79 protein-coding genes, 4 tRNA genes, 1 pseudogene and 3 riboswitches (1 of these 87 running past the window's edge) are annotated in these 89,322 nt (G+C 37.5%); of the genes and pseudogenes, 55 read left to right on the forward strand and 29 right to left on the reverse strand.

Translation table 11 applies throughout. The features are described 5' to 3' along the window. Together E4T88_RS11715 and E4T88_RS11720 are read right to left on the reverse strand one after the other, a co-directional pair. Nucleotides 1-18, reverse strand: the beginning of a protein-coding gene (locus E4T88_RS11715) for a hypothetical protein (protein ID WP_135105657.1). It extends 1,149 nt beyond the left edge of the window; 18 of the gene's 1,167 nt are visible here — the first part of the coding sequence; it begins with the start codon at nt 16-18; the stop codon falls past the left edge of the window. A gap of 168 nt (nt 19-186) precedes the next feature. Then, nucleotides 187-594 (reverse strand): helix-turn-helix domain-containing protein, encoded by a 408-nt coding sequence (locus E4T88_RS11720; RefSeq protein ID WP_135105660.1) that lies wholly within the window; start codon nt 592-594, stop codon nt 187-189. 239 nt (nt 595-833) lie between these two features. On the opposite strand from E4T88_RS11720, the gene E4T88_RS11725 reads away from it, so the two are divergent. Further along, the gene (locus E4T88_RS11725; RefSeq protein WP_228093889.1) at nt 834-1,070 is read left to right on the forward strand and encodes a hypothetical protein; all 237 of its coding nucleotides are present in this window, start codon (nt 834-836) and stop codon (nt 1,068-1,070) included. A gap of 75 nt (nt 1,071-1,145) precedes the next feature. Here E4T88_RS11725 and E4T88_RS11730 read toward each other — a convergent pair whose 3' ends face one another. The 10 genes from E4T88_RS11730 to pflB all read right to left on the reverse strand — a co-directional run bounded on the left by E4T88_RS11730 (nt 1,146) and on the right by pflB (nt 13,821). Next, nucleotides 1,146-1,598, reverse strand: coding sequence for a GNAT family N-acetyltransferase (locus tag E4T88_RS11730; protein ID WP_135105664.1), 453 nt, complete (start codon nt 1,596-1,598; stop codon nt 1,146-1,148). Between the two features lie 89 nt (nt 1,599-1,687). Further along, a complete protein-coding gene (locus E4T88_RS11735) occupies nt 1,688-2,035 on the reverse strand; it encodes a helix-turn-helix domain-containing protein (protein WP_167755452.1) in 348 nt (115 codons plus the stop codon). Further along, nucleotides 2,016-2,447: a hypothetical protein gene (locus tag E4T88_RS11740; RefSeq protein ID WP_221411802.1), complete on the reverse strand. Its 432-nt coding sequence runs from the start codon at nt 2,445-2,447 to the stop codon at nt 2,016-2,018. Before E4T88_RS11740 ends, E4T88_RS11735 begins: the two co-directional genes overlap by 20 nt. A 288-nt stretch (nt 2,448-2,735) precedes the next feature. Then, entirely contained in the window at nt 2,736-4,643 is a 1,908-nt protein-coding gene (locus E4T88_RS11745; RefSeq protein ID WP_228093890.1) for a hypothetical protein, read from the reverse strand. Nucleotides 4,644-5,050: 407 nt separating this feature from the next. Then, nucleotides 5,051-6,046 (reverse strand): hypothetical protein, encoded by a 996-nt coding sequence (locus E4T88_RS11750; protein WP_260393691.1) that lies wholly within the window; start codon nt 6,044-6,046, stop codon nt 5,051-5,053. A gap of 394 nt (nt 6,047-6,440) precedes the next feature. Further along, nucleotides 6,441-7,421, reverse strand: a complete 981-nt coding sequence (locus E4T88_RS11755; protein WP_228093892.1) for a hypothetical protein — start codon at nt 7,419-7,421, stop codon at nt 6,441-6,443. 159 nt (nt 7,422-7,580) lie between these two features. Next, the gene (gene nrdG / locus E4T88_RS11760; protein WP_135105672.1) at nt 7,581-8,069 is read right to left on the reverse strand and encodes an anaerobic ribonucleoside-triphosphate reductase activating protein; all 489 of its coding nucleotides are present in this window, start codon (nt 8,067-8,069) and stop codon (nt 7,581-7,583) included. Then, the gene (locus E4T88_RS11765) at nt 8,062-10,269 is read right to left on the reverse strand and encodes an anaerobic ribonucleoside triphosphate reductase (RefSeq protein WP_135105675.1); all 2,208 of its coding nucleotides are present in this window, start codon (nt 10,267-10,269) and stop codon (nt 8,062-8,064) included. Before E4T88_RS11765 ends, nrdG begins: the two co-directional genes overlap by 8 nt. Nucleotides 10,270-10,386: 117 nt before the next feature. Continuing rightward, a riboswitch (cobalamin riboswitch) is annotated at nt 10,387-10,576 on the reverse strand. A gap of 211 nt (nt 10,577-10,787) precedes the next feature. Continuing rightward, nucleotides 10,788-11,507 (reverse strand): pyruvate formate-lyase-activating protein, encoded by a 720-nt coding sequence (gene pflA, locus E4T88_RS11770; RefSeq protein WP_135105679.1) that lies wholly within the window; start codon nt 11,505-11,507, stop codon nt 10,788-10,790. Between the two features lie 82 nt (nt 11,508-11,589). Then, nucleotides 11,590-13,821: a formate C-acetyltransferase gene (gene pflB / locus E4T88_RS11775; protein WP_135105682.1), complete on the reverse strand. Its 2,232-nt coding sequence runs from the start codon at nt 13,819-13,821 to the stop codon at nt 11,590-11,592. A gap of 173 nt (nt 13,822-13,994) precedes the next feature. Next, a riboswitch (cobalamin riboswitch) is annotated at nt 13,995-14,197 on the reverse strand. Nucleotides 14,198-14,363: 166 nt separating this feature from the next. Then, a riboswitch (cobalamin riboswitch) is annotated at nt 14,364-14,547 on the forward strand. Nucleotides 14,548-14,697: 150 nt separating this feature from the next. On the opposite strand from pflB, the gene E4T88_RS11780 reads away from it, so the two are divergent. The 3 genes from E4T88_RS11780 to E4T88_RS11790 are packed head-to-tail and all read left to right on the forward strand — an operon-like array spanning nt 14,698 to nt 17,810. Next, nucleotides 14,698-15,540 carry a threonine/serine exporter family protein gene (locus tag E4T88_RS11780; protein ID WP_135105685.1) on the forward strand — a complete coding sequence of 281 codons (843 nt, stop codon included), beginning with the start codon at nt 14,698-14,700 and terminating at the stop codon, nt 15,538-15,540. A 2-nt stretch (nt 15,541-15,542) separates the two neighbouring features. Then, entirely contained in the window at nt 15,543-16,049 is a 507-nt protein-coding gene (locus E4T88_RS11785) for a threonine/serine exporter family protein (protein WP_135105687.1), read from the forward strand. Between the two features lie 30 nt (nt 16,050-16,079). Further along, nucleotides 16,080-17,810, forward strand: a complete 1,731-nt coding sequence (locus E4T88_RS11790) for a phosphoenolpyruvate carboxykinase (RefSeq protein WP_135105689.1) — start codon at nt 16,080-16,082, stop codon at nt 17,808-17,810. Between the two features lie 86 nt (nt 17,811-17,896). Here the strand turns inward: E4T88_RS11790 and E4T88_RS11795 are convergent, their stop codons facing one another. From E4T88_RS11795 to E4T88_RS11805, 3 genes are all read right to left on the reverse strand, one after another. Next, nucleotides 17,897-19,327 carry a TldD/PmbA family protein gene (locus E4T88_RS11795; RefSeq protein WP_135105691.1) on the reverse strand — a complete coding sequence of 477 codons (1,431 nt, stop codon included), beginning with the start codon at nt 19,325-19,327 and terminating at the stop codon, nt 17,897-17,899. 1 nt (nt 19,328) lies between these two features. Then, the gene (locus E4T88_RS11800; RefSeq protein WP_135105693.1) at nt 19,329-20,699 is read right to left on the reverse strand and encodes an MATE family efflux transporter; all 1,371 of its coding nucleotides are present in this window, start codon (nt 20,697-20,699) and stop codon (nt 19,329-19,331) included. Nucleotides 20,700-20,839: 140 nt separating this feature from the next. Then, the gene (locus E4T88_RS11805) at nt 20,840-21,613 is read right to left on the reverse strand and encodes a DUF2334 domain-containing protein (protein WP_135105695.1); all 774 of its coding nucleotides are present in this window, start codon (nt 21,611-21,613) and stop codon (nt 20,840-20,842) included. Nucleotides 21,614-21,850: 237 nt separating this feature from the next. Here E4T88_RS11805 and lysS point away from each other — a divergent pair, with 237 nt between their 5' ends. The 16 genes from lysS (at nt 21,851) to E4T88_RS11885 (ending at nt 40,478) form a co-directional block, all read left to right on the forward strand. Further along, a complete protein-coding gene (gene lysS, locus E4T88_RS11810; RefSeq protein ID WP_135105697.1) occupies nt 21,851-23,578 on the forward strand; it encodes a lysine--tRNA ligase in 1,728 nt (575 codons plus the stop codon). Between the two features lie 30 nt (nt 23,579-23,608). Beyond that, nucleotides 23,609-24,607, forward strand: a complete 999-nt coding sequence (locus E4T88_RS11815; RefSeq protein WP_006841900.1) for an NAD(P)H-dependent glycerol-3-phosphate dehydrogenase — start codon at nt 23,609-23,611, stop codon at nt 24,605-24,607. A gap of 9 nt (nt 24,608-24,616) precedes the next feature. Continuing rightward, the gene (locus E4T88_RS11820) at nt 24,617-25,963 is read left to right on the forward strand and encodes a glucose-6-phosphate isomerase (protein ID WP_135105700.1); all 1,347 of its coding nucleotides are present in this window, start codon (nt 24,617-24,619) and stop codon (nt 25,961-25,963) included. Between the two features lie 69 nt (nt 25,964-26,032). Further along, nucleotides 26,033-27,085: a dual-specificity RNA methyltransferase RlmN gene (gene rlmN / locus E4T88_RS11825; protein ID WP_135105702.1), complete on the forward strand. Its 1,053-nt coding sequence runs from the start codon at nt 26,033-26,035 to the stop codon at nt 27,083-27,085. Nucleotides 27,086-27,160: 75 nt separating this feature from the next. Further along, nucleotides 27,161-28,246, forward strand: coding sequence for a 4-hydroxythreonine-4-phosphate dehydrogenase PdxA (gene pdxA, locus E4T88_RS11830; protein ID WP_135105704.1), 1,086 nt, complete (start codon nt 27,161-27,163; stop codon nt 28,244-28,246). Between the two features lie 36 nt (nt 28,247-28,282). Beyond that, nucleotides 28,283-28,978, forward strand: coding sequence for a sugar phosphate nucleotidyltransferase (locus E4T88_RS11835; protein ID WP_135105706.1), 696 nt, complete (start codon nt 28,283-28,285; stop codon nt 28,976-28,978). A gap of 31 nt (nt 28,979-29,009) precedes the next feature. Continuing rightward, nucleotides 29,010-29,879, forward strand: coding sequence for an ATP-grasp domain-containing protein (locus tag E4T88_RS11840; protein WP_135105708.1), 870 nt, complete (start codon nt 29,010-29,012; stop codon nt 29,877-29,879). Between the two features lie 67 nt (nt 29,880-29,946). Further along, nucleotides 29,947-30,864 (forward strand): CDP-alcohol phosphatidyltransferase family protein, encoded by a 918-nt coding sequence (locus E4T88_RS11845; RefSeq protein ID WP_135105710.1) that lies wholly within the window; start codon nt 29,947-29,949, stop codon nt 30,862-30,864. Between the two features lie 13 nt (nt 30,865-30,877). After that, nucleotides 30,878-31,603 (forward strand): HAD family hydrolase, encoded by a 726-nt coding sequence (locus E4T88_RS11850; protein WP_135105712.1) that lies wholly within the window; start codon nt 30,878-30,880, stop codon nt 31,601-31,603. Between the two features lie 240 nt (nt 31,604-31,843). Next, nucleotides 31,844-33,139 carry an inositol-3-phosphate synthase gene (locus tag E4T88_RS11855; RefSeq protein WP_135105713.1) on the forward strand — a complete coding sequence of 432 codons (1,296 nt, stop codon included), beginning with the start codon at nt 31,844-31,846 and terminating at the stop codon, nt 33,137-33,139. A 479-nt stretch (nt 33,140-33,618) separates the two neighbouring features. After that, a complete protein-coding gene (dapB, locus tag E4T88_RS11860; protein ID WP_135105714.1) occupies nt 33,619-34,335 on the forward strand; it encodes a 4-hydroxy-tetrahydrodipicolinate reductase in 717 nt (238 codons plus the stop codon). Nucleotides 34,336-34,343: 8 nt separating this feature from the next. Then, a complete protein-coding gene (lepB, locus tag E4T88_RS11865) occupies nt 34,344-35,825 on the forward strand; it encodes a signal peptidase I (protein ID WP_135105716.1) in 1,482 nt (493 codons plus the stop codon). A gap of 24 nt (nt 35,826-35,849) precedes the next feature. Next, nucleotides 35,850-36,839, forward strand: coding sequence for a signal peptidase I (gene lepB, locus E4T88_RS11870; RefSeq protein ID WP_135105718.1), 990 nt, complete (start codon nt 35,850-35,852; stop codon nt 36,837-36,839). Between the two features lie 7 nt (nt 36,840-36,846). Further along, nucleotides 36,847-37,482: a WbqC family protein gene (locus tag E4T88_RS11875; protein WP_135105720.1), complete on the forward strand. Its 636-nt coding sequence runs from the start codon at nt 36,847-36,849 to the stop codon at nt 37,480-37,482. Between the two features lie 81 nt (nt 37,483-37,563). After that, nucleotides 37,564-39,630: an Ig-like domain-containing domain gene (locus E4T88_RS11880; protein ID WP_135105722.1), complete on the forward strand. Its 2,067-nt coding sequence runs from the start codon at nt 37,564-37,566 to the stop codon at nt 39,628-39,630. Between the two features lie 32 nt (nt 39,631-39,662). After that, nucleotides 39,663-40,478 (forward strand): DUF3108 domain-containing protein, encoded by an 816-nt coding sequence (locus E4T88_RS11885; RefSeq protein WP_135105724.1) that lies wholly within the window; start codon nt 39,663-39,665, stop codon nt 40,476-40,478. 87 nt (nt 40,479-40,565) lie between these two features. Here E4T88_RS11885 and E4T88_RS11890 read toward each other — a convergent pair whose 3' ends face one another. Genes E4T88_RS11890 through E4T88_RS11900 form a run of 3 tightly spaced genes read right to left on the reverse strand, consistent with a single transcriptional unit; the run spans nt 40,566 to nt 43,324 of the window. Further along, nucleotides 40,566-41,720, reverse strand: a complete 1,155-nt coding sequence (locus tag E4T88_RS11890) for an endonuclease/exonuclease/phosphatase family protein (RefSeq protein ID WP_135105725.1) — start codon at nt 41,718-41,720, stop codon at nt 40,566-40,568. Beyond that, complete coding sequence (locus E4T88_RS11895; RefSeq protein WP_135105727.1) at nt 41,704-42,588, reverse strand: rhomboid family intramembrane serine protease; 885 nt, start codon at nt 42,586-42,588, stop codon at nt 41,704-41,706. Before E4T88_RS11895 ends, E4T88_RS11890 begins: the two co-directional genes overlap by 17 nt. Then, nucleotides 42,563-43,324 (reverse strand): rhomboid family intramembrane serine protease, encoded by a 762-nt coding sequence (locus tag E4T88_RS11900; RefSeq protein ID WP_135105729.1) that lies wholly within the window; start codon nt 43,322-43,324, stop codon nt 42,563-42,565. The genes E4T88_RS11895 and E4T88_RS11900 overlap by 26 nt, the downstream gene beginning before the upstream one ends. A 229-nt stretch (nt 43,325-43,553) precedes the next feature. Here E4T88_RS11900 and E4T88_RS11905 point away from each other — a divergent pair, with 229 nt between their 5' ends. Together E4T88_RS11905 and argS are read left to right on the forward strand one after the other, a co-directional pair. Beyond that, entirely contained in the window at nt 43,554-43,820 is a 267-nt protein-coding gene (locus E4T88_RS11905) for an HU family DNA-binding protein (protein WP_006841918.1), read from the forward strand. A gap of 126 nt (nt 43,821-43,946) precedes the next feature. Next, nucleotides 43,947-45,740: an arginine--tRNA ligase gene (argS, locus tag E4T88_RS11910; protein ID WP_135105731.1), complete on the forward strand. Its 1,794-nt coding sequence runs from the start codon at nt 43,947-43,949 to the stop codon at nt 45,738-45,740. A gap of 37 nt (nt 45,741-45,777) precedes the next feature. Here argS and E4T88_RS11915 read toward each other — a convergent pair whose 3' ends face one another. Continuing rightward, entirely contained in the window at nt 45,778-46,845 is a 1,068-nt protein-coding gene (locus tag E4T88_RS11915; RefSeq protein WP_135105733.1) for a DUF6340 family protein, read from the reverse strand. A gap of 76 nt (nt 46,846-46,921) precedes the next feature. On the opposite strand from E4T88_RS11915, the gene E4T88_RS11920 reads away from it, so the two are divergent. Then, complete coding sequence (locus E4T88_RS11920) at nt 46,922-49,075, forward strand: helix-turn-helix domain-containing protein (protein ID WP_135105735.1); 2,154 nt, start codon at nt 46,922-46,924, stop codon at nt 49,073-49,075. 3 nt (nt 49,076-49,078) lie between these two features. Here the strand turns inward: E4T88_RS11920 and trhA are convergent, their stop codons facing one another. Beyond that, entirely contained in the window at nt 49,079-49,732 is a 654-nt protein-coding gene (gene trhA / locus E4T88_RS11925) for a PAQR family membrane homeostasis protein TrhA (protein WP_135105737.1), read from the reverse strand. A gap of 136 nt (nt 49,733-49,868) precedes the next feature. Here trhA and E4T88_RS11930 point away from each other — a divergent pair, with 136 nt between their 5' ends. From E4T88_RS11930 to E4T88_RS11965, 8 genes are all read left to right on the forward strand, one after another. After that, entirely contained in the window at nt 49,869-52,172 is a 2,304-nt protein-coding gene (locus E4T88_RS11930; protein WP_135105739.1) for a TonB-dependent receptor, read from the forward strand. A gap of 109 nt (nt 52,173-52,281) precedes the next feature. Then, entirely contained in the window at nt 52,282-53,139 is an 858-nt protein-coding gene (locus E4T88_RS18290; protein ID WP_228093893.1) for a Med9 domain-containing protein, read from the forward strand. Between the two features lie 95 nt (nt 53,140-53,234). Next, nucleotides 53,235-54,422, forward strand: a complete 1,188-nt coding sequence (locus E4T88_RS11940; RefSeq protein WP_135105741.1) for a class I SAM-dependent rRNA methyltransferase — start codon at nt 53,235-53,237, stop codon at nt 54,420-54,422. A gap of 220 nt (nt 54,423-54,642) precedes the next feature. After that, nucleotides 54,643-56,079: a CCA tRNA nucleotidyltransferase gene (locus E4T88_RS11945; RefSeq protein ID WP_135105743.1), complete on the forward strand. Its 1,437-nt coding sequence runs from the start codon at nt 54,643-54,645 to the stop codon at nt 56,077-56,079. A 4-nt stretch (nt 56,080-56,083) separates the two neighbouring features. Continuing rightward, nucleotides 56,084-56,578, forward strand: coding sequence for an outer membrane beta-barrel protein (locus tag E4T88_RS11950; RefSeq protein ID WP_135105744.1), 495 nt, complete (start codon nt 56,084-56,086; stop codon nt 56,576-56,578). A gap of 19 nt (nt 56,579-56,597) precedes the next feature. Continuing rightward, complete coding sequence (locus E4T88_RS11955; protein ID WP_135105746.1) at nt 56,598-57,098, forward strand: dihydrofolate reductase; 501 nt, start codon at nt 56,598-56,600, stop codon at nt 57,096-57,098. A 90-nt stretch (nt 57,099-57,188) separates the two neighbouring features. After that, on the forward strand, nt 57,189-57,341 hold the full coding sequence (gene rpmH, locus E4T88_RS11960; RefSeq protein ID WP_006841928.1) for a 50S ribosomal protein L34: 153 nt from the start codon (nt 57,189-57,191) through the stop codon (nt 57,339-57,341). 87 nt (nt 57,342-57,428) lie between these two features. After that, the gene (locus E4T88_RS11965) at nt 57,429-57,971 is read left to right on the forward strand and encodes a CvpA family protein (RefSeq protein ID WP_135105748.1); all 543 of its coding nucleotides are present in this window, start codon (nt 57,429-57,431) and stop codon (nt 57,969-57,971) included. 5 nt (nt 57,972-57,976) lie between these two features. Here E4T88_RS11965 and E4T88_RS11970 read toward each other — a convergent pair whose 3' ends face one another. The 5 genes from E4T88_RS11970 to E4T88_RS11990 form a co-directional block, all read right to left on the reverse strand. Beyond that, the gene (locus E4T88_RS11970) at nt 57,977-58,888 is read right to left on the reverse strand and encodes a Ppx/GppA phosphatase family protein (RefSeq protein WP_135105750.1); all 912 of its coding nucleotides are present in this window, start codon (nt 58,886-58,888) and stop codon (nt 57,977-57,979) included. Then, the gene (gene ppk1, locus E4T88_RS11975) at nt 58,885-60,921 is read right to left on the reverse strand and encodes a polyphosphate kinase 1 (protein WP_135105752.1); all 2,037 of its coding nucleotides are present in this window, start codon (nt 60,919-60,921) and stop codon (nt 58,885-58,887) included. Before ppk1 ends, E4T88_RS11970 begins: the two co-directional genes overlap by 4 nt. Next, nucleotides 60,922-62,004: a glycosyltransferase family protein gene (locus E4T88_RS11980; RefSeq protein WP_135105754.1), complete on the reverse strand. Its 1,083-nt coding sequence runs from the start codon at nt 62,002-62,004 to the stop codon at nt 60,922-60,924. After that, on the reverse strand, nt 62,001-62,798 hold the full coding sequence (locus E4T88_RS11985) for a UDP-2,3-diacylglucosamine diphosphatase (protein ID WP_135105756.1): 798 nt from the start codon (nt 62,796-62,798) through the stop codon (nt 62,001-62,003). The genes E4T88_RS11980 and E4T88_RS11985 overlap by 4 nt, the downstream gene beginning before the upstream one ends. Nucleotides 62,799-62,970: 172 nt before the next feature. Further along, entirely contained in the window at nt 62,971-63,885 is a 915-nt protein-coding gene (locus tag E4T88_RS11990; RefSeq protein WP_135105758.1) for a Ppx/GppA phosphatase family protein, read from the reverse strand. A 204-nt stretch (nt 63,886-64,089) separates the two neighbouring features. Here E4T88_RS11990 and E4T88_RS11995 point away from each other — a divergent pair, with 204 nt between their 5' ends. The 17 genes from E4T88_RS11995 (at nt 64,090) to rpoC (ending at nt 79,776) form a co-directional block, all read left to right on the forward strand. Then, complete coding sequence (locus E4T88_RS11995) at nt 64,090-64,389, forward strand: hypothetical protein (RefSeq protein WP_135105760.1); 300 nt, start codon at nt 64,090-64,092, stop codon at nt 64,387-64,389. A gap of 93 nt (nt 64,390-64,482) precedes the next feature. Continuing rightward, nucleotides 64,483-64,935, forward strand: a complete 453-nt coding sequence (locus E4T88_RS12000; RefSeq protein WP_135105762.1) for a GNAT family N-acetyltransferase — start codon at nt 64,483-64,485, stop codon at nt 64,933-64,935. 256 nt (nt 64,936-65,191) lie between these two features. Continuing rightward, the gene (gene rpsU / locus E4T88_RS12005) at nt 65,192-65,383 is read left to right on the forward strand and encodes a 30S ribosomal protein S21 (RefSeq protein ID WP_006841938.1); all 192 of its coding nucleotides are present in this window, start codon (nt 65,192-65,194) and stop codon (nt 65,381-65,383) included. Nucleotides 65,384-65,453: 70 nt separating this feature from the next. Continuing rightward, nucleotides 65,454-66,335 (forward strand): tyrosine recombinase XerC, encoded by an 882-nt coding sequence (locus E4T88_RS12010; RefSeq protein WP_185146743.1) that lies wholly within the window; start codon nt 65,454-65,456, stop codon nt 66,333-66,335. A 20-nt stretch (nt 66,336-66,355) separates the two neighbouring features. Further along, nucleotides 66,356-66,655 carry a ribosome hibernation-promoting factor, HPF/YfiA family gene (gene hpf, locus E4T88_RS12015; protein WP_006841940.1) on the forward strand — a complete coding sequence of 100 codons (300 nt, stop codon included), beginning with the start codon at nt 66,356-66,358 and terminating at the stop codon, nt 66,653-66,655. A gap of 172 nt (nt 66,656-66,827) precedes the next feature. Continuing rightward, nucleotides 66,828-66,901, forward strand: a tRNA-Thr gene (locus E4T88_RS12020). Nucleotides 66,902-67,056: 155 nt separating this feature from the next. After that, nucleotides 67,057-67,128: transfer RNA gene (locus E4T88_RS12025), tRNA-Thr, on the forward strand. Between the two features lie 68 nt (nt 67,129-67,196). Further along, on the forward strand, nt 67,197-68,384 hold the full coding sequence (gene tuf, locus E4T88_RS12030; RefSeq protein ID WP_135105766.1) for an elongation factor Tu: 1,188 nt from the start codon (nt 67,197-67,199) through the stop codon (nt 68,382-68,384). A gap of 50 nt (nt 68,385-68,434) precedes the next feature. Further along, nucleotides 68,435-68,506, forward strand: a tRNA-Trp gene (locus E4T88_RS12035). 19 nt (nt 68,507-68,525) lie between these two features. Then, a complete protein-coding gene (gene secE / locus E4T88_RS12040) occupies nt 68,526-68,717 on the forward strand; it encodes a preprotein translocase subunit SecE (protein WP_135105768.1) in 192 nt (63 codons plus the stop codon). 21 nt (nt 68,718-68,738) lie between these two features. Beyond that, complete coding sequence (gene nusG, locus E4T88_RS12045; RefSeq protein ID WP_006841943.1) at nt 68,739-69,284, forward strand: transcription termination/antitermination protein NusG; 546 nt, start codon at nt 68,739-68,741, stop codon at nt 69,282-69,284. A 64-nt stretch (nt 69,285-69,348) separates the two neighbouring features. After that, nucleotides 69,349-69,792, forward strand: a complete 444-nt coding sequence (gene rplK / locus E4T88_RS12050; RefSeq protein WP_135105770.1) for a 50S ribosomal protein L11 — start codon at nt 69,349-69,351, stop codon at nt 69,790-69,792. A gap of 17 nt (nt 69,793-69,809) precedes the next feature. Continuing rightward, nucleotides 69,810-70,505, forward strand: a complete 696-nt coding sequence (gene rplA, locus E4T88_RS12055; protein ID WP_006841945.1) for a 50S ribosomal protein L1 — start codon at nt 69,810-69,812, stop codon at nt 70,503-70,505. Between the two features lie 20 nt (nt 70,506-70,525). Then, nucleotides 70,526-71,038: a 50S ribosomal protein L10 gene (gene rplJ, locus E4T88_RS12060; RefSeq protein WP_135105772.1), complete on the forward strand. Its 513-nt coding sequence runs from the start codon at nt 70,526-70,528 to the stop codon at nt 71,036-71,038. 42 nt (nt 71,039-71,080) lie between these two features. Then, complete coding sequence (rplL, locus tag E4T88_RS12065) at nt 71,081-71,458, forward strand: 50S ribosomal protein L7/L12 (protein WP_006841947.1); 378 nt, start codon at nt 71,081-71,083, stop codon at nt 71,456-71,458. A 101-nt stretch (nt 71,459-71,559) separates the two neighbouring features. Continuing rightward, nucleotides 71,560-75,372 (forward strand): DNA-directed RNA polymerase subunit beta, encoded by a 3,813-nt coding sequence (gene rpoB, locus E4T88_RS12070; RefSeq protein ID WP_135105774.1) that lies wholly within the window; start codon nt 71,560-71,562, stop codon nt 75,370-75,372. 120 nt (nt 75,373-75,492) lie between these two features. Then, nucleotides 75,493-79,776, forward strand: coding sequence for a DNA-directed RNA polymerase subunit beta' (gene rpoC / locus E4T88_RS12075; RefSeq protein WP_135105776.1), 4,284 nt, complete (start codon nt 75,493-75,495; stop codon nt 79,774-79,776). A 101-nt stretch (nt 79,777-79,877) separates the two neighbouring features. Here the strand turns inward: rpoC and E4T88_RS12080 are convergent, their stop codons facing one another. The 3 genes from E4T88_RS12080 to E4T88_RS12090 all read right to left on the reverse strand — a co-directional run bounded on the left by E4T88_RS12080 (nt 79,878) and on the right by E4T88_RS12090 (nt 81,794). Further along, nucleotides 79,878-80,552, reverse strand: a complete 675-nt coding sequence (locus E4T88_RS12080; RefSeq protein WP_135105778.1) for a YiaD family glycine zipper/OmpA-like lipoprotein — start codon at nt 80,550-80,552, stop codon at nt 79,878-79,880. A 45-nt stretch (nt 80,553-80,597) separates the two neighbouring features. Beyond that, nucleotides 80,598-80,927: a hypothetical protein gene (locus E4T88_RS12085; protein WP_135105798.1), complete on the reverse strand. Its 330-nt coding sequence runs from the start codon at nt 80,925-80,927 to the stop codon at nt 80,598-80,600. A 204-nt stretch (nt 80,928-81,131) separates the two neighbouring features. Continuing rightward, nucleotides 81,132-81,794: a rhomboid family intramembrane serine protease gene (locus E4T88_RS12090; protein WP_135105780.1), complete on the reverse strand. Its 663-nt coding sequence runs from the start codon at nt 81,792-81,794 to the stop codon at nt 81,132-81,134. A gap of 159 nt (nt 81,795-81,953) precedes the next feature. Between E4T88_RS12090 and E4T88_RS12095 the strand changes: the two genes are divergently transcribed. From E4T88_RS12095 to mobA, 6 genes are all read left to right on the forward strand, one after another. Further along, complete coding sequence (locus tag E4T88_RS12095) at nt 81,954-83,378, forward strand: tetratricopeptide repeat protein (protein ID WP_135105782.1); 1,425 nt, start codon at nt 81,954-81,956, stop codon at nt 83,376-83,378. 126 nt (nt 83,379-83,504) lie between these two features. Further along, a complete protein-coding gene (locus tag E4T88_RS12100) occupies nt 83,505-84,512 on the forward strand; it encodes an aspartate-semialdehyde dehydrogenase (protein WP_006841954.1) in 1,008 nt (335 codons plus the stop codon). Nucleotides 84,513-84,589: 77 nt separating this feature from the next. Further along, nucleotides 84,590-84,676 (forward strand) — tRNA-Ser (locus E4T88_RS12105). 272 nt (nt 84,677-84,948) lie between these two features. Then, nucleotides 84,949-86,190 (forward strand): site-specific integrase, encoded by a 1,242-nt coding sequence (locus tag E4T88_RS12110; protein ID WP_135105784.1) that lies wholly within the window; start codon nt 84,949-84,951, stop codon nt 86,188-86,190. Between the two features lie 8 nt (nt 86,191-86,198). Further along, nucleotides 86,199-86,699: an ORF6N domain-containing protein gene (locus tag E4T88_RS12115; RefSeq protein ID WP_135105786.1), complete on the forward strand. Its 501-nt coding sequence runs from the start codon at nt 86,199-86,201 to the stop codon at nt 86,697-86,699. 819 nt (nt 86,700-87,518) lie between these two features. Beyond that, nucleotides 87,519-87,962, forward strand: a complete 444-nt coding sequence (mobA, locus tag E4T88_RS12120) for a conjugal transfer protein MobA (protein WP_050702325.1) — start codon at nt 87,519-87,521, stop codon at nt 87,960-87,962. Nucleotides 87,963-88,017: 55 nt separating this feature from the next. Here the strand turns inward: mobA and E4T88_RS12125 are convergent, their stop codons facing one another. Next, entirely contained in the window at nt 88,018-88,614 is a 597-nt protein-coding gene (locus E4T88_RS12125; RefSeq protein ID WP_050702324.1) for a master DNA invertase Mpi family serine-type recombinase, read from the reverse strand. 171 nt (nt 88,615-88,785) lie between these two features. Here E4T88_RS12125 and E4T88_RS12130 point away from each other — a divergent pair. Beyond that, nucleotides 88,786-89,322 (forward strand): annotated as a pseudogene (locus E4T88_RS12130) (TaqI-like C-terminal specificity domain-containing protein); the annotation flags it as partial.

Here is an 89,322-nt window from a genome sequence, read left to right on the forward strand (position 1 = left end):
TATGGTTCTTTTCATCATTTTATATGTATACCCCAAATCTATAAAACTTATATTCAAATATAAACTTATAAGGATAATTATATAGTATCTACGGCTTCGCTACCACCCCCTTAACTCATAAATCAATCCTAAATCTTCAATAAATTGAATCTCTGTGTTTTTCATTTTTGTGAGCCTATCAGAACTTCACCCCTTCCTCTCCTTCAACACCTCATGCAATAAAGAAATAGCCTCTTCTTTATCCTTCAACATTCTTTCGTATAAAGCTATTTTCTCATCATAAAGCTCTACAATCTTTTCTATAGGATTAAAAGTATAATGGTTAACAGCAGAACTGTCATGAAAGGTGCTTGATATAATATTTATTGCTGTTCCTTGTTCTAATTCGGTAATAGCTTCAATAGGAATATCTAAAACCTTAGCAATCTTTTCTAAAATATCCTGTTCGAGCTTATCCTTTTTCTCATAGCTCGAAAGAGTAGCTTGTGATACTCCTATTTGCTCTGCCAGAACATCTTGATTGATATTTCGCCATTCTCTCCAACGGCGGACGTTTGGACCATGATTGCTCTTCTTTATGCTTGTTTCTTCCATGTCTTTCTATTTGTGAATTTGTTTATATGCAAAAATAAGCATTTAGAGCAAATAATAATTTATTTGTGAGGATAATATTTTAACAGTTAGGATATTAATATATTATTTGTGTTTCTGATATCTTATTGTCTCAATTGATAGGATATAAGAGGCTGTGCCATTTACTTTGCAATTGTGAATTATACAAACTCAAATATAGCAACCCTTACAAAAGCGCAGTAAGCCTAATGCAAACATTTATGGAAAAATTAGAAAGAGGGGATATAAATCTGGAACCGATATATACATTCTTTAAAGAAGATATTTCACCTAAAGACTTTGCTAAACTATTGGATGAATTTTTATATAACTATGTCATTCTATTCATACAGTCTCAATCTGATGCTATAATTAGCACGCATAAAGATACTCTTGAATTTATCCACTATCTAAAAACCTTACGGGATATTGCTCCTTTGTGTGATAAAAGGCAATAAAGTGATCAAATTCCAAAATACAGGTTTGAGAGTAGAACTGTTAAGGGTGCACAGCAATCCTGATAGAGAAATCTGTCAGGATTTTGTCATTTCATTCTTTAGATAAACCATGTCTGTCAGTTGCTTGCCATTTTCAAATATTTCATGGTTGTAATTGTCTATGAAAAAGTTTTTTACGGTGTGTGAATATACAAAGCCAAATTTTTTGTAAAATGACAATATAGTAGGATCGTCGCCTGTGCCAACCAATAATATGTCACATTTATCTTTATAGTTTTCAATTATATATCTCATCATTAAACTCCCGTATCCTTTCCCCTGTTCTTTTTGGTAAGTTGCAATATTTTTGATTTCGAAAGTTTTCTCGTCTTCTTGGGTAACGGCACAAACGGTTTTTAGATCAGTGTCGTATAACGCAAATAGTTCTCCTCTTTCTAAATATCTGTAGATCATGCTTTCCTGTTCATCGCCCAATAGCAGCAGATTCATAAACCGGTCTTTATCCTCTGTTATTTTTTTTATTTTCATTTTAGCAGCATGTTGATATTAATAACAAGGCAATATTAATAAATAAGGTTTAAAACGTCAAGAAATCGGTTTGAGAAAAGAATGGCTGTCTACTCGCTTACTTCTTCTCCGAACAGTTTTTTCCACTTGGCGACAGTATTGCGACTAAGTTTGTATTTTGTGGCTAGTTCTTTGTTATTTAGCATGTTCTCTTTCTGATCTTGGAGTATTTGCTTTATACTTTTTTGGTCGTAAGCGCGGTGACGTTGTCCCAAAAGTATTTCTTTGCGCCCTTGTTTATTTGAGAATAAAATCATATTAACCCGTATTACGTCTAAAGCAGTCCAATTCCTTTTATTTAAGTAATTGATGCAATTCGCCTCTCTATCGGGATATTTATCACGAATCATGTCGGCATATATCTTATGGTATAAGGGTCTATTCTCTTTGTTTTTCAAATTTTGTTTTTTCTTCCTCTCCATTCGGTTTGTTTGTGTTATTTCCATATTTTCTCATCCAGCGGTTAATTGTTGTTGAAGGAATATTGTATTCTTGCTGTACGTCACGTTTGTTTTTGCGCCCACTTTCTATTAGTTCTAGTAGGTACATAATTACTTCGTGAGTATAGATGTTCTTTTTAAATACTGGTAGAGATGTGTTCTTTTCCCTATTTGTTTTATTGATATCCTGCGGAGCATAAAGAATAAGATGTTGACTATAGATTCGAAAAAAATCATATTCCAGCAATTTACTCCAATGCAATAAGAGTTCACTCTCTAAAGACTTTCGATCAAACATATCTTTAATGTCTTCCTCTGATACTTTCAGGAAATTACATGCCCGGTCAATATCCACATTGCATTCCGACATGCGTTTTTGAATTAACTTTCCGATATGAATATTTCTAAAATTGTTAAGGTTTGGCATATAATCTTCTTTCGACAATAAAATGTTTAATATAAATTTTACCCGTTTATTTATTCCTAACCGGTTTTTATTAAAAAGGGAGATACAGAGATCTCCCTTTCCTACGCATAGCTTTGTTAATCAGGCCTTTTTAGGAAAGCCTGCCTAAGATTGAAAAGTCCCAAAAGCTCTAGAGATTACTATCTTTAATTTAATAACTAGTTAAGCCAATCCCCTTGAGTTATCTTTTATTTAGTGAGGATTAATTCCTCCTTCTGTTGCAACCTTTTTGATTAGGTAGGCGACAGAGTTTAACTCTAAAAAAGAGTTTGCATTAGTACCCCAAGGTGGGGTGGCTCCTCCATTTTGTGTGCCATATTGTTGTATAAAATAGAATGGCACTCCGTCAGAAGTGTATCTTGCCGGATACCATATGTCTCCCGCTGTAGTGGTACTGCTCGTAGCAACACAGTCTCCGAAATAGATGAAGTTTTTTACATCATTCATCCAAACAATGGATGTCGTTGGACTTTGTTTCATTTTAGACCAGGTGTTTGATGCCGGACATATTTGCACAGAGCCATCTGGCAATGATGACATAACAATAGAGTTCGATGAACTGGAATCTTCAACCCAATATAATCCGGCAGTGTTTCCGAATGGACCATTGATAACTTTATTATCAGTATAGTTGTTAACCTGATATCCATCAGCATTAGAATATGTTCCTGATATTTGATTCTGTGCCGGGCTTATCCCAAATATCCCATTCATTAATACATTTACGGCTGAAGCTGTATTATCGGAAGAGCCATAGATTATAGCTCCACCTCGGTTGATGTAGCTAGCTAAAGCTTTAGAAATATTATCATTAGGTGAAGCTCCATAAGCAAAGTATAATACTATATCAGGATACTGACCGTTATATCCATTATTCAGCATTGTTGCTGCATCATTGACATTGGTTGTTACCCATAAACTCGAAAATTCTTTTATTTTAACGATCCCGTCCGGGCCAAACGACTTGTTTGAGTTAGTTAATGCAGCTAATCTTAGGGATGTATTCCAACTATAGCCTCCACTCCCAATTATGGCATAGGTCATTTTAGGTAATGTCACTGGTATAGTTACATTGCATGTTGCATTTCCAGAATTTGTATTTGCGGTCAAAGTTAGTGCGATGTCTTCATTTACAGTTGGTGTTCCTGTGCCATATAGCGTGACTGTATTTACACCAAGAGTTGTAAAGTCTCCGGATTGAGAGAACTTTATTCCTTTTGATTCATTTGTCTCAATGAGATAAGATCCTAATTTAGAGACATTAACTCTTATTGTAATCGTATTGGTCCCATCTAATTCTATCCCTTTCAGATATTTTCCTATTACGGTAGTAGAGCTGCATAGCAAGTCGTATCCTCCTATTTTAGATTGTACTTTAACTGTAGTCGAACAGATGTTGCTTTCATTGATCTTAATCGTAAAGTTATCATTCTGTGGGCTAACAGGCATGCCTTGTCCATCGAGATAAATTACATATTGTCCCTTTTCAAGGAATACACCACTTGCATAAAAAGAGTAACCATTTGAAGATCCATTGATAGAAGCACTTGCAGTCCATGCCCCAGGCTTTTTTACATCTATAATTAGTTTTATTTTATTTTCGCTTGTTAATGCGGTACTCTCTACATAAGATCCCATTATTGATACATCGGGGCATGAAATTTCAACAACAGCTTTTCCTAAAGCGTATTGGAAACAATTCCATTGCTCTCCATCCCACTGATTTAAACCTAAGCATAATTCTTTATCATCATTCTCTGTCAGGTTGTAAACGATCAAGCCCGTATGAGCCTTATCTAAAGCCTCCTTATTGGCTGCTCCGCTATAGGCAGTATTCGGTCCCGAAGCCGGATCATCCGGGTCTGCCAAGAACATGGGATAAAGAGCTTTTTTTTCTGATAAGGTTACTCGTGGTAAGGCTAAACCCCTATGTGCATTAGAGCTCGCATCGGTCACCGCATCTTTCTCTTTTAGTTGTAAGATAGATCCGGATATAGGCTCTTCACCCGAGCCGATTGAGACTTGCGCTTGTAGTGTAGATAAGGGCAAGAACAACATTATAAAAACGAGAAATGTTGTTACTGATTTGTTTCGATTCATAAGTTCTCTTTTAGTTTATTTCTATTAATTTGTGCTACAATCATATTTTGTTTTGTAAAAAACAGGACAGCATAAATAATACCTCACGTAACGATAGTTACAAATGCAAAACTTATTTATAATTAGGGTGATAGAGTAATTCGTCTTGATGATATGTCTAGATATATGTGCTACGATATTTTTATCTTATATCTTTATATTACCTTCATGCTGTTTGTCTGTTCGGGAATTTTTGACAAAATTGAGAGATTTATTTTGTGTAAACAATAAGCTATATCGACATCGCTGTTAATAATGTATCTATTTTAGAGCTTGTTGATAAGGTTAGGGAGGATATTCGATGTATTGACGTGAAAAAAAAGTTGAATATACATTGAATTGCAGGTAAACTTATAGTTGTTAAATTTTTAATCGTCAGAAGTTGTATCCTCTCCCAACATTATTTCGACTGCTTTTCTCTGTTCATTAAAATATTCTTTTCTTATTAGATCGGCACTTCCCGTTATAAGAATAGAATATCGTTTCATCGATTCAATCCAGATTTGATGAACTTCCAGTAGTTGGGAGTCGAAGCTCGTAATACCACCTATCCCATAAACTCTAAAATGAGCTATTTGACTATTGTCTGACTTGATTAAAGAACAAGAAGATTCTATATTGATGCTCGAGATATAAACAGATATCTTTGATGATGTACCCAAACTGCCTTTCGCAGCTTTTGTTTCGAGATTGTTTATTAAGTCGAGGAGGTCTTTTTTTAGTAGTATGACTTCCGGTTTTGTTATCAATTTAAGCTTGGAGAAGAAAACTATATCCTTAATGTATGAAGTAAAAGTATTGCAGTCGAAGATGTATTCAGTATCAATAGTCTTACTCTCTTTTATAAATTCATGAACCAGGTTCGCAATTTCATCCGAAATTTTATACTCCGAAAAAGGCAGTTTATGTTCTATTGCTTTTGTTTGGTATAGCCATTTGTAAGATGCGACTTTCGCTAAAGTTTTATATTCCAGAAAAAGCTGAAAAGGGATCATGTTGGAGGCAATGATAAGTTTTGCATTTGTGGACTGCCGTGCTACTTTATGAAGTTCTATATATGATTCTGCAACTTTTTTGAGTGTATTTTCAAGGTTATCACTTATAATCATCTTTGTTTCAAAAGATGCATTTTTAGCGTCCTTTTTTTGATGATTGATAATGTCATCCAATGAAATGTTTAGGTCGTTAGATATTTTAATGAGTTCATCCATATTGAACATTACTTCTCCTCTCAATCTGCGATATACAGCTTCTCTTCCCAAGGAGAGCAAATTCATTAAGTAATATAAAATCTTGACATTGTCAGGAATTGCCAATTTTATTAATGTAACTAGTCTTTTTATAGCTTTATTGTTTTGTTGCATATATTATATTTTCTACTTCGTAGATATACTTTTTATAAAAGAAAAAGCTCTTTTATGGACTTAATATTAGAGAGTTTATTGTTCAGCCCATGGCCTTGCATAAGTATATTTGTAGAGCCCTTAAGTCTAAACTTTTCTGTATTCGATATAACGAATGAATATCGTTTGTCCTATTTTTTAGACAGTTATGGGTGAACAGTTTATATGATAAGATTGAAAAAACGAAGTGTAAAAGTGAAATATTAATCTGTATTAGACAATAGGCTGATTCGACAACAGTGTTTATTCTGTGTCTTTATTCGTGTTTTTCTATAAAGTGTGATAAGGTATGTCAGCACAAATTAAGGAAAAAGTTTAACCGTGCCTGTTATTGAAAATGCGGTATAGGAAATAGTTATAATTTTTGCATTATAAATTCTCTTTGCTTGTTAAAATATTCGATTCGAACTAAATCCGCACTCCGTGTTATTAATGTAGAGTATCGTTTTAATGAATTAATCCAAGTTTTATGTACTTTACATATAGTCGGATCTTCAGTGTTTATACTGCAAAGGCCATATATGCGGAAATGTGTTACCTGATTATTATCCCATTCTAGAAATGTGTAAGTTGTATCTATGCTAATATTAGATATATAAACCGATATTTTTGAGGTTGGGCTAAATTTACCCGATGCAGTTTTTATTTCGAGGTCGTCAATCAAGTTCAAAAATTCTTCTTTCAACAAGTTGACCTCTTCGTTAGTTATTAAATTTAATTTGTAAAGAAAAACAATGTCTTCAACTATAGAATTAAAGGTGTTAGGATCAAATATAAAATCAGAGTCAATGGTATTATATTCTTTTACAAATTCATGAGCAAGGTTGATTATTTCATCCGATACTTTATAGTCACTAAAGGACATCATATTTTCAACTGGTTGAGTTTGATACAACCATTTGTAAGATGGAATTCTCGCCAGATTTCTGTAATTGAGAAAAAACTGATAGGGCATCGTATTTGTTGCGATAGACATTTTAGCTTCAGGGTGTCTGTTTGCGAGTTTACACAATTCGACATGTCCATTTAATGTCTGTTTGAGGTTCTCCATAAGATGTTTTAAAGAAGTATCTTTTATCAGCATTTTTGTTTCAAACAAAATGCCATATTTTTCCATTTTTTCAGGATTTACAATACTATCTAAAGATATGTCCAAGTCTTTGGATATTAGTATGAGTTCATCCAGATTGAATGTTATCTCTCCTCTTAGTCTGCGATATACAGCTTCTCGGCCTAACGATAACAAATCCATCAGGTAATGGGCTATTTTGACATTTTCGGGAAGTGCAGATTTGATTCTATACACCAAGTTGTTTACAACCTCTTTATTCATCATAGACTTACATTTATTGAGATTGAGATATGTTTAGTGGTTAACTTTAATCTAAGTTTTAGTAAATCTTTTTTTATCGCATAAATTTATCATATTTATTTTAAAAATTGGTATGGATTTTATTCAAGAATGTGTTATTTTATCACTTTTTTTTGAAAGCTCTTATAGTTGAGGTGAATCCCCGTATTCATCCAAAGTTTGCACATTTATGATTCTTTGATTGCTGCTGCCTCTGAATCGTAGCTCTTCGCTTCGCAGTGTTTCAATATATCTCCCGTCTACCAAAAAATCGATAAAAGGAAGAATTAGAGAAAGCCTTTCCGATTTTAGAATGTTTTCATACAAAAATCCGGTATAACACCAGATGTTTTTGTCTGTTTCTGCTTTTATTCGTTGTGCAAGCTGTGTGAAACCTTCTACTTGAAACAGGGGATCTCCACCTGAAAAGGTAACGTTTGCGAATTCATCTTCTTTTATTATCTCTAATAGCTGATCAATGGTGTGTGGTATGCCATTTTCTATATTCCACGATTGGGGATTGTGGCATCCCGAACATCTGTGTGCACAACCCGCAGCGTAGATGGCCGTTCTGAATCCGGGACCATCTACTGTGGTGTCATGTATAATGTTTAGTATTGATAATTTATTCATGAATAATGCGGTCGTTTAACTCTGCCAGTTTTGCGCTGTTCCATCGGTCTGTTGTCCCTACCAGGTAACCTGTTATGCGTTGCAGGCGATCTATTTCGTCGCTACCGCATTTTGGGCATCGGGTGAGCTTTGTATCCGAATTTTCATAGCCGCATTTCAAACAACGATTGCGATTGTGATTGACTGATGCATACCCCATATTATATTTATCCATCATATCTACTACTGTCAATATAGCATCGGGGTTGTGTGTGGCATCACCGTCTATCTCTACATAAAAGATATGTCCTCCTCGAGTTAGGTCATGATAGGGAGCCTCTGTCTTTGCTTTCTGATGTGCACTGCATTGGTAATATACGGGTACGTGATTGGAATTGGTATAATATTCACGATCTGTGATGCCCTTGATTAGCCCAAAGTCTTTTTTGTCTCGACGAGTAAAGCGTCCGGCGAGCCCTTCGGCAGGAGTTGCAAGTACACTGTAATTATGCTGATATTTTTCTGAGAATTCATTTACCCGATCTTTCATATAAGTTATTATCTCCAGTCCGAGTTTTTGAGCTTGCTCATCTTCTCCATGATGCTTACCTACAAGTGCAACAAGAGCTTCGGCAAGTCCTATAAAACCAATGCCCAATGTGCCTTGATTAATTACCTTCTCTATCGTGTTCTCATCTTTTACCTGCTCGCATCCTTCCCATAATACAGACATTAGTAATGGGAATTGTTTAGGAGCGGCAGTTTTCTGAAATTCGAAACGGCGATGCAATTGTAATGCTGTTAAGTCGAGTATCTGGTTTAGTTTGCTGTAGAAGCAATCTATTCTTTCTTTTTCATTTTCTATATTTCTGCATTCTAAGGCAATGCGTACAAGATTGATGGTGGAGAAAGAGAGATTCCCCCGTCCGATAGATGTCTTTTTCCCAAAGCGATTTTCGAATACGCGTGTCCGACAACCCATTGTAGCTACTTCGTGTTCAAATCGCCGAGGATCGTCTGCTTTCCAGTCTTCATGTTGGTTGAATGTCGCATCTAGATTCAAGAAGTTAGGGAAGAAACGGCGGGCACTTACTTTGCTTGCTAATATATAAAGGTCATAGTTTTTGTCGTCCGGCAAATAGTTTACGCCTCGCTTCTTTTTCCATATTTGTATAGGGAAAATAGCCGTTACGCCACTTCCTACTCCTTCGTATGTACTGTGGAGTAATTCGCGAATAATGCAGCGCCCTTCAGCGGAGGTGTCCGTTCCGTAATTGACCGAACTGAATACGACCTGATTTCCTCCACGAGAATGGATTGTGTTCATATTGTGAATAAAGGCCTCCATCGATTGGTGAACTCTGCTCACTGTTCTGTTTATAGCATGCTGTATAATTCGTTTGTCTCCTGCTAAATCTTTGACGCAACAAGGGATATAATCTTCTATTTCTGTTTCGTACAAATGTTTGTATTCTATTCCTGTAGCTTGTTCGAGAACTTTTATTTCTTCAATAAAGCTTTTACGTACAAATGGAGCTAAATAAAAATCGAAAGCAGGAATAGCCTGTCCGCCATGCATCTCATTTTGCGCTGTTTCCAGAGAGATACAACCTAGCATACTGGCTGTCTCGATGCGTTTTGCGGGACGAGATTCTCCATGTCCTGCAAAAAAACCATTCTGTAATATTTTATCTAAAGGATGTTGTACGCAAGTAAGACTTTTAGTCGGATAATAATCTTTGTCGTGTATATGCAGATAGTTGAGGCGAACAGCTTCTTTTACCTCCGGCAATAATAAATAATCATCCACAAATGGTTTGGTGGTTTCGCTAGCAAACTTCATCATCATGCCGGCAGGAGTATCGGCATTCATGTTTGCATTTTCGCGCGTGATATCGTTTGATTTGGTATCTATAATTTCCAGAAACATGTCTCGCGTTTTTGCTTTGCGGGCAATGCTGCGTTTGTCACGATAGGCGATGTATTTTTTTGCCACCTCTTTGCGGGGGCTTTTCATCAATTCCATTTCTACCATATCTTGTATCTGCTCCACTGTCATCTGCTCATTTCCTTGACAGGATACATAGTCTGTAATCCGTCTGATTAAAGTGGAATCTTCTCCTTGTTCGGTGTGTAGCATGGCTTTGCGAACTGCTGCCATGATTTTTTCCTCATTAAAACCGACGATACGTCCGTCTCTTTTTACAACTGTCTGAATCATATTCGTTATCGTTTATACTTTTATTGTATCAATTAAAATATAACTGACAGGAGCAGGGAAGTACACAGACTTATTTGGAGTTAATATGTTGTATAATTCTGCTGCTTTTCTCCCGAAAGCTAGAATGTATATACGGCAGGTCTTCTGACTTATTTCGCAGTTGGTAACCTTCCCATCAGTATTCGTTGACAGTGGTGTGAGAGTCCAACTACCTTTCTGAAATTTACAGCTACGGGGATAGTTCAGGTCTTTCACCTGATTCCCTTTTCATCCGATTATATTCGGAACCGTATATGTTAACAAAGTTATATGATTTTACTTAATAAAAGACTTGATTGGATATTTTATTTAAGTGTTTTCTGTTTTAAGTTTTCTCTTTTTTGTTGTTAATTAGCTCATTATGAGTTTGTTGTAATTTTATTATTGTTGAAAAGTTTTCTAAAAATAAAATTTTAGATTCTTATTGATGATCTTTTTTTGTTTTTGTAATGAAAAATGTTTTATGAATAATCTATATGTCAGACCTTAAGTCCATAATTTCGGAAAATATTTTCAGCCTCCTCTATTTCCGACTGTTCGGGAGGTGCAATGTCTTTAAGCTTGTAGTCTTCACCTAACTGCTCCCATTTATGTAATCCCATTTGATGAAAAGGTAAAATATCTACTCGCTGTACATTTTTATATTCAGAAACTTGTTTTGCCCAGTCATTCAGGTCTTTTTCATCGTCGGTGAAGCCCGGAACGAGCACATATCTTAGCCAGGCAGGTTTTTCAATTTCTGAGAGGTACTGCATGAAGCGAAGTGTTGGCTCCAGCTGTTTTGCTGTGAGGTTTTTATATTTATCAGGATTGATATGTTTAATGTCTAGCAGTACAAGATCTGTGTGCTCTAAAACTTCCTTTACCTTATCATTTAATATATATCCTGATGTGTCTATAGCTGTATGTAAACCTTCATTTTTACACATCTTAAACAGCTCAATAATGAACTGGGGTTGCAGCAGGGGTTCTCCTCCCGAAATGGTTATGCCCCCATTGCGTATGAAGTTTTTTACCTTCTTTACTTCTTCAAAAGCCTCTTCCGGAGCTAGTTCGTACTTCTTATCGTTCATATTCCATGTGTCTGGATTATGGCAATAGAGGCAACGAAGAGGGCAGCCTTGCATAAAAAATACAAATCTTATACCTGGGCCGTCTTTAGTTCCAAAAGATTCGAAAGAATGAATTAAACCTTTCATTATTTATTTTCTTCCTACTAAGTGAAGTTGCCCCAAAAGTGTTTTTTGTTTTAGGGGCAACTTTTTGGTTATTAACGGAGTATCAGAACGATGTAGTAATTGTTCTGTTTATAACATCCAATTGCTGCTCTTTTGTAAGTTTTACGAAATTAACAGCATAACCTGATACACGTATTGTCAACTGAGGATATTTTTCAGGATGTTCCATCGCGTCGATAAGTAGATTCCTGTCAAATACATTAACGTTGAGATGGTGACCTGTTTGTAAGAAGTAACCATCAAGAAGTCCGCTGAGGTTTTGAGCTTCTTCTTTTCTGTTTTTACCCAATGTATTTGGTGTGATAGCGAAAGTATATGAAATGCCATCATTTGCATGAGCAAACGGAAGCTTCGCTACAGATGAAAGTGATGCTACAGCTCCTCTGGTATCACGCCCATGCATAGGGTTGGCTCCCGGAGCAAAAGGTGTTCCTCCACGTCGTCCGTCAGGGGTGTTTCCTGTTTTCTTTCCGTAAACAACATTTGAAGTGATGGTCAATACCGACTGTGTAGGTATCGCATCTTTATACATCTTACGTTTACGGATTTTGCTCATGAACTTTTCTACTATTTCCACAGCAAACCTGTCGGTCTTGTCATCGTTATTTCCAAACGGAACATAATCTTTTTCTATAATATAGTCGACTGCGTCACCTTCTTCATTTCTTACGATGCGTACTTTCCCATACTTGATAGCAGCAAAAGAGTCAGCGATAATGGACAACCCCGAAACGCCGAATGCTTGTGTCCGAACGATATCAACATCATGCAAAGCCATTTCTAAAGCCTCGTATGAATATTTATCGTGCATATAATGGATGATATTTAATGCCTTTACGTAAGTTTCGGCAACCCAATCTAAGGTGCGGTCAAATTTCTCCCACACTTCTTCAAAGTCAAGATACTCTCCTGATACCTTTTCTACCCAGTGCTTTGGTAATACTTGCGCTTTGGTTATTTCGTCTTTACCTCCGTTGATTGTATATAGTAGAGCCTTTGGTAAGTTCGCTCTTGCCCCGAAGAATTGCATCTGGTGCCCTATTCGCATCGGCGATACACAACATGCGATACCGTAATCATCGCCTAGTTGAGGACGCATCAGGTCGTCATTCTCGTACTGGAGTGATGACGTGTCGATAGAAACTTTGGCACAATAATGCTTCCAGCTTTCGGGTAAACGGTCGCTCCATAATATTGTTAGATTAGGTTCGGGTGCAGGCCCTAGGTTGTATAGTGTATGAAGCATACGGTAGCTATTTTTCGTAACCATCGACTTTCCGTTGTTTGTCATACCTCCGATCGATTCGGTTACCCATACAGGATCTCCCGAAAATAGTTCATTATATTCATTGGTGCGAAGATAACGGACTATGCGTAACTTCATTACAAAATGATCAATAAGCTCTTGTGCGTCTATCTCGGTTATTAAGCCTGCTTGTAAATCTCTTTCGATATATATATCGAGGAAAGTAGTTACACGTCCGAGGCTCATCGCTGCACCATTTTGGTCTTTGATAGCACCCAGGTATCCAAAGTATGTCCATTGGATAGCTTCTTGGGCTGTATTCGCCGGTTGAGAAATGTCGAAGCCATACGAAGCAGCCATACGTTTCAAGGCTAGTAATGCTTCTATTTGCGAACTTAGCTCTTCACGAAGACGAATCAGATCGTCTGTCATCACAATTGGGTCACATTCTTGGAAACGTTTTTCTCGCTCTGAGATTAATCGATCTACACCGTAAAGAGCTACTCTGCGGTAATCGCCGATAATACGTCCACGTCCGTAAGCATCGGGTAGGCCCGTTAACAATCCATTGCTTCTGGCTCTGCGGATGCTGTCGGTATAAGCAGCGAATACACCTTCGTTGTGTGTGCGTCTGTATTTTGAGAATATTTCTTCTGTCCCTTTGTCGAGTTTATAACCATATTCGGCCAAACTCTGTTTCACCATACGGAGACCTCCGTTAGGGAATATTGCTCTTTTTAGCGGTTTGTCTGTTTGAACCCCTACAATTTTTTCCAGCTCTTGGTCTATATATCCGGGTCCATAAGCATCAATTTGAGAAGGTATTCGAGTCTCGGCATCATATATGCCTTTCTCTTTTTCTTCAATAAACATTGTGCTTAACTTTTCCCATAGCTTGATTGTTGCTTCAGTAGGGTTTTGTAGAAAAGATTCGTCTCCTGTGTATTCTTTATAGTTTTGGAGTATAAAATCATTTACATTGATTTCCTCTTGCCACCGTGTGCCTTTAAAGTTTTTATATGCTTCCATTTGATTATAAAATAAATTTCTAAGTACTCAATTTTCAGAGCTTACGTGGAATAGAATAAGAAATAAATACAGACGTATTTAAATAAATGTAACAGAATAAAAATAAAATAGAGAAGGCTTTTTCTATTTGAAAAAATCCCATCCTAAATCTTCAGCTTTATTCCTCGAAAGCTTCAAACTATATGGTCTTGGCAGGTCTTCTGACTTACTTTATCTTTGAGCATCCTTCCCATTCAGTGTAAGAACAGTGGATAGAGTATTGTTCAAAGTCTTTGGAGGAGCTTACAGCAGCGGGTCTGTCCAGGATTTTCACCTGATTCCCTTTTCATCATTTTCTATGGATATAGTAAATGACACCAAAACCTGTGACAAAGTTATATGTTTTTAAGCATAAAAATAAACATTTAATATAAAAATGCTTATTGATTGAGACTCCTCTCTTTTTGTTTTCTTTTATATCTTTTTGTATAGGAAAAAATAAAAAAGATGTGCTATTTATTATTTTTTCCTATACCTTTGCCTTCCGAAAGTTCTTTATCATTATTCTTCAACCGCTAAGGTGCCTCAGATATTGAGGAGAATAGGGAATCAGGTGAAAGTCCTGAGCTGTCGCGCAACTGTAATCACCGCGAAAGTTTCTATTTAAAATCCACTGTTTCGTATAGAGATGGGAAGGAAAATAGAAATGGTGAAAGCCAGGATACCTGCCTTAAATCGGATTGACAATGCTTCGCGATAAAAGTGTTATGTCTAATAATTTCATTCATCCCTCTTGTCGGAGGAGATGTTATTATCCAGGTGTGTTCTTATTGCAGCATTGAGAAGTTCAAAAGAGCTTTTTACATTTATGTTTAATCGTAAAAAGTTTAGAAAGAAATGCGCGCAAACATTCTTGATTATTCGCATGTTGATGATCGATGTGCAGATGTAGAAAACACACGTTCAGACAAAGAGTTGTCGTTGAAGGAATTTGTAGGCATCATATTGGAGGTCAGTACCCTGTTGCTTGAATCGGGAGCCCACTGTGAAAGAATTAATAGGAATGTACAACTTATAGCACAGAAGACAAACTATAAAGTAGAAATGCTGATATCATTTACTGCTGTATCGGTATCGGTAACCGATATGGATAATGAGGAAAACATAGTAACGGCCAATAAAAAGATAATACATCATGGGGTACACTTTGGAATACTCACCAATACCAGTCTGCTGACATGGGAGCTTGCCGAAGACCGGATTTCTTTGCAGGAGTTGCACCAGCGTATAAAAAGGTTGAAGGATACCTCTCGTTATTCCGTTTGGCTTGTTCGCCTGTTTATTGGAATAGCTTGCGGATCGTTATGCCTACTGGCCGGAGGGAATTTAATAGATGGGGCTTTTGCTTTTTTAGCCTCATTCGTGGGGCTTGCGGTGCGTCAGGAGATGATTAAAAGAAAGTTTAACCTAATGGTTATTGTTATCTGTTCAGCGTTTGTGACAACAACCATATCAGGATTGAATATCTTATCAGGATTTGGTTATTTGCCTCAAACATCTATTGCTACTTCTGTATTATTCCTTATTCCGGGAGTTCCTCTGATAAATAGTATAATCGATTTGCTTGAAGGGTATATTCCTACAGGTATAGCCCGTGGAGCATTCGGCGGATTTATTCTCTTATGTATCGCTGTGGGGATGTTTATTAGTATGACAATAATAGGAATAAGTAATTTTTGATTATGCTAATACATATATTGAAAGACGCTCTTCTTAGTTTTTTTGTTGCTATAGGTTTTGCACTATTGTTCGAAACGCCTAAGAAGGGATTGTTGGTTGCCGGTTTGCTGGGAGGGCTTGGTCATGCTATTCGTTTTACGTTGTTGTATTTCGACTTTGGCTTGATCTCAGCTACGTTAAGTGGCACTGTTGTAATAGGGCTTTTGGGTATCTACTGTGCTCATAAGATACATACTCCTCCGGTTGTATTTACATTGCCGGCTTGTATAACCATGATACCGGGCTTGTATGCCTACAACACGATGCTGGGATGTATACGGATATATGAAGAGGGAACGACCAGTGCAAAAACAGCATTTTTATTGCATGACACGGTTTACAATTTTATATTGACATCTTCTTTACTCTTTTGTCTGGCAATCGGTATATGTATTGCCGCATTATTGTTTCGGAAAAAGAGCGTAAAGAAAATAAAGAAGATAAAAGATTTAGGGATAAAAATATTTTGATACTAATATATTAACTAATTAATAACAAAGATGCTGCAAGAATTTACATTAAACAGGGGTCGTGCTATCATCAATTTCTCTTTGAAGTATTGTGATAACAGACAGAAAATTTTAAGTAGTTACGCGTTTCATCGGGTGGTTGAATCCTTTATTTTCAGAATAAAGAAAGATAACCAGATTATTTACGATTATTTTATTAAAGATTTCAAAACTGATGAAGAGCTCACCTTGTCTTTGATAGAGGTTATGAAGCTTTTGACTGTATGTGAAATAGATGAGCTTTTGGTAGTAAATAATAAATTTGCTCCATTCTTTAAGGATAAAGGCTTGTTTATAGAGCTTATAGAAATGCTGTATAACTATTGGAGAAGGCTGGAAAGGGTTACTGTTGTTCATAACAATCGCATGGGTGATGGTCTTCAAAATGTGCGCTTTGTGCAAGCAAACCAACTTCTTAATGAGTTGATTCTGTCTATCTACAGACGTACAGAAGAAACCGTAATGGGATACAGTCATAGCGTATACCGTCAGACTATCGCAGGGGCGAATGCAGGCTTGATGCTTAACGATATGCAATGGAATTGCCCGATTGAATATAAGGGGCTTGCATCTATACCATTTATAGGAACAGTCGTTATCAATCCTCCTTATATTTCATATACGAAAAAGAATACCAGAGATGGTATCTTCCAGGAACATCAAACAAACCCTTTGGCTAATTTGATTCTGAATGAGGATGAGTGGTTTCTGTACCCTGCAAAAGTTGGTAACTTGTTAGCTTTTGTCTATTTCCATAAAGATTTTATGTGTCATGGTTTAGGTCTTGCTAACTTGTTCGAGTTGGCTAAAGGCAACGATTATGTAGGAAAGAAACCTGATTTGATTTACGTATTCGGATATCCTGACGGCTATGAAGAAAAACGTACTTTCTATCATAAGGATAAGAAGAATGATATATTGATCGGTTATGCTAATTATTGCGATGATATCGACTATTTTGGTTATATGAAGAAGATGCTTCTTACGCTGCATAATATCAAGCAAATGGAAAGAGGCAATCTGCCTATTCATGGGGCTATGGTGAACATTGCTCTGAAGAATGGTAAAGAAGCAAATATTATCATAATGGGAGATAGTGGAGCCGGTAAATCTGAAAGTCTTGAAGCTTTCCGCACACTCAACGAAAAATATATACGTCACATGCGTGTAATATTCGATGATATGGGATATTTGCAATTTGAAGCTGACGGACAGATAAAAGGATATGGAACTGAGATAGGAGCCTTTGTCCGTACTGACGACTTGGATCCTGCTTATGCTTTTGCTCAGCTTGATAGAGGTATCTACACCAACCCCGATAGAATAAATGCACGAGTAACCATTCCGATATCTACTTATGAGGTTATATCGAGAGGGTATACGATTGACTATATGCTATATGCTAATAATTATGCCGAATCGGAAACAAAGATCAGTTTCTTTGAGGATGTCGATAAAGCAATAGAGGTTTTTGAAGACGGAGCAAGAAAGGCAAAAGGAACAACTACCGAGAAAGGGCTTGTTAAGTCTTATTTCGCAAATCCTTTTGGTCCTGTGCAGGAAAGAGATAAAGCCGAAAAGCTTGTACGTAAATTCTTCTTGGCTTTAGACGAAAGTGATGCAAAAATAGGAGAGATGCATACTTCTCTGGCTATTGATGGTAAAAGCAAAGAAGGGCCACGTGAAGCGGCTGAAGAGCTTTTCAGTATTATCAATGAATAATTTGCAGTAGCTGATATTTAAAATAAAACAGGATCGATTTCTTCGTGAATACCGATCCTGTTTTTTTATGCTATAAATTTCTGATATTATTCTCCACCTACAGTCAGCTTGCGCACTAAAACCGAAGGTAGCCCTTGTCCTACAGGTACACTCTGTCCGTCTTTTCCACAAGTCCATGTGCCTTCATCTATCTTCAGATTATTGCCCACCATTGTAATGTCGGTGAGGACTTTGGCTCCGTTTCCAATGATGTTTATATCTTTTATCGGTTGAGTAAGTTTACCGTTCTCAATCAGATAACCTGTTTTTACGAAAAAGGTAAAATCTCCTGCTCCGATTTGTACCTGTCCATTGGTGAAATTATCTACATATACACCTTGTTTAACTGACGCTATAATGTCAGCTTCGGGAATGTTTCCGTTTTCCATATATGTTACCCGCATACGGGGTAGGGGAGCATAACGGAACGATTGCCTTCGTCCGTTTCCTGTTGGTGATACGTTGTAATGCTTCGCACTTATTCGGTCGTGAAGATAGCTTTCCAGAACTCCATCTTTCACAATATAGGTCTTTTGTGCTTCCACTCCTTCATCATCAAAATTGATTGTGCCTCGGGCATTGTCTATGGTGCCGTCATCCACAACATTTATGTCGGGTGAACAGATTTTTTTTCCAAGTTGATCGGAAAATATAGAGATATTCTTTCTGTTAAAGTCCGCCTCGAATGTATGGCCTATCGCTTCATGTAATAAGATTCCCGAACTTCCTGCACCCATCACTACAGGCATTTCACCGCCTTTGGGTTTTATGGCTTCAAACATCAGAGAGGTTTGTGCAACGGCTTCTTTTGCTAAAGTCTCTATCAGATCATTGTTTAAAGACTCAAAACCTTTTCGGTAGGCACGTGAAGCATATCCGTTTTCTATCTTGCCGCCCTGTTCCATTGTACATGAACCAGACATAAGACTCATTGGGCGATAATCCCAGGTAAGGATACCCTCTGAGTTAAAGAATAAAATATAAGAAGTGGAATCGTTTAGGCTGACCGAAGCTTTGATGACCCGAGCGTCTAACTCGAAAATTCTGTCATTCAATTTTTGAACAAATGATTTTTTGTCTGCTACAGAAATGTCAAGCCACGGTCTTTCTATTTTATAGTGGTTTCTGAAATGTTTCTCTTTTATCTCTATCGGAGTTATTCCTTTTGACGGAATAGAGGCTATTCCTGCGGCTGTTTTTGCAGCTTTCAGCAGTTCTGCTATTTCGGTATTCTCTACATAAACATACCCTGTCTGATCTCCCGAGACAACTCGTATTCCTACCCCAAAATCTATATTCGAGGCAGCACGATTTACTTCTCCATCACGGAGTGATATGCTGTTGCTGAAAGTGTGCTCAAAAAATATGTCGGTATAGTCAGCACCTTTACCTAGAGCTTCGTTTATTACTTTAAGCAAGTTATTCTCCGTTATGGAGAAATGATCTAATATATTTTGTTTGTTCAAATGATCTATCATATTATAATTTCTCTGCGGATTCTATTTTCTTAAATTTATTTATCTGCCATATAAACAAAGCTGCGGTCAGTAAAGTTGCCGAAAAGTCAGCTGTTGGCAATGAATACCATACTCCGTTTACTCCGAAAAACTGCGGTAATATAAACAAGGCTGGTAATAATAATAGGAACTGGCGGGTAAGGCTTAATAGAATTGATTTTCCTGCCATACCTATACATTGGAAAAAGTTTGTAACCACAATCTGGAATCCGACTAGTGGTAACATAATCGTTACAATACGTAAGGCTTTTGCTGTTTCGGCTGCTAAAGGTGGCGAAGGATTGAACGGTTTAACTATCATGTCCGGCAACAATACGCCTATAGCTAAACCTATGCAGCCAATAGCCACACCGACTTTTATTGTGTAAAACAAGGTTTCTTTAACTCTCTGTATTCTTTTGGCTCCATAATTGTATCCTACAATAGGCTGCATTCCCTGGGTAAGTCCGACCATAATCATTACGATAATCATTATCAGGGTGTTTGCTATGGCATAAGCTTCGATAGCAATGTTTCCCCCGTAGGTTTTCAGATTATTGTTGATGAAGAATACGACGATAGACGCTGCAACTTGTATGAAAAACGGAGACATACCTATGCTTGCCACCGCCCATACTATTTTTTTGTTTAAGCCAATATGCTTTCTGCGTAAACGCAACATGCTATTTTTGTTCATGAAGTGGTACATGACAAAACATAGCCCTATAAACATTGAAATGATAGTAGCTATCGCAGCTCCTTTTATTCCCCATTCGAACCAGAAAATGAAAATTGGAGCTATTATAATGTTGGCTATAACGCCGATTAGCATCGTATACATTGCCTTTTGAGGATAGCCCGAAGCACGCATCATGCTGTTGAAATTGAAGCACATAGTCAAAAATATATTGCCGGGCAGGTAATAGAGTAAGAATTCTTTCGCATACGGAAACGTTTCTTTTGTGGCTCCGATTCTTAATAATATAGGATCGAGAAAAATAAATAGCGTAGTAACAAGTACTCCTGTGAATAAAAGAGTCATAAGGAACGAGTTTCCTATTATCTTTTCTGCGGTTTCTTTATCTCCGCTACCCAAGCATATTGAAATACGGCTGGCTGAACCTGCACCTACAAGCATACCCACAGCGGCGGTAAGATTCATTATCGGCAAAACAATACCAAGCCCGCCAATGGCATGGTCTCCCAGATTGGGCCCGTGTCCAATGTAAATACGGTCTATAATGTTATACAAGGCATTCACCATAGTTCCTACTATGGCCGGCAATGCGTATTGCCAAAGAAGTTTACTTATTTTTTTGTTTTGTAATTCATCAATGTTAGCTGTTTTTGACATCTAAAAAGCATTTAACTGTTAAGGAGTGATTCCTCCCATCTTTTGAGCGTGCAAAGGTACAAAAAACACTACCATCGGCGTTGTTTTTTACATAATTAAGTATTTAACTTTGTTAATTTGAGGTTAAGCCTATCTAGTGTTTATTTACCTTTTATTATTTCTAGAAATTCTGATGGGGTAACGAATTTTACATTCTCCGATTCTAAAAACTCTACTATTTTTACAAAATTTTGCCATTGGTTTTCGTTCCAACTATTTGGATGCCCCTGTAGGTAGAAATAATTTAAATCTTTCGATTTTTCGCGATAAGCCTTAAGGAATTCATCATAATTCGGGTTATGTACCGGATATTCCATATCTAGAGTGTTGGGTAATACATATCCTTTGTAGTAGACGGGAGATATAGGACTGCCTAATGTCATTTTTATTTGAGGAAATTGAGCTAAGGCTTTGTCTGTGTTCGTGTTTGTGCTGCTCCAGTGAGGTCCCCATACCCGAAGCTGAAGTCCGAGTTTGGCTTTTGCAAGGCTGTCTGTCAACTGTAGAGCTTTGAGCTGTTGCTCGTAAGTGCCTTCAAATTCGCCTATTGTATCACCTTTGGTGCGGTTATAATAACCATGATTCCAGAATTCAATGAAACCTCTTTCTGCACGGTCGGTAATCCATTTGAAGTAAGCCGGGTTGTCCTCGGCAAGAGAAAATCCAATTATACCAAAACCTGCTTTTATCTTTTTGTTTTCTATATAATCTGCGACACGTTGCCAGCGGGGAGAAACAACTCCTTCTGTACCTCCTGCAGTTACATCATCTAGCTTTAAAATGACAATTTTCCGGTTTTGAGAAAATGCAGTATTTGTCAATGATATGGCACAGAACAATAGAAGCAGAGAAAATAATATCTTTTTGTTGTACATTGTTTCAGGTTTTATGTGTAAAAATTAGAAAGAATAAAGAAACAAAATATAATTTTCTTTTCCTGTGTTTTGTCTCTTGATTTTTATATCCTTGTTAAATTTTGAATCGGAATGTGTTGTCTCTCAAATTTAAGTGAAAAATAAGATGTTTGTTTTCCATTATATTTCTTAACTTTGCGGGGTTATTCGTGTGCGAAAATATTATTAAAATAATAAAAATCTGAGGATAGATTAATAATGAATATATTGGAATTAAGCGAACAGGAGATAATTCGCAGACAAAGTTTAGATGAACTAAGAGCATTGGGAGTAGAACCCTATCCGGCTGCATTGTATGAGGTAAATGCATATTCGAAAGAGATCAAAGAGAGCTTTCATGATGATGCGGATAAGCGTTATGTGTCTTTAGCGGGACGTATAATGGGGCGTCGTATTATGGGTAAAGCTTCCTTTATGGAATTGCAAGACTCGGAAGGACGTATACAGGTTTATATTTCTCGAGATGATCTTTGTCCGGATGAAAATAAAGAGCTTTATAACACTGTCTTCAAGAAATTGCTCGATATTGGCGATTTCGTTGGTGTTAAAGGATTTGTTTTTCGCACACAGATGGGCGAAATATCCGTACATGCCGAAGAATTAACGGTTTTAGGGAAATCGCTTCGTCCTCTTCCTGTCGTAAAAGTAAAAGATGGTGTTACCTATGATGGTTTTACCGATCCTGAGCAACGTTATCGTCAACGCTATGTTGATTTGGTTGTTAACGACAACGTTAAAGATGTATTCCTTAAAAGAACAAAAGTGTTCAACTCTATGCGTGAATTCCTTAATGGACATGGATATATAGAAGTTGATACGCCTGTGCTGCAAAGCATTCCCGGAGGAGCTACAGCTCGTCCTTTCATCACGCATCATAATGCACTAGACATTCCTCTATATCTGCGTATTGCAAACGAACTGTATCTAAAGCGCCTTATTGTAGGCGGGTTTGATGGAGTATATGAGTTTTCTCGTAATTTCCGCAACGAAGGCATGGACCGTACGCATAATCCGGAATTTACAGTAATGGAATTCTATGCCGCCTATAAGGATTATAACTGGATGATGGACTTCACAGAGAGGATGTTGGAGAAGATCTGTACAGATGTTCATGGTACAACTAAGGTAAAGATGGGCGATAAGGAGATAGACTATAAGGCTCCATATCCTCGTGTTACGATGATTGACTCTATCAAACATTTTACAGGTTTTGACATTAGTGGCATGGATGAAGATCAGCTACGTGATGTTTGTAAACAGTTAGATATAGAGCAAGATGCAACTATGGGCAAAGGAAAGCTGATAGATGCCATCTTTGGTGAAAAGTGCGAAGGAAACTATATACAACCTACATTTATAATAGACTATCCCGTAGAGATGTCTCCGCTTACAAAGAAGCATCGCAATAATCCGGAACTAACAGAGCGTTTCGAGCTGATGGTTAATGGCAAGGAATTGGCGAATGCATATTCTGAGCTGAATGATCCGATTGATCAGCGTGCTCGTTTCGAAGATCAGCTCAAATTGTCTGAAAAAGGAGACGATGAGGCAATGTTTATCGATCAGGATTTCTTGCGTGCATTAGAGTATGGTATGCCTCCTACAAGTGGTATCGGTATCGGTATGGATCGTCTGGTGATGTTTATGACCGGTCAGGAAAGCATACAAGAGGTGATGTTCTTCCCTCAGATGCGTCCCGAGAAAGCACCAAAGAAAGATGCTGTATCAAAATATAAAGAATTAGGAATAGCTGAAGATCTTGTCCCTGTACTACAAAAAGCAGGATATTTTACTGTCGAAAGCATGAAGGATGTCAATTCACAGAAGATAAGACAAGATATAGGTGAAGTCAATAAAAAATATAAACTGGATTTAGCACTACCTTCTGTAGACGAAGTAGAAGGATGGGTGAAAAAGCTTAGCTAATCCCCTTGTGTCTAATTAAAGTATGAATGAATGAGTTTTCCCGGTAAAATAACAATATTTGGAGGTGGTACATGGGCTACAGCCCTTGCCAAAATTATGCTTAATCACGAAAAGCATATAAACTGGTATATGCGCCGCCCTGAACAAATAGAGGATTTTAAGAAAACAGGACATAATCCTTCTTATCTTTCAAATGTTGAGTTCAATCTGGATAGAATTACATTTTATTCGGATATTACACAAGCAGTGGAAGATTCGGATACAATAGTTCTTGCTGTACCTTCTCCTTTCTTGAAAAGTCATCTTGAAAAGTTGAATACAAGTTTGGCGAATAAATTTATTATTTCAGCGATAAAAGGTATCGTCCCTCCGGAAAATTTGCTTGTGACAGATTATTTGGAACAATACTATAATGTGTCACCTCAAAATATGGCAATTGTGGGAGGACCTTGTCATGCCGAGGAAATCGCTTTGGAACGATTGACTTACCCTACTATCGCTTGTGCCGACATTCAGAAGGCTAATGCGATTGCTCAAGTCTTCAATAATAGATTTGTGCGGGCTTCTGTGTCGAATGACGTTGCGGGGATTGAACTTGCCGCAGTACTGAAGAATGTGTATGCAATAGCTTCGGGTATTTGTCACGGGCTGAAGTATGGCGATAATTTTCAGGCGGTATTGGTTTCCAATGCTATCTCAGAGATGGAGCGCTTTGTTGATATCGTTTCTCCTATCGAAAGAAGGATACAGGATTCTGCTTATTTAGGAGATCTTCTTGTAACTTGTTATTCTAGTTTTAGCCGCAATCGTACCTTCGGTGCAATGATAGGCAAGGGCTATTCGGTAAAAGCTGCTCAGGTAGAGATGGAAATGATAGCGGAAGGTTACTATGGCACAAAGTGTGTAAGAGAGATCAATGAAAAATATAATGTGGATATTCCTGTTGCAGATATGGTTTATCGTATATTGTATGAAAATTCTCCTGCACATTTAGAAGTGAAAACATTAAGAGAACAGATACTAAAATAAAGAAACAATATGGATAAGGTTATCAAATTAGACATTAGCAAAACATTAGGCTTTATAAGCCAAGCTGATATCAACAGTCAGGCAGCTCTTGCTAAAAAATGCAATGAGGCTCTTCACGATGGTTCAGGCAAAGGAAATGATTTTCTAGGCTGGCTCAATTTGCCATCTTCTATTACAGATGCAGAATTGAAAGATATTGAAGATACAGCAGCTGCATTGAAAGCCAAATGTGAAGTGATTGTATTGGTGGGTATCGGTGGTAGCTATCTTGGATCAAGAGCAGTTATCGATTCTTTATCAAATGCATTTGACTGGTTACAGAAAGATCGTAAGAATCCTGTTATTTTATATGCAGGAAATAATATAGGTGAAGATTACCTTGTTGAGCTTTTAACCTACCTGAAAGGTAAATCTTTTGGAATTATCAATATTTCCAAATCGGGAACAACAACAGAACCAGCTTTGGCTTTCCGTATACTGAAGGCAGAATTAGAAAAAGCTGTAGGTAAAGAAGAAGCTAAAAACCGTATTGTTGCAATCACAGATGCGGCTCGCGGAGCTTTGTATACGTTGGCAACAAAAGAAGGTTACAAGAAATATGTAATTCCTGACAATGTGGGAGGACGTTACTCTGTACTGACTCCGGTAGGGTTGCTTCCGATTGCGTTGGCTGGTATCGATATTCGTCAGTTAGTAGCGGGTGCGGTTTATATGGAAAAAGAAACAGCACCAAGTGTGTCATTCGAGAAGAATATTGCTGAGATATACGCCGTTACTCGTAATGAGCTGTATAAAAAAGGCAAAAAGATAGAAATCCTTGCAAACTTCAATCCTAAATTGCACTACATCGCAGAATGGTGGAAGCAGCTTTACGGAGAAAGTGAAGGCAAAGAAAATAAAGGTATATTTAATGCTGCTGTAGACTTTACTGCGGATCTTCACTCGATGGGTCAATGGATTCAGGAAGGTGAGCGTTCTATCTTCGAAACTGTTGTTTCTGTGGCTCAGCCAAACGAAACGTTGACAGTACCGACTGATGAGGAGAATCTTGATGGGTTGAACTTCCTTGCAGGTAAAAGAATAGACTTTGTAAACAAGATGGCAGAGTTGGGTACTCAGATTGCTCACGTTGACGGAGGTGTTCCGAATATAAAAGTAGAGTTGCCTAAACTGAATGAATATAGTATCGGACAGTTACTTTATTTCTTCGAAAAAGCATGTGGTATAAGCGGTTATATTCTTGGCGTAAATCCATTCGATCAGCCGGGAGTAGAGGCGTATAAGAAGAATATGTTTGCTCTTCTCGATAAACCGGGTTTTGAAAAGGAAAGCGAAGCAATTAAGAAAAGATTATAAAATAAGCTGTTAGCCGATAGCCTTTAGCAATTTGCTAAGGGCTGTTTGCTAAAAGCTAAATACTAGAATATGGAAAATAAAAGGCACTTACTGGGTATGACTATGGAAGATTTCTATGGTGTAGTGGGTGAGTGTGGTTTACCCAGATTTTCTGCCAAACAAATAGCAGACTGGGTTTACAAAAAAAGAATAACATCTATCGATGAAATGACGAATCTCTCTGTGGCAAACAGAGCTTTGCTGTCAGAGAAATATGATATAGGGCGGTATAACCCTCTCGAATTTCAGCAATCTGTAGATGGTACTGTAAAATATTTATTCAGAACGGAAAAAGAAAAGCTGATAGAAGCCGTTATGATACCTGAGGACGATCGAGCAACGCTTTGTGTGTCTTCTCAGGTTGGTTGTAAAATGAATTGTTTGTTTTGCATGACCGGAAAACAAGGGTTTAATGGAAATCTAACAGCAAACGAGATATTGAATCAGCTCTATTCTGTTCGCGAGGCAGAGAGCTTGACGAATGTGGTTTTCATGGGAATGGGTGAGCCCTTGGATAATTATGAAGAACTGAAAAAGACACTCGAGATAATGACTGCTGATTATGGAATGGCGTGGAGTCCGAAGCGTATAACGGTTTCTACAACAGGTGTAACACCCAAGTTGAAACGTTTCTTGGACGAGAGTAACGCTCATCTGGCTATCAGTATACATAGTCCTGAAAAAGAACAAAGATTATCGATAATGCCTGCCGAAAAAGCATTTCCTATTATAGGGGTAATGGATTTATTGCGGCAATACGATTGGACAAAACAGAGACGATTGTCTTTCGAATATATAATGTTTGACAACTTCAACGATTCTTTAATTCATGCAAAAGAGTTGGCACAGATACTTAGGGGAATTGAATGTAGGGTAAATCTTATCCGCTTTCATGCGATACCTAATGTCGACTTGAAAACTTCTACTAAAGAGAAAATGGAGGCATTCCGTGATTATTTGACTAAAAAGGGAGTAACCAGTACGATTCGTGCATCTCGAGGAGAAGATATTTTTGCGGCTTGTGGTATGTTGTCGACAATAAAAGGGGATGCTTTAGCTACTCCTAAAAAGAATTTAGAATAATCCATCAGGCAAAATAAAGAAATGACCCTCGTGTAGTCTTCCTTTATGGAAGTTGAGAGGCCTAAATATAAAGCTATGATTAAAGTAGGAATAACACAAGGTGATATAAACGGAATAGGCTATGAGGTTATATTAAAGACCTTCGCAGATATCCGTATGGCTGAAATCTGTATTCCCATAATATACGGATCAGCCAAAGTTGCCGCTTATCATCGCAAGGCGATGGAGTTGCAGACAGTTGCTTTCAATCAGATAAGTGATGTAAAAGACGCTGTTGTAAATAAGGTTAATATCATCAATTGTATCAATGAAGAGACTAAAGTAGAGCTGGGTCAAGCTACTCCTGTTGCAGGTGAAGCTGCATACCAATCGCTCGAAAGAGCTGTTGCCGACCTTAGGGATGGTGCAATAGATGTTCTTGTAACAGCTCCTATCAATAAGCATAACATACAACGAGAAGACTTTAAATTCCCGGGACATACAGAATATCTGGAAGAACGTTTTGGGAAAGATCAGGATAAAAGTTTAATGATTCTGGTAAAAGACTCTCTTCGGATAGCTCTTGTTACAGGACATATCCCATTGTCGGAGGTTCCTAATACATTGACAAAGGAAAAGATCGTGGAAACAGCTACCCGCTTCGAACGAAGTCTTAAAAGAGACTTTAGAGTGGGGCGACCTCGTATTGCAGTTTTGTCACTAAATCCTCATGCCGGAGAAAATGGATTGTTAGGAAATGAAGAAAACGAAATTATAATTCCTGCTCTGAATGAGTTGCAAGATAAAAAGATACTTTGCTTTGGACCCTATCCGGCTGATGGATTTTTTGGTTCGGGCGATTATACTCATTTTGATGGTATATTGGCTATGTACCACGATCAGGGATTAGCACCATTCAAAACCTTAGCGATGGAAGACGGCGTTAATTTTACTGCCGGTCTGTCTATTGTGCGCACATCACCTGCTCATGGTACTGCATACAGTATTGCAGGGCAAAATAAAGCTTCAGAAGAGTCGTTCCGTCAGGCAATATATATGGCTATTGATACTTATGGCAATCGTATAGAATATGATAAAGCTTATGCTAATCCACTGAGAAAGTTATATGTGGATAAAGGCGGTGATGATAGTGTTGACCTGATAAAAGAAGCAGAAGAATAGTATATTTACCTCTTAGTTAAAATTTAGTTAATAAAAATGAATTACGCTATAATTGCTGCGGGAGAAGGTTCTAGACTTGTCCAGGAAGGTGTTACTTTGCCAAAACCATTAGTAAAGCTAAATGGGGTGGAAATGATTCGTCGGCTGATTGATATATTTCTCAAAAATAATGCTTCTTCAATAAGTATTATTGTGAATGAAGAAATGACTCAAGTGCAAGACTATCTGACTAATCTCGAATTGGGTATTCCTTTTAATGTTGTGATTAAGTCGACACCCAGCTCAATGCATAGCTTTTTTGAGTTAAGAGATTTTCTTCGAGACGGAAAATTCTGCTTAACAACAGTAGACACAATTTTTAAAGAAAACGAGTTTTCTAAATATATTCAAACATTCATAAATGATTCGGATAGTGATGGTATGATGGCTGTGACAGACTTCATAGATGACGAAAAACCGCTTTATGTGGATGTAAATGACCGTATGGCAATAAAAGGCTTTCTCGATCATTCTGATAATTGTAAATACATCTCCGGAGGTATTTACGGTTTGACACCAAAGGCGATTGATACGCTTGAGGCCTGTTTAGACTCCGGGCAAGCTCGTATGCGCAACTTTCAGAGACAATTAGTTGCCGACAATTTACAATTAAAAGCATATCCTTTTGAGAAAATAGTAGATGTGGATCATGCAGGCGATATTGTTAAAGCAGAGAAATTCTTAAACAATTAATATAAATAGAGATAGGGACATTATAAACACTATGTCAAAGATAAAAGTAGCAGGAATCAAAAGGAAAACAAAATTCTCTCCCAATCATATAGGCAATGATGGCATGATATTCAGTGAGACAGCCGAATGTTTAAGAAATATGGGATATGATGTAAGAGAATATACAGAAGACGAATTTATTTTAAGTGAAGAGAATGAGCGGTATATCTTCAATATGGCTCGTGACAAAACAACCATCCGCAAACTAAAGAAAAGAGAAGAGGATGGAGCTGTTATAATAAACCCCGGAACCGGTATTGAAAACTGTACACGAGAGGCAATGACTCGCTTGTTGTTGGAAAACGATATACCATATCCAACCAGCCTTATAGTGGATGTAACCGACGATCCGAGTCAAGAACTGAAGAAAATGACAGCGGATGCATATTGGATCAAACGAGGTGATTCGCATGCCATTCATAGAGAAGATGTAACCTATGCACGTAATATACCCGAAGTGAAATCAATATTAAAAGAGTTCGCTTTGCGTGATATTCCGAATGCTGTGATCAACGAACATCTTGTGGGAGACCTTGTTAAGTTTTATGGAGTGGCAGATACTGATTTCTTCTATTGGTTTTATCCTTACGATTTGAGTCATAGTAAATTCGGACTTGAAGCAATAAATGGTGAAGCGCATGAGTTTCCGTTTGATGTAGAGGCTTTGAAGAAAGCATGTGATAAGGCCGGCGAGATATTAGATGTTAAAGTATATGGAGGAGACTGCGTTGTAGACGAGGATGGCTCTTTTAAAATTATTGACTTTAACGATTGGCCGAGCTTTGCTCCTTGTAGAAGTGATGCAGCACCTAAGATTGCAGAGTGTGTTCATAAGCAGATTCAGAGAGATTTGCAAGGATAATTATAATAAGGTTATATTTGCATTATACGAAAAGTAGTTTGTAATAAAAGTAGTATCAATAAATTAAATGGATAATAAACAACCGACACTTGAATCTACTCTAAAATCAACGGATACAGAAGAGTTTATAGATATTCATTTCTATCGTCCGATCGGTTATCGTTGGGCTCTATTGTTTCAGAAATTAGGTGTTACTCCTAATGCTGTCACCATAGCAAGTATCTTCTTGGGGATAGGGTCTGGGATATGTTTTTATTTTGACAATATATGGATATCTTTGTTAGGGATATTTTTACTTGTATGGGCAAACTCTTATGATAGTGCAGATGGACAGTTGGCTCGCATGACAAAGCAGTTTTCTGCTTTGGGGCGTGTCTTGGATGGTTTTGCCGGTAATCTGTGGTTCGCTTCCATTTATGTAGGTATTTGCTTACGCCTTTATCCTGAATGGGGTGGATGGATATGGGTTTTAGCTTGTGTTACAGGTTATTTCCATTCCAAACAAGCGGAGATGGCGGATTATTACCGTAATGTGCATTTACTCTTCCTTAAAGGGAAAGCAGGGAGTGAATTAGACAATTCGGCCGAGCTTACTGCCAAATTTAAAGAACTAACTTGGAGTAAAAACTTCGGAGCAAAAATCGTATTGTTTTTCTATCGTAATTATACCACGGATCAGGAAAACCGATCTCCAAGACTTCAGGTTTTATTTCGATTACTCAGAGAAAGATTTGGAGATGTTGCTCCTGAAAGTTTCCGCAACGATTTCAGAGAGAAAAGCCTCCCCTTGATGAAATATACCAATATTCTTTCTTTCAATACACGATCTATCGCATTGTTTGTGTCTATATTGTTGGGGTGGCCTTGGTTGTATTTTGTATTTGAATTAACTGTATTGAATATACTGCTTGTATATATGGTAACAAGGCATGAGAAGATAAGCAAAGGCTTTGTTCTGGATATAAAGAGTGGGAAATACAATTAAAATAAGTTTTAGCATGTTTGATTTGTCAAAAGTAAAAGGGATTATCTTCGATTACGGAGGTACTATAGATAGCAATGGTAAGCATTGGGCTGAAGTTTTATGGGAATCATATTTGGATAATGAGGTTCCTGTAACCAGAGAACAGTTTCGTGAGGCGTTTGTATATGTAGAACGTTATCTGGCTGCTAACCTTGTTATATTACCCGAAGATAACTTTCATGTTTTACTGAAGAAGAAAGTAACTCTTCAAATAGAATATCTTTTGGAGAAGGGCTTTTTGGAGGAAAATGATAAGACAAAGATGTATAGCCTTGCAATTTCAGATCAATGTTATAACTTTGTAAAAGATTTAATTAGAAAGGAAGTTAATATACTTACAGCACTCAAAGACCGTTATCCAATGGTTCTGGTATCTAATTTCTACGGAAATGTACAGTCTGTATTAGGCGATTTTGACTTACTTAAATATTTTGATGATATTATAGAATCGGCTGTTGTAGGTATAAGAAAACCCGATCCCGCTATATTTGGATTAGGCGTTGAGAAGCTTGGTCTTCCTGGTTCTTCCATTGTCGTTATTGGAGATTCTTATACGAAAGACATTGTTCCCGCTACAAAAAATGGATGCCAAACTATTTGGCTCAAAGGCTTGGGCTGGGGTGACGATGACGAAAATGCTACGGCTGATATAATTATAACGGATTTCATGGAGTTGAAATCTATCTTTCAATTAGATTGAAAGGCAATACTTGAATACATTGATAATACTATAGAGTCAGTCTGACTATCTGCTTTAGTAATGGATACCGTTTGTATGGTAGAAAAGCCCGGGTTGGGAGAATAAAGTAAAACAGATCTTCACTGAAACTATACTATTATATAGGATTTTATGAATTCGGGAGATAATATCCTGATGAAATAAAGTCTCCGGTTTAAAGGATTACTGCGGGTTGCAGTGTATTTTAAAAATTAATTAAAAATGGAAAAAGTACAAGTGAAAGAAGCCAAGGGTAAACTTGGTATTCTAACAATTGGTGTTGGAGCTGTTGCTACAACATTCATGGCAGGAACGTTATTAACACGTAAAGGACAAGGTGTTCCTGTAGGTTCAATTACACAGTTAGCTACAATGCGTCTGGGAAAAAGGGAAGAAAATCGCTTTCCGAAGATTAAAGACGCTGTGCCTTTGGCAGATCTTAACGATGTTGTTTTCGGTGGATGGGATATCTTCGAAGAAAACGCATACGAAGCTGCAGTACACGCAGATGTGTTGACAAAAGACGACCTGAACAAGGTGAAAGACGAAATGGAAGCAATCAAGCCAATGAAAGCTGTTTTCGATCAAGACTTTGTTAAACGTCTACACGGTACATGGGTAAAATCAGCTCCTACTAAATGGGAATTAGCTGAACAAGTAAAACAAGACATCCAAGATTTTAAAACAAAAAATAATTGCGATCGTATCGTAGTTATCTGGTGCGGAAGTACTGAAGTTTTCACTCCGCTTGGTGAAGTTCATAAAACATTAGCAGCATTCGAAAAAGGACTTAAGGAAAATCATAAAGATTTGGCTCCTTCAAACGTATATGCTTATGCAGTAGTGTCGATGGGTATTCCATATATCAATGGGGCACCAAACCTTACAGTAGACATTCCTGCTATGTGGGAACTAGCAGCTAAAACTCAGACTCCTATCTGTGGTAAAGACTTCAAAACTGGTCAGACTATGTTGAAGACTGTATTGTCTCCAATGTTCAAAACTCGTATGTTGGGTCTTAACGGATGGTTCTCAACCAATATTCTTGGAAACCGTGACGGAGAAGTACTCGATGATCCGGGTTCATTCAAAACGAAAGAAGAGTCGAAACTTTCAGTTATAGACAATATTCTTCAGCCTGAATTGTATCCTGAACTTTATGGAAATGTTTATCACAAAGTACGTATCAATTATTATCCTCCTCGTAATGATGACAAAGAAGGATGGGATAACATTGACCTATTCGGATGGTTGGGCTACAAAATGCAAATGAAAGTGGACTTCCTTTGTAAAGACTCTATCCTTGCTGCTCCTTTATGTCTTGACCTAGTATTGTTCTCCGATTTGGCGAAACGTGCAGGTATGAGCGGAATACAAGATTGGTTGTCTTTCTACTTCAAGAGCCCAATGCATGAACCAAGTAAGATTGCAGAGCACGATTTGTTTATCCAATATGTGAAGTTGAAAAATACACTTCGTAAAATGATTGGAGAAGAAACTGTAGATTTTATTGATTAAAATAATAATCTTATAATACTGAAAGACTGTCTAGATAAACCTAGACAGTCTTTTTTTGTTGAGTTGTCAAGATAGTTTGGTACATACATTTGTGATTTTGTGAATAATCCAAATTTTTATTTAAGACTCAACTTAATTGTTATCCAAAATAAGAAGAGGATAACCTTAGAAAAAAGTTATCCTCTTTTTAGAAAAATATATAAATGTAAAGTTCAATATTGCCTGCTCCTAGTATGTTGAAGCAGATAAAGTTCCTATATTTATTAGAACATTATTTTTTTGATTATGTTTATTGTTTTCGCCTTGAAATTTAGTTAAATGAAAATAATAGATAATTTATGTTTATATTTCTTATCAACTGTAATTTCCTTAGCATAAAATAGACTAATAGTCAGGGATAAATTAGAAATCCAATCTCATGGAAATAAGTTTTTATGTATATTTGTAGGCTTTAGTTACTCATTAAATTAACTCTCGGAATGAATATAGCACTTATAGGATATGGTAAGATGGGGCATGAGATAGAAAAGATAGCCCTGAAAAGAGGTCACAATATTGTATCAATCATTGATATGAACAATCTGGAGGAGTTTAATTCTCCGGCATTCAAAAGTGCTGATGTTGCAATCGAGTTTTCTACACCTGATAGCGCCATACAAAATTATCGTAAATGTTTTGAAGTTGGTGTTGCTGTTGTTGCAGGAACAACAGGGTGGTTAGAACATTTGGACGAAGTAAAGAGAGCTTGTGCTGAACAGGGAAAAACTTTCTTTTATGCTTCTAATTATAGTCTTGGTGTTAATATCTTTTTTGCCCTGAATAAATATTTGGCAAAGATTATGAATAACTATCCAAGCTATGAAGTAAAGATGGAAGAAGTACATCATATTCATAAATTGGATGCACCGAGTGGAACGGCTATCACGCTGGCTGAAGATCTTATAAAGGAGGTTGACCGCAAAGAACGTTGGAGCCTGGAAGTAGAAGAAAAACAAACAGACTTGCCTATACATTGTATTCGTGAAGGAGAAGTTCCCGGAATACACGAAATAATATATGAGTCTGAAGCAGATATTATAAGTATAAAGCACGATGCTAAAAGCCGTGTGGGTTTTGCTCTTGGTGCAGTGTTGGCTGCCGAATTCACCAATGGTAAAAAAGGATTCTTAGGAATGGGTGATATGCTCAAATTTTAAAATAAGATATGGAAAAGAACTCTTCGAATCAGCAAAATAAAAGAGAACGTCGCAAACCGGGAATGAAGCAATGGATATATGCCATTCTAGCAAGTGTTTGCTGTGTTGCGTTTGTTATCTGGACCGGGTATTGGGCTGTATTGATCCTGATCCCTGTTTTTATAGATATATACATCACTAAATTTGTTCCTTGGGGTAGATGGAAACAATCTAACAACCGCCAAGTGAAGAGTATCCTCGATTGGGTCGATGCTATTCTTTTTGCACTGGTAGGAGTGTATTTTATAAATACTTTCTTTTTCCAAAACTATCAGATTCCATCTTCATCCTTAGAGAAATCTCTTTTGGTCGGTGATTTTCTATGTGTAAGCAAACTGAGTTATGGGGCACGTTCTCCAATGACCCCGTTTTCGTTACCATTGATGCAGCATACTTTTCCTTTCTTCGGATTTAAGTCGTATCTTGAAAAACCTCAGCTAGAATACAAGCGATTCAAGGGGACAGGACATATTGAGCGAAATGATATAGTTGTTTTCAACTATCCATCGGGAGATACTGTGGCTTCAAAATTTCAGGAGGTAGATTACTATGTTTTGTGCAAAGAAGCCGGAAGAAGCCAAGTTTGGACAAATAAGAATACATACGGAGACATCCTTTATCGCCCTGTAGACAGACGCGAAAATTATGTAAAACGTTGTATAGGATTACCGGGAGAAACAATCTCTATTTTAGGTGATACCGTTTATATCAACGGAAAACCAATTCAAAGCCCTGAGAAAATGCAATTGTTGTATTGTGTGCAAACCAATGGTACAGATATATCTTCGGCTGCTTTCGATGATTTGGGCTTAAGCCAGGAAGACAAAAAGAGAATAGGGATGTATCAGGACTTGAGCGAAGTGGATAGCCTTTCGTATGTGAGGGCAATTTTCCCTAAGGCTAAAAATGGAAATCCGGGACTCTTATATACTGGTGTAAATATGACTAAAGAAATGGTGGAGGAAATGAAACAAAAGCCATTTGTAGAAAAAGTAATTCCTCTAAACCAGTTTTATAAGTTGGCTAATAGAATGGGGCAAAAATTTGTACAACCTACTATTTATCCTATCACTTATGACATGCAAACACAACCCGGAGATTTGCATCCTCTATGGATACCTAAAAAAGGTGAAACAATTAAGTTTGATACTGATGTAGATCGTAAGGTAGCAACATATATACGTTGTATAAAGAATTATGAACTAAACGATTTTGACTATCGTGATGGAAAAGTTTACATTAATGGGCAGCAGGCCGATTCTTATACATTCAAATTGGATTATTACTTTATGATGGGAGACAACAGAGATAATTCGGCCGATTCGCGTGTTTGGGGATTTGTTCCCGAAGATCATGTTGTAGGTAAACCTTTGTTTATATGGCTCTCTTTGGATAAAGATAAGAACGGAATACGCTGGAACAGACTTTTCACATCCGGCAACAAAAAATAATAAGCTAAAATTGGGGATTGAAAAATGTCTTCAAAAAAGAAAAATATCTATACATATTTGGGCAAAGTGATTTTGATTACTTTGCTCATTGTGTTATTTATACGAACTTTTTTTGTAGAGTCATATACTATATCCTCGTCTCAAATGCAAACCTCTCTTCTGGAAGGAGATCAAGTACTTATTGATAAAACATCATACGGTGTTCGTTTGCCTATTACAATATTAACTATTCCGTTTACTTTTGATAAAATATTTGGAGTTCGTTCATATCTCACATCTATAGAAGCTCCTTACAAAAGAATATTGGAAAAGAATATTGAAAGAAACGATATTGTCTTGTTCAACAATCCGATGGATATTGGTAAGCCCTTAGATAAGAGAGATCTCATCGTCAGCCGTTGTATTGCAATGCCCGGTGATACTATTTCAGTAGAAAAAGGACTTCTATCCCTTAATGGTATAAACCATATTGCTCCTCCCGACCTTATGAATGAATATTCTATGCATATTCTCGCTTTAAAGGATATACAGGCTATAATGGAAGAGCATAATATTCCTATTCGTAGCTTGAAGCATAGAGCAGATACAATAAGTATTCTTCTGAATAAATTAGAAGCTTTTATTATTAATGAAAATATAGAAGACTCCACTGTATCTATATGTTGTAAGATCGATACAACTCAAAATTATCATTTGATAGTACCGTCGAAGGGTAAAGTGATAAGTGTTAATAGTCTGAATATTAATATGTATAAGCAGCTAATACTGCAAGAGCAGGAAGGTAATGCCCATGTTATTAATGATAAGTTATACATCGGGGGAAAAGAGCAGACAACTTATACGTTTCAAGATGATTACTATTGGATGTTGTCAGACAATACGAATGATGCATTAGATTCTCGTATATTGGGCTTTATTCCTTTTAAGAATATAATAGGCAAAGTTCGTTTTATCTGGTATAGCACCCATAATGGAAACTTAAGAAAAGAACGTTGTTTAACTTCTGTAAATTGATTCTGTAATGAATATATATCTTTCATCGGCTTATTTAGCGCCTATTCAGTATTATGCAAAATTTGTGCAGGGAGACCATATATTTATTGAGCAGAATGAGAATTACACAAAACAGTCGTATCGCAATCGCAGTATGATTGTTTCGGCTAATGGGTCTATTCCTTTATCTATTCCTGTCGTTCATTCATCTTCCGAAAAAACATTGACGAAGGATATTCGTATTGCTGATCATGGCAATTGGCAGCATATGCATTGGAATGCGATTGTTTCGGCTTATAACTCAACTCCTTTTTTTGAATACTATCAGGATGATTTTTATTCGTTTTATCATAAGAAATATTCTTTCCTGTTCGATTTTAATGAAGAACTTCGGGGTCTTATTCTGGGTTTGCTCAATATAGAATTGTCTGTGATAGAATACACCTCCGGATATAAGACGGCATTTGAAGACCATGAGCTCGATATGCGGGATGTGATTCACCCAAAGAAAGATTTATCGCTAGATCCTTCCTTTGTGTCAATTCCTTATTATCAGGTTTTTGAACAAAAACTAGGGTTCGTGGAAAATATGAGTATTGTGGATTTGCTTTTTAATATGGGAAATGAAAGTCAATTGATTTTGAATAACTCTTTCCACAGATAAGCGTTCTGTTAAAGTATTTTATAACCCTATTTACCTATTTATCTATAAAACATCGTATTTTTGCGTTAAATTAAATAAAACATGGTACAGTCCATAAAGAAATATATCTCATTATCACTTGTTTTAGTAGTCACTATTTTGATCGCTGTAGCCTGTGCAAATATGGCTACGCCAACAGGAGGACCGGTTGATCTCGACCCTCCGAAGGTGGTACGTAGTTCGCCGGGTTTTAATGCAACTCGTGTGGCGAAAGGAAAAATAACGATAGATTTCGATGAGAATGTAACAATAAAGAATCCTTCGGAGAATGTGATTATCACCCCTCCGCAAAAAGCTTTTCCTATTATACACTCCGTAAACAGGCGAGTAACAGTAGAATTGCGGGATACTCTTATGCCGAATACTACTTACACAGTAGATTTTACGGATGCCATTGTAGATAATAATGAGGAGAATCCTTTAGAAAACTTTTCATATTCTTTTTCTACAGGAGATGTTGTTGACTCTTTAGCAATTTCGGGCAAGGTGATAACCGCAGATAACCTTGAGCCTGTGAAAGGAATTTATGTGGGATTACATGCCAATTTGGAAGATTCAGCTTTTACCAAGCTGAAATTTGATCGTATCGGGCGTACCAATAGTGCCGGGGTATTTTCTATTAAGGGTGTAGCGCCCGGGAAATATAAGATATACGCTTTGGCTGATGCCAACAGAGATTATATGTATGATAATCCTGCTGAGGCGATCGCTTTTATGGAAACTATAATCGAACCTACATCAGAAAGGGCTCTAAGGACTGATACCATATTTATAGAGCATGATCATGATCACGATCATGAAGCTGAAACTGCAAAGAATCAGAAACAAGCACCCAAGAAAGAGATAGATACGATTAAGACAGTAGAATATACACGCTTCTTACCCGATAATATCGTTTTGAGATCTTTTAAATCGGGTTTTCAACGACAATATCTGCAAAAACATGAGCGTACACCAAATCAGCTTTCGCTGTTCTTTGGTGCACCAACAATAATGCCGGAAGTAGAGCCTCTCAATTTTAACAAAGAGAATTGGGCTATATTAGAAAAAACAGCCAAGAATGATACGTTAATCTATTGGATGAAAGATAAAGCTCTGATGGCTCATGATACTCTTATACTGCGTGTATCTTATATGAAGACAGACTCTTTAAACCAGTTAATCCCAACAACGGATACATTGAAATTTATAGACCGTACTCGAAAGAAAGATAAAGAGAAAGAAGAAAAAGAAAAGGAGAAAGAGAAGAAAAAGCTTAAAGAGGGAGAAGAGCCCCCAATTACCTTCTTAACGATTAATAATAATTTGAATTCTTCGTGGGATACCTATAAAAATATTCAGTTAGAATTTAATGAGCCTATTACGACAGATTCTCTGATAAGTAAAATCGTACTTCGTCAGAAGAAAGATAGTATATATAGCGACATTCCTGTTCAACTTGTTGTAGATTCTGTGAATCCACGAAAATATTCTATCAAGAATAGATGGACGTATGGCTCAGAATACCAGATGAGAATAGATTCGGCCACTATTTATAGTATCTACGGATTGTGGAATAATAAGCTGGAACAGAACTTTAAGGTAAAGAATGAAGATCAGTACGGACAGCTCGCCATATGGGTGGAAGGTGTAGATAGCATTCCTTCTTTTATGGAAATTTTAGATAAGTCGGATAAACCAATTCGTAAATCCAGAGTCATAGATAATGTTGCGGTTTTTAAAGACGTTGATCCCGGAACATATTATGCCCGTATTGTTCTCGACAGAAATAATAATGGGGTTTGGGATACGGGAGATTATGATATGAAACTTCAACCCGAGCAGGTTTACTATCTTGGCAAAGCTATCGAAGTAAAGGCTAACTTTGAGATTGAAGAGAATAACCCCGCTTGGAGGATTAATCCGAATAGCATGGATAGTCAGAAACCGTTGGATATAACGAAACAGAAACCCGAGGATAAAGAAGCTCGAAAGAAGAAGCTAGAGGAGAAAGACGCTAAAAATCAGCGGACTAGAAACCAAAATAATACTACTACCCAGCAGGGGAATACGACAGGTAGGAATAGAAATAGTTCTAATAATAGCTATAACAATACGAATAGCTTTTAATTAAAAACTTGGCAAACTATAAAATAACAGTTATGGTGAAAAAAATTACAGGAATCATAATTATGCTTTCAGCTTTATTCGGCTTGAACGCAAATGCTCAATGTAAATTAAATAATACATTTTTTCAGGCAGGAGAGGATTTGTCTTATGATCTTTATTTCAAATACGGAATCATTTATACAAAAGCCGGTACTTCCTCACTGAAAACCATTTCGGAAAAGTATAACGGCACTGATGCTTACAAAATGACATTGATGGCTCAGTCTACGGGGACTGTCCGTAAAGTATTTGCATTAAACGATACTTTGTCGTGTTATACAACCAAAGACCTTGTGCCGTTGGCATATATCAAGGATGCATTTGAAGGGAAGGACTATACAAAAGAGGAGGTGCGTTATACATATGCCGGAAACAATGTTATTATAAGAGCAAAGCGCCACAAAAATGGATCTTTCCGTTTTGATGAGACCTTGACATCTTCGTCGTGTATATATGATATGATGAGTGTGGTTTTTTATGCTCGAACTTTAGATTTTTCTTCGATGAGAAAAGGACAAACAACAAAAACAGACTTTATCTCGGGAAAGAAAAAGGTAAATATGATTATAGAATACGATGGTATAGAAACCGTTGAAGCCAATGATAAAAATAAATACAGCTGCATAAAACTTGTATTGAGTATCATGGATGATGCCTTTAGCGATAAAAAAGAAGCCATGAAGGTGTATATTACAAACGATAACAACCGCATGCCTGTACGCCTTGACTCGAAGCTGAATATCGGTTCTACAAGAGCAATTCTAAAGAGTTATAAGGGAAATAAACATCCGGTATCGACAGTAAGATAGATATATGATTTTCTATAAAATGCAAGGGGTTGGTTCTTACGGATCAACCTTTTTTATGCTCTGTTTCGCAATAGAATAAGTCGATAATTATTTTTCTTTAAATGCCAGATAAGTCCAAACCGGATAATGATCGGAATATTTAATCTTGTCAACCGTACAGTTATAAGACTGGAAAGCCATGGAGTGCATGATGAAATCTATTCGGAACCAGAATTTGTTTTCATGATAGGTGATGCCTTGTCCAAAACCGGTGTTCGCATAAGAGTCTACAAGGTTATCTCCTTTGATTGTATAATAAGCGTAAGAAATGGGTGAGTCGTTAAAATCTCCGCATACAATAGTTGCATCTGTTTCCTGTTTGTCTATGATCGAGCGTATTATTTTAGCTTGTGCTTCTCTTATCTTATAAGCTGCACCTAACCGGGTTTGTACATTCATAGCTACCTCTCCGATCATCTCTCTATCTCTCGTTTTGAAGAATTCTTTGTATAGTTTCTTGTCTTCAGATGTTATTCGGTTCGACTCCAAATGATTATTTACAAGTGTTACCTTTCTCTTATTGATCTTTAATTCATACATAGCAGATCCATTGTATGAACTTTCTAACGGGAGAGACTCCGCTTTCTCTATCGGGAATTTAGAAAAGCAGGCTAATCCATATATAAGGTTTCCTCGCGATGATCCCAGCTTTATTATCCTGCTATAAGGATAATCTTTCAACTTTTGTTTTATTTCCGCTTCCGATATTATACTTTTCTTGTTCTTACTGTTGGAAGGCGATACAGCAAATTCCTGCAAACAAATTATGTCTGCATTGCTGTTCACCAAGTATTCCAATATAGGATTGTTTCTTGCAGCTTCACCTTTCGCCCAATTGAAAGCACGCACATTGTAAGTGAGAACTTTTATATGTTTTTGGGGAATGTCTTTCTCTTTTGTTTTAAAATGAATTGGATAGCATGTTAATATCGGTTGCCAGAATGCACATATTGCAATAAGTTGAACCAATGCATATTTCCATCGGAAGGTAATAACCCAAAGTATCAGATACAGGATGTTGATAAATAGGATAATCGGAAAGCCGAGTCCCAGATAAGCAATAAATGTAACTCGAGATGGCACTACATACCATGCAAGAGTTGACAAGATGAGTATGATGATAGCGATTAGGTTGGTAGCGAATACTGTATATTTGATAAATCGACCAACTCTAATCTTGGATAATTTATTTTTTACTCGCATCAAATAGCTGTTTTTTTTCGTCTGAGCTAAGGCTGCTATAACCCGAAGCTTTTATTTTGTCCAGAATACGATCTATCTCCTCTGTTTCTTTATGGCGACGTTGATTATATTGCTGGTCGGTTTCAGGTCTTTTATATTTAACCTTCATCTTCTTTTTATAGCTTGGTTTGGTTAGGTTAGCAACAGAGTCGATTATTTTGTTTATCCATCGGGTTATGTCTTTCCCTTTCAGGTATTGTTTCGCGAATAGATAACCCATCAGGGCCCCTCCTATATGAGCGATATGTCCTCCGGGATTTGTATTGCTGTCTAACGATATAAAATCAATAACGAAAAGGAAAAGTGCGATATAGATAATCTTCACACGGAACACCATGAAAAGGCTTACTTCGGCATTTGGTCTGTAAAAAGCAGAAGCAAAAATAATAGCCATAACTGAAGCCGATGCCCCTATCATTGGGGGATGATTCATTTCCAAATAATATGGTATCGTGTTGAATGATATGATATACAATATAGCACCCGCCAAACCTCCCAGCAAATACAGGCTTCCCAGATTTTTAGGATTGAAATAATTCAGGAATATCTGCCCAAACCAGAAGAGCATAAGCATATTGAACAGTATATGGAAGAAGTCGAGGTGGACAATCATATAGGTCAATAATGTCCACGGACGTTTTATCAGTAGAGAGAGGTCGGATGTTACCGCAATGTAAGGTATTAAGTTAAATGTTTCGATCTTAAATAACTTACCTATAATCCCGATAACAGAAAGAATCAAGAATACAGCGATATTGATGATTATAAGCTGTATGAGTATATCTTTCTGCTTAAACCGATATTTAATATTCTCTAAAATTGTGCCCATTTGCTTTTCCTTTCTTACGCCAGTAAAGTATTATGAAAAATCCGGTGATCAATCCCCCTAAATGCGCAAAGTGTGCGACATTATCTCCTGCACTATTCGCAATTCCTAAAAATAGCTCAATTACTCCGTATCCTATAACAAACCATTTTGCTTTTATCGGTATAGGTAAGAAAAGCATCATCAGCTCAACATTAGGAAATAACATACCAAAAGCAACCAATACTCCGAATACTGCACCGGAAGCTCCAACCATACTGCTGTTAACAAGTAAGTTTAATGCTCCCATGTCAGGGTCAGTATAGTTTCTGTTGCTCATCAATATACCCATTCCTTCATTATATACCGTGGAAATGGCTTCTGCCGACATATTCGCTTCTATTGAATGGACCCTGATATATGTGATTAGCATTTGTAAAGCGGCAGCTCCAATCCCAGTCAACATATAGTAGACCAGATATCTCTTTGGTCCCCATACCATTTCAAGCGTGCGGCCAAACATATATACAGCAAACATATTGAAAAATATATGCCCCAAACTCCCATGCATAAACATATAGGTTATAATCTGGTGAGGCATGAAATGTTCTGAAGAAAAATAGTGCAGAGCAAGATAATTACTCATATTAAGCCTGCTGCCTAATAATTCATCAGCAATCCAAACTAAGAAGTTGATAATTATGAGATTTCGGGTAACTACCGGAATCGAACTCATGAATCCCGAGCTATTTTGATTCATCTTGATATCTTGTTTTTTTGTTTCAAAAGCCCAAAATTACAGATATTTTTTGTTTTTCTTGAGGAAAATCACTTTACGTTTAGATATTTTCTGAATTCTAATGAGTTTTTCCTATTTTTTTTTATGATTATTAAATAAAACACTTATATTTGAGTGCCAGAACTAGAAATGTATTCAAAAAACAATTCGGTTATATAATGTTTAATTAAATCATTTACATTCAATTATTATGAACAAGACAGAACTTATCAATGCAATTGCTGAAAAATCAGGATTGAGCAAAGTTGATTCTAAAAAAGCTCTTGAAGCCTTTATTGAATCAGTAACAGAAGAAGTGAAAAAAGATGGCAAAGTAGCCCTAGTTGGTTTCGGTACATTCTCTGTAACTCAAAAAGCAGCAAGAAAAGGAATTAACCCTAGAACTAAAGCTGTTATCAATATCCCGGCTAAGAAAACTGTTAAGTTTAAAGCTGGTGCTGATTTAGCTGCACTATAATTGATTAAAAAAAAGAAAAAAGAAGTAGGGAATAATCTTTCCTACTTTTTTTATGCCCTAAAACTACCTTATAGGGTACTTTTTTCTTAGCTTTGCAACCTGAATAAGTAATTTTCAAAATCATATATGAAGCTAGAGATAAGATTACAGGAGGTAATAATTAATGCCATAGACTCACTCTATGGACAAGTGGTGACAGTAGGGCAGCTTTCTTTACAAAAAACAAAGAAAGAGTTCGAAGGTCACTATACTTTAGTTGTATTTCCTTTTCTGAAAATGTCGAAGAAAGGACCTGAGCAGACAGCCCAGGAGATAGGAGAGTGGCTTAAAGCGAATGCATCGGAGGTAAGTAGCTTTAATGTGATCAAAGGATTTCTTAATCTTACCATTGCTACTACTTGCTGGATTGATGTGTTAAATGAAGTTCATGCCGCAGAAAATTATGGCATAACAAAGGCTGATGATAATTCTCCTTTGGTAATGGTAGAATATTCATCTCCAAATACAAACAAACCTCTACATCTGGGGCATATACGAAACAACCTGTTGGGATTTGCTCTGTCCGAAGTGTTAAAAGCAAATGGAAACAGAGTTGTAAAAACAAATATAGTAAATGATAGGGGAATCCATATCTGTAAATCGATGCTCGCTTGGCAGAAATGGGGAAATGGAGAAACTCCTGAATCTAGTGGCAAGAAAGGCGATCACCTCGTTGGTGATTACTATGTAATGTTCGATAAACATTACAAAGCAGAACTTGCCGAACTACAATCTAAAGGTCTGTCTAAAGAAGAGGCCGAGGCTCAGTCTACATTGATGGCCGAGGCTCGCAATATGCTTCGTCTTTGGGAGGCCGGAGACCTTGAAGTAGTTTCGTTGTGGGAAAATATGAATAGTTGGGTTTATGCCGGATTTGACGAAACATATAAGCGTCTGGGCGTAGACTTTGATAAGATATACTACGAGTCTCAAACTTATCTAGACGGTAAGGAAACTGTACTTGAAGGTTTGCAAAAGAATATCTTTTATAAGAAAGAGGATGGTTCTGTATGGGCAGATCTTACAGCAGATGGATTAGATCACAAGCTACTGCTCCGTAGCGATGGTACTTCTGTGTATATGACACAGGATATAGGAACGGCTAAGTTGCGCTTTGATGATTTTCCGATCAATACAATGGTATATGTTGTAGGTAATGAGCAAAATTATCACTTCCAGGTGCTGTCTATCCTTTTAGATAAATTAGGCTTTGAGTTTGGGAAAGGCTTGGTGCATTTCTCTTATGGAATGGTGGAATTGCCCGAAGGCAAAATGAAATCGCGTGAAGGTACTGTTGTAGATGCCGACGATCTGGTTGATGAAATGATTGCAACAGCAAAAGAAACATCGCAAGAGCTTGGTAAGCTAGATGGGGTAAGTGAAGAAGAGGCTAATAATATTGCCCGTATGGTGGGTATGGGTGCTCTGAAATACTTTATCTTGAAAGTAGACCCTAAAAAGAATATGACTTTCAATCCAAAAGAATCGATTGATTTTAATGGTAATACAGGTCCGTTTATTCAATATACACATGCTCGTATACAATCGATACTGCGTAAGGCTGCAGAACAAGCAATCTCTATTCCGACAACACTCTCTGCTGATATCTCGCTAAGTGTAAAAGAAGAAGGGCTTGTGCAACAAGTTGCTGAATACGAATCAATTGTAAAACAGGCGGGAGATGAATATAATCCGGCTCTGATAGCAAATTATATATATGATTTGGTAAAAGAATACAATCAGTTTTACCATGACTATACTATCCTAAAAGAAGAAAATGCAGATTTGAAGAATTTCAGGCTGATACTTTCCGATAACGTAGGGCGTGTAGTGAAAAGTGGAATGTCTCTCTTGGGTATTGAAGTTCCCGACAGAATGTAAAGCTGACAAGATAAAAACGAAACTAAAAAGAGGTTACTTATTCAGTAGCCTCTTTTTCTATATCATAATCCTCATTCACCGGAGGATCTATTCCCAATTGCTTATACAGCTTGTTTTTGTCTAAATTTCTTTTTGTCAGAGTTTCCTTATAAAAAAAGACTTGTGAGGCAAGATCTGAATTGCTTTTTTGGGGTAAGAGATCGTAGGCTATATTGATCCATGCTAATGCATTTTCTATATCATCGAGGTTCTCATTGGCCAGAGCTATATTCGATGCAAGTCGTATTTTTTTGTTCGTATTCTTCTCCTTGTCATACAATTCACTCCAAATGTCAGCTGCTTCTTGCCATTTTCCGGCTAAAACCATGTTGGTCGCCTCTCTCATCCCTTTAGAGCTATCCGAATAATACCAACGGTTATCTGTTTTCCACGAAGGAACAATAGAGGAGGTGACTGCGTCGGCCGCTTTCATGGTTATCTCGGTTACCAGATCGTTGATTTCCGGAATATTGTTTTTCATGTTATTCCAAGAAACAGAAGACTCTCTGAAAAGACTATCTACATATGCTATAGGAGGAGCCAGTAGACTGCCATCCAGACTGTAGGCTTTGAGCAATACTCCGATTTGTGAACTCAAGATGCTGTAATTATTAAAGTATTCTACATTCACCGATTCTAATGATGCCGATGCAATGAATAAATCAAGTGAAAGTAAAACATCTGCATTTTGTTCTTTGCATATCGTTTGTACCTTCCTTGCCGATAATGATCTGACTTCATTTGCTGCACCGCCATTGGTTGGGTATGGATAGAGTTCTACTTTCGAGAAATAATTTTCTTCACTCAGATATTGCCGCAAAGAGTTTGTGAATATGGCTTTTGCTGTATCTGTGGGCATTACAGAAGAATCTTTAAGAGCCTCTCCGTTTGCCTCTACTCCCTCGCTCGATTGTGAAGCACTATTGTTGACTATCACAATGTTTTTTTGTTGAGGGTTTTCGAAAGAAATTAGTGCAGGTTCACGTACTTCGATTGAAACAAGGTTCGTCACCGTGCAAGAGGAAATAAGAATAATACAAAAAAAGATGAATATATATTTTGTCATAGCGGTCTAAGTTATGAACTAGTGATACAAAAATAAGAGTTATATTTGTAAATACGATTGAAAATATTACCAAATAATGGATGTGTCTGTCAACAAGGTCTTTGAATTGGCAAGTGATATTGTCAAACATACATCTCAGTCGGTTTTCCTGACAGGAAAGGCCGGAACGGGAAAGACCACCTTTTTGCATCATATACGTAAAACAATAGATAAGAATGTGATCGTTGCAGCCCCAACAGGTGTTGCAGCCATCAATGCGGGAGGTGTAACTTTGCATTCATTGCTACAACTCCCGTTCGAGCCATTTATTCCGAACTTCGAAGGGAAAAAAAAGCTGGATTATCACTTCAAGCTTCGCAAATCGAAAATAGAGATGCTGCGAGAACTCGATCTGTTGATTATCGACGAAGTAAGTATGCTTCGTGCCGATATGCTTGATGCTATCGACTACATGCTTCGCAGGTACCGTAACAATCAGCAGCCATTCGGAGGGGTTCAGATACTTTTTATTGGAGATATGTTTCAGCTTCCTCCTGTGGTACAAACCGCAGAATGGGAACAATTGAAGCATTACTATCCATCACCTTTCTTCTTTCATGCGCAGGTACTGGATAATTATCCATTACTTTATATAGAGTTAAAAAAGATATACCGGCAGCAAGACCAGCGATTTATAGATATCCTCAATCGTGTGAGGAATAACTGTACCACTTCACAAGATTTACACATATTAAACCAAAAATATAACCCTGCTTTCAGACCTGTTAAAGGTGATAGTTACGTTACGCTATGTACTCATAACTATAAAACTGACCGCATTAACAATGAAGAACTGGCACAGCTACCGGGCAAAGGTTATGTCTTTAAAGGAGAGATAAAAGGAGATTTTTCTGAAAATTCTTTACCTACCGAATGTGAACTTCTTCTGAAAGAAGGAGCTCAGGTTATGTTTGTGAAAAACGATGTTGGCGAAAATCGTCGATATTATAATGGTAAGCTGGCTACAGTGACGCAATTGAAAGAAGATTATATCCTTGTCAGATTCGAAAATGGAGACGAAATGGAACTGGAGCCTGACTCGTGGGTAAATGTTCGTTATTCGTTGAATGAGGAGTCGGGCGAAATAGAGGAAGAAGAGTTAGGCTCTTTTACGCAATATCCTATACGTTTGGCTTGGGCGATAACCATTCATAAAAGCCAGGGGTTGACTTTCGATAGGGTAATAATTGATGCCGGACAGGCTTTTGCAGCCGGACAGGTATATGTGGCACTTAGCCGTTGTACGTCGTTGGATGGTATTGTACTATATTCTCCTATAACCCAGCAAAGCATAAGTACTGATCCGTATGCTATAGAGTTTGCAAAAAAAGAACAGGATATAGTCTATCTGGACGGGATACTGCAAAAAGAGAAACCTCGTTACTGTGCGAAGCAATTAGTCAGATATTTTGATTGGACGCCTTTTATTCGAAGCCTTCATTCATTGAATGAGCTGGCCGCTGAAAAGAAGATCCCCGAAAAAGAAGAGGTACAGTCTATGATTGCTCAAATGTGTAGTAAAGCGATTGAGCAGCAAGAGATAGCACAGAGCTTTATAAAAGAGCTGAATTATATATTATCTGCTCCCAATCCTGATCTGACAAGATTGAAAGATAGAGTACAAAAAGCAGCTGTATATTTCCATAAAGATGTTTCTGAATGCATTATTTCTCCATTGATGCTGCATTTGGAGAGATTCAAAACGAAGTCGAAAGTAAAGGCATACTTAAATAAAGCCAACGAGGTTTACAATACATTGCTCAAGCTGCTATCACGCATAGAGCATATCAACTATGGAAATATAAACCTAACAGAGGAATTAATCTTCTCGAAGGTAGAAGTTCCTTCCGAAAATGTTGCTTCATCGGAAAAAGTGAAGCCTCAAAAAGGGGATAGCCATCGGCTCTCATTGTCTCTCTTTACGGAAGGAAAATCGGTGAAAGAGATTGCCGCAGAGAGAAATCTTTCGCCCACTACCATAGAGGGGCATCTTGTGAGCTTTATCCTTACCGGAGAGTTGGATGTTTTAGAGTTAGTTCCCGATAACAAAGTGCAATATATGCTTCCTGTAATCAAAAAGATGGGTGTAAAATCCTCTTTGTCCGACATCAAGGAGAAGTTACCTAAAGAATGCTCATACCTGGATATAAAAGCCGTAATTAATTACATTAAATATCTTGAAGGGAGATAAGACCTATAGAATAGTGTATATGGCAATGATGTGACATAGACTTCCCATCAGAACGAATACATGAAAGACAGTGTGCATGTATTTTTTCTTTGTCCACGAATAAAATAACGCTCCTATCACATACGATACGCCTCCTGCAATGAGCCAATATAGCGCATCGATTTGACCTGTTTGAGATAGCACATCGTAAAGGGGCTTAAATGCAACGAGGATAGCACCACCCATCAGTACAAAGCAGACTGTTTCTAAGTTGCTATGTTTCTTTAAGTTGGTAAAGCTCATGATCAGCCCTGTAATAGCGGCAATACAGATGAAGGCAAAAAGGCTCCAGCCCCATGCGCTTTCATTGCGAAGCACGATTAGTGTAAAAGGAACATAAGTACCCGCTATATGCAAATAGATAGCGCTATGATCGAATTTACGAAGCAGACTTTTTCGCTTTTCATGTGTGCATCCGTGATAGCAAGTAGATGTGATATAAGATGCCAGCATCCCGAACAAATAACCGATAACACTACCGATAGCCCAATTGTTCCCACTGTTGATGGCGGCGGAGAGTAGTACGAAACCCGCTGCAATTCCCATTAGTATGCCTAATCCGTGAGATACGGTATTTGCGATTTCTTCTCCACGTGTATAATATTTAGCTGTACTCATTTTTATAATTTCTTTCTCCAAATTGAAGGTTTGGAAATTTTGTGCAAGATAAGGATTTGTTTCCAAATCACTAGAAGTAGTGATTGAAGGATATTATAAAAATATGTTTCTTTGTTTTTTTTTATAAATAGAATCTATGAAATTATATAACTCTACTAAAAAATTATTTCTTACTGTATCTTTATTATTCTCTTTCTTATTTGTGCTAGGCAAAGGTGAAATGCCCAAAGATACGCTCTATACAGAATTGAAGTATGATATTGTTGTTCTCTCATCTACAAAAGAGACAAATAGTTTGAAATCGCTTCCGGCAGCAGTCTCGGTTTTCTCGCCTAAAAATTTGGACGGCTTGCAAGTGCATTCTATCAAAGACCTGAGTGCGATAGTACCGAATTATTTTGCTGCTGACTATGGTTCTAAAATGACAGCCCCGCTTTATATAAGAGGTGTCGGCGCACGTTCGGGTGAGCAAACAGTAAGTATGTATGTGGATAATATTCCTTATTTCAATACAACTTCGTTTGATTCTGAATTGTTTGATATTCAGCGTGTAGAAGTGCTGAGGGGAACACAAGGTACATTGTATGGACGTAATGCGATGGGCGGAATTATCAATGTTTATACTTATTCACCACTAACTTACGAAGGAACGACAATAAAAATAGGGGGCGGTAATCATGGCCAGTTTTCGGGAAACGCTTCACACTATCAGCGGATAAATAGTAAAATGGGATTTTCTGTCGGAGGTTACTACAAACAAGATGATGGTTATTTTAAGAATCTGTTTACCGGCAAAAAGGTCGATGATATGAAAAATGCGGGAGGACGTGCCAAGTTTGTTTGGGATATTAATCCACGTTTGTCTGCTACCTATTCTGTAAGTTTCGACTATGTAGATCAGGGGGCATTTCCGTATGCCAATATAGAGACAGAAGAGGTTGATTATAATTCTGATAGCTATTACAAAAGAAAACTATTGACAAACGGGTTAGCGCTTCGCTATACCGGTCAGGGCTATGAGATTAACTCTACAACGGGCTATCAGTATCTGAACGATGATATGAACATGGATCAGGATTATACAAGATTGTCTATGTTTCAAATTAATCAGAAACAAAGACAAAATTCACTAAGCCAGGAAGTCACAATAAAATCTACTAAGCCTTCTGATTATCAATGGTCGTTTGGCGGATATGGGTTTTATGACTACTTGCATACCACTCCTCCAGTATATATGATGTCGGATGGAATTCAGAAGTATTTGCAGGCTCCATTAACGGCTGTTGATGCTCCAATTACTTTTACGGATGATCAGATAGACCTGAATGGACAATATAAACGTCCGACTTATGGCTTAGCTGCTTTTCATCAGTCAACATTCAATAATTTGTTCAAAGCAAAGGGGCTATCCCTTACTTTAGGTTTGCGTATCGATTATGAAAAAACAAAGCTGGACTACAATGCTGAAACTGTAGCTAACTTTGATGTGAAGATACCCAACTCACCGATGCCTCCAATGTCTTTTGCAGCGGATACTGCCATTGTAGGTACTAATTATAAAGATTTTTTGGAATTTCTGCCTAAAGCCGTATTAAAATATCAGATAAATGAAAACTCATTTGTATATGGTTCAGCTTCGCGCGGCTACAAAGCAGGAGGACATAATATTCAGATATTTGCCGATCTTCTGCAAGAAGCCCTCGAAGCTAAAATGATGGGTATGCTACCACCGAGTATGGGGGGCGGTCATTCTGCATCTGCCGGTACACCAGTTAACAACCGTATCTCTTATAATCCTGAATATAGCTGGAGTTATGAACTTGGCGGACAAGTTGATATTATAGAAAATTCGTTGCAGGCAAACTTTGCCGTATATTATATGGATATACGTGATGTACAGATTACCCAGTTTGTAAACAACCGGGGGGGACGTATGGTAAGCAATGCCGGTAAAGCAGAAAGTAAAGGTTTTGAAATCGGCTTGAAGGCCCGCCCTTGTAAAGGTTTTTATCTTTATGCGAATTATGGCTTGGCTGATGCTACATTCAAGGATAATAAAGTAAGGAATAGTGCGGGAGAAGTTGTAAAAGACTATACAGGCAATCATATTCCTTTTGCTCCCGGTTCTACATTCAGCATTGGCGGCAGTGTTTCGTATGATTTCAAACAGAATACATTGCTGGATAGAATAACCTTCGATACCAATTTTGCAGGAATCGGAAAAACTTATTGGGCTGAAGATAATGTGATGTCGCAAGGATTTTACGGAACACTCAATGCTAACCTCACTCTAGAAAAAAATATATTCTCATTAGAATTCTGGGGTAAAAATATTCTCGATCGTGATTACAATACATTTTTGTTTGGATCAGATAGTAAATATTTTGCTCAGAAAGGAAAACCTATGCGTTGGGGTGCATCTTTGATAATAAAGTTGTAATTTAGTCTCATAAAATAATTTGTGAAAGAAGCTCGAAGATTTAGAGATGTTGAATCTTTAGTTTTTGTAGTTTTAAATTGAGGGACATAAAATTATAATAATAAAAAATATGATGAAAAATCTAATGCTATTTTCAATGTTGTTGTTTATTTCTAATGTGTGTTTTGGGCAAGCAATGAACGTTTTTAGTAAACCGAATCAGCCTCAATATATATATGTTGGTAGCTTATCAAGTGATGTAAACTGGGCAGGAAATGCAAATAGAGTGAAAGTAGAGCTGTTTGGCGGCGATTATGGTGGAGGATCACAAGCCCGGATTGTTTATGTTGTAGATACTCGATATGAATGTAGAATAAGTAAGGAGGTTACAGCAGGCATAACAACGACTCATAAGCTGAGGGTTTTTCAGAGAGATAATAACACATACGATGTAGTCATTGAAGTTTATGACTGGGGCGGTTATAATGTAAGAGCATACACCTTGGATTATACTGAATATCCATCAGATTTTAAGTGTATTCCTTATGACATATCAGGTAAAAAAGAAGTTACGTCTCTTTTTGCTGTGAATACACTGATGGTAAGCGATAAGTATGGGAACTATGGAATTGGGGTGGAAAAACCTCAGTACAAATTGGATGTTTTTGGTACAATACGTTCTAAAGAAGTAAAGATAGAAGCTACAGGGTGGTCTGATTTTGTTTTTGCCGACGATTACAAACTGCCTTCACTCTCTGAGGTTGAAAATCACATTAAAGAAAATAAACATTTACCAGATATTCCGTCAGAAAAAGAAATTATGGCAGATGGTATTAGTGTGGGTGATATGCAAGCAAAACTTTTACAAAAAATAGAAGAATTGACATTGTATGTGATCGAACAAAATAAAAAAATAGAAAATCTGGAAGATAAAAATAATAAGCAAGAAGAACAGATAAAAGACTTGCAGGAGAAAGTCAAAAGATAAATGAGGTTTTTCCATCCATTTACTTGAATATTGTATTAGAGACAATTCAAATAAAAAATGTAATTTTGTAGCTTCATTTCGACAGCTATTTAATTATGAATTATAAAAAGGTCAAGCTAAAGCCTAAAAAAGAAGAATCGCTTAAGCGTTTTCATCCTTGGATATTCTCGGGAGCAGTACAGTCTAAAGATGAAAGTCTTGCAGAAGGAGAAGTCGTTAACGTATATACAATCAACGATGAATTTATTGCTGTCGGTCATTATCAGATTGGGAGTATAGAGGTTCGGGTATTATCTTTTGAAGAAGAAGATATTGATCTTGATTTCTGGAAGAAGCGTTTGTCTTCGGCTTTGGAATTGAGAAAATCAATAGGCTTATTATCTGATAATAATAATTCATATCGCCTTGTACATGGAGAAGGGGATCTTCTTCCCGGTCTTATTATAGATGTTTATGCCGAAACGGCTGTTATTCAGTCTCATTCGGTCGGGATGCACGAGTCACGTCTGATGATCTGTGATGCATTGAAGGCCGTGTTAGGAGATAACCTGAAAAATGTATATTACAAATCGGAAACCACCTTGCCATACAAAGCCAATCTGGGAGCAGAAAATGAATATCTGTACAAAGGTGATTCTGTCAACGAAATAGCACTTGAAAATGGTTTGAAGTTTTATCCTGATTGGGTAAAAGGGCAGAAGACCGGTTTCTTTGTCGATCAGCGAGATAATAGAGCATTGCTCGAAAAGTATTCAAAAGGTCGGTCTGTACTAAATATGTTTTGTTATACAGGAGGGTTCTCTTTCTATGCTTTGCGTGGTGGTGCAAATCTGGTTCACTCGGTGGATAGCTCATCTAAGGCAATTATGTTGACGAATAGGAATGTGGGGTTGAATTTTCCCGATAATAAACGACATGAGGCTTTTGCCGAAGATGCATTCAAGTTTTTAGGTGGTATCAATAAAGGAGACTATGATTTGATCATACTTGATCCTCCGGCTTTTGCAAAACACAGAGGAGCTATAAAAAATGCATTGCAAGGTTACAAGCGTTTAAATGCTGCCGCATTCGAAAAAGTAGCACCCGGAGGTATTGTGTTTACTTTTTCCTGTTCGCAGGTTATCAGTAAAGATGCTTTCCGTTTGGCTGTATTCAGTGCCGCTGCTTTGTCGGGTAGGAGTGTGAGAATATTACACCAGTTAAGTCAGCCCGCCGATCATCCCATCAATATCTATCATCCTGAAGGCGAATACCTGAAAGGATTGGTATTATATGTAGAGTGATTGGTTTTAGCCGATTCATTATTCTGGCTTCAAATTATCTTATATAGAGAGAAGTAGGCTGAAAAGAAGAAGCGAAAAAGTAACAATTCGAAATAGATTAAGAAGTGTCACTTTTGTCACCTTTTAATGTTTAATATTTTGATTGTTATGTATTTGTGAATATTTTATTTTGTCACTTTTTGTAACCTGATTGATAGAAATAAAGAGTTATCTACATAAAATGTTAAATAACGAATTTAACGATATAATAAAGAAGAAATTTTCGGGAGAAATATTTGATACTATTTCACGTGTGGCAGATGAGATGAATCTTGAATGCTACGCTATAGGCGGTTATGTACGTGATATATTTCTACGCCGTGCATCCAAAGATATAGATATTGTTACTATCGGTAAGGGTATCGAGCTGGCAGAGGCTGTGACTAAGGCTCTGGGGAGGAAGGCAAAACTTTCGGTTTTTAAGAACTTTGGTACAGCACAGATTAAGTACAAAGATACGGAGATAGAATTTGTTGGGGCACGCAAGGAGTCTTATAATAGAGACTCGCGCAAACCGATTGTAGAGGATGGTACGCTCGAAGATGATCAGAATCGTAGAGATTTTACAATAAATGCGTTAGCGGTTTGTCTTAATAAAGATCGTTTTGGAGAATTACTAGACCCTTTCGGTGGGCTCAAAGATATGGATAGTCTGACTATTCGTACTCCGCTCGATCCTGATATTACATTCAGCGACGACCCTCTGAGGATGCTCAGGGCAATACGCTTTTCTTCACAGCTTGGTTTTGATATAGAACCTAAAACCTTTGATGCAATCAGCAGAAATAAAGATCGTATAGAGATCATATCAAGAGAGCGCATAATTGATGAGGTGAACAAAATAGTACTTTCGCCTAAGCCTTCGGTTGGTTTCCTTCAACTCGATCAGACCGGATTACTTTCTATTATCTTCCCTGAATTAGTGGCTTTGAAAGGTGCTGAAACAAAAGAAGGGGTAGGGCATAAGGATAATTTTTATCATACTTTGGTCGTCTTGGATAATATTTCGAAGAAAACAGACAATCTGTGGCTCCGATGGTCGGCTATACTTCATGATATTGCCAAGCCTGCAACCAAACGCTGGGACAATAAATTCGGTTGGACTTTTCACAATCATAACTTCATAGGCGAGAAGATGATTCCGGGAATCTTTAGACGGATGAAGCTGCCATTGAATGAAAAGATGAAGTATGTGCAAAAAATGGTTACTTTGCATATGCGTCCTCAGGTATTGGTAGACGAGGAAATTTCTGATTCAGCCATCCGTCGTTTGCTTTTCGAGGCAGGTGACGATATTGATGACCTGATGACATTGTGTGAAGCTGATATTACATCAAAGAATCCCGATAAGGTTCGTCGTTACCTTCGTAATTTTGAGATTGTACGTCAGAAACTAAGAGATATAGAAGAGAAAGATCAGGTACGGAATTTTCAACCGCCGATCAAAGGTGAAGAAATTATGGAAATGTTCGGTCTTGGGCCCGGAGTGGAAGTGGGACGGCTTAAGGCATCCATCAAAGATGCTATCTTAGATGGGGTGATTCCCAATGAATATGACGCTGCTTACAATTATTTGATAGAGAAAGCGAAAAAGATAGGACTGACACCAATAAAATAATAATATGAAAAAGAATTTATTTGCGTTCGTTGTGTTTTTAATTTGCTGTGTGAGTGTGCAAGCTCAAAAATCAGCTTTAATAATGGATCTCGCTTATCGGAATAAATTTAATTATACGAATTGGGGCGTAGGTTTACAGTATAAATATAATTTGCCTGCTAATTTTAGAGCAGCAGCCGATTTCGTAGCCTATTTTCCTGAAGAAAGTAGTTTCGGGTTGGATTTCGGAATTAATTTACAGTATCAATTACATGTGTGTAATAACTTGTCTATATATCCTTTTGCTGGAGGTATTATGTCTAATCATTCATTCTCAGCGATTCCGAATAATGTAAATGAAACAGGATTTGGTTTAAATTTTGGTGCAGGTATTGAGTATAACGTAAGTAAGAAAGGATTCTTGAATTTCGATTATAGATATAATCTGATAGATAAAAAAAAGAATGCGTGGTATACGGATTATAGTCTGATACGTATAGGCTACGGAGTCCGGTTCTAAAATTATAGATAAAGAAATTATGACAATAAAATCAATTGTAGTTGTGGTTGACGAAGCAAATGCCATCGGTAAAAATAATGACCTGCTTTGCCATTTGCCGAACGATCTGAAGCATTTTAAGGCTATCACAGCGGGTTATCCTGTTGTAATGGGGCGTCGAACGTTTGAGTCGTTGCCTAAAGGTGCGTTGCCCAACAGAAGGAATATTGTGATAACTAATAATAAGGATTTACAATTCGATCGTTGCGAAATGGTTTCATCTATCGATGAGGCAATAGAGCTTTGTAAAGGCGAACAAGAGATCTTTTTTATTGGAGGAGGAACTATATACAAGAAAGCAATTGATTTTGCAGACAGGCTTTATCTGACCCGTATTCATCATCAATTTGAAGGAGCGGACACCTTCTTCCCCGAAATAAAACAGGAAGAGTGGAAGGAGCTATCGCGAGAAGATCATGATACAGATGAGAAACATAAATACAGATACAGTTTCATTAATTTAGAGAAAATAAAACGTTAATATACTTGCTTATATTAAATAAACATCCTATTTTTGCAACCCGAATATCTGGAAGATAATTGAAATTATAACAGAAAATAATATATAGCAATGAAAAGAACTTTTCAACCATCAAACAGAAAGAGAAAAAACAAACATGGTTTTCGCTCTAGAATGGCTACTGCAAACGGACGCAGAGTACTTGCTTCACGCAGAGCAAAAGGAAGAGCTAAACTAACTGTCTCTGACGAATACAGCAAATAAGATCTTTTAAAGGCATTTTGCTAAAGATATACAAGGTAAGAATTATTATAATTCTTACTTTTGTTTTTTATATAAGCCTCACTTTGTATGAATTGGTTCGACTTGCTTGTAGTTATATTGATTGGGATAACCCTTGTTAAGGGGTTCTTTTCGGGGCTTGTTATGCAAATAGCATCTTTAGCCGGATTGATATTAGGAGCGGTTTTTGCGGGTCAGTTGTCAGGCTTTATAGCTCCCAAGTTGATAAAGCTAACCGAGGCATCCCCTCACATTATCGGACCATTATCTTATATTGTGGCCTTTCTGCTTATTATAGTGGCGTTGTTCTTTGCGGGAAAGCTACTCGAGTCATTTGTAGAAGCCATAAAAATGAGTGCTCTCAACCGACTGGGCGGAGCTTTGTTTTGTTGTGCTAAATGGCTTGTAGTATTCAGTATTGTGATAAACCTTGTTGTCGAATTAGACCAAAATAAGCATCTCATTAAAGAGGATGTGCGTGAGAATGCCTATTCTTATCCTACTGTTATCAACATTGCCAGAGCAGTAATTCCTTACTTGCGATTTGACTGGGTAAAAGACTTGAAAGAAGAGGCTGCTACCCATATTAAAGACAAGGGTATTGCTATTTAGATATACTATTTCTTAGCAAGGATTCCAGATGTTTGATGCTCATGAAATAAGTGATATATAATACCATCCGATAGTCCTATCTTAGGAACGAATATTTCATTGACTTTACAAATCTTACTAATCGATAAGAATATCTTCAAAGCAGGAACAATAACGTCAGCACGATAAGTATTAAGTTTATAAGACTGAATCCGCTCTTCATAACTCAACGATTTTAGACTGTCATAGAGTTTCTTCAGTTCGTCATAGCTGATAGGTTCCCGTTCTCTTTTTCCCAATACTTTGTGTATCTTATTTATGTTTCCACCCGATGCAATTATACTGAATGAGTTATTATCTTTAGAGATATCTTTTAGCCAAGACTTAAATCGTTTTTCTTCATCTTCTTTTACGGCATCTACCAGTAAGCGTACAGTTCCCATCTGGAAAGAATTGGAATCTACTTTTTGTTGATTGCTGTATACGATCACTTCTGTGCTGCCTCCTCCAACGTCAACATAGAGATAGTTCTTCTTTTTGTCCATAAAGTTGTCCAACTCTCCGGCCTCGTATATAATTTCGGCTTCTTCCCTGCCGGTTATAATGTCTATGTTTATACCACTTTCGCGCCGTATGTCTTCTACTATATTGGCTCCATTGGTAGCATCACGCATGGCGCTGGTTGCACATGCTCTGTAGTTCATCACACCATAGGCTTTCATTATATGTGAGAAACCCTGCATTGCATGTATAAGTCGCCACTCCTTATCTTTGCTTATTGTTCCAGAGGTAAATACGTCGTCACCCAAACGGATAGGTACACGGAGATAAGCTACCTTCTTAAAGTCGGGCGTTATTCCGTTTACTTCAATGTTGTTTATAAGTAGGCGAATAGCATTAGAGCCTATATCTATTGCTGCAAATATATCTGTATTCATTTTTTATCATTCAATTTCTTATAAAAATCGTATAAAGCTGTCTGAGAGCGGCAAGGAGGATTGTCTCCTCTCTTTACATAATTGTTGCACCCAAAGACAGTGAGATCTCTTGCTTTTTCATTATCCGACCATTGTATATCAAAGAAGCTCTTCAATGTTTGTTTTATTTCTTTGTCGAGGATAGGAACTCCCACCTCTATTCTTCTGTCTAGATTTCGTGTCATCCAGTCTGCACTCATGATATAGACTTTCTCGTCTCCGTCATTGTGGAATATAGCTATACGTGCATGTTCTAGATAGCGGTCTACAATGCTTATTACCCGTATGTTCTCGCTTAGATCTTTCATCTGAGGCTGTAAGCAGCACGCACCTCTGACGATAAGCCGTATCTCGACTCCTGCCTGACTTGCTTTGTAAAGCAGCTTCACCATTTCTTCATCGGTAAGGCTGTTAAACTTAGCAAATATATAAGCCCGTTTTCCGTTCTGCGCATTTTTTATTTCTTTCTTGATGAGGTTGACGAATTGATTGCGCATATAATAAGGCGAAACAAGCAGTTGCTTGCACGAGAAGTGTTTGTGTGTATTGATCAGAAAATCGAATACTATAGCTGTATCAGCTACTATTTGAGGATTTGAAGTGAACAAGCCGAAATCTCCATATATCTGAGCTGTTGCCTCATTAAAGTTGCCGGTTCCGATATATGCAAAATCTTTATTTTTGCGTTCTACCAAAACGATTTTGCTGTGTACCTTTAGTCCGGTGACGCCATGTATGACTTTTACTCCCTCCTTTTGCAGTATCTCCGAATATTCTACATTTTGTTCTTCATCGAAGCGTGCCAGCAGTTCCATTAATACAACTACTCTCTTGCCGTTTTTAGCTGCATTGATCAGGGCGTTAATAACTTTCGAACGTTCTGCAACACGATATAAAGTGATGTAGATACTTTCTACTTTAGGGTCTATCGCAGCTTCCCGAAGGAAATCAATAAAGTGATTGAATGTATGATATGGATAATTAAGTAATACATCTTTACGGGCAATGGTTTTCAATATGCTCGAAAATGGTTTTATGTGCGGATGGTTTAGCGGAGCCAAGCTTTTGCTTTCAAGATCGGGGCGCACCTTAGGGAATTTCATTAAATCCCTCATAAGATGATATCGCCCTCCCGCATCTAATTCCTCCCGCCTTTTTAGCTGGAGCTTTGATGATATGATATCTAACAAGTCTTCGGGCATTTCTCTGTCGTAGATGAGGCGAACAGGCTGTCCGTGCAGACGATTTTGTAATCCGGTCTCCATCTTCTCTATCAAGCTTTTAGAAATGTCGTCATCTATTGTGAGTTGAGCATCACGCATCAGTTTGAATGTATATGCCGAAATACTTTTATAGTTAAACATAAAGAATATTTCGTCCAAGCATAAACGAATTATATCATCTAAAAATATGATATCGTGTCTGCCTTTTACTGATGGCAATACGACAAAGCGTGGGCATGAAGAACTTACCGGAATTTGAATAATTGCATATCTGGAATCGTTTTTGTCGGAGCACATCTTAACCGCATGGTAGATATTGTTGTCCCGCAAAAAGGGTAATTGAGTAGATTTACGAATAATAAGTGGTACAAGAAGCGGGCTGACAACGCTCGAGAAATATTCGTGGCAAAACTGTTTTTGTTTCTGGTTCAGTTTTTTCTCATTCACTACATAGATATTATGTTTCTCCATTTCGGAGAGAACATCGATATAAGTTTGCATAAATTTCTTTTGCCCTTCAGAGACCTGACTGTTGATAAGGGGCAGTAATTCTTTAGCAGTGTATCCTCCCGAAAGGAGAGGTGCGCTCTTTCCTCTAATCTGACTAAGGCGAACAATATTGGCTATCCTTACCTTTATATACTCGTCCTGATTGTTTGAGAAGATACCAAGAAAACGAAGCCTCTGCATCAGAGGCACACTTTTGTCCTGAGCTTCTTGCAGTACCCGCTCGTTAAAGGTTAGCCAGCTTAAATCCCTGTTGTTTATCATTTATGCCAGTGTTGTTAGATGCCTTAAAAAAGTCTGCTCAGCCGAATTTACCCATTCACGAAAAGAGTCATCCGATTGTTGCTTTGTTTTCATATAGTTTAATAACACGCTCATATCAAAATTGTTTCCAACAATGCCTCCTCCAAAAGAGATAACATCAGCTGCGTTTACTTCTTGTTCTATATGAGCCGGGATCATCATGATAGCTTTCCCCAGATAGAGAGCTTCACAAACCGATTCGAACCCCGCTGTTGTAATATATCCGCAGCATCTGCTCATAAAGTTAAGGAATTTTTCATCATCGATCGTATGGAGTGTTAAATTTTCGTCTACTATTAGTTCCTTCGGTACATTTTGCTTATCCCAGAAGAAATGTAATTTTACGTCAGGATTTTGCTCGTGCCATGCCCTTACTTCATTTTCATACCCATGATTAAGCATGTATCCCAAAATATAGTCTTCGGTTGTAGGCTGTAGCGATAATATTTCGGATCGGAGCAGAGGCGGAACCACTGCAATGCGTTCAGGAATATAGTCTTTTAACGGATAGAAGGATAAAGCCAAGGTTTTGGTTGCGCCTACACCACATAGCAGCATATGCAGTCTCAAGAACATCATTCCTTGTTCGTCTCCTTTTCCATGTAAATAGCCGGGATGTTTTAGCAGGTATTGATGTCCGATATTTACAATCGGGATATCGGTGCTAAATCGCAAATAGGTGAGCCCGGTGAGCAGTTCGTAGAAATTGACAATAACATCGGGTTCGTTTTTCTGTATACGCCGGTGTATTTTTTCTATGCTTTTTTTATATTTCCTTAATCTCTTAGGCGATATGTTGAAAAGCAAAGTCTTTAAGAAGTGAATCCGTTTTTTATCTTTTTTGAATACAAAAGACAAGGTGTCGAAAGTTCTTATTTTAGCTCCGATTTTCTGATAAAAAAAATCGGGTATGACCCGAACCTTACTTTTTCCAACTAAAACTTCTACAACCTCGTGACCATTGCGGCGAAGGATATCAGACAAGGCTATAGCCTGAGTCATGTGCCCTCGTCCATCTCCTTGAACAATAAATAAATATCTCATATTGCAAATCTTATATCTTTCTTGTCTTCAAATACCGAATTGTTAGCCTGTGGCTCAGTTACATAATATTCAACCTCCCAATTGCCGTCATAATCTTCGGTTAGAGCCGATAAAGATTCGACCCAATCACCCGAATTCAAATAAAGAATATCGCCATAATATCTTTTTTCGGGTTGATGTATGTGACCGCATATAACCCCGTCACACTTTTTGTGGCGTGCTATATCTACAATATGTTTCTCGTAATCGCTAATGTATGATACAGATGCTTTTACTTTTTTCTTCACTTCTTGCGACAGGGAGTAATAAGGCAAACCCTTTTTTTCTCGTCTGTTGTTGTGGTATCTATTGATCAGCATCAGTAGAGAGTAACCAACATCTCCGATTTTAGATAACCAGCTGTAGCGGGATGTAACAAGGTCGAATACATCTCCGTGGAGGACATAGAAACGTTTGTCTCCGCTTTTGTAGATATAATCTTTTACAATTTCTATATTCTGAAACTTGAAAGGAAGTATCCTGTCCATGAAGTCGTCGTGATTCCCTCTCAAATAGATTATCTTTGTTTTACGTTGTATATCCAATAGTAGTTTAATGAAATTGCTGTGTCTCTTTTTCCACTTTGCTTTTCTTCCTCGCATCAATTGCCACCCATCAATAATGTCTCCGCATAAAATGAGAGTGTCACATGTGTTGTCTTTTAAATATCTTGTAGCTTCTTTTGCTTTTGACCATTTAGATCCCAGATGGATATCTGAAAGAACAATGGTTTTGTGATGTTTTTTGTTTGTCATATTTTTCTCTTTTTTTCATATCAAAAGAATAAATACATTATGACAACACTGTTAAGTATTTATGAATAAATGGTTAAGATTCAGACGGAAGTTTTATGTATAATATAAATGACGAGCAAACAGATGGTAGATATCTCTCTGTTTGCCATTCATCAGTTTATGGTGTAGTTTTTTATTTATCGATAGAAAGTGCAGGGGCAGACGGTTGATAGAAGTGCGTCATGTACAGATCTTTGATAATGCCATCGGCGACACCTATTATGGGTGTTTCAATGACTAATGCCCGAGCCAGTTTCATTACTTTGAGGTATATCCCTATTGCAGGGAGTATTACTTCTGCTCGGTTGAGGTTTATTTTAAGATTCACCAGCCTTTCTTCGTAACTCATTTTTCTCATTTTAGCCGCAAAGCTCACTAACTCTTCTCTGCGTATGCGTCCTGAACGGCGTAATAGTGAATCCAGTTTATTTATGTTTCCTCCTGACCCAATTAGAGATACCTTTATATAATCTTTGCTGTGTTCTGTCAGCCAATTTTTCATTCTGTCCCATTCGGCTCTTTCTTCCTCAAGCGGCAGTGAGCGAATAGTGCCTAGCTTGAACGATTCGGATGCGATCTCTTTGTTCTGATAAAAAATAATGAGCTCTGTGTTTCCTCCACCTACATCCGTATATATATACACTCTGTTCTCTTCCAGTAATTCGTCTATTCTGTTTGTAAGAATAAAACGAGCCTCTTCTTTGCTGTCAATTACATCTATTTCGATGCCCGATTTGGTAACTACGTACTCCAAGACTTCTTGTGCGTTAGTGGCTTCCCTGATGGCAGACGTTGCACAGGCACGCCATATTTCTACATCGTTTACTTGTATTAGTCCACGGAAAGACTGCATTAGGATGGCGAGCTTTTCTTTCTTCTGCTCACTTATATATCCTGTGGAAAATGTATCCTCTCCCAATTTTAAGGGGATACGGATTAATGAATCTTTTTTAAATACTGCACGTCCATTATAGTCGAGAACATCTGTAATAAGAAGGCGTACAGAGTTGGAGCCGATATCGATTGCTCCTAAGCGTCTAACATTCATAAGCTTTTTTTATTCGCAAAAATAAGTAAGAGGGGTTACAAAACTATTACTATTGGATTGCATTAAAATTAAGATTGTCGGGTTGTTATATAATTGTATTATTCAGAATTATTGTACCTTAACGTTTTGACCTCTATTTTTTTATAAGAATTATAATGTTTATGTTTGGTTTGTACTGATTATTTATCCCAAAATAGAAAGATTATGGCAGACTTAGAACATAAAAAAGAGAAAACGGAAGCCGGGAAAGAGTCTTCCGGCTCACATATTCTTAGAGGTGATGTGCTTGACTTACCATTGCATATCGCAAAGAAAGTCGTAAATGCTCTGATTGAGAATGACGATGAAGTATCCGCAGAAGGTGATGATAATATTCTCGATAATGTTTCGGAAGCTTTGACTTCTGTAGAAGATGTGATAGAGGAGCATGTTGAAGAAATAGCCGAAAGTGCGGTTAAAGTTGCAGAAGTTCTGGGTGATACTATTAGTGATATTGAAGTATAGTTCTCTTGTTTATGCAGAGAGAATCTTACTGACAGGTATAATGTTGTAAAAAATAAAAAATTATCTTTATGCGATTTTTCTGATTTATTACGCATGAAGAAAGAATTAGTATGGAAAGTAAGCCGTTTCGAAGAGCTTACTATAAACGAATTATATGAGATCTTGCATCTACGGTGCAAAATATTTGTCGTTGAGCAAGATGCTCCGTATCTCGATACAGACTATAAAGACCAAAAAGCATTGCATCTCTCCGGATATGCAGATGATAGACTGGTGGCTTATTGCCGTATATTTAAGGCCGGAGATTATTTTGAAGAGGCTTGTATCGGACGGGTTATTGTTGCTCAGGAGTATAGGAAGTACGGATATGGGCACGACATGATGAAGAAAGCCCTGGATATAGCATCTGCAACTATAGGCGAGACGCGGATTACGATTTCTGCTCAGCAATATCTTCAAAAATTTTATGAGAGCCACGGCTTCAGGCAAACCAGCGAGATGTATCTCGAAGATGGGCTACCCCATATTGAGATGAAAAAAGAATAGAATTTTATAAAAAGTCTTGTTCGTTAAGATATTAAATCATAAATTTGCAGCCCGAAACAGAGAGGAGGTTTGATGATCTTTTGAACAAAACATATTCACTTGTGGTATGATATTGCTTTACTGAAGCAATGTTCAGAAGATTGATTTATACAACAGAATTCTCTCGATAATGCAATTATTGCAATGATAGCGAATGAAATTTCGCTTATAAAGTTTAAAATTAAATAAGAAAACAAATAAAAACTAAAGAATAATTATGATTATTGTTCCATTGAAAGAAGGGGAAAATATCGAAAGAGCCCTAAAGAAATTTAAAAGAAAATACGAAAAAACAGGTGTTGTTAAAGAACTTAGAAGACGTCAGGAATTCCAAAAGCCTTCTGTAGTGAAGAGAGCAAACAAACTTCATGCAGTTTATGTGCAGAAGATGCACCGTATGGAAGAGTAAAAGAAGTATTGCCAATTTCGCATAATATTATTAACTTCGTCATTCAAGATAGAATGTTTCTCGAATGATGCTGTTGATAGAAAAATATATCAGGTATCTCCGTTATGAAAAGAACTATTCTTTACATACGGAGATTTCTTATTCTGAAGACCTCAGTCAGTTCGTAGAGTTTCTTGCCGAGCATTTTTCTGATACCGACATAAAGCATGTAGATAGAGATATTATTCGCATGTGGATCGTGTCTATGATGGAGGGAAAAATCTCAGCCCGTTCTGTAAACCGTAAGCTAAGCGCAGTGAAATCGTTTTACAGATATTTGCAGAAAATAGGAGAAGTAACGGTAAATCCGGCAAGTAAAATAAATGGCCCTAAAGTTGGTCGGCCAATTCCAGCTTTTGCTAATAGTGCAGATATGGAGAAGGTACTGGATCAAGAAGACTACGGGGATTCATTCGAGTCGTTGCGAGACCATATTATAATAGAGCTGTTTTACGTAACCGGAATCCGCCGGGCAGAATTGATAGGGTTGAAAGATGTTGATGTCGATTTCTCGTCTGAGACGATACAAGTGACAGGGAAACGCAATAAGCAACGTCTTATTCCTTTTAGTGATGGCATGAAGCAGTCTCTTGAGCAATATATTACAGTGCGAAATAAAGAAGTAGGAAACCAATCAGGTTACTTATTTGTTAAGAATAATGGAGAGCCGCTTTATCCGATGTTAGTGCATCGTATTGTGACTTCTAATTTACAGCAAATAGAAACTCTGGCTAAGGTTAGTCCCCATGTTCTTCGACATTCGTTTGCAACGGGCATGCTGAATAATGGAGCGGATATTAATGCAGTAAAGGAGTTGCTTGGTCATGCAAGCTTGGCTGCTACAGAAATATACACACATACTTCGTTTGAAGAATTAAAGAGAATTTATAACAAAGCTCACCCAAGAGCTTAAAAAGTAAAGGAGGATTAGTTATGAATATTGTAATTCAATCGGTGCACTTTGATGCGTCAGTACAACTGAAAGAGTTTATTGAGAAAAAAATATCAAAATTGGATAAATTTACAGATCAGATTGTAGATGCAGAAGTTATATTGAAAGTCGTGAAGCCGGAAGTAGCCAATAATAAAGAGGCTTCGGTTAAATTGAATATAAAAAATGGAGAGTTGTTTGCCAATAAGACTGCCGATAGCTTTGAGGAGGCTGTTGCTCAGAGTATAGAAGCTTTGGAAAAGCAAGTGCTTAAGGTAAAAGAGAAGGCTCAGGCTAAATAAAATAGCAATGTTCATGAAATTGGCACTAAGCTAGTTGAAGCTAAATAGACAATCAAAAGAAAACACAAGGGAAAATAAATCTATAAAGTGTTGCGATTCTAAAAAAAAATATCTAATTTTGTCGCCGTTTCGCTGTGTAAAAAGCGAGATGGCGATAATTATTAGACTTTTAGCCTCTTTAGCTCAGTTGGCCAGAGCACGTGATTTGTAATCTCGGGGTCGTTGGTTCGAATCCGACAAGAGGCTCAAGCTATAAGGAAAAAGAAGTTTTGAAAAAGCTATGAATCAATAGATTTGGATATTTCTTCACTTTAATTTCCATTACTTTTGCTTTAATAATAATATCTCTTGTTTTTAAGTACGGAGAATTGTTTAATTTGAAGCAAGATTTTGAGATTTAAGCCAATGTAGCTCAGTGGTAGAGCACTTCCTTGGTAAGGAAGAGGTCACGGGTTCAAATCCCGTCATGGGCTCTAACGGGGATACAAGATTCAAAATTGAATTAAATATATACATTTAACTAAATAATAGAAGATTAATTATGGCAAAAGAACATTTTAACCGGGCGAAACCGCACGTAAATATCGGTACAATCGGTCACGTTGACCACGGTAAAACTACTTTGACTGCTGCTATCACTAAAGTATTGGCTGACAAAGGTCTTTCTCAAGCACGCTCATTCGACTCTATCGATAACGCTCCTGAAGAAAAAGAACGTGGTATTACAATCAATACCTCTCACGTAGAATACGAAACAGCTAATCGTCACTATGCTCACGTTGACTGTCCAGGACACGCCGACTACGTAAAGAACATGGTTACTGGTGCTGCTCAGATGGACGGTGCTATCATCGTTGTAGCTGCTACTGATGGTCCTATGCCTCAAACTCGTGAGCACATCCTTCTTGCACGTCAGGTAAACGTACCAAGATTGGTTGTTTTCATGAACAAATGTGATATCGTTGATGACGAAGAAATGCTAGAATTGGTAGAACTTGAAATGAGAGAACTTCTTTCATTCTACGAATTCGACGGAGATAATACTCCAGTTATCCGTGGATCTGCACTTGGTGCTTTGAACGGTGTTGAACCTTGGGTTAGCCAAGTAATGGAGCTTATGAATGCTGTTGATACTTGGATTCCACTTCCTCCACGTGATGTTGATAAACCATTCTTGATGCCGGTTGAAGACGTGTTCTCTATCACAGGTCGTGGTACTGTAGCAACAGGTCGTATCGAAACTGGTAAGATCAAAACTGGTGAAGAAGTTCAAATTATCGGTCTTGGAGCTGAAGCTAAAAAATCAGTTGTAACAGGAGTAGAAATGTTCCGTAAGATTCTTGACGACGGACAAGCTGGTGACAACGTAGGTCTTCTACTTCGTGGTATCGATAAAGAAGAAATCAAACGTGGTATGGTTATTACCCACCCAGGTAAAATCACTCCTCACACAAGAATCAAAGCTGAGGTTTATATCTTGAAAAAAGAAGAAGGTGGACGTCACACTCCATTCCACAACAAATATCGTCCTCAGTTCTATCTACGTACATTGGACGTTACAGGTGAAATCACTCTTCCTGAAGGAACAGACATGGTAATGCCTGGTGATAACGTAACAATCACAGTAGAATTGATTTACCCAGTTGCTTGTAACGTAGGTCTTCGTTTCGCTATCCGTGAAGGTGGACGTACAGTAGGTGCTGGTCAGATTACAGAAATTTTATCTTAATAATTTCTATAAAACCTAAAGTCGGTTTGTAATATAACCGACTTTAATATACGGGCGTAGTTCAGTGGTAGAGCGTTGGTCTCCAAAACCAAATGTCGGGAGTTCGAATCTCTCCGCCCGTGCTAAACTCAAACAGGAGTGATGAAAAAAATAATTAACTATTTTAAAGATTCTTATAACGAACTTGTATATAAGGTTTCTTGGCCCTCTCGTCCGGAATTGACCAGCAGTGCAGTTATTGTCATGATCGCTTCCATTATTATGGCATTGGTTGTGTGGGGTGTTGATTCGGTGTTTGATAGAGCGGTTAAGTTGCTTTATGGTCTGTTGTAATCTTTATCTTGTCAAAAAACTATGACTGAAATCGAAAAGAAATGGTACGTTCTGCGTGCTGTTAGTGGAAAAGAAAATAAAGTCAAAGAATATCTTGAATCAGAGATAAAGAAAACTGACTTAGGGAAGTATATTTCTCAAGTTCTTATTCCTACAGAGAAAACTTATATTATGCGTAACGGAAAGAAGGTTCTCAAAGAAAGAGCTTATCTTCCCGGCTACATATTGATTGAGGCTGCACTTGTAGGTGAAGTGATCCATGAACTTCGTAACATTAATTTCGTTGCAGGTTTTTTACCGAATACTACTAATCCACAACCGCTGAGCCAATCCGAAGTAAATCGGATATTAGGTACAATGGACGAACTGGATGAGCAGGAAGTAGGCTTGGATATTCAATATTTTGTTGGAGAAAACGTGAAAGTAACAAATGGTCCTTTCTCTGGTTTTTCTGGTATTATTGAAGAGGTGAACGCTGAGAAAAAGAAACTCAAGGTGATGGTAAAGATATTTGGAAGGAAAACTCCTCTAGAATTGAATTACATGCAAGTTGAAAAAGAGCAATAAGGACTGGTTACGCACTCTGGATGTTCTATTTAAGTTTTAACAAAACTAAAAATTAAAAACAAAAATGGCTAAAGAAATTGCTGGACAATTAAAGTTACAGATTAAAGGCGGTGCAGCAAATCCATCTCCTCCGGTAGGGCCTGCTTTAGGTTCTAAAGGTATCAATATCATGGATTTCTGTAAGCAATTTAATGCCAGAACTCAAGACAAGGCAGGTAAAATATTACCAGTGGTAATTACTTACTATGTTGATAAGTCTTTTGATTTTATTGTAAAACAACCACCTGTGGCAATTCAGTTACTTGAAGCCGCTAAAACAAAGAGTGGATCAGCAGAACCAAATCGTAAGAAGGTAGCAGAAATTACTTGGGATCAAGTACAAGCTATCGCTGAAGATAAAATGGTTGACCTGAACTGTTTTACCGTAGAGTCTGCCATGAAGATGGTTGCTGGTACAGCAAGAAGTATGGGTATTACTGTAAAAGGGGCTTTCCCTGATGTTAAATAATTAAACTTCAATTGATAATGGGTAAACTTACAAAAAATCAGAAGTTAGCTTTCAGCAAAATTGAAGCAGGGAAATTATATACACTGACTGAAGCATCAGCTCTTGTAAAAGAGATAACAACTACAAAATTCGACTCATCTGTCGATTTGGATGTACGCTTAGGTGTAGACCCACGTAAAGCTAACCAGATGGTGAGAGGTGTAGTATCTCTTCCTCATGGAACAGGAAAACAAGTAAGAGTTTTGGTATTATGTTCTCCGGATGCAGAAGCTGCAGCTAAAGAAGCTGGTGCAGACTATGTAGGTTTGGATGAATATATCGAAAAGATAAAAGGTGGTTGGACTGATATTGATGTTATCATCACTCAGCCTGCTATCATGGGTAAAGTTGGAGCTTTGGGGCGTGTACTTGGACCTCGTGGTCTAATGCCTAACCCTAAGAGCGGAACTGTGACTGTGGACGTTGCTAAAGCTGTAACTGAAGTAAAATCAGGTAAAATCGACTTTAAAGTTGATAAAGCAGGTATCGTTCATGCTTCTATAGGTAAAGTATCTTTTACTTCAGATCAGATCAGAGATAATGCAAGAGAATTTATTTCTACGCTTATCAAACTGAAACCTACTGCAGCTAAAGGAACTTATGTGAAAAGTGTTTGTCTTTCAAGTACTATGAGTCCGGGTGTAAAAATTGACCCTAAATCAGTAGAAAATTAATCAAAATTGACTGAAACATTATGAGAAAGGAAGATAAAAGTACTATCATAGAAACTATAGCGGCAACAATCAAAGGTTACGACAATTTCTATCTTGCTGATATTGCTACTCTTAATTCGACTAAAACCAGCGAATTGAGAAGAGAGTGCGCAAAGCAAGAAATTAAATTAATGGTCGTAAAGAATACCCTGTTGCAGAAAGCATTGGATACACTTGAAGGTGACTATTCGGAACTACATTCAGTTTTGAAAGGAAACACTGCAGTGATGTTTTCCAATTCAGCTAATGCACCGGCTAAACTGATCGCTAAGTACAAGAAAGAAGGAATTCCTTCGCTTAAGGCTGCTTATGTGCAAGAAAGCTTCTACATAGGTGCGGAAAATTTGAGCGCATTAGAAAACATCAAGAGCAAGAACGAACTTATCGGCGATGTTATCATGTTGCTTCAATCTCCAGCCAAGAATGTTATCTCAGCCCTTCAATCGGGTGGTAATACCATTCATGGTGTATTAGAAACATTATCGAAACGATAATTCATTTAAAAAAGAATAATAACAATTTTAATTTATACAAAAATGGCAGATATCAAAGCTATTGCAGAACAACTAGTAAATTTGACAGTGAAAGAAGTTAGCGAACTAGCTGAAATTCTAAAAACTGAATATGGTATTGAACCAGCCGCTGCTGCTGTTGCAGTTGCAGGTCCGGCTGCAGGTCCAGCTGCAGAAGCTGTAGAAGAAAAAACATCTTTCGATGTAATCTTGAAATCAGCAGGTGCAAACAAATTGCAAGTTGTTAAAGCTGTTAAAGAACTAACAGGACTTGGTTTGAAAGAAGCTAAAGATCTAGTTGATGCTGCTCCTGGTGAACTTAAAAAAGGAGTAACTAAAGATGAAGCAGAAGCATTGAAAAAACAATTAGAAGAATCAGGAGCTGAAGTTGAACTTAAGTAAAAACAGTCCTGTCAAAGGATACTTTGGTTAGGAACCTTCGTTGTGAAGGTTCTTAACCTTTTTACGTCAAAAATAATAAGTTCATCAAAACTGGATATTCCATGTCTTCAATAAATACAAATCAAAGAGTCAATTTCGCTTCAATCAAAAATCCGCTACCTTATCCGGATTTTCTTGAAGTGCAGCTAAAGTCATTCCGCGACTTTTTACAACTTGATACTCCTCCCGAAAAGAGGAAGAAAGAAGGTCTATACAAAGTTTTTGCAGAAAACTTTCCTATAGCTGATACACGAAACAATTTTGTATTAGAATTTTTGGACTACTTTATCGATCCGCCGCGTTACACAATCGAAGAGTGTATCGACAGAGGATTGACGTATAGTGTTCCTCTAAAAGCAAAACTTAAACTTTATTGTACCGACCCCGATCATGAAGACTTTGACACGGTTATTCAGGATGTTTATTTGGGGTTGATACCATACATGACCGAAAAAGGTACATTCGTGATCAATGGTGCCGAGCGTGTTGTTGTTTCGCAGTTGCACCGTTCACCGGGCGTATTTTTCGGACAAACAATGCATGCTAATGGTACTAAATTGTATTCGGCACGTATCATTCCTTTCAAAGGTTCATGGATTGAATTTGCTACAGACATCAATAATGTCATGTATGCATATATTGACCGTAAAAAGAAATTACCTGTAACTACGCTCCTTCGTGCTATCGGTTTTGAGAGTGATAGAAATATCCTCGAAATATTCGATCTGGCAGAAGAGGTAAAAGTTAATAAACAAAATATAAAAAAGATAGCAGGCCGTAAACTTGCTGCCAGAATTCTTAGAACCTGGATGGAAGACTTCGTGGATGAGGATACCGGTGAGGTAACATCTATCGAACGTAACGAAGTTATTCTTGAACGTGAAACTATTCTGGAAAAAGATCATCTGGATTTGATACTCGATTCGGGTGTATCTTCTATATTATTGCATAAAGAGTCTCAGAATATTTCTGACTTTGCAATTATATACAATACATTACAAAAAGACCCAAGTAACTCGGAAATAGACGCCGTTCGTCATATCTACAGACAATTGCGTAGCGCAGAGCCTGCTGATGATGCAAGTGCTCGTGAGGTTATTAATAACCTTTTCTTTTCCGAAAAACGTTACGATTTGGGAGAAGTAGGACGTTACAGGCTGAATAAGAAACTGGGACTTTCTACTAGTACAGATATTCGTGTTTTAACGAAGGAAGATATTATTGAGATCATCAAATATCTTATCGAGTTGATCAACTCAAAAGCCATCGTTGACGATATCGACCACTTGAGCAACCGTCGTGTACGTACTGTAGGAGAACAGCTTTTCAATCAGTTTGGAGTTGGTCTTAACCGTATGGCACGTATCATCCGTGAAAGAATGAACGTTCGCGATAATGAAGTGTTTACGCCGATTGATTTGATCAATGCTAAAACAATTTCTTCTGTCGTAAATACATTCTTCGGTACAAATGCGTTGTCTCAGTTCATGGATCAAACCAATCCATTGGCTGAAATTACTCACAAGCGTCGTATGTCTGCCCTTGGACCAGGTGGTCTTTCTCGCGAAAGAGCCGGTTTTGAGGTGCGTGACGTTCACTATACACACTATGGTCGTCTTTGTCCGATCGAAACACCTGAGGGTCCAAACATTGGTTTGATATCTTCTCTTTGTGTTTATGCAAAGATCAACGACCTTGGTTTTATTGAAACACCATATCGTAAAGTAGCAGATAGCAAAGTCGACTTATCGTCTGAAGGTATCGTATATCTTGCAGCCGAAGAGGAAGAAGACAGGCTTATCGCTCAAGGTAATGCTCCGTTGAATGATGACGGATCATTTATCAATATGCGTGTAAAAGCTCGTCAAGATGCAGACTATCCTGTTATTGAGCCATCAGAAGTAGAGTTGATGGATGTATCTCCAACTCAGATCGCTTCTATTGCAGCATCGTTGATTCCATTCTTGGAGCATGATGATGCCAACCGTGCGCTGATGGGATCGAACATGATGCGTCAGGCTGTTCCTTTGATGCGTACCGAATCTCCTATCGTAGGAACCGGTATCGAAGGTCAGCTTATTCGTGACTCTCGTACTCAGATTGTTGCAGAAGGTGCAGGTGAAGTTGTCTTTGTAGATGCCGATACCATTAAAATTAAATACGATCGTACAGCAGACGAAGACTTTGTGGCTTTTGACGATGCGATTAAAACATATTCTATTCCTAAGTTCCGTAAGACAAACCAAAATACAACAATCGACCTTCGTCCTATCTGTAGAAAAGGCGACAGGGTTGTGTTGAATCAGATACTAACAGAAGGTTATTCAACTGAAAAAGGCGAATTGGCTATCGGTAAGAATCTGAAGGTTGCCTTCATGCCTTGGAAAGGATACAACTTTGAGGATGCGATCGTTCTGAACGAACGTGTTGTTCGCGAAGATATCTTTACATCTGTCCATGTAGAAGAGTTTGCACTTGAGGTTCGTGATACAAAACGTGGTGTTGAAGAATTGACATCCGATATTCCGAACGTAAGTGAAGATGCTACTAAAGACTTGGATGAGAGGGGTATTATCCGTGTAGGAGCTCGTGTTAGTCCGGGAGATATCCTGATCGGTAAGATTACGCCGAAGGGTGAATCTGATCCTTCTCCTGAAGAAAAGCTGCTTCGTGCAATCTTTGGAGACAAAGCCGGTGATGTGAAAGATGCATCTTTGAAAGCATCTCCTTCATTGAAGGGTGTTGTTGTATCAACAAACTTGTTCTCTAAAGCATCTAAAAAGGGTAAGACTAAACTTTCGAGCAAAGCTTTACTTCCTAAACTAGATGAAGAGTATGAAGAAAAGATGGCAAAACTGAAAGGAATATTAGTAGATAAGCTATTAGTATTGACCGAAGGCAAACCATCACAGGGTGTTAAAGATTATTTGAATGTTGATATTATCGGTAAAGGCTCTAAGTTTACGAAGAGTGCTTTGGATGGTATCGATTACGAATCAATACAGGTAAGTAACTGGACATCGGATGAGCACAAAAATGCGCTTATCAGAGATGTTATCGTAAACTACCTACATAAATATAAAGAGCTTGATGCTGAGCTTAAACGTAAGCGTTTCGACCTCACTATAGGTGATGAACTACCTTCGGGAATAGTTCAGATAGCTAAAGTTTATGTGGCTAAGAAACGTAAGATACAGGTTGGAGATAAGATGGCAGGTCGTCACGGTAATAAAGGTATCGTGTCGCGTATCGTTCGTCAGGAAGATATGCCGTTCTTACCGGATGGAACGCCGGTTGATATCGTGTTGAACCCGTTAGGGGTGCCTTCTCGTATGAACCTTGGTCAGATCTTCGAAACTGTATTGGGTTGGGCCGGTAAAGAGCTGGGAGTTAAGTTTGCTACACCAATCTTTGATGGTGCTAGCCTTGACGATTTGAACGAATGGACAGATAAAGCTGGAGTACCACGTTATGGTAAAGTCCGTCTTATTGATGGAGGAACAGGTATTCAATTTGACCAACATGCTACCGTAGGTATAATTTATATGCTTAAACTCGGTCACATGGTTGAAGATAAGATGCATGCCCGTTCTATCGGACCATACTCACTTATTACCCAACAGCCTCTTGGAGGTAAGGCTCAATTTGGGGGTCAGCGTTTCGGAGAAATGGAGGTTTGGGCACTGGAAGCATTCGGTGCAGCTCACATTCTTAGAGAAATTCTGACAATCAAATCGGATGACGTTATAGGGCGTTCAAAAGCTTATGAAGCGATTGTAAAAGGTGAACCTATGCCGCAGCCGGGTATTCCTGAATCATTAAACGTACTTCTTCACGAAATGCGTGGTTTGGGATTGAGTGTCTCTCTCGATTAATATCATATTATCCGTTGGCTTTCGGCTTTAACTAAGCTGATAGCCGACGGATTCTAAATACTCTAACAAACAGCTATCGGCTAATGGCTAATAGCTACAGCTTTTAAAAGAAAAAAGTATATGGCTTTTAGAAAAGAAAATAAAGTAAAGAGTAGCTTTTCAAAAATAACTGTGAGCCTTGCATCTCCTGAAGAAATTCTGGAAGCATCAAGCGGTGAAGTTTTGAAACCTGAAACAATCAACTATCGTACTTACAAACCTGAACGTGACGGGCTTTTCTGCGAACGTATATTCGGACCAGTAAAGGATTACGAATGTCATTGCGGTAAATACAAAAGAATCCGTTATAAGGGTATCGTTTGTGACCGATGCGGTGTTGAAGTTACAGAGAAGAAAGTTCGTCGCGAACGTACAGGACATATCCACCTTGTTGTTCCTGTGGCTCATATCTGGTATTTCCGTTCGCTGCCAAACAAAATGGGTTATCTTTTAGGTATACCTACCAAGAAACTGGATTCTATCATCTACTACGAACGTTATGTTGTGATTCAGTCCGGTGCAGCAGTAGAAGAAGGAATAGCAGATAAAGACCTTCTTACAGAAGAAGAATATTTGAATATTCTGGATAAGCTTCCAAAAGAAAATCAACTGTTGGACGATACCGATCCGAACAAGTTTATTGCTAAAATGGGGGCTGAGGCTGTTTACGACCTTTTGTCTCGTATCAACCTCGATTCATTAGCTAATACTCTGCGCCATAAGGCAAGCACAGATACATCTCAACAACGTAAGAACGAGGCATTGAAACAACTTCAGGTTGTTGAAGCGTTCCGTGGATCGAAAGGTAAGAATAAACCGGAGTGGATGATTGTAAAAATTGTTCCGGTAATTCCGCCAGAGCTTCGTCCGTTGGTTCCATTAGATGGAGGTCGTTTTGCTACATCCGACCTGAATGACTTGTATCGTCGTGTAATTATACGTAACAATCGTCTGAAAAGACTTATTGATATCAAAGCTCCCGAAGTTATTTTACGTAACGAAAAACGTATGCTTCAGGAAGCTGTCGATTCATTGTTTGACAACTCACGTAAGTCAAGTGCAGTTAAGACTGATGCCAATCGTCCATTGAAATCACTATCCGACAGTTTGAAAGGTAAACAAGGTCGTTTCCGTCAAAACTTGTTGGGTAAGCGTGTCGACTATTCAGCTCGTTCGGTAATTGTCGTTGGGCCCGAATTGAAGATGCACGAATGTGGTATTCCTCAGGATATGGCAGCTGAGCTGTACAAACCATTTATTATACGTAAGCTGATCGAGCGTGGTATCGTAAAGACAGTAAAATCGGCTAAGAAGATCGTAGATCGTAAAGAGCCTGTGGTATGGGATATCTTGGAACATGTGATGAAAGGACATCCGGTTATGCTCAACCGTGCTCCTACTCTTCACCGTCTTGGTATCCAGGCATTCCAGCCTAAGATGATTGGTGGTAAAGCGATCCAGTTGCACCCGTTAGCATGTACGGCGTTCAATGCCGACTTCGACGGTGACCAGATGGCTGTTCACTTACCATTAGGTAATGAAGCTATCCTTGAGGCACAGATGTTGATGCTTGCATCTCATAACATCCTGAACCCAGCAAATGGAGCTCCTATTACCGTACCTTCTCAGGACATGGTTCTTGGACTATATTATATCACAAAAATCCGTAAGGGTGCTCTTGGCGAAGGACTTATATTCTATGGCCCTGAGGAAGCTATTATTGCATACAATGAGGGTAAGGTTGATATACATGCTTTGATAAAAGTATATGTGAATGACCTTGACGAAAATGGTGAAATAAAGAAATTGATGCGTGAAACTACTGTCGGACGTGTTCTTGTTAATGAGAAAACTCCTGTAGAAGTAGGATTCATCAATGAAGTGCTTTCTAAGAAATCATTACGTGATATCATCGGTAATGTAATCAAAGCCTGTGGGGTTGCTAAAACAGCACAGTTCCTTGACGACATTAAAGATTTAGGTTATACAATGGCATTCCGTGGAGGTTTGTCGTTCAACCTCGAAGATGTAATCATTCCTGAAGAAAAAGATACATTAGTACAACAAGGTTATGACGAAGTAGAGCAGATATTGAATAACTATAACATGGGATTCATTACCTACAACGAACGTTACAACCAGATTATTGATATATGGACACACGTCAACTCAAGATTGTCTAACATCTTGATGAAACAGCTTTCGGAAGACGATCAGGGATTCAACGCCGTATATATGATGTTGGATTCAGGAGCCCGTGGATCGAAAGAGCAGATTCGTCAGTTGTCAGGTATGCGTGGATTGATGGCGAAACCTCAAAAGAGTGGGGCAGAAGGAGCTCAGATTATTGAGAATCCGATCTTGTCGAACTTTAAAGAAGGATTGTCGGTGTTAGAGTACTTTATCTCTACCCACGGTGCGCGTAAGGGTCTTGCCGATACGGCTTTGAAGACTGCCGATGCCGGATATTTGACTCGTCGTCTTGTTGACGTATCACAAGATGTGATCATTAACGAAGAAGACTGTGGTACATTGCGTGGTCTTGTTTGTTCAGAGCTTAAAAACAATGAAGAAGTTGTTGCTTCTTTATATGAACGTATCTTAGGTCGTGTATCTGTTCATGATATCCAACATCCGATGACAGGAGAAATCATTGTTAAGTCGGGAGAGGAAATCAAAGAAGATGCAGCTACTATTATACAAAATTCTCCTATCGAGAGCGTAGAGATCCGTTCGGTTCTTACTTGCGAATCGAAGAAGGGTGTTTGTGGTAAATGCTATGGACGTAACCTTGCAACAGGCCGTATGGTTCAGCGAGGTGAGGCTGTAGGTGTTATTGCCGCACAGTCTATCGGTGAGCCGGGAACACAGTTGACACTACGTACATTCCACGTTGGGGGTATCGCATCTAATATTGCTACCGAAAGTAGCGTTGTTGCTAAATACGATGGTATATTAGAAATAGATGATCTTCGTACAGTAGATATTCTTGACGAATCAGGCAAGAAAACTCAGATTGTAGTTAGCCGATTGGTAGAGCTTCGTTTGGTTGATCCTAACACTAAAATCGTACTCCTTACTCATAATATTCCTTATGGTTCTAAATTGTACTTTAAGGATGGGGCTAAGGTGAAAAAAGATGATCTGATCTGTGATTGGGATCCATTTAATGCCGTTATTATATCTGAAGCTACAGGACGTATCAAATTCGAGAATGTAATAGAAGGTGTTACGTTTAAAGTTGAATCGGATGAACAAACCGGTCTGAAAGAAAAGATCATTATCGAATCTCGCGATAAGACTAAAGCTCCTGAAGCTCATGTCTTGGATGAGCAGGGTAGAACTATCAAAACTTATAGTTTACCATTAGGTGCTCACCTTGTGAAAGATGATAATGATGCAATCAAAGCCGGAGATGTACTTGTTAAGATACCTCGTGCAGTAGGTAAGGCTGGTGATATCACCGGAGGTCTTCCTCGTGTAACTGAGTTGTTCGAAGCACGTAACCCATCTAATCCTGCAGTAGTGTCGGAAATCGATGGTGAGGTTTCATTCGGTAAGATCAAACGTGGTAATAGAGAAATTATAGTAACTTCTAAACTTGATGAAGTTAAGAAATATCTGGTGCCTCTATCCAAACAAATTCTTGTTCAAGAAAATGACTTTGTGAGAGCCGGTATGCCACTGTCTGACGGAGCTACAACTCCTTCTGATATATTGGCTATTATGGGACCTACAGCCGTTCAGGAATATATTGTAAACGAAGTACAGGATGTATACCGTCTACAGGGTGTGAAGATCAACGACAAGCACTTCGAGGTGATTGTTCGTCAGATGATGCGCAAGGTAGAAGTTATCGATCCGGGAGATACTCGTTTCCTAGAACAGCAGGTTATCGACAAATATGAAGTAATGGAAGAGAATGACAGAATCTGGGGTAAGAAAGTTATTGTTGACGCCGGAGATTCTTCAACATTCGAACCGGGACAGATTGTTACTGCACGTAAGCTGAGAGACGAAAACTCTATGCTGAAACGTAGAGACCTTCGTCCGGTAGAAGTGCGTGACGCAGTTCCTGCAACAGCTAACCAGATACTTCAAGGTATTACCCGTGCTGCTCTCCAGACTCAAAGCTTTATGTCTGCCGCTTCGTTCCAGGAAACAACAAAAGTACTTAACGACGCTGCTATAAACGCTAAGGTAGATAGACTGGAAGGATTGAAGGAGAATGTGATCTGTGGTCACTTATTACCTGCCGGTACAGGACAACGTGAATTTGAAAAATTAGTTGTTGGTACAAAGGAAGATTTTGACAGGATTGCTGCAACCAGAAAGACTGTAGTAGATTTTGATGCCGTAGAATAATTAATTATTCTTTTATATAGTTAGAAAGGGGAGAGAAACATTATGTTTCTCTCCCCTTTCATTTTTTGTTAAGCTTACCGAGCTAAACTCTATGTGTAAGATTATTTACCCTGTTGAGCGTCTTTTAGCATCTTTTCGTTAGGAAGGATGTAAACTTCTACACGACGGTTTTGAGCTCTACCTGCAACAGAACTGTTGTCGGCAACAGGTTGTGTAGATCCAAATCCTTGAGATACCATACGTTTTCCTGAAACACCTTTCGTTTGAAGGAAATTATAAACAGCTTGTGCACGTTTTTCAGACAAAGGATTGTTTATAGCGTCAGAACCTGTATTATCTGTGTGTCCGTATATTTGAACATCAGTATCAGGATTATTATTTAATGAAGCAGCGAAGTTGCTTAGTGCGCTTTGTGAAGCAGAACTTAATGTACTTGAATTTGTTGCAAATAGAATTCCTGATTCAAACGTAACTTTGATAGCTTGTCCATCGTTGATAGATTCCACCTGAGCTCCGTTGATCTGCTCCAATTCTTTCTTTTGTTTGTCCATTTTGTTGCCAATGATAGCTCCGGCCGAACCACCAACTACAGCGCCTATACCTGCACCCCATGCAGCACCTTTACCGCCGCCTATAATAGCACCAATACCTGCGCCCAATGCACCACCTGCACCTGCACCGATACCTCCACCTTTTACAGTATTGCTGGCTCCACAGCTAGATAATAGTAATGCGCAGCTCAAAACAATAGCTGCTACGAATGAAAAATGTTTCATAAATTTATTCTTTTAATAATTAAAATTTGTGTGATTATCTTCGTTTTATTCGAATATCCCTAGTGATTCACAATATGCAATCTCGCCCTGTATAATGAATGCGATATCTTCAGCTGAGAAGTTATTTATTTTGTCTTTTTTCGTATTCTTCAATACATAAGATACAATTTCATCTTCATCGATGTCTACAATTACGTTCTCATCGGCATCTTCGTCCATGTAGCCTTTTTCTTCATAGAATTCGTAAACGATATCAATAATATAGTTGATTTCGTCACTCGAGTATTTTCCTTTCATTTCTTGCGGAAGATAGTTCTGTATATACTTTACAGCATCATCTTCGTCATACTGTATCAGATCTTTATCACTGCTCATCATCTTATATTTTAGGATTATATTATTTAGATTTATAACAACAAAGTTACTTTGATGTTCAAATATGGCTGGTTTATTATTTTCGTAGTTTACCTATTCTTCTGTTATTCTAAGTTTGGTTTTTATTGAGACTTGTTATGTGAAAGAAGGTTTAATATATCTTACTATTTATTAGGATTCAATGTTTAATCAAAAGTAGTTATTTTATTTTTTTTTCCAAATAAGATAGGCTAAAACGATCAGCGGCAAAACCATTATACCCAAATAGACCGCATTCATACTAAGTAGTTTTGCAGGCGTGTAAATGACAGCCACAACAATACCTACAATAGCACCGCCCATGTGCGCATCGTGCCCTATATTACCAACCTTTTTCAGCATACCATAGATGGAAAAAGCCAGATATCCAAGCCCGAAAATCCATCCCGGGATATCTATCGGAATAAAGAAAAAGCGAAGAGGCATTGTGGGATACACAGCTATAGCAGCAAAAAGTATACCTACCACCCCTCCTGAAGCACCGATGGCACTGTAGTAGTATTCTTTTCTGTGGATGAAAAGAGAGAGTAATCCTCCGCCAATAATAGACAAAAAGTAAATAGCCAGATATATCCATACTCCGAAAGAGTAGGTAATAATATCGGAGAAGAAGTACAATGTCATCATATTAAACAATAGATGCATATAGTCTCCATGGAGTGTCGCAGATGTTAGCAGCCTGTCCCATTGTTTCGAGTTGCCCAAAATAGCCCCTACATTAAACTTGTAGCGTTCAAAAAAGGCCATGTCACTAAAGCCCTTTATGCTGGTTATAACTGTGAGAGCAATAATCAAAATAGGTACAACAGACTGTAAACTAAAATCCATAATTTTCATTTTTCGTAAAGGCAAAGGTATAAAAAAGAGTATAAGCCTTGAAAATTTTGTGCTATATTTCTTTCGCCGAAGTCATTCCTCCCTTACAGATTGATAGTTTGAATATTTTCATGTAAATTTGAAACCTATAATTAATTAGAATAGAACGGCATGAAATCTATATTTATCTGGCTATTTATTATGTTTGCTTGTGTTCCTGTGGCATTTTCACAAACTCTTTCTGAAGCAAAAGAATTATATCTTCAGGGAGAATATGCAAAGGCTTTACCCATTTTAGAGGAAGAATATAAAGCTAAGCCGGAAGATGCTAATCTAAATCAGTGGTATGGGGTTTGTCTTCTGGAAACGGGAGGGGATCTTAAAAAAGCGGAAGAATGTCTTATCGTTGCTTCTAAAAAAAGAATACAAGAATCCTTTTTGTATCTGGGGCAATTATATGGGCAAGAATATAAGTTTACACAATCGGAAGAATCTTTCAACAAATACGAAGTCGGTCTTAAAAAGAAAGATGAAGCATCGAGAGCAAAATTAGACGAAAAGAGAAAAGTGATGTCACGTCTTCGGCGTATGGTGTCCAACACAGAAGATATACAGATAATAGATAGTATAATTGTAGATAAGGCGAAATTTCTTTCAGCGTATAAACTGAGTCTCAGCTCAGGAAAACTAGAACCCTTTGACAAAATTTTCGCATCAGCAAAGCATATAGATGCAACGGTATATACGAATGAAAAAGGGACTAAAATGTATTATGCCAAGCCCGATAAAGATAATGTGTTCTGCCTTTACTCTAAAGAAAAGTTGTTCGATGATTTTGGTAATGAAAAGAAACTTTCAGCAAACAATTTTGGTCTTTCCGGTGATATAAACTATCCGTACGTAATGGCAGATGGAGTGACAATTTATTTTGCAGCAAAAGATGAAGACACACTCGGAGGGTATGATTTGTTTGTCTCTCGCTACAATATGAATACAGATACCTATCTTGCCCCTGAACGTCTGAATATGCCATTCAATTCGTTGTTTAATGACTATATGATGGCTGTGGACGAAGAAAAGGGCATTGGCTGGTTTGCCTCCGATAGATATATGCCTAAAGGGAAAGTTTGCATATATACATTTGTTCCGAATAAAGTCGTGAAAACCATCCAGAGCGAGGATGAAAGCTATCTGGCAGGTAGAGCTAAAATATCTTCGATAAAGAGTACATGGCAAAAAAATAATAATTACAAAAATCTGATTGCGTTGGCTCGTCAAGAAGCTGTTGTGAAAGTAGAGGTGACTCATGATTTTGAATTCGTTATTAATGATAACAAGACGTATTATAAAATGTCAGATTTCAAAAATAGAACAGCTCAGAGTACATATTCGAAGGTAGTAGAGATGAAATCGGAACTAAAAGGACTATCCGAAAAGTTGGAAAAACTGCGTGCAGATTATAATACTGCATCTCAGGATGAAAAGCGGAGAATGTCTTCTGATATCTATAGTCTTGAAAAGGAAGTCGAACAATTGCAAGTGGGTATACCGCAAATGGAAATACAGGCAAGAAATCAAGAAATACAAGCGCTATAGTTTTTTTTGTTTAATTTGTAGTTTACTTAGGGTAACAAAAAAACACAAAGAATACATAATTGATAGTAAATCGTTATATTTGCAACCTGTTTTATATTAAATAATTTACTCTATACCAATAAAAAAATGAGAATCGCTATTGTTGGCACAAGTGGTGCTGTAGGTCAGGAGTTTTTAAGAGTTCTTGACGAACGAAATTTCCCGATAAAGGAATTAGTATTATTCGGTTCTGCCAGAAGCGCAGGCAATGTCTATACGTTTCGTGATAAACAGTATACGGTGAAGGAGCTGAAGCACAATGACGATTTTAAAGATATAGATATTGCTTTTACATCCGCTGGAGGAAGTGTTTCTATCGAATATGCTGAAACAATTACCAAGCATGGAGCAATCATGATAGACAACTCAAGTGCTTTCCGTATGGATAAGGATGTACCTCTTGTTGTACCCGAAGTAAATGGAGAGGATGGAAAAGTTCGTCCTAAGGGGATAATCGCAAATCCAAACTGCTCAACGATACAGATGGTAGTGGCTATGAATGTGATAGAAAAAATATCTCATATTAAAAGAGCACATGTAGCAACTTATCAGGCAGCATCAGGAGCAGGAGCTGCGGCTATGGAAGAGTTGATCAATCAATTTAAGCAAATTGCATTTAACAATGATGTGGCTGTAGAGAAGTTTGCTTACCAGCTTGCGTATAATGTGATTCCTCACATTGACGTGTTTACAGATAATGGATATACAAAAGAAGAGTTGAAGATGTACAACGAAACACGTAAGATTATGCACTCTGATATAGAAGTGAGTGCAACATGTATCCGTGTTCCTGTACTTCGTTCTCATTCTGAGGCTATCTGGGTAGAGACCGAAAGACCTGTGTCGCCGGAAGAAGCCCGTGAGGCATTCTCTAAAGCTGAAGGAATTGTGTTGCAAGACAATCCCGCACAAAAAGAATATCCGATGCCATTGTTTGTTGCAGGACAAGACCCTGTGTATGTTGGACGTATACGCCAAGATATAGCCAATAAGAATGGTTTGACATTCTGGGTAGTAGCCGATCAGATCAAGAAAGGCGCAGCATTAAATGCAGTTCAGATAGCAGAGTATTTGATTAAAGAAAATGCTATTTAAGTCAGGAAACTGTTTGTATAATCAAAACAAACAACTATATTTGCATCGCAATTAGCGAAAAGCCGATTGTGGTTTCAGGAAGTGTGGGTGAGTGGCTGAAACCACCAGTTTGCTAAACTGACGTACGGGTAACTGTACCGGGGGTTCGAATCCCCCCGCTTCCGCTTTAAGAAAAGATAAAAAGCGACAAAGCTTGGATAAATCCTACAATATCAACATATTGTAGGATTTTTTTTATGTATTCACCTTTCCTCCCAAAGACATAGAAAAGCCACTTTAAGACAACATTTCGTTGCCAAAGTGTTCACCCCTGCAATTTTATTCGTTCACCCTTGATGTGTCGCAAATTGGTAGTTTGCAGTCCAATATTGGCAGTACTTATTTTCCTCAAAAACAATTGATTAGAACTAATTTTAATGCTTTAAAAAGAGGAATTATGAGAACATCAAAAAGCACGTTTGCCATCACTTTCTACCTAAGAAAGGACAAAATGAGGAAGGATTCGTTCACCCCTATCTTTTGCAGGATAACTATTGCGGGTGAGGCTGTAAGTTTTAATATCCACAAAGACATCAGAGCCGAGCTTTGGGATATGGAGAATCACAAAGCCAGAAGCAAATCGAGAGAAGCCATAGAAGTGAATCAAACCCTTGACGCTTGTCGTACTATCTTACACAATATGTATCGGGAGATATTCGAGAAAGACAATTATGTGACTGCTGAAAAATTAAAGAATTCTTATCTGGGCATATCAACCGATAATACAATGCTGCTCGTTTTGTTTAGAGACTTGATAAAAGATATAGAAGCTTTGGTAAATATTACTAAGGCAAAAGCAACCTTGCAAAAATATAAAGTGACTTATACAAGGATATCTGAATTTATGAAATTCAAGTATAATATTTCTGATATCAATGTAAAAGAGATAAAGTATCAATTTATCTGCGATTTTGAAGTCTATCTGAGAACACAAGCATGTTGTAGTCCTAATACAACAGCAAAGTTCATTCAATTCTTTAAACGGGTGACTCTCATTGCTCAAAACAATGGATGGATGCAACACAATCCCTTTGCTAACTATAAAATCCATTTTAAGAAAGTAGATAGAGGATATTTGACTGATCAAGAACTAGAGATTATTAAAAACAAGAAATTCGATATAGAACGTCTTGAGAAAGTACGGGATATTTTTGTCTTTGCCTGTATGACTGGTTTGGCATATGTAGATACTTATAAACTTACATATGACAATATACAGACAGGAGTAGATGGTAAATTATGGATTATGACTAAACGTGCAAAAACTGATACTGTTGTGACTGTTCCACTGTTAGACATCCCCTTATCTATTATTGAGAAGTATAGAGGGCTACAAAATGAAAATAAAGTATTGCCAACATTGAGTAATCAAAAGATGAATTCTTACCTCAAGGAAATTGGGGATTTGTGTGGGATTGAGAAGCGTCTGAGCTTCCACCTTGCAAGACATACTTTTGCAAGTACAACCACTTTAGCTAAGGGTGTTTCTATTGAGGCTGTTTCTAAAATGCTAGGGCACACAAATATTCGTACAACACAAATTTATGCTCGAGTTACCGAAAACCTGATAAGTAACGAAATGAACTCACTTTCTATCAAATTGCAAGCCAATAACACTCAATTATCAAAAGCTAAATAGAGATCAATATGGAATTACAAGTAATACAGAATCGGATATATGAAATAAGAGGTTATAAAGTAATCCTTGATAAGGATTTGGCTGAACTATATGAGGTTACAACTAGCAATTTGAATAAAGCAGTAAAACGAAATCTGGATCGTTTTCCCGAAGATTTTATGTTTCAATTGAATAATAAAGAATTTGACTTGATATTCCAAAATGGAACATCAAGTTGGGGCGGCACTAGAAAGTTACCTTATGCTTTCACGGAACATGGAATTGCGATGCTAGCAGGATTATTAAATACTCAGAAAGCAATTTCGGTTAATATCCAAATAGTTAGGGCTTTTATTATGCTTCGTCAATATGCTTTGGGTTATGCTGAACTAAATCAGAAATTAGAAAACTTCATGTTAGAAACGAATCTACAATTCAATGATATTTACCAAGCACTAACAGAGTTGGCAAGTCAGAAGGAACAAGATGCAAAATCGAGGAAAAGAGTTGGCTATGTAAGAGATAAATAGATATTATAATTTCGATTTAATTAATGGGGTAAAAATGTTCTTTTACCCTTTTTTATGCCATAACCTTTTTATCATCTGATAACAAAGGTCTATTCCAAGAATAAAACGCCAATATCAAGCCTTGCAGGTTTTTTCGGCAATCTCCACCCGTTGGGTAGTATTCCCTCAAAAATATGGTCTATTTTATTCTTTTCACAGGGAAGGGTGTTTATCAGTTGAAAAAGAAATAATATTCAATGAAGTTGTAGATATATACTTCATTCAGTCAATCACCCATTACTTAACTATGGCATTCGATCTGTAATTTATTTATTCCTTAGTAGATGAGTTATGTCTTGACCTCATGACTTAGTGAAGACATTCATTCATGAACCCATGAAGTCAGTATTTATTGGTTGTCTTCTTTATTGGTATCAGTCAAGAGCTAACGTATTCAGTACATAAATTATTGCTGAAGTAAATACATCAATAATTAGTAAATATCTGAATGAACAAATCCAGTTATGAATTCAGACAAGAGGATATCAAAAATCGTCAAAAAAAAGAACTGACATCTAGTGACATCTGCTGTCACCATTTGTCTGATAACCTCATCATAACCTTTCAATTAACAGACGCTACCTTTGTAGCGTAATGATAATCTCTCAAATAAACTTTAAGACAATCCATCGGAGGATGGATTTTGGTATTCGTCAGAATACAGCAAGGTATGTTTTGAAGCACTTGAAATAAATTTCCGTGCCTCAAAACCCTTGCCCTTTCAGGGGGAGAAAATCACTCCGAAGTCGTAATTTTTATTTATTAAATCTTTATGTAGGTATGAAAACAAATAATCTTTCGGGAAGAAGAAAAGGAGGAAGAAATCCGAAAAAAGATCCGGCAACACATCGTTATGTTATTTATTTGAACGACGTTGATAATGCACGCTTTCTCGCTTTATATGATAAGTCATGTATGAATGTTAAGTCTCATTTTATTACTTCTTGCATATTTAACAAGCCAATAAAGATTGTAAAAATCGATAAAGCTATACAAGATTATTACATGAGACTCACTACTTTCTTCGGACAATTTCGAATAGTCGGTACGAACTATAACCAAATAGTCAAAGCCCTAAAGTCGAATTTTTCCGAGAAAAAGGCCTTGGCTTTTCTTTATAAACTGGAAAAACAAACCATCGAAATGGTTGTTCTTCAAAAAAAGATTATGGAATTAACTGAAGAATTTGAAAAAAAGTATGAGCATATGTGGTTACAGAAATAAGGATGGTCTATTTTAGAGTTATTGCTTAATTTAAAAAGCTGTGACAAAGTATCAATTAAAGCTGATTCTCTTTAAGGAATGCACTAACTGTTAACCTGTGTACACCAAGAATTCGTCCAATAGCACTTTTGGATATCTTTTTATCTAAAAGCTCTTTTATTTCGTCTTCACGCCCAGTAAGTTTAACGGTTTTAGACTTACTTCCAATAGGACGACCGAGGATAACCCCTTCTGCCTTTTTACGAGCAAGAGCTTCCTTTGTACGTTGCGATATTAGATTTCTTTCGATTTCTGCAGATAAGCCGAATGCAAAGGCTAGAACTTTGGAATTTATATTATTGCCTAATTCATAATTTTCTTTGATAGTAAAGACCATTATTTCCTTCTCCATACAGGTGTGTAAGATACTCATTATCTGCATTAAATTCCTACCTAAACGTGAAAGTTCAGTTACAATAAGAATATCTCCTTTTATCATTTTATCCAGAAGCTTACCCAACTCCCTTTCTGAAACTTTTTTAGTGCCACTAATAGTCTCCTCAATCCACTCATCAATAGGCATCTTCTTATCTATGGAATAATTAGTTATTTCAAAATGTTGATTTTCTGTTGTCTGCTTATCTGAGCTTACTCTAATGTATCCGTAAATCATGAATTCATATTTAAAATATAATATTATTATATACAAAAATACTATATATAAAATAGACTATCATATTATATCTATATTTATAATATAATTTTATTATACTATTAATTTATACAATTTTAGAGCGATTACCTTAATCAATTCTCTATAATATCATCTTTTAGCGAAAAATCTGTGTCATCTTTTGTTATTCTATCGGATATTGAGAAAAGAATAAAAGAAAAGATAGAAAAAGTAGGCATCCCTCTCAAAAACTGGGATATACAAATCAATTATGGTATAAAGACTGGTTTTAATGAAGCATTTATTATTAATGGAGAGAAGAAGGCAGAATTAGTCGCCAAATCATCAAAAAACGCTGAAATTATACGCCCGATTCTTCGTGGCAGAGACATAAAACGATATGGATATGAGTTTGCTGATTTATGGTTGATATGCACCCATAATGGAACACCTACAGAATCCGCTATAAATATTGATGATTATCCAGATATTAAAGCTCATTTGGATAATTATTACTCACAACTAACTAATAGACAGGATAAAGGGATTACTCCTTATAACTTACGTAGTTGTATTTATATGGACGATTTTTCTAAACAAAAAATTATTTGGATTGAGTTAACTGATCATCCAAATTTTGCTTTAGATTTAGACGGATACTACATTAATAATACTGTGTTTTTTATTACAGGAAAACATCTCAAATAT

The sequence above is a fragment of the Dysgonomonas mossii genome, from assembly GCF_004569505.1.
Taxonomy (GTDB): Bacteria; Bacteroidota; Bacteroidia; order Bacteroidales; family Dysgonomonadaceae; genus Dysgonomonas.

Bases quoted from the DNA above. Each gene is read 5' to 3' on its own strand.
- E4T88_RS11720 (WP_135105660.1), bottom strand. From the start codon at position 594: ATGGAAGAAACAAGCATAAAGAAGAGCAATCATGGTCCAAACGTCCGC.
- E4T88_RS11725 (WP_228093889.1), top strand. From the start codon at position 834: ATGGAAAAATTAGAAAGAGGGGATATAAATCTGGAACCGATATATACA.
- E4T88_RS11730 (WP_135105664.1), bottom strand. From the start codon at position 1,598: ATGAAAATAAAAAAAATAACAGAGGATAAAGACCGGTTTATGAATCTG.
- E4T88_RS11740 (WP_221411802.1), bottom strand. From the start codon at position 2,447: ATGTCGGAATGCAATGTGGATATTGACCGGGCATGTAATTTCCTGAAA.
- E4T88_RS11745 (WP_228093890.1), bottom strand. From the start codon at position 4,643: ATGAATCGAAACAAATCAGTAACAACATTTCTCGTTTTTATAATGTTG.
- E4T88_RS11750 (WP_260393691.1), bottom strand. From the start codon at position 6,046: ATGCAACAAAACAATAAAGCTATAAAAAGACTAGTTACATTAATAAAA.
- E4T88_RS11755 (WP_228093892.1), bottom strand. From the start codon at position 7,421: ATGATGAATAAAGAGGTTGTAAACAACTTGGTGTATAGAATCAAATCT.
- nrdG (WP_135105672.1), bottom strand. From the start codon at position 8,069: ATGAATAAATTATCAATACTAAACATTATACATGACACCACAGTAGAT.
- E4T88_RS11765 (WP_135105675.1), bottom strand. From the start codon at position 10,269: ATGATTCAGACAGTTGTAAAAAGAGACGGACGTATCGTCGGTTTTAAT.
- pflA (WP_135105679.1), bottom strand. From the start codon at position 11,507: ATGAAAGGTTTAATTCATTCTTTCGAATCTTTTGGAACTAAAGACGGC.
- pflB (WP_135105682.1), bottom strand. From the start codon at position 13,821: ATGGAAGCATATAAAAACTTTAAAGGCACACGGTGGCAAGAGGAAATC.
- E4T88_RS11780 (WP_135105685.1), top strand. From the start codon at position 14,698: ATGCGCGCAAACATTCTTGATTATTCGCATGTTGATGATCGATGTGCA.
- E4T88_RS11785 (WP_135105687.1), top strand. From the start codon at position 15,543: ATGCTAATACATATATTGAAAGACGCTCTTCTTAGTTTTTTTGTTGCT.
- E4T88_RS11790 (WP_135105689.1), top strand. From the start codon at position 16,080: ATGCTGCAAGAATTTACATTAAACAGGGGTCGTGCTATCATCAATTTC.
- E4T88_RS11795 (WP_135105691.1), bottom strand. From the start codon at position 19,327: ATGATAGATCATTTGAACAAACAAAATATATTAGATCATTTCTCCATA.
- E4T88_RS11800 (WP_135105693.1), bottom strand. From the start codon at position 20,699: ATGTCAAAAACAGCTAACATTGATGAATTACAAAACAAAAAAATAAGT.
- E4T88_RS11805 (WP_135105695.1), bottom strand. From the start codon at position 21,613: ATGTACAACAAAAAGATATTATTTTCTCTGCTTCTATTGTTCTGTGCC.
- lysS (WP_135105697.1), top strand. From the start codon at position 21,851: ATGAATATATTGGAATTAAGCGAACAGGAGATAATTCGCAGACAAAGT.
- E4T88_RS11815 (WP_006841900.1), top strand. From the start codon at position 23,609: ATGAGTTTTCCCGGTAAAATAACAATATTTGGAGGTGGTACATGGGCT.
- E4T88_RS11820 (WP_135105700.1), top strand. From the start codon at position 24,617: ATGGATAAGGTTATCAAATTAGACATTAGCAAAACATTAGGCTTTATA.
- rlmN (WP_135105702.1), top strand. From the start codon at position 26,033: ATGGAAAATAAAAGGCACTTACTGGGTATGACTATGGAAGATTTCTAT.
- pdxA (WP_135105704.1), top strand. From the start codon at position 27,161: ATGATTAAAGTAGGAATAACACAAGGTGATATAAACGGAATAGGCTAT.
- E4T88_RS11835 (WP_135105706.1), top strand. From the start codon at position 28,283: ATGAATTACGCTATAATTGCTGCGGGAGAAGGTTCTAGACTTGTCCAG.
- E4T88_RS11840 (WP_135105708.1), top strand. From the start codon at position 29,010: ATGTCAAAGATAAAAGTAGCAGGAATCAAAAGGAAAACAAAATTCTCT.
- E4T88_RS11845 (WP_135105710.1), top strand. From the start codon at position 29,947: ATGGATAATAAACAACCGACACTTGAATCTACTCTAAAATCAACGGAT.
- E4T88_RS11850 (WP_135105712.1), top strand. From the start codon at position 30,878: ATGTTTGATTTGTCAAAAGTAAAAGGGATTATCTTCGATTACGGAGGT.
- E4T88_RS11855 (WP_135105713.1), top strand. From the start codon at position 31,844: ATGGAAAAAGTACAAGTGAAAGAAGCCAAGGGTAAACTTGGTATTCTA.
- dapB (WP_135105714.1), top strand. From the start codon at position 33,619: ATGAATATAGCACTTATAGGATATGGTAAGATGGGGCATGAGATAGAA.
- lepB (WP_135105716.1), top strand. From the start codon at position 34,344: ATGGAAAAGAACTCTTCGAATCAGCAAAATAAAAGAGAACGTCGCAAA.
- lepB (WP_135105718.1), top strand. From the start codon at position 35,850: ATGTCTTCAAAAAAGAAAAATATCTATACATATTTGGGCAAAGTGATT.
- E4T88_RS11875 (WP_135105720.1), top strand. From the start codon at position 36,847: ATGAATATATATCTTTCATCGGCTTATTTAGCGCCTATTCAGTATTAT.
- E4T88_RS11880 (WP_135105722.1), top strand. From the start codon at position 37,564: ATGGTACAGTCCATAAAGAAATATATCTCATTATCACTTGTTTTAGTA.
- E4T88_RS11885 (WP_135105724.1), top strand. From the start codon at position 39,663: ATGGTGAAAAAAATTACAGGAATCATAATTATGCTTTCAGCTTTATTC.
- E4T88_RS11890 (WP_135105725.1), bottom strand. From the start codon at position 41,720: ATGCGAGTAAAAAATAAATTATCCAAGATTAGAGTTGGTCGATTTATC.
- E4T88_RS11895 (WP_135105727.1), bottom strand. From the start codon at position 42,588: ATGGGCACAATTTTAGAGAATATTAAATATCGGTTTAAGCAGAAAGAT.
- E4T88_RS11900 (WP_135105729.1), bottom strand. From the start codon at position 43,324: ATGAATCAAAATAGCTCGGGATTCATGAGTTCGATTCCGGTAGTTACC.
- E4T88_RS11905 (WP_006841918.1), top strand. From the start codon at position 43,554: ATGAACAAGACAGAACTTATCAATGCAATTGCTGAAAAATCAGGATTG.
- argS (WP_135105731.1), top strand. From the start codon at position 43,947: ATGAAGCTAGAGATAAGATTACAGGAGGTAATAATTAATGCCATAGAC.
- E4T88_RS11915 (WP_135105733.1), bottom strand. From the start codon at position 46,845: ATGACAAAATATATATTCATCTTTTTTTGTATTATTCTTATTTCCTCT.
- E4T88_RS11920 (WP_135105735.1), top strand. From the start codon at position 46,922: ATGGATGTGTCTGTCAACAAGGTCTTTGAATTGGCAAGTGATATTGTC.
- trhA (WP_135105737.1), bottom strand. From the start codon at position 49,732: ATGAGTACAGCTAAATATTATACACGTGGAGAAGAAATCGCAAATACC.
- E4T88_RS11930 (WP_135105739.1), top strand. From the start codon at position 49,869: ATGAAATTATATAACTCTACTAAAAAATTATTTCTTACTGTATCTTTA.
- E4T88_RS18290 (WP_228093893.1), top strand. From the start codon at position 52,282: ATGATGAAAAATCTAATGCTATTTTCAATGTTGTTGTTTATTTCTAAT.
- E4T88_RS11940 (WP_135105741.1), top strand. From the start codon at position 53,235: ATGAATTATAAAAAGGTCAAGCTAAAGCCTAAAAAAGAAGAATCGCTT.
- E4T88_RS11945 (WP_135105743.1), top strand. From the start codon at position 54,643: ATGTTAAATAACGAATTTAACGATATAATAAAGAAGAAATTTTCGGGA.
- E4T88_RS11950 (WP_135105744.1), top strand. From the start codon at position 56,084: ATGAAAAAGAATTTATTTGCGTTCGTTGTGTTTTTAATTTGCTGTGTG.
- E4T88_RS11955 (WP_135105746.1), top strand. From the start codon at position 56,598: ATGACAATAAAATCAATTGTAGTTGTGGTTGACGAAGCAAATGCCATC.
- rpmH (WP_006841928.1), top strand. From the start codon at position 57,189: ATGAAAAGAACTTTTCAACCATCAAACAGAAAGAGAAAAAACAAACAT.
- E4T88_RS11965 (WP_135105748.1), top strand. From the start codon at position 57,429: ATGAATTGGTTCGACTTGCTTGTAGTTATATTGATTGGGATAACCCTT.
- E4T88_RS11970 (WP_135105750.1), bottom strand. From the start codon at position 58,888: ATGAATACAGATATATTTGCAGCAATAGATATAGGCTCTAATGCTATT.
- ppk1 (WP_135105752.1), bottom strand. From the start codon at position 60,921: ATGATAAACAACAGGGATTTAAGCTGGCTAACCTTTAACGAGCGGGTA.
- E4T88_RS11980 (WP_135105754.1), bottom strand. From the start codon at position 62,004: ATGAGATATTTATTTATTGTTCAAGGAGATGGACGAGGGCACATGACT.
- E4T88_RS11985 (WP_135105756.1), bottom strand. From the start codon at position 62,798: ATGACAAACAAAAAACATCACAAAACCATTGTTCTTTCAGATATCCAT.
- E4T88_RS11990 (WP_135105758.1), bottom strand. From the start codon at position 63,885: ATGAATGTTAGACGCTTAGGAGCAATCGATATCGGCTCCAACTCTGTA.
- E4T88_RS11995 (WP_135105760.1), top strand. From the start codon at position 64,090: ATGGCAGACTTAGAACATAAAAAAGAGAAAACGGAAGCCGGGAAAGAG.
- E4T88_RS12000 (WP_135105762.1), top strand. From the start codon at position 64,483: ATGAAGAAAGAATTAGTATGGAAAGTAAGCCGTTTCGAAGAGCTTACT.
- rpsU (WP_006841938.1), top strand. From the start codon at position 65,192: ATGATTATTGTTCCATTGAAAGAAGGGGAAAATATCGAAAGAGCCCTA.
- hpf (WP_006841940.1), top strand. From the start codon at position 66,356: ATGAATATTGTAATTCAATCGGTGCACTTTGATGCGTCAGTACAACTG.
- tuf (WP_135105766.1), top strand. From the start codon at position 67,197: ATGGCAAAAGAACATTTTAACCGGGCGAAACCGCACGTAAATATCGGT.
- secE (WP_135105768.1), top strand. From the start codon at position 68,526: ATGAAAAAAATAATTAACTATTTTAAAGATTCTTATAACGAACTTGTA.
- nusG (WP_006841943.1), top strand. From the start codon at position 68,739: ATGACTGAAATCGAAAAGAAATGGTACGTTCTGCGTGCTGTTAGTGGA.
- rplK (WP_135105770.1), top strand. From the start codon at position 69,349: ATGGCTAAAGAAATTGCTGGACAATTAAAGTTACAGATTAAAGGCGGT.
- rplA (WP_006841945.1), top strand. From the start codon at position 69,810: ATGGGTAAACTTACAAAAAATCAGAAGTTAGCTTTCAGCAAAATTGAA.
- rplJ (WP_135105772.1), top strand. From the start codon at position 70,526: ATGAGAAAGGAAGATAAAAGTACTATCATAGAAACTATAGCGGCAACA.
- rplL (WP_006841947.1), top strand. From the start codon at position 71,081: ATGGCAGATATCAAAGCTATTGCAGAACAACTAGTAAATTTGACAGTG.
- rpoB (WP_135105774.1), top strand. From the start codon at position 71,560: ATGTCTTCAATAAATACAAATCAAAGAGTCAATTTCGCTTCAATCAAA.
- rpoC (WP_135105776.1), top strand. From the start codon at position 75,493: ATGGCTTTTAGAAAAGAAAATAAAGTAAAGAGTAGCTTTTCAAAAATA.
- E4T88_RS12080 (WP_135105778.1), bottom strand. From the start codon at position 80,552: ATGAAACATTTTTCATTCGTAGCAGCTATTGTTTTGAGCTGCGCATTA.
- E4T88_RS12085 (WP_135105798.1), bottom strand. From the start codon at position 80,927: ATGAGCAGTGATAAAGATCTGATACAGTATGACGAAGATGATGCTGTA.
- E4T88_RS12090 (WP_135105780.1), bottom strand. From the start codon at position 81,794: ATGGATTTTAGTTTACAGTCTGTTGTACCTATTTTGATTATTGCTCTC.
- E4T88_RS12095 (WP_135105782.1), top strand. From the start codon at position 81,954: ATGAAATCTATATTTATCTGGCTATTTATTATGTTTGCTTGTGTTCCT.
- E4T88_RS12100 (WP_006841954.1), top strand. From the start codon at position 83,505: ATGAGAATCGCTATTGTTGGCACAAGTGGTGCTGTAGGTCAGGAGTTT.
- E4T88_RS12110 (WP_135105784.1), top strand. From the start codon at position 84,949: ATGAGAACATCAAAAAGCACGTTTGCCATCACTTTCTACCTAAGAAAG.
- E4T88_RS12115 (WP_135105786.1), top strand. From the start codon at position 86,199: ATGGAATTACAAGTAATACAGAATCGGATATATGAAATAAGAGGTTAT.
- mobA (WP_050702325.1), top strand. From the start codon at position 87,519: ATGAAAACAAATAATCTTTCGGGAAGAAGAAAAGGAGGAAGAAATCCG.
- E4T88_RS12125 (WP_050702324.1), bottom strand. From the start codon at position 88,614: ATGATTTACGGATACATTAGAGTAAGCTCAGATAAGCAGACAACAGAA.